Consider the following 112121-nt stretch of genomic DNA (forward strand, 5'->3'; position numbering starts at 1 on the left):
CATGAACTCGCCGCAACGCCCCGATGGCGCCGCGATCTACAGCGGAAAATCCTACAGCGCCGCGGTGCATCTCGCCGAAAACGTCAGGCCGTTCGTCGCCATCGACGAAGGTCTGCGCGCGGCCGGGGTCTCCGCGCCGAAGATCCACCATTTCGATCTCGACCACGGCTTCCTGATCTCGGAGGATCTCGGCAGCGAGGGCGTGATCGAGGGCGATCCGCCGCGGCCGATCACCGAACGCTATGAAGCGGCGACCGATGTGCTGGCCGTGCTGCACGGCAAGACGTTGCCGGAGACGCTGCCACTGGCGGATCAGACCTACGCCATTCCAGCGTGGAACACCGAGGCACTGCTCATTGAAATTGGCTTGATGCCGGAATGGTATCTGCCCGATCGCAACGCGCCGCTGAGCGATGAGAAGCGTGCGGAATTCTTTGCGATGTGGCGTGAGCTGCTGAAGAAGCCGCTGGCCGCACCGAAGACCTGGATCATCCGCGACTACCACTCGCCGAACCTGATCTGGCTTGCGGAGCGTGACGGCATGGCGCGTGTCGGCGTGATCGACTTCCAGGACACCGTGCTCGGGCCGCACTCCTATGACGTGGTGTCGCTGCTGCAGGACGCGCGCATCGACGTGCCTGAGAGCCTCGAGCTGACGCTGCTGTCGCGCTACATCAAGGCGCGCCGCGCCGAGGACGCGAGCTTCGATGCGGCCGGCTTTGCCGAGCTCTATGCCATCATGTCGGCACAGCGCAACACGCGCCTGCTCGGCACCTTCGCCCGGCTCAACCGCCGCGACGGCAAGCCGCATTATCTGCGCCACCAGCCGCGGATCTGGACCTATCTCCAGCGCTCCCTCGCACATCCCGCGCTGGAGCATCTGCGCGACTGGTATCTCGCCAACGTCCCGCCGCCGCAAAGGCCGCCTGAAACCTGAGCTGGAACCGGTTTACCGGCTGTTAGCCATCCGACCGGTATTATCCCCCCGGGGCAGCCGGATAAAATTGCGGGGCTGGAGCTAGGGCAGATGGCGGTCAAGACAGACCAGCGCGGGAACAGCAGGGTTATTTTCGAGCGCGGGATTTCGGCCCAGATGATGGGCATCGACGGTACCTGGCGGCGCGAATGCACCATGGAAGACGTCTCCGAGAGCGGTGCCAAGCTGACCATCGACGGCTCGGTGGAAGGCCTGCACCTGAAGGAATTTTTTCTCGTCCTGTCGTCCACGGGATTGGCTTATCGGCGCTGTGAACTGGCCTGGGTCAATGGCGACCAGATCGGCGTCAATTTCCTGAAGGTCGGCGACAAGAAGAAAAAGGCGCGTTCCACAGCCGTCGGGGCGTAACGGCAACACACGTCGTACAACCGTCACGGCGGGTGGTTAAGGCCGTTGAGATGCGGTGCGGCCAGGTCCGGTCCGTGCTAGGTTTGCTGCAACGCGAATTTTAGAGGATTCGAGAAGGCCAAGCATGTCCGTCAAACCGACCAGAGCCATGGTGCTCGCCGCAGGGTTCGGCCTGCGCATGCGTCCGCTGACGGATAAGATGCCCAAGCCGATGGTGCCGGTGGCCGGCCAGCCGCTGCTCGACCACGTGCTCGACAAGCTCGGCCGGGCCGGCGTTACCGACGCAGTGGTCAACGTGCACTATCTGCCCGACCAGATCATCGACCACACCGCAACACGCCAGCATCCGCGCGTGACCATCTCGGACGAGCGCGACCAGGTGCTCGGCACCGGCGGCGGCGTGGTCAAGGCGCTTCCACTGCTCGGCGATGCGCCATTCTTCCACGTCAATTCCGACACGCTGTGGATCGACGGCGTACGCTCCAACCTGACGCGGCTCGCGGAAAGTTTCGACCCTGCAAGCATGGACATCCTGCTGCTGATGGCGCCGACCGCGACCAGCATCGGCTATAGCGGCCGCGGCGATTACGGCATGCTGCCCGACGGGAGCCTGCGCAAGCGCAAGGAAAAGGAGATCGTCCCGTTCGTCTATGCGGGCGCCGCCATCCTCTCGCCCAGGATCTTCGAGGGTGCGCCGCAGGGCGAGTTCTCGCTGACGAAGATGTTCGACCGCGCCAATGAGCAGGATCGCCTGCTCGGGCTGCGCCTCGACGGCGTCTGGATGCATGTCGGCACGCCCGACGCGGTCCACGCCGCGGAAGAGGCGTTTCTGGAGAGCGTGGCGTAAGCCAGCCCCGAAGACGGTGCCGCAGGGTGGGCAAAGCGAAGCGTGCCGACGCATTTTTCGTGATCGAGATAGATCGTGGGCACGGCGCTTTGCGCTTTGCCGACCCTACGAAAGCTGTTCTGGCCGCGCGAACAGCGGGGACGATTTCGCTTCGCCCCATGACCATTTGAATCCGCGTCCCTATATTGCCCTGATCCCCGAATCAGGCAGCCCATGCGCGTCTTCAGCGTTCCCCTCTCAGTCCCGTTCCTGCGCACCATCGTCTCGGCCCTGCTCGACGGCAGGCTGATCGAGGGATTCGAAGCGCGCAAGGAACCGGCGCGGCTGGCGGACGCCACGCTCTATCTGCCGACGCGGCGCGCCATGCGCGTCGTCCGCGAGATCTTCCTCGACGAAATGGCGGCGGATGCCGTGGTGCTGCCGCGCATCGTCGCGCTCGGCGACATCGACGAGGACGAACTCGCCTTCGCCGACGAGGGCGAACAGTTTTCCGGCGCAACTCCGCTCGAGATTCCGCCGCGGCTCGGCGAACTCGAGCGGCGGCTGACACTGGCGCAGCTCGTTGCCGCCTGGGCCAAGGGCCCGGTGCTGGCGCCGCTGGTGGTCGGCGGCCCCGCCTCGACGCTGGCGCTGGCCGGCGACCTCGCCCGCCTGATCGACGACATGGTGACGCGCGGCGTCGACTGGAACGCACTCGACGGCCTCGTGCCTGACATGCTCGACCGCTACTGGCAGCACTCGCTCGAATTCCTGCGCATCGCGCGGATCGCCTGGCCCGCTCACCTCACCGAAATCAAGCGGATCGAGCCCGCGGCGCGACGTGACCAGCTGATCGCCGCGGAAGCGAAGCGCCTGACCGCGAATCCGCATGGGCCCGTGATCGCAGCCGGCTCGACCGGCTCGATGCCGGCCACCGCGAAATTCCTGCATGCGGTCGCTTCGTTGCCCCATGGCGCCGTGGTGCTGCCCGGACTCGATACCGATCTCGACGACGATGCCTGGCGCAGCATCGGGGGGTTGCGCGATTCGCTCGGCAAGTTCGCGGAGCATCCGGCGTCAAACCATCCGCAGTATGCCATGCACGCCCTGCTGGATCGCTTCGGCATCAAGCGCAGCGATGTCGAGAGCCTGCAGCCGGCGGCGGACGGCGGCCGCGATCTGCTGGCGTCCGAAGCGATGCGACCTTCAGCCAAGACGGAAGTCTGGCACGACCGGCTGAAACAGCCTGACGTCGCCGCGAAGATATCAGGCGGCATGACAAATCTCGCCGTGGTCGAAGCGCCCAATCCGGAGATGGAAGCGCTCGCGATCGCGATTGCCATGCGCGAGGCGCGGCATCTGGACAAGTCGGCGGCGCTTGTCACGCCCGATCGCGCGCTGGCGCGGCGGGTGATGGCTGCGCTGACCCGATGGGATCTCGCCTTCGACGATTCCGGCGGCGACGTGCTCATGGAAACCTCCGCCGGCGTGTTTGCGCGGCTCGCGGCGGAAGCAGCAACGAAGGGACTGGAGCCGGCGACGCTGCTGGCGATGCTGAAACATCCGCTGTGCCGGCTCGGCCGGCTACCTGGCGCATGGAAGGCGGCGATCGAGGCCCTCGAGCTTGCAGTCTTGCGCGGTACCCGCCCGCCCGCGGGCACCGCCGGTCTCTTGCGCGAGTTCAACCGCTTTCGCGAGGAGCTGGCAAAGCTGTGGCGCAGCGAGGTTTCCGCGCTCCACAAGGCCGAGCCGCGCGCGCGTCTCAAGGCCGAAGATCTCGACCGCATCCAGGCGCTGATCAAAGCGTTGCAGACGGCGCTCGCCCCGATCGAAAGTCTCGCCTCATCAAAGCCGTTCGACTTCGCGGAGCTCGCGCACCGCCATCGCGAGATCATGATCGAGCTGTCGCGCGACGAGCAAGGCATTCCGCTCGCCTTCGAGGAGCGCGAGGGCCTTGCGCTCGCGAGCGCCTTCGACGATCTCCTGCGCGGCGGTACCACCAGCGGGTTGATGGTGACGCTGCCCGACTATGCCGACGTCTTCCAGACCGCGTTCAGCGACCGTGCGGTGCGGCGGCGGGACAAGCCGGGCGCGCGCCTGCAGATCTACGGTCCGCTGGAATCGCGCCTGATGCAGGCCGACCGGATCATCATCGGCGGCCTGATCGAGGGCGTCTGGCCGCCGGCGCCGCGCATCGATCCCTGGCTGAGCCGGCCGATGCGGCACGAGCTTGGCCTGGATCTGCCGGAACGCCGTATCGGCCTCTCCGCGCACGATTTTGCGCAGCTGCTCGGCGGCGATGAAGTGATCCTCACCCATTCCGCCAAGGCCGGCGGCGCACCGGCCGTGGCCTCGCGCTTCCTGCATCGGCTTGAAGCGGTGGCGGGCGACGATCTCTGGAAGGCGGCGATTCGCGCCGGCGAAAAATACGTGCAATTCGCGGGCGCGCTGGATCAACCCGCCAAGGTCGAGCCGGTCAAGCAGCCCGAGCCGCGACCACCGCGGGCAACGCGTCCGCTAAAGATGTCCGTCACCGCGATCGAGGACTGGCTGCGCGACCCCTACACGATCTACGCAAAACACATCCTGCGGCTCGATGCACTCGATCCCGTCGACATGCCGCTGTCGGCCGCCGACCGCGGCTCGGCCATTCATGACGCGCTCGGTGAGTTCACCGAGACTTACGCCGCACATCTGCCTCCCGATCCCGCGCGCGTGCTGCGTGCGATCGGCGAGAAGTATTTTGCGCCGCTGATGGAGCGGCCCGAAGCGCGCGCGCTGTGGTGGCCACGCTTCCAGCGCATCGCGCACTGGTTCAGCGAATGGGAGACCGCGCGGCGCGACGCGATCGAGGCGATCACCGCGGAGACGCGCGGCGAGATCTCGATCAAGCTCGACAATGAGCGCAGCTTCCGCCTCTCCGCCCGCGCCGATCGCATCGAGCGGCGCCAGGGCGGCGGCTACGCCATCCTTGACTACAAGACCGGCCAGCCGCCGACCGGCAAGCAGGTCCGCATGGGCCTGTCGCCGCAGCTCACGCTGGAAGCGGCGATCCTGCGCGAGGGCGGCTTCCCTGATATCGACGCCGGCGCATCCGTGAGCCAGCTCGTCTATGTCCGCCTCAGCGGCAACAATCCGCCCGGCGAAGAACGCATCCTCGAACTCAAATACAAGCAAGGCGACGAGCCGCAGCCGCCTGATACCGCGGCTGCGGAAGCGCGGGCCAAGCTTGAGGCGCTGATCCGCGCCTTCGACGATGAGAACCAGCCCTACACGTCGCTGAATCTGCCGATGTGGACCAACCGCTACGGCGCCTATGACGATCTCGCCCGGATCAAGGAATGGTCCGCGGCCGGCGGATTGGGGATCGAGGAATGGTGAAGCTGCCTCGCCCCATTCCGGATGAAGTGCGCGCGCGACAGGCGCGTGCATCGGACCCGACCGCATCGGCGTTCGTGTCGGCCAATGCCGGCTCGGGCAAGACGCATGTGCTGGTGCAGCGCGTGATCCGCCTGCTGCTGTCAGGCGTGCCGCCGGAAAAGATTCTCTGCATCACCTTCACCAAGGCTGCCGCCGCGAACATGGCCGAGCGCGTGTTCACGACGCTTGGCCATTGGGTCACGCTCGACGATGCCGGGCTCGATGCCGCGATCCGTGCCGTCGGCATCCCGCATCCCAATGCAAAACTGCGCCGCGACGCGCGAAAGCTGTTCGCCTGTGCGCTGGAGACGCCGGGCGGATTGAAGGTGCAGACCATCCACGCGCTCTGCACCCGCTTGCTCCAGCAGTTTCCGTTCGAGGCCAACGTGCCGGCGCGCTTCGCCGTGATGGACGATCGCGACCAGGCCGACATGATGGAGCGCGCCAATCTGAAGGTATTCTTGGAGGCCGCGCGCGATCCGGACAGTGTCACCGGCCGTGCGCTGCTGACCGCAATGGCGAGCGCCGCCGACGTGACCTTCAAGGAAGTCGTGCGCGAGGCGTGTCTGAGCCGTGACCATTTCATGTCCTGGACCGATGAGGCCGGGAACGCCGGCGCGGCGGCTGAACAAATGGCTGCCGTGCTGGGCGTGGACCCGAGCGACCGCATCGAGGACGTCGAGACGGAGATTCTCGATGGACCTTACCTGCCCCGCTCGCGCTGGGACGACATTGCCTTTGCGCTGGAGAACGGCAGCAAGTCCGACAACGACCAGGCCGGCCGTCTCCGCGAGGCGAAAGTGTTCTCCGGCGCAGCACAGGTCGATGCCTATCTGAGCGTTTTCCTCACCGACGAAAAGCTGCCGCGCAAGGCGGTGCTGACCAGGAAGTTCGGCGATGCCAATCCGTCGGTCGCGCGCCTGTTCGAAAACGAAGCGTCGCGGCTGTGTAACCTGATCGAGAAGCGCCGCGCCGTGACCATGCGCGACCGTACCGCAGCCCTCCTGCATATCGCGACCGCCGCCGCCGCAAACTACCGCCGTGAGAAGCAGGAGCGCGGCCTGCTCGATTACGACGACCTCATCGACAAGACCTTGGCGATGCTCAATCGCATTTCGGCGGGCTGGGTGCATTACAAGCTCGATCGGGGCGTCGACCATGTTCTGATCGACGAAGCGCAAGACACAAGCCCGCGGCAATGGGACATCGTCGCGCACATCATCTCGGAATTCACGGCCGGCGAAGGCGCGCGCGAAGGACTGAACCGCACGGTCTTCGCCGTCGGCGACGAGAAGCAATCGATCTTCTCGTTCCAGGGCGCCGACCCGCACGAATTCGACAAGCGCAAGCGCGAGCTGGACCGCAAGTTCACCGCCGCCGGCCTGAAGTTCGATCCGGTCGCCTTCACCTATTCGTTCCGGTCCGGCGCGGAAATCCTGCACTCCGTCGATCACGTGTTCCGCGAGCCGACGATCTATAAAAGCATTCATTCGATCGACATCGGTCACCCCCTGCACAATGCGCTCAGCGATGCCGGCCCGAGTGTCGTTGAACTCTGGGACCTCGCGGAAGCCGACGACCGGCAGGAGATCGAAGGCTGGCGCGCGCCGTTCGACGGCGTCGCCGTCACCAGCCCGGAAGTCAAACTCGCCCGCCGCATCCAGGCCGAGATCAAGCGGCTGGTCGAGAGCGGCACGCAGACGGGACACGCAGGCGAGCGGCGACCGCTGCGTTACGGCGACATGCTGATCCTGGTCCGGCGGCGCGGCAACGCGTTCGACGCCGTGATCCAGGCGCTGAAGCACGCCAACGTGCCCGTGGCCGGCGCCGACCGGCTGAAGCTGACCGAGCACATCGCGATCATCGATCTGATGAACCTTGCCGATGCGCTGCTGCTGCCGCAGGACGATCTCGCGCTGGCGGTGGCGCTGAAGAGCCCGCTGTTCGGCCTCGATGACAACGATCTGTTTCAGCTCGCCCATGACCGCAGGGGATCGCTGCGCCGCGCGCTCGGCGAGCATGCGTCGACCAGCGGGAAGTTCGCGACCGTGCTGCGGCGCCTCGAAGCCTGCGAGATTCGCGCGCGCGAGGAGACGCCGTTTGCCTTCTATGCCTGGCTGCTCGGCGGCGATGGCGGACGCGCGCGCATCCTGCGCCGGCTCGGCCACGAGGCCAATGACGCGCTCGACGAATTTCTGGAGCTCGCGCTGAGTTGCGAGCGCAAGGCGCCGGCTTCGCTGCAAGGCTTCATGGCCTGGCTGCGGTCCGCCGACACCGAGGTGAAGCGCGACATGGAAATCAGCCGCGACGAGGTGCGGGTGATGACGGTGCATGGCGCGAAGGGCCTGGAGGCGTCGGTTGTGTTCATGGTCGACACCACGTCGTCGCCGGCGGATTCGCAGCGCGTGCGGTTGATCCACGTGCCGCGCGGCAACGGCGGCGAGGTCGTGGTCTGGGCCGGCCGCAAGGCCGACGATCCGAAGCCCGTCGCCGAGGCGCGCAAGGCGATGCTCGAGGAGACCGAGGACGAATATCGTCGCCTGCTCTATGTCGCGATGACGCGCGCAGCCGATCGCCTGATCGTCGGCGGCTGCCTGCCCGGCAACATGAGAACAGTCCGCAAGCTAAGCTGGTACGATCTCATCGACACCGGGCTATCCGGTTCGGGCCTCGAGAAGGAGACGATCGAGACGCCACTCGGCAAGGTGACCCGATTCGCCCGGCCCGACGACGCCATGGCGCTGGGCACACCGGCGACGTCAGTCGTTCAAATGGTCACACTGCCGGATTGGTTACGGACGCCAGCGCCGCGCGAGACGGTCGAGGACGATCTCGTTCGCCCCTCCGGTCAGTCTTCCGAGGAAGGCCGCAGCTTGCGATCAGGCGAGTCGGTGCAGTCGCGCGCGCTGGCGCTCCAGCGCGGCACGCTGGTGCACCGGCTGCTGCAATCCCTGCCTGATATCGCCACCGAGCGCCGGCGCGAGGCCGCGCTCGGCTTCATGACCCGCAATGCCTCTGATTGGACCGAGGCCGATCGCATTGCGCTGGCCGACAAGGTACTCGCTCTGATCGCCGAGCCGCGCTTTGCGCCGGTCTTTGCCGCCGGCAGCCGGGCGGAGGTTGCGATCGTCGGCAAGCTCGACCGACCGGGCCGCCCGCCGGCGCTGGTGTCGGGGCAGATCGACCGGCTCGTCGTTGGTCCGGACGAGGTTCTGATCATCGATTTCAAGACCAACCAGACCGCGCCCAAGACCGTGGCTCAGGCGCCCGCCGCCTATGTCAGGCAGCTGGCGCTGTACCGGGCGGTGCTTTCCAGGCTTTATCCCCAAAAGCCCATCCGCGCCGTCCTGCTCTGGACCGAGGCCCTTGAATATATGGAGATTTCAGCCCCCGCGCTGGACGCGGCGCTGGCATCCCTTCATCTCGGTGTGAGCCTCCTTGACCCGGCAAGGGGCCGTTCATAGGTTGACGCCATGATCCCGGGCGCGATTCCCATGCGCGCCGATTCTTTCAACCGAGTGAGGTACTCCAATGGCCGTTGGCAAGGTTTCTGATACGGATTTCGAAGCCGAAGTGCTCAAGGCGAACGGCCCCGTGGTGGTCGATTTCTGGGCCGAGTGGTGTGGCCCCTGCCGCATGATCGCGCCTGCCCTCGACGAGATCGCCGGAGCGATGGGCGACAAGGTCAAGATCGTGAAGCTCAACGTCGATGAGAGCCCGAAGACCGCGTCGAAGTACGGCGTGATGTCGATCCCGACCCTGATGATCTTCAAGGGCGGCGAGATGGCCTCCCGCCAGGTCGGCGCCGCGCCGAAGGCGAAGCTGCAGCAGTGGATCACCTCCGCGGTCTGATCCACCTCGCGACCTCTGATTTTCGAAAACGGCCGGCGCTTCGCCGGCCGTTTAATTTTATCCGCTGGCCTTGGCCTCCGCGAGCCTGACCAGGCTTGCAAGAACTTCAGGAAAATCTGACGCAACGGCCGGACCGATGTCGGCCGCTTGCGGGCCCTGGGCGTCGACGGCGTAAACAATGCGGGTGCGCCCCGGGCCAAGCGGCTCGATGCGATGGGCGACCTTGATGGCGAGATCGCCGACCCGCGTTTCGTCGACGAAGCAGACGTTCTCGCGCACATCGACCAGTTGCGAGCGCAACGCCTCTTCGCCGGGCGGCTTCATCGTAAACCAGGTACCCGCCGTGAATGGTCCGTCAATCGCGATCTGCTCGATACCCGCATTCCAGTTTTTCCAGCCAGGCACGTCGCAAAAGATGCTCCAGATCGTCGCTGCGGATGCGGACGTCTCGATGGCATATTCGTGTCGCCAGACGTTGTCGTCACTCATGGCAAGACCTCCCCTAGCCTCCCCGATCGAGCGAAGCGCAATCCGGGCCATCATCGCCTGTAGCACGAATCCCGGATTGCGCTTCGCTCCATCGGGGCTACGAAGCGACCTCTACTCGATCCATCCCGTCGCCAGCGCATTGGCGCCGAGCGCGCGGATATCGGCGAGCACCGCCTCCAGCGCGAGATAGTTTCCGTGAACGTCGGCAATCGCGGCAAAACGCATTTGGACATTTCTCACGCTATCGTGCCCCGGACACAGCGCAGCGCTCCCGGCGATGCGAAGCATCGTCCGGTGCGGTGCGCTGCAGAGCCGGGGCCCATGTGGCGGCATTCCGTGTCCCGGATCTGCGCTTCGCTTGTCCGGGACACGAGACCGTCTATGCAGGCGGCGTGCCGTTGAGGCCCAGCACGTGGCCGGCGAGATAGAGCGAGCCGGTGATGAGGATGCGCGGCGGCACTTCGTAGGCGAGCTTCGACAGACCTCGCAATGCGGCCTCGATACCGGGTGCGATCTCGACGCGCATGCCGAGGCTGCGGACAGCGTCCGCGAGACGGTCAACCGGCATCGCGTTCTCGGTGTCGGGGATCGGCACCGCGATGATATGACGGGTCAGGCCGGCGAAATTTGCCAGAAACGCCTGCGCGTCCTTGTTGGCCATCATGCCCGCGATCACGACCAGGGGCCGCGACACCCGCTCTTCGAGATCGCCGAGCGCGGCGGCTGCGACACGGCCGCCCTCGGCATTGTGCCCGCCATCGAGCCAGATCTCGGACCCCTGCGGCCCCCAGGCGAGCAACTCGCCCGAGGTCAGACGCTGCATCCGCGCCGGCCATTCGGCCCCGACGATGCCGGCCTCGAACGCCGCCTGGTTGACCTTGAACGTCGGAATCGCGCGCAGCGTTGCAATGGCAAGCCCGGCGTTGTCGAACTGGTGACGGCCGAACAGGCGCGGCGCGGCGAGATCCATCAAGCCGCGCTCGTCGGAATAGACCAGACGCCCGTGCTCGACATTGACGTGCCAGCTTTCGTTGGCGGCAAACAACGGCGCGCGCATGCGCCTGGCCTGCGCTTCGATCACCGCCATCGCTTCGCCCGACTGCTCGGCGCAAATCACGGGCACACCACGCTTGATGATCGCGGCCTTCTCGCCGGCAATCGACGTCAGCGTGTCGCCGAGGAAATCCATATGGTCCATGCTGACGGGCGTGATCACGCAGGCCGCAGGCGTATCGACCACATTGGTCGAATCGAGCCGGCCACCGAGGCCGACTTCGAGCAGCACCGCGTCGGCAGGATTTTGCGCGAACAAGAGGAATGCGGCTGCGGTCTTCAGCTCAAAGACTGTCGCGGGCTCGCCGGCATTGACGCGTTCGACCTCTTCGAGTGCCGCACGCAATTCGTCGTCGGAGACCAGCACGCCGCCGCCGACGCGGCCGATGCGAAAACATTCGTTGATGCGGACGAGATAGGGGGACGTGTAGGCATGGACGCGCAGGCCGGCGGCCTCCAGCGTCGCGCGCAGATAGGCGACCGTCGAGCCCTTGCCGTTGGTGCCGGCGACATGGATCACCGGAGGTAGCTTGCGTTCGGGATGGTCGAGCCGCTCGAGCAGACGCTGCATCCGCTCGAGACCAAGGTCGATACGCTTCTGATGCAGGGCCGACAGCCGCCCGATCAATGCATCGAGCGGCGTCTTTGCGCTGTCAGGGGACGCGCTCACGCGTGGGGCGCAGCCGGCGCCGTCTCAGCGGCCGATACGATCTGCGCGGGGCTGACGACAGGCTGCGTCGGCCTGGACGCATTTTCCTGCGCCGGCGCCTTGGTCAGCAGGCGGCACAGCCGCGCCAGGGTCGGACGCAGCTCGTGGCGATGCACGACCATGTCGACCATGCCGTGCTCCTTCAGGTACTCAGCCCGCTGAAAACCCTCCGGCAATTTCTCGCGGATGGTCTGCTCGATCACGCGCGCGCCGGCGAAACCAATGAGCGCGCCGGGCTCGGCAATCTGGACGTCGCCGAGCATCGCGTAGGATGCGGTGACGCCGCCGGTGGTCGGGTTGGTCAGCACGACGATGTAGGGCTGTTTTGCCTCACGGAGCATCTGCACCGCGACCGTGGTGCGCGGCATCTGCATCAGCGACAGGATGCCTTCCTGCATGCGCGCGCCGCCGGAGGCGGCGAACACGATGAACGGCGACTTCTTCTCGACCGCAAGCTCGAGCCCACGCACCAGGGCTTCGCCTGCGGCCATGCCGAGCGAGCCGCCCATGAAATCGAAATCCTGCACGGCGACGACGATGCCAGCGCCTTCGAGCTTGCCATAGCCGACCTTGACCGCGTCATTCAGATTGGTGCGGGCGCGCGCATCCTTGATGCGATCGACGTACTTCTTCTCGTCGCGGAACTTCAGCGGATCAGGCGTGACGTCGGGCAAGGCCACGTCGAACCAGGTCTCGTTGTCGAAGATCGACTTCAGCCGCGCCACTGCGCCCATGCGCATGTGGTAGTTCGAGCCGGGGATGACGAACTGGTTGGCCTCGACGTCCTTGTAGAACACGAGCTGTCCGGAATCCGGGCACTTGATCCACAGATTCTCCGGCGTCTCCCGCCGCAGCATGTTGCGGATCTTCGGCCGGACCACATTGGTAAGCCAGTTCATGGTTTGCTCCGATGTGCGAGCCCCCAAGGGATCGCCTGAAGGGATATATGGCGGCCGGGCCGTTGCCCGGCAAGCCGCCGTGTCGCCCGCTCGATAAGCGGAATTATGGCCTATTCGGCCGCCTGTTTCGCGCCCTTGACGCCCTGGGCCAGGGCGGCGGTCAGCTCGGCCACGGCGTTAACGGTTTTAGCGGTTGCGCGCCCCTCGCCGTCGAGGCTGTTCCTGAGTGCATCGACCAGCGCGGTGCCGACCACCGAACCATCGGCCTTTTCAGCAATGGCGCGCGCCGCCTCCGGCGTGCGGATGCCAAAACCAACGCAGATCGGCAGCCTGGTGTGCCGCTTGATGCGCGCGACGGCTTCACCGACGACATTCGCGTCCGCTGCCGCTGCACCGGTGATGCCGGCGATCGAGACGTAATAGACAAAGCCTGACGTGTTCGCGAGCACCGCGGGCAGGCGCTTGTCGTCGGTGGTCGGGGTCGCGAGGCGAATGAAGTTCAGCCCGGCCTTCAACGCGGGAATGCAGAGCTCGTCGTCTTCCTCCGGCGGCAAATCGACGATGATCAAGCCGTCAACGCCTGATGTCTTGGCATCCGTCAAAAACTTGTCGACACCATAGATGTAGATCGGATTGTAATAGCCCATCAGGACCAGCGGCGTGAAATTGTCGTGCTTGCGGAAGTCGCGCACGAGATCGAGCGTCTTCTTCAAGGTCATGCCGACCTTGAGCGCGCGGAGCCCGGCGGCCTGGATCGACGGACCATCCGCCATCGGATCGGTGAAGGGAATGCCGAGTTCGATGACATCGGCGCCTGACTTCGAGAGCGCCTTGACGATCTCGAGCGACGTCGCCGGATCGGGATCGCCGGCCATCACATAGGTGACGAAGGCCGAACGGCCCTGCTTCTTCAGCTCGGCGAAACGGGTGTCGATACGCGTGGTCACTTGGTCTTGCCCTTCAGGATGTCGCCGACCTGCGGGACGTCCTTGTCGCCGCGGCCGGAGAGATTGACGACCATCAGGTGGTCCTTCGGCCGCTTCGGCGCGAGCTCCATCACCTTGGCGATGGCATGCGCGGGTTCGAGCGCGGGGATGATGCCTTCGAGCTTCGAGAGCAGCTGGAACGCGGCGAGTGCCTCGTCATCAGTTGCGGAGAGATAGTTGACGCGGCCGATCTCGTGCAGCCAGGAATGCTCGGGGCCGATGCCGGGATAATCGAGGCCCGCCGAGATCGAATGCGCGTCCTGGATCTGGCCGTCGGCATCCATCAAAAGATACGTGCGATTGCCGTGCAGCACGCCAGGGCGACCGCCCGCGATCGAAGCGGCATGCAATTGCGTGAGCCCATGGCCTGCGGCCTCGACGCCAAAGATCTCGACCGAGGAATCGTCGAGGAAGGGATGGAACAGGCCCATCGCGTTCGAACCGCCGCCGATGCAGGCGACCAGCGAATCCGGCAGGCGTCCCTCGATCTCCTGCATCTGCGTCCTGGTCTCGTTGCCGATGATCGACTGGAAGTCGCGCACCAGCGTCGGATAGGGATGCGGGCCCGCCACCGTGCCGATGCAGTAGAAGGTGTTGTGCACGTTGGTGACCCAGTCACGCAGCGCCTCGTTCATCGCGTCCTTCAGCGTACGCGTGCCCGACTGCACGGGGACAACGGTTGCGCCCAGCATCTCCATGCGGATGACATTGGGCTGCTGCCGCTCGACGTCGACGGCGCCCATATAGACGACGCATTCGAGGCCGAAGCGCGCGCACAGCGTCGCGGTGGCGACACCGTGCTGGCCGGCGCCGGTCTCGGCGATGATGCGCTTCTTGCCCATGCGCCGCGCCAGCATGATCTGGCCGAGCACATTGTTCACCTTGTGCGAACCGGTGTGGTTGAGCTCTTCGCGCTTGAGGTAAATCTTGGCGCCGCCGAGATGCTCGGTCAGGCGTTCGGCGAAATAGAGCGGCGAGGGACGGCCGACATAGTTCTTGAGATAGCCGTTCATCTCGGCCTGGAACGCCGGATCGGCCTTGGCCGCGGTGTAGGCCTTCTCCAGATCGAGGATCAGCGGCATCAGGGTTTCGGCGACGAAGCGTCCGCCGAAAATGCCGAAATGACCGCGCTCGTCGGGCCCGCTGCGATAGGAATTTGGTTTGGCGATGTTCATCGAACGCTCAACTCTTGAGTGGCGCGCGCGGCGCGAATGAAGGCTTTGATCAGCTCCGGGTCCTTGATGCCAGGAGCGCTCTCGATACCCGAGGACACATCGACGCCGCCGGCGCGGGTGACTCGCAGGGCTTCGGCGACGTTGTCGGCGTGAAGCCCACCCGAGACCATGTAAGGCAATTTCAGATCGAGATTTTCGAGCAGGTGCCAGTCGAAGGGAGCCCCCAAGCCGCCGGGGCGGGTCGCATCCTTTGGCGCACGCGCGTCGAACAGGATGCGGTCGGCGACCGCGGCATAGCCCGGCAGCACGGCAAGATCAGCCGCAGTTGCGACTGGCACCGCCTTCATCACCGGGCGGCCGAACCGCAGCTTGATGTCGCGCAGCCGCGCCACGCTCTCCTGGCCGTGGAGCTGGAAGATGTCAGGCGACAGCGCGTCCATGATGTTATCGAGCGTGGCATCGTCGGCATCGACCGTGAGCGCCACCTTGACTGCACGCCGCTTCACCTGCCGGCCGAGATCGCGCCCGGACTCCAGCGACACATGTCGCGGCGACGGCGGGAAGAACACGAACCCCACCATGTCGGCGCCCGCGTCGAGCGCCGTTTCGAGCGTCTCGGACGTGGACAGGCCACAGATTTTGACGAGCAGGGACATGGTCTCAAAGCAAATGGAGGCCGCCAGCGGCGGCCGGAAAACGGGCTTTTCGGTCGGGGCCGCTTCTACAACGTCGCGCGCTGCTTGTCTCGCCCGACCGGCCCGTAAAGACCCACTCCTGATGGCACCGGGAGGCGGTGCGAATCCGGCCTTGATGCTGCCGCCTGGGCCCGCAAATCGGCCAATTCCAGCCGGGCGGCCCGGGCATCCGCTTCCTGGCGCCGCGCGGCGCGCCGCCAGTGCCGTTGGCCGAACCAGACGGCACAGCCGCCGGCAACGACACCAAAGGCAGCCACCAGGATCAGCAGCAGGAAAAGCGGCATGGTGACTGACAGGGCCGGATCGGCCGCCATGAAGGGATCGAAGGAAACGGTGACGAAATGCCGGTTGGCCACCGCGAAGGTCACCAGGATCAGGCCCAGCGGAATCACGATCAGCGCGGTCAGGAACTTTCGCATCGCGATCGCTCGTCTTGAATCAAGCATGCTGCCGCATCATGCGGCCGTTCGGTTAAGCCCGGACGACAGACTTAATCGGGGGCGCCCGGATCCGGATGGTCCCGATTCAGCCGCTCACGCATTTCCTTGCCGGTCTTGAAGAACGGAACGCTCTTCTGATCGACGGGGACATGGGCGCCGGTGCGCGGATTGCGCCCTGCACGTGCAGGGCGATGCTTGACCGAGAAAGCACCGAAGCCGCGCAGCTCGACGCGGTCACCGCGCGCGAGGGCCGCTACGATCTCTTCGAGAATCGCATTCACAATGTTCTCGACATCCCGCTGGTACAGATGCGGGTTGTGCTCGGCGATACGCTGAACAAGTTCGGATTTGATCATCGAGAGATAGGACCCGGGAGCGTGCGGATGACCATTTCCGTGAAAATACCGTGATCTGTCAAGACGCTAAATGAAGGTTGAGCGTCGGGAAAATGCGTGACAATTGCCGAAAAAGCAGGCTGCAAGCCTACCCGCCATGCGGGAAAAAGGTCTTCAACTCGCTTAGTTCCATGCGTTTCCGGTCAATTCGATGCAGCCGGTTGCCACAGGGCCAGCATTCCATCCAGGCCTGCGCGATCAACTGCCTGCGCGACGCCGGTTTGCTCGATCTGATGCGCAATTGCGCTGAATCCAAGCGCTTCCAGCGTCACTGAGGCCGCCGTCTTGAGGAACGTCAGGTCGCCAAAGCGCGGCTCGAGCTTGTAATCGCGCACCGAAAGACCCTTCTTGACGCCCTTCTGCTCCTCGAGCCAAGTCACGGCGGTTTTCTCGTCGCCGAGCTGATCGATCAGCTTGAGATCGATCGCCTGGCGGCCGGTGAAGACGCGGCCGTCGACCACTTTTTCGAGCTGCGTGTCATCCATGCCACGGCGCTGCTTCACCAGATCCTTGAACCAGGCATAGGAATCCTTCACGAGCGCATCCAGCGCGGCCCGCGCCTCGGGGCTGGTCGGCTCAAAACCATTGGGCGCGGCCTTTAGCGGCGTTGACTTCACTTCCTCGACCTTGACGCCGATGGTCTTCAAAAGCTCGCTGAAATTGGGAAACTGGAACAGCACGCCGATCGAGCCGACCAGCGAGCTCTGCTGGGCGATGATATGGTCGCTCGCGATCGCGGTGATGTAGCCGCCGGATGCCGCAAGACCTTCGACCACGACGACCAGCGGCTTCTTCGCCTTCAGGCGCGTGAGCGAGTCGTACAACTGCTCGGAGCCGGCAGTGGTGCCGCCGGGCGAATTGATGTGAACGATGACGGCCGCTGCCTGCGAATTCTCCAGCCGCTCCAGCGCGTGCGTCCGCTCGGAATCGCTGCGGATCAGGCCGTCGATCTGCACCCGCGCGATCGCGCCTGATGAGGCAAAGGTGCCGCGCGCACCGGGTGTCGCGATCAGCGCAAAGCCCGCGATCGCAGCGATCGCGATCAGCGCGGCCATCACGCGCCAGAACGTCAGCTTGCGGCGGATCCGGCGGCGATCGACGATGATGTCCGAATCGAGCGACATCTAGATATCTCCAAATGAAAGGCCGCCGGCGTTGTGCCGTCACATTGTGACCAATGCCTTGTCTGGATACATCAATTGCGGCGCAATTTGAAGAAAACAAGACTGTGAACAGGTAGCGTCGCAGCCCGGATTTCGCTCGGCTCCATCAGAGCTACAGACAAAAACAAAAAAGCCCCGGCTCGCGCCGGGGCTTTGATGTCAGCAAAACCTGCGTTTCGCTTACTTGCTGTCGCGGTTCTTGAGCGCGGTGCCCAGGATGTCGCCGAGCGTCGCACCCGAATCCGAGGAGCCGTACTGCGCGATGGCTTCCTTCTCTTCGGCAACTTCGAGCGCCTTGATCGACACCTGGACCTTGCGGGCCTTCTTGTCGAACTGGATCACGCGAGCATCGACCTTCTCGCCGACGGCGAAGCGTTCGGCGCGCTGGTCGTTGCGATCACGGGCAAGCTCCGAGCGCTTCACGAAGGTGGTGAAGTCGGTACCGGTGATCTTCACCTCGATGCCGCTTTCCTTCACTTCGAGCACTTCGCAGGTCACGACCGCGCCCTTCTTGACATCGCCCGGCTCGGCGAAGGGGTCGCCTTCGAGCTGCTTGATGCCGAGCGAGATGCGCTCCTTCTCGACGTCCACATCGAGCACCACGGCCTTCACCATGTCGCCCTTCTTGTAGTTGTCGATCACCTGCTCGCCCGGAAGCTTCCAGTCGAGGTCGGACAGATGGACCATGCCGTCGACGTCGCCCTCGAGGCCCAGGAACAGACCGAACTCGGTCTTGTTCTTGACTTCGCCCTCGACCGTCGAACCGGTCGGGTGACCTTCGACGAAGACCTCCCACGGGTTGCGCATGGTCTGCTTGAGGCCGAGCGAGATGCGGCGCTTGACGGAATCGACTTCCAGCACCTGCACGTCGACTTCCTGCGAGGTCGACACGATCTTGCCGGGGTGCATGTTCTTCTTGGTCCACGACATCTCGGAGACGTGGATCAGGCCTTCGATGCCCGGCTCGAGCTCGACGAACGCACCGTAGTCGGTGATGTTGGTGACGCGGCCGGTGAAGCGGGCACCCAGCGGGTACTTGGCTTCGATGCCCTGCCACGGATCGTCCAGCAGCTGCTTCATGCCCAGCGAGATGCGGTGCGTCTCGTGGTTGATCTTGATGATCTTGACCTTCACGGTCTGGCCGATCGAGAGCACCTCGGTCGGGTGGTTGACGCGGCGCCACGCGATGTCGGTGACGTGCAGCAGGCCGTCGATGCCGCCGAGATCAACGAACGCACCGTAATCGGTGATGTTCTTGACCACGCCGTCGATGACCTGACCCTCTTCGAGGTTCTGCACCAGCTCCTGGCGCTGCTCGGCGCGGGTCTCTTCGAGAACCGTGCGGCGGGACACGACGATGTTGCCGCGGCGGCGGTCCATCTTGAGGATCTGGAACGGCTGCGCGTTGTTCATCAGCGGCGCAACGTCGCGGATCGGACGGATGTCGACCTGCGAACGCGGCAGGAAGGCAACGGCACCGTCGAGGTCGACCGTGAAGCCGCCCTTGACCTGGTTGAAGATGACGCCCGTGACCTTCTCGTTGTTCTGGAACGCCTTCTCCAGCTTGCCCCAGCTCTCTTCGCGGCGCGCCTTGTCGCGCGACAGCACGGCTTCACCGAGGGCGTTTTCGATGCGATCGAGGAACACTTCGACCTCGTCGCCGACCTTGATCTCGCTCTCACGGCCGGGGCCGGAAAATTCGCGCAGCGCAACGCGGCCTTCGGTCTTCAGGCCGACGTCGATGACGGCCATGTCCTTTTCAATTGCAACCACCTTGCCCTTGACGACCGAGCTCTCCTGCAGGTTGCCACCTGCGAAGGACTCGTCGAGCATCGCGGCGAAATCGTCGCGCGACGGGCTATAGGTATCAGCGGAAGTCGAAGCCATTTGTTCTCCAGTTGCGGATGTCTTGCCGGCCGTTGGGTTCATGGGCGTATCGCGCGCGCAGTGTCGGAAGGTCCGCAAGACCTTCGAGCGACCGCTCGCTGCTCCGATCTTGCGACCGAAACAGCGGAAGCGGGCCGGCTGGGCCCGCACGTTCGAGACGTTGAAATCTTTTGTCCGGAGCCTCGATCGCGTCGGCCCCGAAACAGGGACCGAGAGTATCGACCTCAAAGAGCGGGAGCGGGCGCTTCCTCCAATGACGGCAGCGGCTTAACCCCGCGACCGGCCCGCTCGGACGGCCTCGATAATGTCGATGGCGGCCCGGACGCCGCCTTCTATATCCAGTTGGGAGTTATCAAGCAAGTAAGCATCCGCGGCCGGTTTCAGCGGCGCAATCGGCCTGTTCTTGTCCCGTTCGTCGCGCCGGATGATGTCGGCGAGCACGGCCGCCTCATCCGCCTCCTCACCCCGCGCCTTGGCCTCCATGGTGCGGCGGCGGGCGCGGACTTTGGGATCGGCGACGACGAAAATCTTCACGTCGGCATCGGGGCAGATCACGGTTCCGATGTCCCGGCCGTCGAGCACCGCGCCGGGCGGGTCGGCGGCGAATTGCCGCTGGAAGTTGACCAGGACCTCACGAACCCTGGGGATCGCCGACACGATGGAGGCTCCTTCACCCGCCTCCTGGGTCTTCAGGGCAGGATTGCCGAACTTTTCGGGATCGAGTTCCAGCGCAGCCGCGACCGCGGCGGCCTCGTCCCGAAGGTCTTGGCCCGACTGCATCAGGGCGTAGGCGACCGCGCGATAGATCACGCCGGTATCGAGGTGACGATAGCCGTAATGATGGGCGAGCCGCTTGCCGAGCGTGCCCTTGCCCGAGGCCGCAGGACCGTCGATGGCGATGATCATGAAAACTCGGCCCCAAGCGAACGCATCATCGGAATGAAATCCGGAAAGCTGGTGGCGATGAAGGCGGTATCGTCGACCGTCACCGGCTGATCGGAGGCACAGCCCATCACCAGCGCGGACATGGCGATGCGGTGATCCATATGGGTGGCGACAGTGCCGCCGCCGGGGACATGACCGCGGCCCTCGACGATCAGATCGTCGCCGGAGACCGTGACCTGCACGCCGTTGACGCGGAGCATCGCGGCCGTGGCCTCGAGCCGGTCGGATTCCTTGACGCGCAGCTCATGCAGGCCGCGCATGATGGTCGTGCCTTCGGCGAAGGACGCCGCGACCGCCAGCACCAGATATTCGTCGATCATCGACGGCGCGCGCTCCGGCGGCACCTCGACGCCGCGCAGCTTTGACGCGCGCACGCGCAGTTGCGCCATCGGCTCGCCGGCGTCGCCGCGCACCTCGCTTTCCTCGATGGACGCGCCCATCTCACGCAGCGTCGTGAAAAGGCCGGTGCGCAGGGGATTGGTCATCACGTCGGACAGAACGATGTCGGAGCCTTCAACGATCAGCGCTGCAACGACGGGAAATGCCGCGGATGAGGGATCGGCAGGCACGATGACGGTGGCGCCATGCAGCTCAGGCTGGCCCGCCAGCGTGATGCGGCGGCCGTGAGTCCCTTCGGCCACCGAGGTGATGTCGGCGCCGAAATGCTTCAGCATCAGCTCGGTGTGGTCGCGGCTGGCTTCGCTCTCGATCACGGTCGTGGTGCCCGGCGCGGACAGGCCCGCCAGCAGCACCGCCGACTTGATCTGGGCCGAGGCGACCGGAGTCTTGTAGGTGATCGGCAGCGGATCGCGCGCGCCTTGAACGGCCAGCGGTAGCCGGCCGCCCTCGCCGCCGGACACGACCTTGGCGCCCATTTTCTCGAGCGGATCGAGGATCCGGCGCATCGGGCGGCTGCGCAGCGAGGCATCGCCGTCGAACACCGCCGAGATCGGGCAGCCGGCGACGGCGCCCATCACGAGCCGGCAGCCGGTACCGGAGTTGCCGAAATCGAGCGGAGCCTTGGGCTGGGCGAAGCCGCCGACGCCCACGCCCTGCACGTTCCAGGCAAAATCACCGGTGCGCTCGACCTTGGCGCCGAGGGCCTGCATGGATTTGGCGGTGTTGAGGACGTCCTCGCCCTCGAGGAGACCCGTGATCCGCGTCTCGCCGACCGCCAGCGCACCCAGGATGAGGGCGCGGTGGGAGATCGACTTGTCCCCGGGCACCCGTACTTTTCCGGTCAGGGGGCCGCTTGAGCGCGACTTCAACGGTGTCGGCTTGTCGGAATGGGTCAAGATTGTGTCCTTGGATGCGCCCGAACAGGCTGCGGGCAGGTACCACATGGTCTCCCCGCCGTCACGGGCATGTCTTTCTCTCGTAATGCGCTATTGACAGCGGGCCGCCAACTAGCCAAGTGAAACACCGCTTTTCAGACATTCCCAGGATTCCTCTGCCGTGGCCAAGTCCGAACTCGGAACCAAACGTATTTGCCCGACCACGGGCAAGAAATTCTACGACCTCAACAAGAATCCGGTGATCTCGCCCTATACCGGCGAGGTCGTGCCGATCGCGCCGGTGGCACCGGCTCGCGCCTCCCGCGGCGCCGAGGCGCGCCACGCCGCAGCTGCGGACACCACGCCGGAGCCCGCGGAAGTCGAGGAGGTCTCGCTTGAGGAGGCCGATGCCGAGGAAAACACCGGCAAGGTTAAGGCCGTTGTCCCCGAATCCGAGGACGATATCGAGGTCGACGAGACGCTCGACGACGACGATGACGATGATTCGACCTTCATTGCCGACGAAGAAGAGGGCGATGAGGACGTGACCGACATCATTGGTGATGTCGGAGGTGATGAAGAGACTTGAGATCAACCCTGATCTGTGAAAAAGGGTGCACCGCGCGAGTCGGAAGGCTCGCCGGTCGGGAGTGATCCCCCAGGATCATCCCAAGAGTTAAGGGGCCATAGCTCAGCTGGGAGAGCGCTTGCATGGCATGCAAGAGGTCGGCGGTTCGATCCCGCCTGGCTCCACCACGCTTCGCCCTTCGGGCTACGCGTGGCGCAGCCACGAGGAGCCTGAAGGGCAAAGCGTGGTGTCCGGCGAAGCCCAAAGGGCGAAGACGGACCGATGAGTCCCCCTCACCAACGACTACCCAGGCGATAACCGTCAATGTGGTACGTCTACATTCTCCGCAGCACCGAATTTCCCGATCAGGAATATGTTGGCGTTACGGAGGATTTGAATCGGCGGATTCTGGAGCACAATGCAGGCAAATCCAAGCATACGGCCAAGTTCAAGCCCTGGAAGCTGATCTGGTACTGCGCCTTCTCCGACAAGCATAAAGCGCTCGAGTTCGAGGCGTATCTCAAGTCGCACTCCGGCCGAGCTTTCACGAAAAAGCGGTTGTCTTAGGGGAGTCCCTACTCCCCGATCACCGCATTCAGCCGATCCCTCAGCGCGACGATCTCGTCTTTCATCGCGACCAGTTCCGACACCGAGCAATCCGACGCCGCCAGGATCGATTGCGGCACGCTACGCGCCTTCTCCTTCAGGGCATGGCCCTGCGGGGTCAGCGCGATCAGCACCTGGCGCTCGTCCTCGCTGGAGCGCGAGCGTTTGACCAGATGGGCGGCCTCGAGGCGTTTGAGCAGCGGCGTCAGCGTGCCCGAATCGAGAAACAGCTTCTCGCCGATGTCCTTGAGCGGCACGTCGTCGCGCTCCCACAACACCAGCATCACCAGATATTGCGGATAGGTCAGGCCGAGCCGGTCGAGCAGCGGCTTGTAGACGCGGTTGAAGGCGTGCGCGGCCGAATAGACTGCGAAGCAGATCTGGTTGTCGAGCCGTTGCGGATCGAGCGTCGATGGTTTCCGGGCCATGAAGAATCTCACGATATTGATGCGCATTGTGGGACCGGGCGGACCTGTATTCAATTGCGAACAATTAAATGTGAGGCATGCAAATTTCAATTGCGCACAATCTAATTGTTTGCGATACAGGTGTCACCCCAACTCGAAGCCCCAAGGGAGACGAAAATGTCCGTGAACGTTCTCTACAAGACCAGCGCGAAGGCCACCGGCGGCCGTGACGGCCATGCCGCGACCCTCGATGGCGCGCTCGACGTCAAGCTCACCACGCCGAAGGAACTCGGCGGTGGCGGCGGCGCCGGCAACAATCCCGAGCAGCTGTTTGCGGCCGGCTATGCCGCCTGCTTCATCGGCGCGATGAAGTTCGTGTCCTCGCAGGGCGGCCCGAAGGTTCCCGCCGACGCCTCCGTGACCTCGACCGTCGGCATCGGGCCGCGCTCGGCCGGCGGTTTCGGCCTCGACATCGATCTGGCCGTCTCGCTGCCGGGCCTGTCCCGCGCGGATGCCGAGGCGCTGGTCGAGAAGGCACACCAAGTGTGCCCATACTCCAACGCGACGCGCGGCAATGTCGACGTTCGCCTGACGATCGTCTGATCGAAAGTGCGGATTGGCTGGCCCGGGATCCCCCCCGGGCCGGCCGCTGCAGTTCGATTTGCCGTGCCGCGGGACTGCGCGGCGGCGGCGCATGCGGCCCTACCCAGCGAGCCATTGCTGGCGCGCACGAACCTCGCTAGGCCTGTGGTCAAACTCGACACAGGGGAAGCGAAGGCATGACTGAAGCCGTTTTGGGCGCAATGAGCGGACTGCGCGTGATCGACCTCACGCGCGTGCTCGGCGGTCCCTATTGCACCCAGATCCTTGCCGACCATGGCGCCGACGTGATCAAGGTCGAGCCACCCGCCGGTGACGAGGTGCGCGACTGGGGTCCTCCCTTCCACGACGAAGACGCGGCCTATTTCATCGGCATCAACAGAAACAAGCGCTCGATCGGCCTCGACCTCGCTTCCGAAGGCGGCCGCATCGTGCTGCTCAAGATGCTGGAGACGGCCGACGTCCTGATCGAGAATTTCAAGCCGGGCACGCTGGAGAAATGGGGCATCGGCAACGATGTGCTCAGCCAGAAATATCCGCGCCTGGTGCATTGCCGGATCTGCGGCTTCGGCGCCGACGGCCCGCGCGGCGGCAATCCCGGCTATGACGCCATCATCCAGGCCATGACCGGCATGATTGCCGCGACCGGATCGCCCGAGAGCGGCCCGATGCGGATCGGCGTGCCCCTGGTCGACATCACCACCGGACTTTATGCGGCGATCGGCATCCTGATGGCGCTGTCCGAGCGGCAACGCTCGGGCAAGGGCCAGTTCCTGGAGACCACGCTGTACGAAACCGGCCTCGCCATCATGCATCCGCACACCGCGAATTATTTCATGCATGGCAAGCCGCCCGGGTTGACCGGCAACGAGCATCCGAACCTCGTGCCCTACGCGATCTTTCCGACCAGGACCGACGACATCTTCATCGGCGTCGGCAATGACGGCACCTTCCGCAAGCTCGCCAAGGAGATCGGCAAGCCCGAGCTCGGCACCGATCCACGCTTTGCCCGCAACAAGGACCGCATCGCCAATCGCGAGGCCTTGCGCGCCGAGTTGGCCGCGGTGTTCAGCCAGCACGAGGCCGAGCCGCTGTGCAATCGCCTGCTCGCCGCAGGCCTGCCCGCGGGTCCCGTGCAGAAGATCGACCAGGCGCTGACCAACGCCCACACAGTCGCCCGCGGCGACGTCATCGAGAAAGACTGGTACAAGGGCGTGGCCTCGCCGATCCGGCTCGATCGCAGCAAGCCGAGCCTGCGCCGCCTGCCGCCGAAGTTCAGCCAGCACTCCCAGGAGGTGCTGGGCGAGTTCGGCTACTCAAAGGCGGAGATCGACGCGATGGTTGCGAAGGGCGTGGTCTGCGGGCCCGAGCGCAAGCGCTAGGGCTCTCGCCTCCTCACCCGGGAAATGCCGCAGTGCGGCGCGGGCACGCATGTGCACCGCGAACGGAGCAGGCTGCCCGCGGCGCGTTCGCCTATTTGCTGGCTTCCCTTTTCCAGCGCTTGCCGCTTTCGTTTCGGCCGCTTACACAGTCATGTGAACGTCATATGGCGCTGCTAGCGCAAGCGCTTCTTTTTGACGGCCAAGAGACGGCCAAGGGAGGTTACTTGATGGCTCTTCGACATTTTGGAGCGGTTGCCGCATTTGCGGTCACGGTTGGCATGACGGCCTCGCCGGCACTGGCCGTGACTGAAATCCAGTGGTGGCACGCGATGACGGGCGCGAACAACGACGTCATCGTCAAGCTCGCCAACGACTTCAACGCGTCGCAGAGCGACTACAAGGTCGTCCCGACCTACAAGGGCAGCTATCCCGACACCATGAACGCCGGCATCGCGGCCTTCCGCGCCGGCAACGCCCCGCACATCATGCAGGTGTTCGAAGTCGGCACCGCGACCATGATGGCCGCGACCGGCGCCGTGAAGCCCGTCTACAAGCTGATGGCCGACGCCGGCGAGAAGTTCGACCCGAAGGCCTATCTGTCCGCGATCACCGGCTACTATTCGACCTCGAAGGGCGAGATGCTGTCGTTCCCCTTCAACTCGTCGTCGACCGTCATGTGGGTCAACCTCGACGAGCTGAAGAAGGTCAACGCCCAGATCCCGAAGACCTGGCCCGAAGTGTTCGAGGTCGCCAAGAAGCTGCACGACAACGGCCATCCGACCTGCGGCTTCTCCAACTCCTGGGTCACCTGGGTCAATCTCGAGCAGCTCTCCGCCTGGCACAACGTGCCGCTCGCGAGCAAGGCGAACGGTCTCGACGGCTTCGACACCAAGCTCGAGTTCAACGCGCCGCTACAGATCAGGCATCTCGAGAAGCTGGTCGAGCTCCAGAAGGACAAGACCTACGACTACGCCGGCCGCACCAACCAGGGCGAAGGCCGCTTCACCTCGGGCGAGTGCGCGATCTACCTGACCTCGTCGGCCTTCTTCGGCAACGTCAAGGCGCAGGCCAAGTTCAACTTCACCGCCGCGCCGATGCCGTATTACCCCGACGTCAAGGGCGCACCGCAGAACTCGATCATCGGCGGCGCTTCGCTGTGGGTCATGGGCGGCAAGTCGGCCGACGAGTACAAGGGCGTGGCCAAATTCCTGACCTTCCTCTCCGATACCGATCGTCAGGTCTACATCCACAAGGCCTCGGGCTATCTTCCGATCACCAAGGCGGCCTATGCCAAGGCCAAGGAAGAGGGCTTCTACAAGGACCAGCCCTATCTCGAGACCCCGCTGCTCGAGCTGACCAACAAGGAGCCGACCGAGAATTCGCGCGGCCTGCGCCTTGGCAACATGGTCCAGCTGCGTGACGTCTGGTCGGAAGAGATCGAACAGGCGCTGGCCGGCAAGAAGACCGCCAAGCAGGCCCTCGACGCTTCGGTCGAGCGCGGCAACACGATGCTGCGCCAGTTCGAAAAGACCGCCGTAAAATAAGGCGAAGGCACCGGCGGGCCCACTACAGCGGCCCGCCGGCGCTCCCTCATCATGCAAAAGCAAGCCATCTTCCGATCAAAGCTGCTGCCCTATGCGCTCGTTGCGCCGCAACTCGCGATCGTTCTGATTTTCTTCTACTGGCCGGCCTTGCAGGCCGTCATCCAGTCCTTTCTGCTCCAGGACGCTTTCGGTCTCTCGACGAGCTTCGTCTGGTTCGACAATTACGTCGAGCTGTTCCGTGACCCCGCCTATTTCGAGACGATCGTCCGGACCTTCTTCTTCTCGTTTGCGATCGCGGCCTCCTCGCTCTCGGTCGCGCTGCTGCTCGCGGTGATGGCGGACAAACCCCTGCGCGGCGGTGCGGTGTATCGCACGCTGCTGATCTGGCCCTACGCCGTGGCGCCGCCCGTGGTCGGCGTGCTCTGGGTGTTCATGCTGCATCCCTCGCTGGGCGTGCTCACGCGCTATCTGCGCGCCGCCGGCATCGAATGGAATCCACTGCTCGACGGCGGCCAGGCCGCGACGCTGGTCATCATCGCCGCCGCCTGGAAGCAGATCTCCTATAATTTCCTGTTCTTCCTCGCAGGGCTCGCGGCCATTCCGAAGAGCGTGCTCGAAGCCGCCGCGATCGACGGCGCGCGCCCGATGCGCCGGTTCTGGACCGTGACCTTCCCGCTGCTGTCGCCGACCATCTTCTTCCTGCTGGTCATCAACATCGTCTACGCCTTCTTCGACACGTTCGGCATCATCGACACCATGACGCGCGGCGGTCCCGGCAAGTCGACGGAGACGCTGGTCTACAAGGTCTATAATGACGGCCTGATCGGCGGGAACCTCGGCAGCTCCGCGGCACAATCGGTCATCCTGATGATCATGGTCATCGTGCTGACCGGAATCCAGTTCCGCTTCGTCGAACGCAAGGTGACCTACTGATGGTCGAGCAAGAGGGCTTTCGACGTTACGTCGCCCACATCATCCTCTGGATCGGGATCGCGATCGTCGCCTTCCCGGTCTACGTCGCCTTCGTCGCCTCGACCCAGGACAACGCGCTGATCGCCAACGGCCAGATGTCGCTGCTGCCCGGCGGCCATTTCTTCGAGGTCTACTACCAGACCATCTTCGTCGGCACGAGCGGCTCGACCCGCGAGCCCGTCGCCAACATGATGCTGAACTCGCTGATCATGGCGCTGCTGATCGCGGTCGGCAAGATCGCGATCTCGATCATCTCGGCCTATGGCATCGTCTATTTCCGCTTTCCGTTCCGGATGCCGATCTTCTGGCTCATCTTCATCACGCTGATGCTGCCGGTCGAGGTGCGCATCTATCCGACCTACAAGATCGTCGCCGACCTGCACCTGCTCGACAGCTATGCGGGCCTCGCGCTGCCGCTGATCGCATCGGCAACCGCGACGCTGCTGTTCCGCCAGTTCTTCATGACCGTGCCGGATGAATTGCTGGAGGCCTCGCGCATCGACGGTGCCGGTCCCCTGCGCTTCTTCTGGGATACGCTGCTGCCGCTGTCGCGCACCAACATGGCCGCGCTGTTCGTCATCCTGTTCATCCTCGGCTGGAATCAATATCTCTGGCCGCTGCTGATCACCACCCGCGACGACATGCAGACCATCCAGATCGGCATTCGAAAGATGATGACCACCAACGATGCGCTGACCGAATGGCCGATCGTGATGGCGACCGCCGTGCTGGCCATGCTGCCGCCGGTGTTCGTCGTCGTCGTCATGCAGAAATTGTTCGTGCGCGGTCTGGTCGAGACCGAGAAGTAGAGAGCCGAAGTAGAAAACATGGCCAACGTCACCCTGCGCAACGTCCGCAAGACCTACACCGGCGGCTTCGAGGCCATCAAGGGCGTCAACGTCGATGTCGGCGACGGCCAGTTCTGCGTGCTGGTCGGACCCAGCGGCTGCGGCAAGTCGACACTGCTCCGCATGGTCGCGGGCCTCGAGACCGTCACCGGCGGCGAGATCGACATCGGCGGCAAGGTCGTCAACCAGGTCGAGCCCGCCGATCGCGACATCGCGATGGTGTTCCAGAACTACGCGCTCTATCCGCATATGAGCGTCTTCAACAACATGGCTTACGGCCTGCGCAATCGCGGCATGAAGGAAGCCGAGATCAAGACCCGTGTCGAGGAAGCCGCGCGCGTGCTCGAGCTCACGTCGATGCTCGAGCGCAAGCCACGCCAGCTCTCCGGCGGCCAGCGCCAGCGCGTCGCCATGGGGCGCGCCATCGTGCGTCAGCCAAAGGTGTTCCTGTTCGACGAGCCGCTCTCGAACCTCGATGCCAAGCTCCGCATCTCGATGCGCGTCGAGATCCGCAAGCTGCAGCGCCGGCTCAACGTCACCTCGATCTACGTCACCCACGATCAGCTCGAGGCGATGACGCTTGCTGACGTCCTGGTCGTGATGAACGGCGGGCAGGTCGAGCAGGTCGGCAATCCGCTCGCGATCTACGAGAAGCCGGCGACGACCTTCGTCGCCTCCTTCATCGGCGCGCCGCCCATGAATTTGATGTCGACACGCGCCGACGAAATCAAATCACAGCTCGGCGGCGGCGCAGGCGAGGCCGGCATCCTCGGCATCCGTCCGGAGGATTTTGCGATCACCGACCAGACGCCATCAGGCGGCGTCGCGCTGCCCCTGACCGTGGAAGCGATCGAGCGCGTCGGCGCGGAGACCTTTGTCTACGGCTCGCGCGCCCACAACGAGCAGCGCGTCGCGGCCAATCCGGGCGAGCTGCCGCCCGGCGAAATCATCGTCCGCATCCCGGGTTCCGAGGCACCGCCGATCGGCCAGCAGATCCGCGTCGCGGCGATCCGCTCCAAGCTGCATCTCTTCAGCGGCGACGGGCGGACGCGAATCGAGGCTTGACGCGTTCCGAGCAAGCCTGTCGGCAAAAGCCGCGAAAACAACCCCATGCACAGTAGAAGGGGCGCTGTTTTCATTGGGATAATCCACCCGGAAAATTCGTCGCGGCCAGCAACCGCGGAAGCAGTGAATCCACAGCCCTCCGCTACGTGCTTGAACCCCCACGGGGATATGCCCATATTGCTGACCAAGGGGCGCCTTGATCGGGCCCCGAAACGCCAAAGTCGCTTCGAGAGGACTTTGTAAACTATGTCTCGTGTTCCAACGCTTTCCAGTCCGTTCCTTCTGGGCTTCGACGAAATCGAGCGCGTGCTCGATCGCGTCGTCAAAGGCGCCGACGGCTACCCTCCCTACAATATCGAGAGGTGCGGCCAGGCGGACAACCAGCCCGAACGCTTACGCATCACGCTGGCGGTCGCCGGATTCACCCGCGACCAACTCGATGTAACCATTGAGGAAAACCAGCTCGTGATTCGCGGGCGGCAGCAGGACGACAAGACTCGGCAATACATCCATCGCGGCATCGCCGCGCGCCACTTCCAGCGCACCTTCGTGCTGGCGGAGGGGATGCTGGTGCTGGGTGCGGATCTGAAGAACGGGTTGTTGTCGATCGACCTGGCCCGGCCTGAACCGGAGAGGATCGTTAAGACAATCGCTATCAATGAGCACGAATAATGGAACGAGTAGCGGACTCGACCGCTTAGTTTTCCAGAGGAGTCGAGACCATGAGTGAAGGTCACGTTGCGTTCGAATACGAAGCCAGAAACGCCTCGCCCGAGACGCTGGCAACCCTCGGCGAAGGTCATATCGCCTATGTGAAGCAGATCCGCTCCGAGGATGTGCCCGGCCTGTTCCCCGAGGCCCCGAAGATTGCGCCCGGCCTCAAGCTGTTCGCGCTCCACGCCGCCGACGGCACCCCGATCATGCTGACCGACAGCCGCGAAGCTGCGGTTGCGAATGCCTGGAGCAACGAGCTGCAGGCGGTGAGCGTGCACTGAGCGCGCGCGCTTAACGCGCACGACTGACGAATTCGAATGCGCGGGCATACCTCAATCGAGGCGGCCCGCGTATTTTTTTGCGCCGGGGGTTTGCTAGCCGCCTGAACGATCCGCCAGACGCGCGCGGATGTCCGGTTTCAGCACCTTCCCGACCTTGGAACGAGGAAGGTCGTCCCAGACTTCGATCTGCTTCGGCGTCTTGATGCTGCCGATCCGCTGCTTGACGAAGGCGGCCAAGGCAATCGCGTCGACGCGGTGGCCGGGGCGCGGCTGCACGATCGCAACGATTCGCTCGCCCCATTTGTCGTCGGGCAGACCGATGACGGCGCAGTCCTGCACCGACTCGTGCGCCCGTAACGCGTTCTCGACCTCGATCGAATAGACGTTGAAGCCGCCGGTGATGATCATGTCCTTGGCGCGGTCCACGATGTAGAGGTAGCCGTCACCGTCGATGTAGCCGACGTCACCGGTGTGATGCCATCCATGCGCCGAGGCCTCGGTGGTCGCCTGCGGATTCTTGTAATAACCGTCCATCACCAGCGATCCGCGGACCACGATCTCGCCGCGCTCGCCTGACGGCAGCAGATTGCCGTCCGCGTCCATGATTCCGGCCTGCACCAGCGGGCTGATCCGCCCGGCCGATGCCAGGCGCTGCATCGCGATCGTGCCGTCGGCATTGTAATGCTCGTCGGGCGCCATCATCGAAATCATCATCGGCGCTTCGGTCTGGCCGAACAGCTGCGCCATCGGCCCGATCCGTCGCAACGCCTCCGCAAGCCGCGTGGCCGAGATCGGCGCCGCGCCGTACCAGAAGCATTGCAGGGACCCGAGCTTCGCGGAGTCGAGCCTGGGATGATCGAGCAACATGTAGATCACGGTCGGCGGCAGGAACGTATGCGTGACGGCGTGACGCTCGATGAGATCGAGGAATTCGCCGATGTCGGGGTGATGCATGATCACGATGCGGCCGCCGAGCGTCATGATCGGGAAGCACAGCACGCCGGCGGCGTGCGTCAGCGGTGCCAATGCGAGGTAGACCGGGCGGCCCCTGAACGGATAGCCCATCAGCGTCAGGGCCGTCATGGCCTCGATGTTGCGGCCCGACAGCATGACGCCCTTGGGTTTGCCGGTGGTGCCGCCGGTGCCCGGGATCATCGCGAGGTCGTCGACCGGCGCGCGCTGGTACTCGTCGTCCGAAACGTTTCGCAGCCAGGTATCGAAGGACGGCGCGAACGGCAGCTCGGCATCGAGGCAGACCAGCACGCGCAGCTTCGGCAGATCAGACCGGACCGCCTCCACCATCGGAGCGAAGCTCGAATGAAACAGCAGCGCGGAGCAGTCGAACTGGTCGAGAATGAATTTATTCTCGGTCGCCTCGTTGCGCGGATTGATCGGGCACCAGACCGCACCGGCGCGCGAAATGCCGAATACGCAGGCGAAGGCAAGCGGGTCGTTCCCGGAGAGGATGGCGACCTTCTCGCCCGCCGCGACGCCCGATCCCGCGAGCCCGCGCGCGACCCGGTAGCTCAATCGCTGCACCTCGCGGTAGCTGAACTCGCGCGCATCCATGGTCAGGCACGGCGCATCGGGGCCGAGCGACACGCCCTTGTCGAGGTAATCGATGAAACGCATGATCAACACCGAAGTGGTTGGCGGGTGACGCGCGATTGCGCCACCCGCGATCCTGCTCAGTCGTTTACAGTGAGGATCGGCTTGCTGACCAGCCCGAAGCTGCGGAGCTGGCCGAGCAATTCGTGGTGGCCAAATGCCTGGCAGCCGGAGGCGAAGCCGACCCGCTTCGGCGGCTGCTGCAGCAGGTGGGCCGCTGCATAGGCCTGCATCAGGCCGGTCTGCTTGTAGTTGCTGTTGCCGTAGATGATGCAATGCGCGCGCCCCAGCGGGCCCGAGGCATGCACCGAATCCATCGACTTGTTGACGCGCGGGTTCTCACGCGGTGGCATGGTGTTCATCACGCCGGCAGCGGTCTGCGCCAGCGCGGCGTAGCGGTCGTCAGGTTTCATGTCCTTGGTCGCATCCAGCGCGGCGGCGACGATCTGCGGCACGGCCAGCATCAGCGCGCGGTTGAACACGCCGCCCAAGACTTTCACATTGGCCACGCGCGGATCGCGCTTGAACCACACCGGATGCGAAGTGCCACCCCAGGGCAGCGCCAGCGCCAGCTCGTGCTGGCCGGGGATGGCGAGGTTGTAGAGGCCGGCATCGGGCTGATGCTCGACATACTTGTTCTGCTCGAGATAGTAGGCCTTGGCCATCGCGGCGTTGACCAGGATGGTCTGTGTCGAGGCGATGGTCGGGCTGCCGCCCCAGAACACGGCGATGTCAAGTGTGTCGAGGCCCGGTGTCTCCAGGCACAGCTGGGCTGCGATCTCGCCGGTGGTGTACATCTGCGCGATGCCCGGTGCGAGCAACAGCCCGGCATTGGCGAACTTCGCGCCAAACTCCTGTTCGAGCGTGATCAGCCAATCCTGCTCACCGGTCGTGTCGGTGTAGTGGCACCTGGAAGCGAGGCAGGCCTGCACCACCTCGGTGCCGAACTTGGCGAAGGGGCCCACGGTGTTGAGCACCACCGAGGCGCCCTTGAACAGTTCCGTCAGCGCGGAAACGGTATGCGGCACTGTCACCACCTCGTAATCGGCGGTCTCGATGCCGGCCACGTTCGACGTCATCGCGGCGTTGAGCTTCTCGGCGCTGCGGCCGGCGGCGATGAAGGGGATGTTGTACTCGCGCAGATATTCGCAGACGAGCCGGCCGGTGTAGCCGGACGCGCCATAGACGATGACGGGCTTCTTCTCGCTCATTGCGTTCCTCCGATAATTCTGTTGTCGGCTTTGTCGTTACATGCCCATGCCGCCGTCGACGGGCAGGCCGATGCCGGTGATGAAGCGCGCCTCGTTCGAGCACAGGAACACCGCGGCATCGGCGATGTCTCCGACCTCCGCGAGCTTGCCGAGCGGGGTTTGCTCGACCACCGAGCCGACGGCGGCGTTGACGTCGGGCGCGAGACCAACCTTCACGATGTCATTGGCGAGCTGCATGCCCATGTCGGTCGGGATCAGGCCCGGATAGATGCAGTTCACGCGCACGCCGAAGCCGAGCTTGCCGGCTTCCATCGCGCCGACCCGCGTCATGCGATCGACCGCGGATTTGGTGCCCGAATAAACCGCGATGGCCGGAAATGCGATTGTCGCAGCAACCGAGGCGATGTTGACGACAGCGCCACCCTTGCCGGCGGCCCCGCCCGGTTTCATCGCGCGGAAGGCATGCTTCATGCCGAGCACGGTGCCGACGATGTTGACGTCGCACATCCGGCGCGCGTCTTCGGCCTTGACCTCCGAAATCAGCGACGTGATCTCGATGCCGGCATTGTTGATCAGGATGTCGTAGCCGCCGAGCGTGTCGACGGTCTGCGCCACCGCGCGCTCCCATTGCGCATCATCGGTGACGTCGAGCTGGACGAATCCAGTGGCAACACCTTCCTTTGCGATTGCGCTCGCGCTGGCGCGGCCGGTGTCTTCGAGGATGTCGGCGATCATGACCGAGGCGCCGGCCCGCGCCAACGCCTGCGCGATCGCCGCGCCGATCCCTCGGGCACCGCCGGTGACCAGGGCTTTCCTGCCTGCAAGGCTCTTCCCACTCATGACGCACTCCCTCCGTTGCTGGTGATTGACTCGTGCGGCGCACAATCGGCGCGCGCCGGATCGACGGGCGACCGGCCATTCGGCCGCGCTCAGCGAAGCGTTCCTCCATGGGCGGACGTCTTGACGACTGTCCAAATTCTTGGTGCGAACCTCCGCCAGAATCTTGACACTTGTCAAGTTCGAATTTGACAGTTGTCAAAGGAAGTGGTTGTGGAGGGGGATGAAGCTATTCCGCTGATGACGCGGTATAGGTCGTTGAAAGAACGGGACTGAGGAAGGCACGAGATGGCGCGGCAGGTGACGGGGGCGGCCCGGCGTGTGGCTGATGCGACAGAGGTGCTGCGCGACGAGAAATTCAACGCGCGCCGCATCGAGCTGGCCGAGGCCGCACTCGAAACGCTTGGAGAGCTCGGCTTCGCACGCACCAGCCTGCGCGAGATCGCGCAGAACTCGGCGTTCACGCACGGCGTGTTCCACTATTATTTCAGCGACAAGCTCGACCTGATCTGCTGCTGCGTCCGCCACTACAAGGCGAAGTGTGTGACGCGATATGACGAGGTCGTCGCGACCGCAACGAGCCGCGACGAATTGACGGAAGGCTTCCTCGCCAAGCTCGCGGCAACCTTGCAGAGCGAAGCCCGCATGCACCGGCTCTGGTATGATTTGCGCTCGCAGGCGATGTTCGAGGCGGCGTTTCGCAAGGACGTGCTCGAGATCGACAAGAGCCTGGAGGCGATGATCTGGCGCATCGCATCGCGCTATGCCGAACTCGCCGGCAAGCGGCCGGCGTCATCGCCAGCCGCGCTCTATGCGCTGTTCGACGGCCTCTTCCAGAGTGCGCTGCTCAAGCACCTTGCGGGTGACAAGACGGCTGTCCCCGAATTGCTCGACGAAGTCCGGCGCCTGCTGCCGACGGTTTGCTGAAGCAGGCGACCGGCGCCCGCACTCTCCTCGTCATTGCGAGCGCAGCGAAGCAATCAAGAATCTTGCCGCGGTGACAGCCTGGATTGCGTCGTCGCAAGGCTCCTCGCAATGACGGAGCATGAAGCAGCAGATCGCAACTCTCTCGAGAGATTACGCCGCAGTCGCCGGCGGCAACGCCAGCACCGAGTAGATCGCCTGCGCGTCGCGCGAGGCGCGGAGCTTCTTGGCGATGTCCTGATCGCGCAGCAGCCGGGCGATGCGGGCCAGCGCCTTCAGATGATCGGCACCGGCGCCTTCGGGGGCGAGCAGCAGGAAGACGAGATCGACCGGCTGGCCGTCCATCGCCTCGAAATCGATCGGACGGTCGAGACGGGCGAACAGGCCAAAGATCTTCTCGAGCTTGGGCAGCTTGCCGTGGGGAATGGCGACGCCATAGCCGACCGCGGTGGTGCCGAGCTTCTCGCGCTGGAGCAGCACCTCGAACACCGCGCGCTCATTCTGGCCGGTCAGCTCGGCGGCCTTGGCCGCGAGTTCCTGGAGCGCCTGCTTCTTGCTGTTGACCTTCAATGCCGGGAGAATCGCCTCGGGCGCGACCAGATCGGTAATCGGCATGAAAGTGTTCCGAGGTGAATTAAACCGTCAGGTTCCGAATTGGCCGGCTCGATTGGATCGAGCCTGGCCGGCGTCAAGAAGGTGAAGCAGGAGGGGGACTTAGCCCCGATCCTGATGTGGGGCGCTTCTACTCCAACGCAATCCCGGTGCCAACTCCCGCGTGCGGCTTTGCCCCGGTCATTGTTAGGGCTGTGGTTGATACGGGGTCCCGTTTCGGTCCTAACCGCCCGCCTTCCCGTCCGGTTTGGCGCCAGGCGGGTCGATCCAGCCGACATTGCCGTCGGCCCGGCGGTAGATGATGTTCACCCGTCCCGAGGAACCGTGCTGGAATACCAGGCAGGGTGCTCCGCTGAGGTCGAGTTCCATCACCGCCTCGCTGACTGACATTTGCTTCAGCGAGGTTGTGGCCTCGGCGATGATCACGGGGCTGTATCCGGTGACCTCGTCCTCGTCGTCACCCTCGCCCGGCGCTTCCAGCACGTAGGCCGTGGCATCCAGAGCGGCCAGCGCCGCGGAGGCAACATGGGCCTTGCGGGCCGAGCGATCCTTGAGCCGGCTCTTGTAGCGCTTGAGCCGCTTCTCGATCATGATCAGCGCCTGGTCGGCGCTGGCATAGGCGTCCTGCGCGTTCGAATCGGCTTCCAGCGTGATTCCGGAATCGAGATGCAGCGCGCAGTCGGTACGGAAACCGAAGCCGTCCTTGCTGAGCGTGATGTGACCGGAATAATTGCCGTCGAAATATTTACGCAGGACCTCTTCGGTCCGGTCGGTGACGCGGCCGCGGAGGGCCTCGCCGACGCTAACGCTCTTGCCCGATATCCGAAGAGTCATGTGATGCCTCGCTTGGTTGGCGCCCAGCTACGATGACGCGTCATCGTAGCCGGGTTATTCCCTGCGCATGATCTCCCCGCAAACGCTCTGGCGTTTGTCGGGAGGGAAAACCGCTGTACACTTTTCCGGATCATGCGCGTGCTTGGATCGGTCGCGATGGGGAAGTGAGAGTAGCGCGATTTCGCGCCAGCGCAATCAGGCCGGCTCGGTGTTGCGGGAACGATCGGACATCGCGGTGGAAAGGACGTTACCAAGAGCGCTCTGCTTGTCACGACGGCGTTGCACCGAGGACGGAATGCGCATGGCTTCGCGGTACTTCGCGACCGTGCGGCGGGCAATATCAATGCCCGAAGCGCGCAAGCGTTCCACGATGGTGTCATCCGACAGGATTGCGGACGGTTCTTCCGAATCGATCAGCTGCTTGATGTGGTGACGCACGGCTTCGGCCGAATGCGCCTCGCCGCCGTCGGCCGAGGCGATCGAGGCCGTGAAGAAATATTTCAGCTCGAATGTGCCGCGATTTGTCGCCATGTATTTGTTGGCCGTGACGCGCGACACCGTGGATTCATGCATCTGGATGGCGTCGGCCACGGCCTTCAGATTCAGCGGCCTCAAATGTGCGACACCATGGGTGAAGAAGCCGTCCTGCTGGCGCACGATCTCGGTCGCAACTTTCAGGATGGTGCGGGCGCGCTGGTCGAGCGCGCGCACCAGCCAGGTCGCGTTTTGCAGCGCGTCGCTGAAATAGGATTTGTCGCCGTCCTTGCCGATCTTCTTCGACAGTTCGGAATAGTAGGTCTGGTTGACAAGCACGCGCGGCAAGGTGTCGCTGTTGAGCTCGACATGCCAGCCGCCGTCAGGACCCGGGCGGACATAGACGTCGGGCACCATGGTCTGAAGCCGCGCCGAGCCGAACTTCATGCCGGGCTTGGGATTGAGCCGCCTGATCTCGCCGATCATGTCGGCGATGTCCTCGTCGTCGACGCCGCAGAGCTTGCGAAGTGCGGCGATGTCCCGCCTGGCGAGGAGATCGAGATGCTCGACGAGGGCCTGCATCGCGGGATCGTAGCGATCGAGCTCGCGGAGCTGGATCGCCAGGCATTCGCTCAGGTTGCGCGCACAGACGCCGGGCGGATCGAATTTTTGCAACACGGCAAGAACGTCGTCGACATCGGCTTGCGTCGCGCCGAGCCGCTCGGCCGCCTGGCCGAGATCGAGCGGCAGATAGCCGGCTTCGTCGACGAGGTCGATCAGGTACTGCCCGATCATGCGCTGCGCCGCGCCGGTGAAGGCGACCGAAAGCTGCTCAGCGAGATGGTCGGAGAGCGTCATCTCCGCCGCAACGAAGGCTTCGAGATTGTAGTCCTCGTCGCCGGAGGCGCCGCCGCCCCACTCCGTATAGGTAGTCGGCGCGGCATCCTGGGCGTTGCGCGCAGCCGCCTCGGCCGGCTCCTCGGAGAAGACGTTGTCCAGGCCGGTGTCCAGGGTCTGCTCGATCTCGGCGCGGGTGCCGAGATCCTTGCTCAGCCATTCTTCCTGGCCGGGCTCGAACGCGTCGCCGCTGCCGCCGAAGCCGTCACTGTCGCCCTGACTGCCCGAATCGTCGCCATCGCCGTCGCTGAACTGGGCGGTCTCGGCCGGGGCTTCGCCGCCGCCGGCCTCGTCATTGGCCCGCTCGAGCAGAGGATTACGCTCGAGTTCCTCCTCCACGAAGGTCGTGAGATCGAGATTCGACAGCTGCAGCAGCTTGATCGCCTGCATCAGCTGCGGCGTCATGACCAGCGACTGCGATTGCCGGAACTCTAATCTCTGCGTAAGCGCCATGTCGCAAGAACGATCCGAAAATTGGTCCGATTCTTGCTTATCCTAGTCCCGACCCGATGTACACGTCTTGACGAAATGGAAAACGGGCTACAGGCGGAATTCCTCGCCAAGGTAAAGGCGGCGAACATCGGGATCGGCGACGATCTCGTCCGGGCTGCCCTCCGTCAGGATCTCACCGGCATAGACGATGTAGGCGCGATCGGTGAGGCCGAGCGTCTCGCGCACATTGTGGTCGGTGATCAAGACGCCGATGCCGCGGTTGGTGAGATGGCGGACGAGGTCCTGAATGTCGCCCACGGCGATCGGATCAATGCCCGCGAAGGGCTCGTCGAGCAGCATGTAGTTCGGACGCGTCGCCAGCGCCCGCGCGATCTCGACGCGGCGGCGCTCGCCGCCCGACAGCGCGATCGACGGTGATTTCCGCAGGCGCGTGATGTTGAATTCGTCGAGCAGCGAGTCGAGCTGTTGCTCGCGCTTCTTGCGCGACGGCTCGACCACTTCGAGCACGGCGCGGATGTTCTGCTCGACGGTGAGGCCGCGGAAGATCGAGGCTTCCTGCGGCAGATAGCCGATGCCGAGCCGCGCCCGCTGATACATCGGCAGCTTGGTGACGTCGTGGCCGTCGAGCTCGATCGCGCCGCGATCGGCCTTGATCAGGCCTGTGATCATGTAGAACACGGTGGTCTTGCCGGCGCCGTTCGGGCCGAGCAGGCCGACCGCTTCGCCGCGGCGCACATAGATGCTGACACCGCGCACCACCTGGCGGCTGCCGAAACTCTTTTCCACGCTATGAACAGCCAGGAAGCCTGGACGCCGCAACAATTGCGGTCCGCCTGCGCCGTTGGTCCTGGTGCTGGTGCTGGATCTGGCTTGCGGAGGCTGGGCCGCTGCCGGGCGTGACCGCGGGGGCGCCTCGGCGCCGTAGGGGTCCGGGGCCTGCATCGGCTGGTCACGGGCAATCGGCGGGGCGTCCCTGACGGGGCTCGCCACCAGGCCGCCAACGCTGTCACCGAGCGCGGTGATGTCCTGGCGGGCAAATCCTGGCCGGCCGCGCTTGGCGGGGCGCCGACGGAACATGCTGAAGAGATCGACCATCCCCGCCTTCTAGCCTTCTACGGATCCTGCGCGACATTCGCGCGAGCCGCCACGCCGGCAATTCGATTCGCCGACGCAGCATGAGTTATGGGATGTCTCATGCCCAGTGAAACACGCCCGAAAAGCGGCGGACCCCGCTTTGAAAGCCCTGCGCGCTAGATACAGTCTCGCAGCGCAAGCTTCAACCTCGGATCGGCCGCCTCCGCACACAAGTCATTGAAGTTACGCCTGGAATTTACTTTTGTTTGGTTGGGCCGGGCAATTGCAGGGGCGAGCCCGCGCCGGGGGCCACGGGCGTTCCACATTTGCCGTTGCCGCCGCCCTGGGACTGGATGAACAGGCCCTGCACACCCTTGCCGCTGTCGGATTCCACCCGGGAGACGCCGGTGGTCATGTCGACCAGCAGGCGGTCCCCACGCAGCACGTTCTGGCACTGGGTCAGGACCACCTGGCCCCCCGACCCGCCGAGCATGGTGATGAGGTTGGTCTTGGTGTCGAAAACAGCGGTCTCGCCGGTGACCACCTGGTCCTTCTGGGTGACGACGACATTGCCGCGCGCTTCCAGCCGCTTGATCGAGGAAGCGCCGCCCGGTCCCGGCGTTGCCGATTGCATCGGTGCCGCCTTCGCACCCTTTGCAGGAGCTGCCTGCGGCGCGGCCTGCTTGTCGCTGCTGGATTCGTAGAACACCACCAGCGTCTTCGAGGTCATGGTGGTGTCGCCCTGCACGACCTTCACATTGCCCGAGAAGGTCGCTTCCTTCTTTTTGTCGCGCATCTCGAGCGAAGCGGCCTCGATCTGGATCGGTTGGTCGCGGTTCTGCGAAAAGCCCTGCATCGCGTTCGGCACGCCCTGCGCCACGCCTTGAGCAAATGCCGAAGCCGTCGTGACCAGCGCAAGCCCCACGACAAGCGAAGCCGCACCGAGGATGGCGCGCCATTTGCTGTCGTAGCGCGAAAAAAGATCAACCATGAAAATCACTTTGAGTTCGCAGATTTGTTCTTCGACTTCGGAGGCGGCGGCGGTGCGGGCTGCTCGACCGGCGCGGGCGTCGCGTCATCGGTGCTGATCTTGTCCAGATGCATCACGACATTGCCTTCGAAGCGGATGACGTCGCCGCCTTCCGTGATGCGCAGCCGGTCGGCGGTGAGCGTGCCGTTGGTGAGCTTGACGTCGACATGCTCGTCCGAGGAGACCGTGCCCTTGTTCATGTCTACGAAAGCGGAGTTCAGCCGCGCCTCGTAGCCGGTGGAGGTGCGCAGGAAGATGTCCTTGTGCAGATCGAGCTGCTGCTGCTTGTTGTCGAAACGACCGGTGCGGGCATCGAGCAGCAGGGTCGACTTGTCTTCCATCAGCACCTTCGAGCGCAGATCATTGAGGTCGACATGATCGGGATCGGTGATGTCCTGCATCGCGGTCTTGGCCCAGAGCTCGTAGGGCCGCTGATCCGGCGTGTAGCCGGAGAGGTGCGGCGCTTCCATCGTGATCTTGGTGCCGGTCACCACCAGATTTCCGGAATCGAGCTTGATGGGAATCTTGAAGGGATTGAGGAAGGTCGAGACCGCGACGATCGCGGCCATGGATGCAGCCACCGTCGCCGGCACCGCGATGCGCAGAATCCGCACCAGGCGGCTGTGGCGCGCCGCGCTGGCAAACTTCGCCGCAAGCGCGGCGTCGTAGGTGGGATTATGGGCCGAATTCACCGCTGCTCCGGGCTGTCGCTCGCCTTGTCCGGTCGAACGCCGCGCCATTGTACCCGGCAACGCCCGAATATGCAGCCCGCGAGAGGCCGCAGGAAAGTGTCCGAAACGGGGCGCTTGCCCAAGCTAACAGCCCCTCGCCCGCTCAGGAATGCGCGAAAATGTCCTCTTCCTCCCAGCCCTGGAGGTCCAGCAGGGCGCGGGTCGGCAGGAAGTCGAAACAGGCCTTGGCCAGCGCCGTGCGGCCTTCCCGGACCAGCATGGCATCGAGCCGCTCGCGCAGGGCATGCAGATGCAGCACGTCGGAGGCGGCGTAGGCGAGCTGCGGCTCGGTCAGGCTGTCGGAACCCCAATCGCTCGATTGCTGCTGCTTGGAGAGATCGACATTGAGCACCTCACGGACGAGGTCCTTGAGGCCATGGCGGTCGGTATAGGTCCGGGTCAGGCGGGAGGCGATCTTGGTGCAGTAGATCGGTCCGGTCATGACGCCGAAGCTCTGGTACAGCACCGCGACGTCGAACCGGGCGAAATGGAAGATCTTCGTGATGGCGGGATTGGCCAGCAGGGCCTTCAGGTTCGGCGCATCGGTGTGGCCCTTGGGGATCTGCACCACGTCGGCGCTGCCGTCACCCGGCGAGAGCTGGACCACGCAGAGGCGATCGCGATGCGGGTTCAGGCCCATGGTCTCGGTGTCGATCGCCACCGCGCCGGTGTAGCGGGAGAGGTCAGGCAGGTCGCCGCGATGCAGGCGTACGGTCATGGCGTTTTCAAACCCTCAATCGAATCGGTCAGTCGGCAGCCTAGGTCAAGCGGATCGCCCGCGATTTAGCCACTCGGGGCGAGCCGCGCAAGCAGCCGTTGGCTCAGATCGCCGCCAGCATGATGCAGACCATCGCCGCCACGGTGGTGCGGCTCGCGCCGTCCCGGAACGCGTAGATGATGGGATCATCGGGCATCTCGCGGCGATGCGCGATCATCAGCGCCCGGCCGAACCAGTAGAGCAGCAGGGGCGCCAGCAGCCAGAGCAGCCAGGGGCGGCTGTAGAGCGGCGTCACCGCGGAGGATGAGACGTAGAGGGCGAACACCGTCACCGCGTTCATCGCGCTCGCCGCCGCCATCGCGGCGATGATGTGCAGATCGCTGATGCGGTAGTCGCGGTTCGAGGGATCGGCGAGGCCTTCGCCCTGGCGCATGCTGAGCTCGCTGAAGCGCTTGATCAGCGCGAGCGAGGTGAACACGAACAGCGAGAACACCATCAGCCATTCCGACAGCATGACGCCGGCCGCAACCGCGCCGGCAACGATGCGCAAGGAATAGAGGCCGGCGAGCGTGACGACGTCGACCAGCATCTTGCGCTTGAGCACGAGCGAATAGGCGATCGTGGTGGCGAGATAGGCGGCGATCACACCGAGGAAAAGCGGCGAGATGCAGAGGCTGGCGGCGAGCGCAAACAGCCACAGAGCAGGGATCGCCGAGAGGGCCGACGAGATCTTGAGGTCACCGGACGCGAGCGCGCGATGGCGCTTGGTCGGATGCTGGCGATCCGCGGCGAGATCGAGCAGATCGTTCATCAGATAGGCGCCGGACGCGCAGGCCGAGAACGCCAGGAACGCCAGCAGCGTGGAGCCGAGCGTTGCGAGATTCATCTGATGCGCGGTGATGACAGGCACGAACAGCAGCGTGTTCTTGGCGTATTGGTAGAACCGCAGCGCCTTCGCCCAGGTCTTGAGACTCGCGCGGCCACGGCTGACCCCGTCGATGCGTTCGACCGCGGCGCGATCGAACGGCAGATCATCGCCGGCCGCGAGGGCGGCGGGCGTAACGATGCCGTCAAAGCCGAGATGAGCGGCGATGCCGGCGGCATGAGCAGCGAAGCGGCCCGCGACCAGAAAGATCTTCGCGCCGCGCGCCCGCGCTGCCAGCGCCTGGTTCAGCACATCGGCATCGTAGGGCAGGTGGGCGTAGTCGAGCTCGGCGCGCGCCAGGATATCCGTGAGCGCCGCCATGCCGGCGCGTCCGCCCGCCCCGAAGCGGGCCAGCATGCGCGCAGGCGCAGAGAACAGCGCCTCCATCAGCAGCTCGGAGCGCAGCAGCGCGCCCTCGAGATCGATCACGAGGGTGCGGCCCGCCGCCGGGACGGAATCCGGCGCGGTCTCACTCCGATCAACCTGCCAGACGGGCTGCTCCATCCGAAATGCTCTGACTGACCGCGACAAGGCTGGCCCAAAGGCAGGCCGTTTCGCGGGAAAAGGACGGCCGCGAGCCTAGGCGGCATTGGCTAAGGGCGGCTTAACCCGGCGGGAGGCGAGCCGGCAGGGCTGTTGCAGGGATCCCACAATCCGGCGCGCGCTGGATATACCAGCGGATCCCGGCACCCGCGCTGGTGGAAATCGGCCCGGTCCACCCTATCTGAGGCCAACTTCTCACCACGCCCCAGGTACCATGACAGACCAGACGCTCGCCGCGCCGATCGACGATCCGCAGGAACGCAAGCGCGGCTTTACGCGCTACCAGTCACTTCTCGTGGCGCTGCTCGCGTTCGCGCAGTTCACGATCATTCTCGACTTCATCATCATGTCGCCGCTCGGCGCCATCCTGATGCCCTCGCTCAACATCACGGCCGGGCAGTTCGGCGTCGCGGTGTCGGCCTACGCGTTCAGCGCCGGATTCTCGGGCATCCTCGCCGCCGGGTTCGCCGACCGGTTCGATCGCAAGCGGCTGTTGCTGTTCTTCTATGTCGGCTTCACGCTCGGCACCGCGCTGTGCGCATTCGCGCAAGACTACCAGGTGCTGCTGCTCGGCCGCATCGTGACCGGATTGTTCGGCGGCGTGATCGGCTCGATCGTGCTCGCCATCATCACCGATCTGTTCCCGCTGCATTTGCGCGGCCGCGTGATGGGCTTCGTCCAGACCGCGTTTGCCGCGAGCCAGGTGCTCGGCATTCCCGCGGGGCTTTTTCTCGCCAATCACTGGAACTGGCATGTCTGCTTCATTGCGATCGTCGGCCTGTCGATCCTGGCGATCGGCATCATCGCCTTCGCCATGGAGCCGGTCGATGCACATCTGAAGCTGAAGCAGGACAGGAATCCGTTCCGTCATCTGGTCGCGACCGTCAGCGAGCCGCGCTACACGCTGGCCTTCGGCGTCACGACATTGCTGGCGACGGGCGGCTACATGCTGATGCCGTTCTCCAGCGCCTTCACCGTCAACAATGTCGGCATCGACCTCGTGCATCTGCCGACGATCTATCTGGTCTCCGGCCTGTTCAGCATCATCACCGGCCCGCTGGTCGGCCGCGCCAGCGACGCATTCGGCAAATATCCGACCTTCGTGTTCGGCAGCGTGGTGTCGGTCATCATGGTGCTGATCTACACCCATCTCGGCCACGTCTCGCTGCCGACCGTGATCATCGTCAACGTCGTGATGTTCGTCGGCATCTTCTCGCGCATGATCCCGTCGCAGGCGCTGATGTCGGCGATCCCCGACCAGAGCCAGCGCGGCTCCTTCAGCGCGATCAGCGCCTCGCTGCAGCAGCTCTCCGGTGGCCTCGGCTCGATGCTCGCCGGCGCCATCATCGCGCAGGCCCCCGACGGAACGCTGCTGCATTTCGACCGGATCGGCTACGTCGTCTGCGCGTCCGCAGCCGTCGCGCTGGTGGCGATGTATTTTGTGCAGAAATCGGTGGCGGAACGGGCGGGGCGGAGGGTAGTTTGAGGGGCAGACCAATCTGGATGGACGGCGATCAGGCACGCCAACCAGCAACGGATGGCGTCATCATCTCCAAGGCCGGTCTGCAGGCACTTTAGCGATCCCAATGGCTAACTATTGATGGCTTGTACCTCAGGCTGAACCCGGGCTACTTTTCTACCCGCCGTTTGGGCATCCGCTCGCAGTGGAAACGTCCGTCTTTGCTTTTGCAATTGGTTGCTCTCGGAGACTCCCTTTAGAGGGCAAACCTCGACTTAGAATCTAGGAATCTTGCTTTGTCCAAGAGAGATTCGGCACTTCAGCGAATTCAAGTGCTTATGCCCGCGCTAAGCCCTCTGATGACGAGCGGTACGGTTGCCAAATGGCTTAAGAAGAAGGGAGACTTCATCCACCCTGGCGATATCTTGCTGGAGATTGAGACCGACAAAGCGATCATGGAGGTGGAGGCAGTCGACAGCGGACTGTTGGAGGAAGTTTTTCATCCTGAAGGCGCCCAAGTGCAGGTGAACGAGCCCTTGGCAAGCTTCGTTATGCCGACCGGCCTAACAGAGGATGGTCTTCTTTCTGAGGCCTTCACCAATTCACAATCCCATACGCAACCATCGGCTCAGGAACTCGCGGCTCTCGCTGAACAATTGCTTGCGGCAGCCAAGTGCGATCCTCCGACGATCGAAACGCGTCGAAGCGCCAAGCCGGTCGCGAAAAGAGCGCGGCTGGGACGAGGCGTGTTTGTCGTGCATGGCCACGACGAAGCGGCTCTTTACGCTGTAACGGATTTCCTTCGGCGGATCCGATGTGAGCCGATCGTACTCCGGGAGCGTCCAAATAAGGGGCGGACGATCATCACGAAGTTCCGGGAGGAGGCGGATGGGGTAGGCTTTGCGATTGTCCTGCTCACGCCCGACGATGTTGGCGGCAAAACCGGACATGATTCGGAGCCTCGGGCTAGGCAGAATGTCGTTTTCGAGTTTGGTTTTTTCGTGGGTGCTCTAGGGCCTGAGAAGGTCACAGCTCTTCTAAAAGGGCCGATTGAAAAACCATCCGACCTCAACGGAGTGGGCTACATTCAAATGGATTCCGCCGGTGCTTGGCGACAAGAATTGGCGCGTGAGTTAGACGCAGCAGGGCTGAAGGTCGACTGGAACAAGATCATGCGCGTTTGAATGCTCCGTCTGCGCAGGAACGATCAGCCTACGATCAAGGAGCTTGTTGATGCGGGAGAGCCTGCCCCCCAATCAGGTCCGCGAAGCACAGCTGGCAGCGTTGGACGCTGCGATCGCCCGTGGGCTCAATGACGCCGAGTCGGGGCGGACAAAGCCAAGTTCCGATGTTTTTGACCGACTAGAAGCGAGTTTGGTGGGCGAGAGCGGCCGCACATGAGCATTCCCGCTACCGTGGAAATCCAGCAGGGGCCGGAAGACTAGATTTTCTTCGAGGGGAGCGCCCGCCGAATAACGCTCGCACCAACCTAAAATGGTGCCCAGGAAAGGATTGGCTGGCCTCCGCCTCACCCTATTGAGATTCCTAGCATTTTTCAAGCTTCATTCGGCTTTGTTACACAGTCTTGTTTAGTCCGTCCAGATAGGCCGCTGCTTGCGGACTTGAATTGCCGTCGCGGTTTCTGTGGCTAGACGCGGTTTTCTGTTTCGCCCCAGACAGTTCCGGATCATGAGTCGCATAGGTTGCCAGGACCCGATTCGTTCAACCGGAGATTCTCATGTTCGGCTCGACCAAATGCGGCAAGTGCGAAGGCGCATCATTCAAAATCCAAGAGATGAGCCCTTCGGGGGCGCAATACAAAATGTACGCTATTCAATGTGCATCGTGCCAAACCCCCATTGGGGTCACTGATTATTACAGTGTTGGTTCACTGGTGAAGCAGCAGGAGAAGACGCTTGCCGACCTTCAGTCGAAGCTGAGCGGGATGGGGCAACAGCTGAACCAGATTGCTCAATTTCTGAATCAGATGAGGCGCTAGCTGCCCGCAAGTTGCTGACATCAAGACAACCAGCGCCGGCAGCTCGGCACCACATTTTTGTATGGGCCATCGACCTAGCATCTCTGGGGGGATTCGTCGTGAGGATTACACGGGTCGAAATCGCAAACTGGCGATCGATCAAATGTATCGATTTTGTCCGGAAGACATTTGCATCCTCGTGGGGGCGAACAATGCAGGCAAAACCAACATCCTGTCAGCGATCAACTTCATCCTCGGTGAGCGCTGGCCGATGCCCGCGAATCTCGACGACTCCGAGTTTTACGGGCGCAACCGCGATAACAGCATCTACATCCGGCTCTGCCTAGACCATCCCTCAATTTCACAGATCGAATTCGACACGTCCAAACCGCAATACGCGTTGAATGCGACCGACAATCGGGGCAGGCCCGTCCGGCCTTTCACCAATGCTCAAAGAGAAGAGCTTGCTTTCGCCTACGTTGACGCTGGCCGGAACTACGAAAGGCAGTTCTCAACTTCGCGCTGGTCGATCTTCGGACAGGCTCTCCGCCACCTTCATCAGACGCTCAAGGATAGTGGCGATCAGTTGGTTAAGCTTCGTGAAGCCCTGAACACGGCCCACGTTCTCCTGCAGACTGATCAGTACAAGGCTTTCGAGAAGGAGCTAAAGGACGCTTTTGCTGCCCAGCTGAAAACCGCTCGGTACGACGTGTCGTTCGAATTTCGCACTCTAGAGGAAACCAATCTCTACCGAAGCCTCTATCCCACGCTTGTCGAACGCGGTGTGGCTAGAAATCCTTCAGAGGTCGGATCAGGCGTGCGCAACGTGCTCGTGCTCGCGCTCTTCCAAGCATTCGCGAAGTCGTTCAGAGGTGATGCCGTGCTCGGCATTGAGGAGCCCGAGCTATACCTACATCCCCACGCACAGCGCAGTCTTATGAGGCAATTCGAGACGCTAGCGGCTGCTGGCAATCAGCTCTTCATCTCAACCCATAGCGCTCACTTTTTAGACGTGGCTCGAAGCGACCGCATCGTGAGGGTGGAGCGCTGCGAGGATGAGGACGAAGATGTCTGCACCCAGGTGGAAACGGCTTCGAGCGAGGATTTTCTCATTGCCCGAAAACATCTGCATCACGAACGGGAGATGACCGTCGAGTCTGTTCGCGCTTTCGTCAGAAATGTAAGGACGGCCGAAATGACGGAGGCGTTCTTCGCACATCTCGTCATCATAGTCGAAGGTCCATCGGAGCGCGAAGCGATACCGATCTTCGCCAGAGCACAAGACTTGGACTTTGACGAGCATGGTGTCTCTATCGTATCGGCGGGCGGCAAGTCTGCCATCGACACCTTATTCCAGCTCTACGACCTGCACGGTTTGAAGACCTACACGATGTTCGACAACGACGGTGGCAAGCCATCGGAGAAGGCGGCTAACCGCACCTTGAGCCGATTGCTTGGGGGGAAAAGAAGAGGATGAACCAGCTGCCTGCGTGAAGGAAGATCACGCTATCCTCCAAGGCAACTGGGAAACACAGTGTCGTGCGCATGTGGAGATCATACAGCCGGGCCTCTATGATGAACTGGAAGCGCAGGCACGGGTTGAGCTGAGTATCTCCGGCGATCGCAACAAGCCCTTGGTGGCAAGGTTCGTTGCTGAAGCTCTCGTGCAGAGCGGCCACGTTCCCCAATTCGTCAAGGACATCCTTGATGAGGTGAGAAAGAAACTACCCACGACTCCGGACACGAATGGCGTATTCGGATAGTTCGCGAGTTGTGCGCTGGCGAGTAAGTTGTAGTTGCCCGAGCCCGGCCGAAAACTGCGCGAGAGTCGAAAATCTAAGAGGTCACCTCGTGGCGTCGGCTGCGAGCTTTCCCCCCATGCCCATCATCAATTTCTGACACATCGTTCAGCGCCGCGTCCCGAAGTTCGACGTCTCTGCGCCCCGTGAGGCCGTTGGCACGTTCCCCGCTCAAAATGCGCGCGCTATCGCCGCCCGTTGCGTGAGTCGTTTTGACTCAGGCGGCCCCTCTTGCCGGGCGATTCTGCCGAGAAATATGGTGACAAAGCTCGTTGACTAAGTTTTTCGCGGGCCACCATCGAGAGGGAAACAGCCGTGAAGCGCAAGTTCGTCGCCTATTATCGCGTATCGACCCCGAAGCAGGGCCGCTCCGGCTTGGGCCTCGATGCACAGAGAGCCGCTGTTGCCAAGGCAGTAGGCAATGGGCCCGCCAACATCATAGCTGAGTTCACCGAGGTGGAGAGCGGCAAGCGCAACAATAGGCCGGCCCTAGACGAGGCGCTCACCTCAGCACGACTACACCGGGCAACCCTTGTCGTCGCAAAGGTTGACCGCCTGACACGCTCGGTGGGCTTCTTGGAGCGGCTGCTGGAAGCAGGGGTCGACGTGCACTTCGCTGACCTCCCGACTATTGAGGGGCCCACGGGGCGCTTCATGCTTCAACAGATGGCCGCAGTGGCGGAGCTGGAGGCAGGGCTGATCTCTGCACGCACGAAGGCAGCCCTAGCGGCGGCGAAGACACGGGGGCAACGGCTTGGGGGACACCGAGGGGGGAGCCTGTCCAGTGACGCACAGGCGAGAGGGAGAGAGGAGCAATCCCGGCTTGCTGACAGACGAGCAGCGGACATCGCGCCATTGCTGATGAAGCTCCGAGCGAAGGGCATCACGTCACCCACCGAGATCGCACGAGCACTGACCGAGCACAGCATCCCCACAGCAAGGGGTGGAGCTAAGTGGTCCGCACCACAGGTCACGCTGATCGAAGCACGGCTCGCAAGGAAGCGATAGTCGCGAACGAAAACGAGTCTGCCTCTCGAATATTTTTGGTGCTCGATTTGAAATTTTTTCATCGCGATTTCTCGCAAATTAAGCCGCGAGTTCCCACATAAAGCGGGGCGTATCCTCAATGAGAGGAACGCCGCATCATCGCTTATGGAATGAGGAAATGACCAACCAACACGTAGCACCGGACAAGCACGACGACCGAATTGCGGAAGCTCTTAGCGTTTGCCTGACCTATCTCGATCAAGAGGAGGCATTTGTGCAAGGGAACCGAGAAACGTTGCCCGATGTCGCTCCCTTGCTCACCGTTCGCTTTCCGTCGAGCACCCTTCTTGAGGCAACGTATGCCCACGGCGTAGATGGCATCGACTCGCCGACAGTATCAGTGCTTATCGAGGATTCGAAGGCAGAGAACCCTCGTCATTTCGACCCTTGGTATTTTGTTGTGTTGCTGTTGCTGGAGTTGTCGGGCGGACGCATCGTCCTGGATCGCTCGAATATGGGCGAGTGGTTTTACGCTGCCTTCGCAGGCTCCAACAAGCGGCAGAACATCAACCTGCATCGCATGATTGCCAACACGCCGATCTGGGGGGATACGAAGCACTATGACAATGCTCACCATGATTGCCGCCGCATCCGACTCTACTGGGTGGGCAAGAACCTTATCCGCAAGCGCGGCCAAAAAACGCGAGATGTGTCGAAGGGGCGCGAGGATATCATTCAGTTCGCGCTAGGCATCTTCAGACGTGAGTTGGAGAAGCAATACGGCCCCCAGCTTCAGGACGATTCCGTACTGCCATCGACCGACCTGACGTTGGTGGATTACGAGATGCTCCTGCGAGTCGCGCTCCAACTGGCAGATTCGATGCATGAGAAATATCGGGTGCAAAGCCGAGATGCGTCCAATGCTGCAGCTTAGCGGCAAGCGGGCAAAACGGCGGGCGGCCCTAAAGGAGAGCATCCGATTAGGTCCGTTCGCGGCAGCAGCCAAGTGCGCCATTCCCGGCTGCGGACGCCAGACCATGAAGGCGGCCCGCGAAGGCCTCGCCCCTCACCACTGTAGGCGCCACGTTGAGCACCGGCAGCGTCATGGGTCCTACTGGCGGCCGAGCTTCAAGGCTTCCGAGTTGCGGCCATTCATCACGGCCGCGACCGCGTATGTCGGCCTTCGGGCAGCTAACGATAAGTTCATCGCCGCCGCGATTGCGGACATGGGAAGGACCCTGGAGGACGCTGGCCCGGTGGAAATTGCGACGCGCCTCAAAGGCATGTCCGCCACACAACGGGCCAAGATCGGACTAGCGCGGCTCCGCGTTGAAGGCGTGCTCCCGCAGCGCATCGTCTCCCTCGTCCTCGCCGTCGCCGCCCTGATCAAAGCCGACGCCACCGCGCCCCGCGCAAAGGAGTTTCGGACAGTGCAAATCTGCAAGGCAGTCCACCGTCTGGCCTCCGGCACGCATCGTGTGTGGGCCGTGGAGGACCATCAAGGCAGGAAACGGCAGATCGAAATGCACGCTTTCCCCAAGTCCACCGGGCGGGTTCTGCGGGAGATGGGGCGGATGCTGGAGGAGCCCTGCGACTGGGCCATTGAGAAGCATGTCGCGGGCGTCCTGGCCCATCGGCAGCGCTATGGGCGCCGCCGCGCGGCGAGCTGATCGATGTCCGCGAGAATTCAAAGCCACATCATTCGCGTGAGCTATCTGGTCGGAGTGAGGCAGTGCGTGCATATCAAGGGTTCGAGCGGGCCACTTTGAACACGTGCTTCACGATCCCATGACGCAATCACCCAACACAATGTGGTTCGATCCACTGCTCCGGGCAAGGACGAACGACCTTGCTCATGCGGTGCAATGCTTGCGCGACGCTCTGCTGCTCCACGAGACCGACATCAGCGCGAGGAAGCGAGCGCGGAAGGAAGCGGACAAGGAGAAGTTCGGCCTCGCCGTTGAGGCGTTGGCCTGCAATTTGATCCTGCTTAGCGCAATCGAGTCCGGCCCCAAGCTCGCGGTGCCCCGGTCGCACGGCTTTCTTTGGCGGGGCGATGGCGGCGCCAACCCGGTATACGGCCAGCACTTCTTATCCGCGATAGATGTCCTTGCATCGCTTGGCCTGATCGAGGAGGAGCGGAGGGGATATAAGCTGTCCGCTAGAATGCGCGTGCCGTCGCTCATTCGAGCAAACACAGCGCTCGCTCAGCATCTGCCGCTGGCACCACCCGATTGGCGAAGCGTTAAGCAAATCGACGACCGCGCTCTGATCACCTTGAAGGAAGGCAAGGATGATGAGGGGCGTGCGGCCACGATTGCCTTCCGGGAGACTCCGAATACGCGCCAGCTTGCGGGACAGATGCGGCGCATCAATGAGTTTCTGCGCAGCGCGGATATCGAGGTGACCGGTCAGAACACCGGCCTCTCTTTAGGCAAGGATGGGCAGGTCATCGCCCCCTATCGCCGCTCCCTTCGGCGAATCTTCAATAACGCCGACTGGAAGCAAGGGGGCCGCCTCGCTGGCGGCTTCTGGATGGGCATGGAGCGGGCCGAGCGGTTTGAGCGCATCCGGATTGATGGCGAGCGAATTGCTGATGTCGATTACAGGCAACTCTTCCCGCGCCTCGCATACGTAAGGGCGGGCAAGCCGCAGCCGGAAGGTGACATCTATGACGTGGCGGGAGATGCGTCCGGGCGAGATGGCTGGAAGACGCTAATGAACGCGATGTTGTTCTCGGACGGTTCTTTGCGGAATTGGCCGGAGGACACGCTTCAGCACTTCCCCTCGGGCACCAAGCTCCGGGATGCGATCAAGATGCTGCTCGCGCGCCATGCACCCATCGCTAATTTGTTCGGTGCTGGGCTCGGCTTTCAATTGATGCGCATCGAGAGCGACATGCTGATCGGGATCATCACGCATCTTGCGAGCATAGGGGTCACCGCCCTGCCGCTCCATGACGCGGTGCTGGTCGCGGAATCGAAGGCCGACGTTGCGGCCGACGCGATGCAGGCTGCTTTCAGCATGTGGACGGGATCTTCCTGCGCGATTGTTTCTGTAGATTTTTGTAAGCGATAACAGTATCTTACACCGGAAATCGGCCTTACGCCTCCGCTAATGGAGGAGGAAGCTAGAGGGAGGAAACTCAGAGGGTCAAAACTTAGAGGTCTATCTCAGGGGCCCTCTAAGGGTTGCCTTCAAGTTGGGAAGGTGACACCGCCCTCCTCCATGGTCACCCCTAAGCGCGGCCTCTAAGGGTCAGCACTTCACCAACCCTGAAGGGTCACCTCCAAGCTTGGGTGAGTGACCACCACCCCTCCTACATGGCCGCTCAAAGGACAGCCCTAAGACTAACCCTTTGGTCTACTCCATAGGGCCAAACCATGTCTGCGGACCAAGGCTGTCTCAATTCATCCTCTGACGCAGCTTCCTGATGATCTCGCTGAGGTCATCGACATACTCCTCGATGATGCGTCGAGCCTCCCCCATGCGCGTCGGCTTGGGCGTCGGACGTTTCTCGGGCTCAGGCTCATCTATGCCTAAGACTTGGCAAGAGGACATAAGGGCCATTGAGCTAAATCAACGGTCTCACTGTTCGGCCCTATCCTGAGGTCCGGTGCTCAAAGTGACCTGCCTAACACCGGACGAGATTCAGGCCTAAAACCGGGGTTTATTCGGAAGGACCAACAGCCGGTCAGGGGTCGTCTTGAGGGCCTTCGCCAGGCGGGCCAAAACGATGATGGTGCAGTTGCGGGTGCCCCTCTCGACTTGGCTGACGTAGGTGCGATCCAGCCCCGCCTCAAAGGCCAAATCCTCTTGGGACAGTCCCAGCTCCTTGCGGGCCCTCCGTACGGCCGCCGCCAATACGTCAACGATCCCTGTCTCGTCTTCCATGCCGGCGAAAGGGCCGAGATGTTGACTTTTGGTCTACGGACTATGAGTCTCATTTCGTTATGTCCGCCTACCGGAGAAGAGATAATGACCTTACGCATTGTTTACGTCTTGGTGTTCTCGGCCACTTTGGTTTATCCGCACAGAGCCACCTTGGCTGCGTCTTGGAGCGAGACTGTTTGCGGTGCAGTGACTAAGAGCCCGCTCTGCGCCCTATTCAACTCCGTTGAGAAAATACCAGAGGATGAACGGCTAAAGCAGATAAGGGAATTTTATCTTGCAAAGCTCGACAAATGGGCCAGCAACGCAGAGCCAGCGACGATGCAAGATCAAGTCGTCAGCAGTTGCGGCATGCTAACCATTGTTACAGCACCGGCCGACACAGCAAGAAACTTCGTCAAAGGGGAAGAGCGCGAAGAATTTGACGCGCGTGTCGATGCCTGTGCAAAGCTGACGGCACAAAGGGCATGGCCGCAACCCGAATTCGCTAAACCTCAGACAGTTGATCTCGTCTGCAATCGCTGGACGTCACTACTTCGCGATCTCTGCATTCGCGCCAAACTAAATGCCTAACGGCGCTTCTAGTCCCCAGCGCAGTGCTCCTAGATCAGCAGGGGCTTTGACCATCTGATGAACGCGTCCGGTCGTTAGCATCGACCTCCGGCCATAGCGCGCTCTCCAAGCTAGGTTTCCGACCAGAGGCGTCTATTTGACGAGCACAGTAGCCAATTTTAGGTGTGACGAATTGGTAGGTCGGCGTTACCATCGTTCCAGCTTCAGAACTGTGATGCTGTGAGGCGGATCATCGAGAGTTTCGCGCCTATATATTAGATGGCGATGGGCACATAACGCTTCGAATTGAGCTTGAGGCCCAGGACGAGGCGGCAGCAAGGGAACGAGCCAAGCAGCTTGTAGACGGGCATGCCGTTGAACTTTGGGAGGGGGCCACCAAGCTCGCTAGGTTCGAGCCCATCCAGAGGCACTAAAAGCTAAACTAGGTGCCATGGAACTGCCGCTTGGTTACCTAGTTAGAATCGCCGAAAAATTAGTACGAGGGAGATGGCAAGTGACGGTGCATCGCCGCAGGGTGAAGCAAACCCTATCCCTTGAAGAACGCCTTGCCGAGCAGGCGAGGCTTCTCCGCGAAGAAGCCGAATTATTGCCGCATGGTCCTGTGCGTGATGCGGCTCTTCGAAGGGCAGAGGAGGCCGAGTCCGGTCTCAACATGAGCGAGTGGCTTACTTCTCCGGGATTGCAATTACCGAAGTGAGTCTCCTAGCCGCCGCCTCAGGAACGGTGAGCGTCATGTCCAAGGAAGCCGCTATAGCCCTATGGTCTTTGGCCGCCGCGTGCGTCCTTGCCTTCAGCATGGCCGCGTTAGTCTCTCCTCACTAGCATGCTCACAAAAAGGCCGCGTCAATCGGCGTCTTCCGTGGCACAAAGCGAAACTGCGGTCTTAAAAATTGTGCCCCCTAACGCTGCCTACTGCGACCTCCACGCTAGGAAATTTTGTGATGGCGTTCGCCTTCGCCTTGATGGTCACCGATGATGGTGCAGTTGCGGTTGCCCCTCTCGACTTGGCCTGCGCAAACATGGCGGCCTGCAAAACGGCAGCAACCGAATATGCCAACACGCGCTGAGCTAACCCAATGCTGAGCTAACCCAATATCGGCTTACTGACACAAACTGGACCACCTCAGCTCAATGTGACGAGAGCCGCTTGTGACCCACGGTGGACCTGCTCGTCGTTCTCCATACGTACTGGTGTTTCGGTCTGTTCCGCTCGCCTGTTTCCGACCTCAGTGGCCTAAGTTGAATATTGCGGTGGCCTAATTTGGTTCGAATGTCCTAGTTTAATGATTTCAGCGCCCTAAGCCGCCTAAGCTCTGGAATGAACAGATTCGATGAAGACCGATACATGGAACTGGCCGAAGATCGAATTGCCCGAGGCGAGCAACGGATTTCGAGGCAGCTAGCGCTGATCGAAAGGCTTCGCCACCGTCGCCAGCCCACTGACCTAGCGGAAGACACGCTCGCTGCCATGGAGGCGACGCTGAGGCAGTTCTACAAACAACGGAACACTTTCCTGTCCCTGACAAAGTAGGACCACCGCAGGTGGCGCCTATGTCGGGTGCGGTGCATCAAAAGAGGCCACCTCTCGGTAGCCCCTTGCCAGATTATCGCGAGGTCGTGCGAAGTGATTGCGCGGTCTGAGCAATTACTAAAGCTTCCCACTCCCAAGGCTTGGCACCCTAAGCTGCCTGGAGGTTAGTGCCATACCGCTGGCCTGTTCCAAGCGGGGTGGCCTAGTTTGAAAACCGCAGGGGCCCGATTTGATTAGGAACGTGCAACAGAACCTATGGTTGGCGCTGATACTCTCATTGAGAGGCGGTGCTATGACGCGGTTCTTTTTTGATATCCGAGATGATACGGGGCTCTATCCTGACGAAGAAGGCTTGGAGTTTCAGTCTCTGCGAGAAGCTGAGATGGAGGCCACCAAAACTCTCGGCGGCCTTGCCCGCGATCTGGCTCAGTTGGACGACCGACCCGACGTGGCAGTCGAGGTCCGCACCGAAGAAACCGGGCGAGTGTTTCAAGCGGCCCTTATTTTCGATGCGAATAAGACGATGCAATGATCGGCTCAACGCCGACCCAACCGCCGCCTGAAGCACCGGCCCCATTGTCCAAAATGCGATGGACTTCCACATCTGTATTTGAAGCTGCCAGATAGCCGCACCGGCACCACGACTTGCGTCTATCGGTGCAATCGATGTGGAGGACTCATCTGGCTCGATTAGGCCGCCTCAGTGGCCGGCCCCTTTCATTCAGTCCACGCTGATTTCCGCTGCTGGGCCCTTTGTCGAACAAATTGAGTCTCGTTGCCATGTCGGCTATCGGCGGCAGACCGGGGCCGTCCTTTGCCATGACCGCTGCTTGTGGACCCTTTGCAGACATCGCAGTTGTGTTCTCGACCCGGTTGTGTAGAAGGGCCACGGGTGCTCGCTGCACGAGGCAGTGACAGGTCAAGCGATGGTCGGGCCGCCACGCGGAGTGCGTGCGCTCATGAACGATCAGCGTCCCGGCCAGGATTTGCCAAGCAAAGACCTGCTGAAAACCCATCCTTTTGTTGAGCGGGCTCTCGCTACATTCGAACATTTCCTACATGTCGAGGCCGTCAGCGGAATAGTACTGCTCGTGGCTGCGGCTTCGGCATTGGTGTGGGCCAACTCACCCTTGGCTCATTCCTATCATAATGTCTGGAACTTTCCGATTCCGCTTCGCCTCGGCACATTTTCGTTTGAGAAGTCGCTGCATTTCTGGGTCAACGACGCGTTGATGACGGTTTTCTTTCTCGTAGTCGGCATGGAGATCCGCCGTGAAATCCATGAGGGCGCACTGAGCAGGTTCGATCAGGCCATTCTGCCGGTGCTGGCAGCCTTCGGGGGGGTCGTCGTTCCTGCGCTGATCTATCTGAGCTTCAACGCCGCTACGGGGCGCGACCATGGCTGGGCGATCCCGACCGCCACCGACATCGCGTTTGCCGTCGGCGTGCTGGCGCTTCTCGGAAAGTCCATTCCTGGCAACGTCCGGGTCTTTTTGCTGGCACTTGCCATCATCGACGACATTATCGCGGTTCTCATCATAGCACTGTTCTACACCAGCGGACTTGACCCCAGCGGTTTCGCCGTTGCCGCGCTCGGCGTTCTCATAGCGTTTGGCCTCCAGCGGATCGGCGTTAGCTCCGCGTACGCCTACATCGTGCCGGCGTTCATCGTCTGGGCGGGATTTCTCATGGCCGGGGTTCATCCCACGCTCGCAGGCGTCGTGCTTGGCGTGATCACACCGGTGCGGTCACTTAGTCCGAGCTTAGCTCCGCCGGTCATCCGTGTGGAGACCGCGTTGCATCCCTGGGTCGCTTACGCCGTCATGCCGCTCTTCGCGCTAGCGAATGCTGGTATCGATCTTAGGAGCCTCGAGTTCGCCGGTGGAACGCAGTTCGTGGCGCTCGGCGTCGGATTAGCACTTTGCGCAGGAAAACCAATCGGAGTGATCGGTGCGACTTGGCTCGCCGTGCGTGTGGGGGGATGCCGGTTGGCGGAGGGCGTCTCGTGGCCCGGCGTCTGCCTTATCGGGTTTTTAGCCGGTATAGGCTTCACCATGTCCATCTTCATTGCCATGCTTGCGTTCACCGACGACAGGCTGCTGGACGCCGCGAAATTCGGCGTGCTGTTCGGCTCGCTTATCTCCGTGACACTCGGCCTCGGATGGGGAGCCGAATACGCTCAGCGGGAACGTAGCAAGGGCAAAAGAACCCATTCTCGTAGCCGATTTTAGACAAACAGGCGTTGAGAGCTACCTTGTGCACTGCCTTGATCAAAGACGCAGTTTTTTAAACGGAAGTACAGCGGAACTGGATCACGAATCTTGAAGCAAGCGTCGCATTCGAAGCTTTGAAGACTTGCCCAATCGCCACAGTTCGACTCAATGGGATCAAACTTGACAGAGCAAAGACCGCCTCACTCGGCGAGTGAATTTACAGGAGGCAGCGGCTTCGTCGGCTGGACCACGAATCGATGCGTTGTTGAGAAAGAAATCGCCAAGACTAATAAGCCTATCATGACAATGATCGTTCCCCGCATGCGGTCATCTTAAGCCAACCCCCGCATGAACCAATATGACTGAAGTCTAAGACCCTCCGGAGCGCATCTCCAGCCAAACTTGATTTTGATCGCACCGAGGTTTTCGCTTATGACGCTCCTTTCCAATCGTCAAAAGTCGAGCGAGGTTCGCGACTCCGCCTGATCATTGATAGACGACTCGGGCATTTTGCCGTGAGGCCTCCGATGTATGATGACAAACTCCTGTTTTGGCTCTCAGTGACCGTGGCCACTCTCGCCGCTGGCTACTTGCTCTATCTCCTCCACTTCATCTTCCTTTAAAATTTGAATCTCATTGGGGTGCGGTATCGCGGCCGGTGATGTCGCCTGTTGGCCATAGCGGGCCTTGCAAGCGCTGAAACTCGTGTCTGCGAGTGGCAGCTTATGCGACGTCGATAATCGGAAACCTTGCGATCGCGTTGGACTTCGCCTTGATGGTCACGTCTCCATATCCCTCCGAGACATTGCGCGGCGCATGGCCCTGAATGGCATCGAGCACGCGCATCTCGACGCCCTGATCAATACCGACAGTCTTGAAACGATGCCGCCAGCCGTGGCTTGGATCAACGTTCTTATCCTTCACCACCTCGCGCACAAACGCATTGACCTTATTACGCACCGTCTTCACCGCATTGCGCACCCCTAGCTCACCGGCCTTGGGGTCAATGAACAGATAGCCGCCCTTCGACTTTTCAAAGAAAGCCAAGAAGCCTTCCTCGATGACTTGCCGGTGGAGCACGACATCACGTGCTTCATCCGTCTTCACCGGTCCAGCCTCGGGCGTCACATGCAGCACCCAAAGCTTGCCTTCGCGCCTGAGGTCCTCCTTGCGTATCTGAATCATCTCGCCCACGCGGGCGCCCGTGAAGGCGCAAAGCCACGGCACCCACCGCTTGGCCGCCGCCAGCTTCGGGGCCTCCCGGCCGGGCACAAACTCGCGGGCGTGCTTCAGGATGGCGATGGCCTCGGAGTCATAGAACCCCTTAGACCGGAGCTTGCGCGGCTTACCTACTTTGATCGTGATCCCTTCGGCCGGATTGCTGGGCAGCCGGCGATTGACTACCGCCCAGCCGAATACCGTTTTCATCCCCGCGAGATCGCTATCCTTCACGGTCTTCGGGCTCACGCCGCTCTGCACCCGATAATCCTTGAAGCGAATTATGTCCTCCGGCGTCACCCGGTTCGCAGTGTCATGCTTCAGGAATGTCACGAGGCGGCCCATCGAGTTGCGATAGCTCTCATAAGTGCTCTGCTTTCGGCCCGCTCGCTTGGCTTCCTTCCACCAGTCCTCGACTAGACCGGTGAGAGAATTCTTGGAGGGGCCCCGCTTTGGCTTTTCCTTCGGCGCACCTTCAGGCGCCTGCCAGTCCGGAAAGCGGGCGGCCTTGGGATCCGGCGCATAATCCCCTCCCGCATTGCGCTGACGGCTCATGAAGGCGTCCCGCAACGCCATCCAAAAAGCGACAAGCAACATGGCGCGCGATTCGCTGTCCGCGCGGCGGATGCCCTTGGTCAGCAAGAGGCGGTCCACGATGCAGCCAAGCTTCTTCTCCAAGTGCTTGAGGTCGCCATCCTTACCGACCTTCTCCCACATAGACACGACGGCCGCCCATTGCGCTTCCTGCTCGTCCTGGCTGTCGGTGTCTGGCGCCCAGCCAACTCCGGGCGTGTGCACCATGGCGACACTCCGGGCGCGGCTCTCGCTGTCCGCCCAAACGCGATAGAGTTCGCCCGCCAAGGCCGTCGCTTGTCGGTGACTAAGATGAGCGGGGGCATCATTGCGGAGAGCTTGCCAGACGCCCTCCAGATAGGCCGCAGCAATGGCGTTAATCGTCTTGGCCTCGCTAGGATCGGCCGTGCGGAGGGAGAAACGAATGGCTTGGGTGCTCTCGCTGGGCGTCACGAAAACGAAGCTATCGGCCAGCGGGATTGCGAGTTCGACACCGATTACTTTGCGGCGGACATCAGCGGGGATGCGCTGAGCGAACCACTTGTTTTGAGACCCGTCGCGGCGCATCGGCCGAACAACCCTGAACAGCAATGTTACACCCCATTGTTACACAGTCGGGGCCAACGCAACACTCTGATCGGGCTTATCTATCTGGATTTGTTTAATATCCAGAATCGTATGGTGCCCAGGAAAGGACTCGAACCTTCACGGCCGTTAAGCCACTGGCACCTGAAGCCAGCGCGTCTACCAATTCCACCACCTGGGCATGCCGTTTGGGGCACGGAGGCGGTTACTACGGTTCAGTGACGCCGTTGTCAATTCATGGTTCGGGATGCCGATTGCGCATTGCAAACCGGGTCGATACAAGCCTGATATTACGCACTCTTCCTGCAGGATTGGCTCCTATGGCATCGAATCTGGAAACTCTCGTCACGGTTTTCGGCGGATCGGGGTTTTTGGGCCGGAATGTCGTCCGCGCGCTGTGCCGGCGGGATTACCGGGTCCGCGTCGCGGTGCGGCGGCCGGAGCTAGCCGGGTACCTCCAGCCCTCGGGCAAGGTCGGCCAGGTCCACACCATCCAGGCCAATCTGCGCTATCCGGCCTCGGTCGAGGCGGCGGTGCGTGATTCGCATGTCGTGATCAATCTGGTCGGCATCCTCGCCGAGGGCGGCGCGCAGACGTTCGACGCCGTCCAGGCCAAGGGCGCCGAGACCGTCGCCAAGGCGGCGGCCGCCGCCGGCGCCAGCCTCATTCATGTCTCGGCGATCGGCGCCGACGCCGCTTCGCCATCGCGCTATGCCAAGGCCAAGGCGGCCGGCGAAGCGGCTGCGAGCGCGGCGGTCCCGTCGGCCACGATCTTCCGTCCCTCCGTGATGTTCGGCCCCGAGGACCAGTTCACCAACCGTTTCGCGGCGCTGGCGCGGATGTCGCCGGTGCTGCCGCTGATCGGCGCCGAGACGAAGATGCAGCCGGTCTATGTCGGCGACGTCGCCACCGCGATTGCGGACGCCGTCGACGGCAAGGCCAAGGCGGGCGCGACCTACGAACTCGGCGGGTCCGAGGTGCTGACCATGCGCGAGATCATCGAGTCGATCCTGGAGATCACCGACCGCAAGCGCGCGCTGGTGCCGCTGTCGTTCGGCCTCGCCCGCTTCAAGGCCGCCTTCCTGCAATTCGCGCCGGGCGCGTTCAAGCTGACGCCGGACCAGGTCACGCTGCTCCAGCGCGACAATGTCGTGTCGGATGCAGCGAAGGCCGCCGGGCTCACGCTCGAAGGGCTCGGCATCGCGGCCGATTCGTTGGAAGCAGTTGCCCCGCAATATCTCTGGCGCTTCCGCCCGCAGGGTCAGTTCCAGCGCATGGGCGTGTGAGGCGGCTCTCTCTCCGCCGTCAGCGCCGCGACGGTCTCAGAACTTCAGCTTCTTGAAGATCGCCTCGGGCAGCGTCTTGATGATGAGCATCACGAGCCGCCAGATGCCGCTGACATAGACGACGTCAGTCTTCCTCTCGACGGCGCCGAGGATCGCGTCGCCGACGACCGGTGCGTCGACCGTGAGCGGGCCGATCAGCTTCATGCCCTCAGTCATCCTGGTGCGGACGAAGCCCGGCTTCACGGTGACCACATGCACGCCGCCACGGCTGCAACGGGCGCGCAGGCCTGAGAGGAACGCGGAGAAGCCCGCCTTCGCCGAGCCGTAGACATAATTCGAGGCACGGCCGCGATCGCCCGCGACCGAGGACACACCGACAACGGTGCCATTGCCGCGGGTCAGGAACTTTTCGGCGAACAGGCCGAGGATCAGCGACGGGCCCTCGTAATTCGAGCGCATGATCGTGGTGGCATGGGCGAGATCGCTCTCGGCATCTTGCTGCACGCCCAAAAGGCCGACGATCGAGATGACAACGTCGGGCAAAGAGGGAAGGCCGGCGACGAAGCCGTCGAACGACGCAGTATCGAGCACGTCGAACTTCAACGTGCTCGCTTCGATGTTGTAGCGCGCGCGCAGGTCGGCGGCGTCAGGCTCCAGCGCGGCGGCGTCGCGGCCTGCGAGGCCGACATTGTAACCCGCCTTGGCGAAAGCACGTGCGGCGGCGCGGCCGATATCGGAGGAGCCGCCGAGCACCAATACGGTCTTGCGTGACGTCACGGCTTAAACCTCATCGAACAGGCGTTGTGACAATTTTGAGCGGATGTTGCAGGCAGGATCGAGCGATTTGCGGATCGCGTTGAAGCGCGACAGCGCGCCATAACCGGCCTCGAAGGTCGCGCGCGACTGGCGCGCATCCTTGGCGAGATAAAGCCGGCCGCCGGCGGCAACGACCAGGCTATCGATCTCGTCGAGGAAATTCAGGATGTCGCCCTTGACAGGGAAATCCAGCGCCAGCGTGTAGCCGGGCAGCGGAAACGACATCAGGCCGTCGCCATGGCCAAGCTTCTTCAGCACCGCGAGGAAGGAGGCATCGCCACGCTTCGAGACGCGTTCGAGGATCTCGCCGATCACGCCGCGTGCGCGCTGTTCCGGGATCACGCATTGATGCTGGAGGAAGCCGCGTCGTCCATAGATGCGATTCCAGTCGGCAATGCTGTCGAGCGGAAAGAAGTACGGATAGAGCGAGACCACGTGGTCGCTGCCGGCGCGCCTTGCGCCCATGCGGTAATAGAGTTCGTTGAAGGCGCGGATGCTGTACCGATTCAGCGTCATCGACGGCAGGTCGATAGGCACGGCGAGCCCTGGATTCCTGCCGACGGGAAAGCGATCGGCGCCTTCGGCAAGTTCATCGATGCGGGCGTGCTCGCCGAGATAGATCAGCGAGCGGCCGAGATCGCGCCCGCGCGCCACGCAATCGATCCACGCCACCGAATAGGTCGCGGAATCGCCCGCATCGAGCGCGCGCATCGCGGCATCGAGATCGGATGCGGAGACGACGCGCTCGCGGATCCAGCCAGTCTCGACGGGACGCAGACGCATCGTCGCTTCGAGGATCACGCCGGTGAGGCCCATGCCGCCGACCGTCGCGAAGAAGGCATCGGAGTTCCGGTCGCGCGAAACTTCGATGGTCTCGCCCTGCCCGGTTCGCAGCAGAATGCTGTCGACATAGCGGCCGAATCCGCCCTCGCCATGATGGTTCTTGCCGTGAACGTCGGCCGCGATGGCGCCCCCGACCGTGACGAACCGCGTGCCCGGCACCACGAAGGGCAGGAAGCCGCGCGGGCCAAAGGTGTCGATGAGGTCGGCCAGCAGCACGCCGGCTTCGAGGCGAATGCGGCCGGTCGCCGGATCGAACGAGCTGATACGGTCGAACCCGGTCATGCCGATGGTTCTGGCAGCGCCGATCGCGGCATCGCCATAGGCGCGGCCGTTGCCCCTCGCCACCGAGCCGGCGACGACGGCCTCGCCCACGGCCTCGAACGACCTGGGACGCAGCACTTCGCTATCGACGACCGGGAAGCGCCCCCAGCCGCTGACGAGGGTCATCGTTCAGCTCCGCCCGCGGGCCACCCCGCTCCGGATACTGCCTAGCTGTCAAAAGCTGATATTGCGTTGAGGCTTGTCAGCGAGTTTTTCGAGAAGTTAACGGCCCAGCGCCAGCGCGATCAGGCCGAGCGTGCCGACGATGACGCGCCACCAGGCGAACACCACAAAGCCGTGGCGGGTGACGTAGCCGAGGAACGCCTTCACCACGATGATCGCGGTGATGAACGACACCACGAAGCCGATCGCGACGATGCCGATGTGATCCATCGTCATCTCGGAGCGGTTCTTGTAGAAGTCGTAGGCGAACGCGCCGATCATGGTGGGAATGGCGAGGAAAAACGAGAACTCCGCCGCTGCCCGCTTGTCCGCGCCCAAAAACATCGCGGCGACGATGCTGGCCCCGGAGCGCGACACGCCCGGGATCATCGCGATGCACTGCGCGATGCCGATATAGAGATACATCAGCAGCGGAAACTTGGTGGCGTCATGCTCGCGCGCCTTCAGATCGAGCCGATCGACCCACAGCAGGATGGCGCCGCCGACGATCAGCGAGAAGCACACCACCCAGGGATTGAACAGCAGGCTCTTGATGTATTTGCCGGCCACGAGGCCGACGATGACAGCGGGCAGGAACGCGACCAGCACGCCGATCACGAAGCGGCGCGCATAGGCATCGCCCGTAAACATACCGATCGCGACATCCCACAATTTCTTGAAGTAGAGCACGACGATCGCGAGGATGGCGCCGAGCTGGATCAGAACGGTAAACGAATCCCAGAAGGCGCCCTCGCCGAGGCCGAAGAAACGCTCAGCAAGCAGCAGGTGGCCTGTCGAGGACACGGGAAGGAACTCGGTCACACCCTCGATGATGCCGAGGATCACTGCCCGTATTGTATCTGACATATTTACGGTCCATTTCCGCTGGAAAAGCGGGGTTCTTCTCGCCTATTCCCCCAAATGCTGCAATCGCAAAATGCGAAATGACGGGTTGTCTCGCGGTTTTGAAGAACTAGTGTGGCGCCGCACAAACATTGATGGATTCTTAAGCACCATCAAATAGTCAAAGGGTTCATGTTTACGCTGTTTCATCATCCGTTCTGTCCGCACTCGCGCTTCATCCGCCTGATCGCGGGCGAATACGGGCTCGAACTGAAGCTGGCCGAGGAGCGCAGCTGGGAACGGCGCGAGGCGTTTCTGCTGCTCAATGCGGCGGGCACCACGCCGGTGCTGGTGGACGACGAGCAGCCGCCGATCCCGGGCGCGGCCATCATCGCCGAATATATCGACGAGGCCTATGGCGCCGAGATGGGCCCCAAGCGCCTGATGCCGGAGACGATCGCCGAGCGCGTCGAAGTGCGCCGGCTGATGGCCTGGTTCAACGAAAAGTTCTTCGAGGAAGTCTCCCACCCGCTGGTCACCGAGCGCATCTACAAGCGCTTCATGAACGAGGAGAGTGGCGGAGGACCGCCCTCGCCCGACGTGATGCGCGCCGCCAAGGCCAACGTGCGCTATCATCTCGCCTATATCGGCTGGCTGGCGCAGACGCGTAACTTCCTCGCCGGCGACCGGATGACCTACGCGGACCTCGCCGCCGCGGCGCATCTCTCGGCGATCGACTATCTGGGCGACGTGCCATGGAGCGAGGACGACGCAGCAAAGGCGTGGTACGCGCGGGTGAAATCCCGCCCGTCGTTCCGTCCGCTGCTGAGCGAATGGCTGGCTGGCGTGCCGGCATCGCGGACCTACGTGGACCTGGATTTCTGACCTCCGATCCGACTGAACTGAAGGCGGCGCTGGCGCGCGAAGCGCAAGCGCTCGGCTTCGACTGCATCGGCATCACCGAGCCGGGCACGATCGAAAAGGCCGGTGCGCATTTTCTCGAATTCATCGCCACGGGCGGCCATGGCGACATGGACTGGCTCGCGAACCAGCCGGAGCGTCGCGTCGATCCGCGCGGGCTGTGGCAGGACGTGCGCAGCGTGATCATGCTCGGCGTCAATTACGGGCCCGACCAGGATCCGCTCGCGATCCTGCAGCAGCGCACGCGCGCGGCGATCTCGGTCTATGCGCAGGGCGACGACTATCACGACCTCATCAAGAAGCGGCTGAAGGCGCTGGCGCGCTGGCTGGTCGTGACCGCGCCGAGCGAGGTGAAGGTGTTCGTCGATACCGCGGCGGTGATGGAGAAGCCGCTCGCGCAAGCCGCGCATCTGGGCTGGCAGGGCAAGCACACCAATCTGGTCTCACGCGAATTCGGCTCATGGCTGTTTCTCGGCGCGATCTACACCACGCTCGAGCTGCCGCGCGACGACACGGAGATCGACCATTGCGGCTCATGCCGGGCCTGCCTCGACATCTGTCCGACCTCGGCATTCCCCGCGCCCTACAAGCTCGATGCGCGGCGCTGCATCTCGTATCTCACCATCGAGAACAAGGGACCGATCCCGCAGGAGTTCCGTAAAGCGATCGGCAACCGCATCTATGGCTGCGACGATTGCCTTGCGGCCTGCCCCTGGAACAAGTTTGCGCAAGAGGGGCGTGAAGCAAAGCTCGCGGCGCGCGATGAATTGCGCGCGCCTGGTCTCGCTGAGCTTTCGCGACTCGACGACGCCGCGTTTCGTGCGCTGTTCACAAAATCGCCCGTGAAGCGCATCGGCCGTGATCGCTTCTTGCGGAACGTACTGATCGCGATCGGAAATTCCGGTGAGGCGGCGCTGGCGGACGAAGCGCGGCGACTGCTTGATGATGCGAGCCCGCTGGTGCGTGGCGCTGCGGTGTGGGCGCTGGGGCAGCTGGTGGCGCGGGACGCGTTTGCGGCGATGAGAGCCGTCGCGTTGGACAACGAACGCGACGACGGCGTGCGTGAGGAGTGGCAGGCCGCCACCTAACTCTCGGTGTCACTCCTTGCGAAAGCGGGGAATCCAGTACGCCGCGGCTTCTCGGGCAATCACTGCCGTCTCGGAGTCCTGGATCGCCCGATCAAGTCGGGCGATGGCACCATTGTTGTTGCTGCCCCCGTACGCGCTTCACCACCCTTGATTTCCCCGCCCATTCCCGCAAAGTCGCGCGTCATGACAACAAGCATTCCCTTCTTCACCCGCGACGGCGATACATTCCATCCGACGGAAGTGGCTAACGGCCCGTGGGATCCGAAATCGCTGCACGGACGCGTCATCGTCGGACTGCTCGGCTTCGCCATTGAGGAACGCCATTCCGGCCCTGAGTTCGTGCCGGCGCGGCTCACCGTCGACATGTACAAGCTGCCCACCATCGACAAGCCGATCGAGGTCACGACCCGGCTCGTGCGCGACGGGATGCGCATTCGCGTGGTCGAGGCGGAGTTCTTTTCGGCCGGCGTCAGCATGGCGCGCGCGTCGTGCCAGCTGTTGCGCAAAACGCAGAATCCGGACGGCAATGTGTGGTCGCCGCCGAACTGGGACGTGCCGAAGCCGGCTGACATTCCAAAGCCGACCGATCCCCGGCTCGGCATGAACGGCAAATGGACGACGCGCCCGATCGTCGGCCATATGGGCTCGCTCGGTCCACGAAAACTCTGGATGAGCGAAGTACGCGAGCTCGTTGCGGGCGTGCCGATGACGCCGTTCGTGCATGTCGCTGTTGGCGCAGATTTCGCGAGCCCGTTTGCGAATGCCGGCGACAAGGGGCTCGGCTACATCAACAGCGACGTGACGATCTATCTGCACCGTTTGCCGGTGACGAACTGGATCGGTTTCGACGTGGTGAACCACCAGGCCACCGACGGCGTGGCGATCGGCGAATGCTGGCTCTATGACGAGCAGGGCCCGATCGGCACCGCGACAGTCGCCGCGCTTGCGCAGCGCAAGCCGATGGCGAAGCCGCCGCCGCCGTAGTTTTTGTCATTCCGGGGCACGCGAAGCGTGAGCCCGGAATGATGGCTAGGCGAGATGCCGCTTCATCTCCGGCCGCGCCTTGAGCTCCGCCCCCTGCTTGCCGACGATCTTCGCGATCCTTTCAGGCGCGAACTTCAGATCGACGAACGCAGGCGCCGTGTTGGCGACCTCGTGATAGCTGACGATTCTGCCGTCACGCAGCGTCATGATCGCCACGCCCTCGAACATCGCCCGCGCGCCGTTCGCTTCCGGCAGAGTTGATTTGTAGCTGAAGGTGTAGCGCGCATAGAGCGTGGTGCCGTTGGTGACAGGGTCATGCATGTCCCAGCGGAAATCCGTCGCCGTGCGATAGAACCAGTCGTCGACCATCGCGGCGATTTTTTCGCGGCCCGCGAACGCGCCGTAGAAGACGTCGTGATAGACGCCGTCCTCGGTGAACAGGTCGGCAAAGGCGCGGCCGTTGCGTTGTTCGACCGCGTCGCAGAACGCGCGCAGCATGGCGGTGGTGGTTGTCATTGGATTGCCTCCCTTGTTTTTCTTTCCCTCTCCCCTCGTGGGAGAGGGTGGATCAATCGCGCGTCGCGCGATTGAGACGGGTGAGGGGTATGTCTCCGCGGAAAGAACCCCTCATCCGGCGCTTCGCGCCACCTTCTCCGCAAGGGGAGAAGGGAGGCGAAAGACACTTCACCCGATCTCCGCCACCGCAGCAAGAATGCGTGCGATGTCCTGCGGACGGGAGAGGCGGTGATCGCCATCCTGGATCATGGTGAGCACGACGTCGTCGGCCGGCAGGCGGTGCGTCAGTGCGAAGGCATGCTGCCACGGCACATCGGGATCCTGCGCGCCTTGCAGAATGCGGACGGGGCAACCGAGATCGATGGCGCTGCCGAGCACGAGATGGTTGCGGCCCTCCTCGATCAGCTTGCGCGTGATCGGATAGGGCGTGCCGTCGCCATATTCGGATGGCCTGAGCCAAAAGCCCTTGGTCTCGATCTCCTTCTTCACGTCGGGCGAAAAGTTCTTCCACATCAGTTCTTCAGTGAAGTCGGGCGCCGGCGCAATCAGCACCAGGCCCGCAAGCGAGGCTTTGGCTTGCTGCTTTTCCTGACGCTTCCTGATCTCGCGCGCGAGCAGCAGCGCCATCCAGCCGCCCATGGAGGAGCCGATCAAAATTTGCGGACCGGTGCAGAACCGCTCGAACACCGCGACGCTGTCCTCGAGCCAGCTTCCGATGGTTCCGTCGGCGAAATCGCCGCTGGATTCGCCATGGCCGGAATAGTCGAACCGGACGGCGGCACGGCCATGCTCGCCGGCCCAGCCGTCCAGCGCCACCGCCTTGCCGCCCTGCATGTCGGATTTGAAGCCGCCGAGCCAGACCACGCCGGGCCCTTGACCAGATCCTTGGCCGGCGCGGTGGCGCACCGCGATCCTGCGCGCCGAGGAGCCCTCGCCCAATTCGATGAAGTCGAGCACGGCATCGGAAATTGCTGAGGTCATGGAACGTTTGCTCTGGTTGTGCGGTTTGACGTGTTCGGGTGCGTACCCGAACGCAACCCTATATTGGCATTGTCCCTTTGGGACGCTTGCGGAACAGGGGCAAGGTGTCTATGTCGTGCACCGTGCCGAAAAGCGTGGCCAAAATGCCTCGCATTTGAGGGTTTTTCGCTGCTCGCAACAGCGACTTGCTTGCCGCCAAACGCATCTTCCTGCAAAATAGCCGCTTCCTTTCACAATCTTGGAGAACCACCCATTCGCCGTCCCAATAGAGCCCCGCCCGTTGCCAGCAAAGACGGGCCGCGCATCAATGATGATATTCGCAACGCGCAGATCCAGCTGATCGATCAGACCGGTGAAAACAAAGGCACGGTCGAGACGATGATGGCCATCAAGATGGCCCAGGAAGCCGGCATGGATCTGGTTGAGATTTCGCCAAATGTCAGCCCTCCCGTCTGCAAGATCATGGACTACGGGAAGTATAAGTATTCCGCGCAGAAGAAAGCCGCCGAAGCCCGCAAGCGTCAGAAGACCGTCGAGATCAAGGAGATCAAGCTCCGTCCGATGATCGACGACCACGACTATGACGTGAAGATGCGCGCGATGCTGCGGTTCTTCGAGGAAGGCGACAAGGTCAAGATCACCCTGCGTTATCGCGGCCGCGAAATGGCGCACCAGGAGATCGGCACCAAACTGCTGGACAAGATCAAGACCGACGTTGCCGAGCTCGCCAAGGTTGAGCAGGACGCCCGGTTCGAAGGCCGCCAGGTCGTCATGGTGCTGGCGCCGCGCTGAAGCCAACGCGCAACAGCTAAAGTCTTAACGGCCCGTCCGGATCTCCGGCGGGCCGTTTGTGTTCTCAGGTCCGCGACGCCTGCCAGGTTCCGCTGCATTGGTCACCGGAGATGATGCCCCGCCAGGAGCCTGCCCCGGCTGCACCGCCGAGCCGACCACCGCCGGTGGCGTGAGAGGCGCCGACCGACACCTGGACCGCAACGGCTCCGCCGTGATTGACCGAGCCGGACACCCTGCCGCCGCCGGCGGACGAGACCCGGGTCCCGGTCACGGTGAAGGGGACGCTGTAGCCCGAGCTGCAATTGCCGCGGGTGGTGGCAAAGGTGACATTCCAGACGCCGTCATAGCCGGCGATGCGGGCATCGGCGGTCGACGGGACGGCCGCCATGGCGAGCACGGTAAACAGCGCGAGGCTACGGGGACGGGCGACAACAGGTAAAATCGATCGGGAAAAATGGGCCATTTTGGTCCTGCTCCGGACGAGGCGGCGTGAACAACGAGGTCGCAACACCCAATAGTCGGCGAGCAGGTTTCGCGGGTTCATCGTCGTTGCCAATTCGCCCGTTCTCTGTCATAAGCCCGACCTTCATCGCCCGGCTGATTAAGGGCTGCCGTGGCGGTGTTCGTGCGGGTTTCGCGCTTGTTCGCAAAAACCTGAGCACAATCAACGCTCTAACGAGCATTTTTGACGGCCACGCCGCCTTCGCGGGCGGATTTCGTTGGCCATTAGGAGAGCCAAATGCCCAAGCTGAAGACCAAATCGGGCGCTAAAAAGCGCTTCAAGGTGACTGCCACCGGCAAAGTGATGTTCGCTCATCGCAGCAAGCGTCACGGCATGATCAAGCGGACGAAGAAGCAGATCCGTCAGCTTCGCGGCACCGCTGTGCTGTTCAAGACCGACGGCGACAACGTCAAGAAGTACTTCTTGCCGAACGCCTGATCGCGTCCAAGATCGACGAAGATCATTGCCATCTGCGCCGCGTTTTGCGCGGCGATCCGAAAAACCAAGTCATCTCTGAAGGATTTCGTCATGTCTCGCGTCAAACGCGGTGTGACCGCTCACGCCAAGCACAAGAAAGTCTACAAGGCCGCCAAGGGTTTCTACGGCCGCCGCAAGAACACCATCCGCGCCGCCAAGCCGGCCGTGGAGAAGGCCCAGCAGTACGCCTTCCGCGACCGCAAGCGTAAGAAGCGCACCTTCCGCGCGCTCTGGATCCAGCGTCTCAACGCGGCCGTCCGTCCGTTCGGCCTGACCTACAGCCGATTTATCGACGGTCTCGCCAAGTCGGGCATCACTGTGGACCGCAAGGTGCTGTCGGATCTCGCGATCCACGAGCCCGCGTCGTTCCAGCTGATCGCCGAGAAGGCCAAGGCCGCTCTCGCGGCCTAAGCTTGGCGCTAGCGGGCCGTCTGGCCCGCAGACTTCAGCGCGCGTTGCGAGTAGCGCTGGGCGACCTCCGCCCGGCAGAATGCCGTAAACGAGAGATACATGGTGCCGGACTTGTTCCGGTACTTAACGTCGCACGCGTGCATCTCGCGCTTGTAGGCCTTGCTCTGCGCGGCGTTGAGGCCGGGCTTGAAGTCCGCCTCGCATTTCTTTTCAACGGCGGCGCCGAGCTGGACATCGCCGCTCGCGGTCAGTTCGCAATCCCTGAAGACCTTCATCGCGCTGTCGCAGCCCTTCTGGCTGCCGATGGTGTCGACGACCTCGTCCAGCGTCATGGATTTGTCCATGCAGACCATGGCGCGCGCAGGCGTGACGGCGACCGGCAACACGATGGCCAGGACGGCGAGAGCGGATTTCGAAAGCATCGCGAAGGTCTCCTCGTAACCTCCCTTGGTGCCCTGCCCCCGCGCGAGGTTCAACCCAGCTGGTCCAACCCCGAAATGACCGGCTTTTTGCTTGACGTTACGCCCTTCTGGCGGCGACAACCCAGCCGAATTTGGAGCCAAGGATTTGCCTGTGTCCGACCTCGCAACGCTTGAAACATCCATCCTCGACCAGATCGCCGCCGCCGGCGATGAAGGCGCGCTCGAAGCGGTGCGCGTCGCAGCCCTCGGCAAGAAGGGCTCGATCTCGGCGCTGCTCGCCACGCTCGGCAAGATGTCGCCCGACGAGCGCAAGACGCAGGGCGCGGCGATCAACCAGGCCAAGGACAAGGTCGCCGAGGCGCTCGCCGCGCGGCGCGATGTGCTGAAATCAGCCGCGCTCGACGCACGGCTCGCCTCCGAGACCGTCGACGTCACGCTGCCGCTGCGCGACGCGCAGGCCGAGGCCGGCCGCATCCATCCGCTGAGCCAGGTGTGGGACGAGCTCACCACGATCTTCGCTGACATGGGTTTCTCGGTCGCTGAAGGTCCGGATATCGAGACCGACGATTACAACTTCACCAAGCTGAATTTCCCGGAAGGCCATCCGGCGCGCGAGATGCACGACACGTTCTTCTTCCATCCGAAGGAGGACGGATCGCGCATGCTGCTCCGTACCCACACCTCGCCGGTGCAGGTGCGCACCATGCTGACCCAGAAGCCGCCGATCCGCGTGATCTGCCCGGGCCGCACCTACCGCATCGATTCGGATGCGACCCACACGCCGCAATTCCACCAGGTCGAAGGCCTCGTCATCGACAAGCATTCGCATCTCGGCCACCTCAAATGGATCCTGCATGAGTTCTGCAAGGCATTCTTCGAGGTCGACCACATCAACATGCGCTTCCGTCCGTCGTTCTTCCCGTTCACCGAGCCGTCGCTGGAAGTCGACTTGCAGTGCCGCCGTGACAAGAACGATATCCGCTTCGGCGAGGGCGAGGACTGGATGGAGATCCTCGGCTGCGGCATGGTGCATCCGAATGTGCTGCGCGCCTGCGGCATCGATCCCGACGAGTACCAGGGTTTTGCCTGGGGCATGGGCATCGACCGCATCGCCATGCTGAAATACGGCATCGCCGATCTGCGCCAGCTGTTCGACAGCGACGTCCGCTGGCTCAACCATTACGGCTTCAAGCCGCTCGAAGTGCCGACACTCGCCGGAGGGCTGAGCTCGTGAAATTCACCCTCTCCTGGCTGAAGGATCATCTCGACACCGACGAGCCCTTGGAAAAGCTCGCCGACAAGCTCACCATGATCGGGCTCGAGGTCGAGAACATCGAGGACAAGGCGAAGGCGCTGAAGCCGTTCACCATTGCGAAGGTGATCTCGGCCGAGCAGCACCCGAATGCCGACCGCCTGCGCGTCTGCATGGTCGACACCGGTGACGGTGGCGCGCCGGTGCAGGTCGTGTGCGGAGCGCCGAATGCGCGCGCGGGGCTCGTCAGTGTATTCTCGCCGCCCGGCACCTACATTCCCGGCAAGGACATCACGCTCGGTGTCGGCACCATCAGGGGCGTCGAGAGCCGCGGCATGCTGTGCTCGGCGGCCGAGTTGCAGATCTCCAACGACCATGACGGCATCATGGAATTGCCGGCGGATGCGCCTGTTGGTGCCGGCTATGCCGAATGGGCCGCGCTCGGCGATCCCGTGATCGAGATCAACCTGACGCCGAACCGGCAGGACTGCACCGGCGTGCACGGTATCGCGCGCGATCTCGCCGCTGCCGATATGGGCAAGTTCAAGGACCCGTCGATCAAGCCGATCAAGGGCGAATTCCCCTGCCCGGTGAAGGTCACGGTCGAAGACGCCACGCTGTGTCCGGGCTTCGCGCTGCGCCTCGTGCGCGGCGTGAAGAACGGCCCGTCGCCGGAATGGCTGCAAAAGCGGCTGACCGCGATCGGCCTGCGTCCGATCAATGCGCTTGTCGACATCACCAACTTCATGACCTACGACCGCGCGCGCCCGCTGCACGTGTTCGACGCCAGCAAGGTGAAGGGCAATCTGGTCGTGCGCCGTGCCCGCGACGGCGAAACACTGCTCGCGCTCGACGGCCGCACCTATAACCTCGATCCCTCAACTTGCGTGATCGCCGATGAGCACGGCGTCGAGTCGCTCGCGGGCATCATGGGCGGCGAGGCCTCGGGGTGCGACGAGACCACCACCGACGTCCTGATCGAATCGGCGTTGTGGAACGAGATCAACATCGCCCAGACGGGCCGCAAGCTCGGCATCAACTCCGATGCGCGCTATCGCTTCGAGCGCGGCGTCGATCCGGCCTTCATGGTGCCCGGGCTCGAGCTCGCCACCAGGCTGGTGATGGACATGTGCGGCGGCGCGCCGTCGGACAACGTCGTGGTCGGCAAGGCGTTCGGTGACGACCGCATCATCGAATTCCCGGTGACCGAGGTGAAGCGTCTGTCCGGCATCGAGGTGCCGATGCCGGAGATGAAGCGCATCCTGACCCATCTCGGCTTCATGATGGCCGGTCCGGGCCCGGTCGTGAAGGTCGCGGTGCCGTCATGGCGGACCGACGTGCACGGCAAGGCCGATATCGTCGAGGAAGTCGTCCGCATCTACGGTGTCGACAAGGTGCCGATGACCCCGTTCGAGCGCGGCGAGGACGCGCGCAAACCGGTGCTGACGCCGCTGCAGCTTCGCACCCGCCGGGCACGGCGCGCGCTGGCGAGCCGCGGCATGACCGAGGCGGTGACGTGGTCGTTCATCACGAAGGCCGCGGCACAATTGTTCGGCGGCGGACAGCGCGAGCTCGAAGTCGCCAACCCGATTGCCGCCGATCTCTCCGACATGCGGCCGAGCCTGCTGCCGGGTCTGGTCGCTGCCGCGCAGGCCAATGCCGATCGCGGCTATGGCGACGTGGTGCTGTTCGAGGTCGGCCAGGTCTTCAGGGGTGATCGTCCGCAGGATCAGTTCATGACGGCGAGCGGCGTGCGCCGCGGCCTTGCGTCGTCGGAAGGATTGGGGCGGCATTGGTCCGGCTCTGATCAGGCCGACGTGTTTGACGCCAAGGCCGACGCGCTCGCGGTGCTGGCCGCGGCCGGCGCTCCCATGCAGGCGCTTCAGATCGTCGCCGGTGGTCCCGCGTGGCTGCATCCGGGCCGCTCCGGCACGATCCAGATCGGACCGCAGAACGTGCTCGGCTATTTTGGCGAGATGCATCCGCGCGCGCTGGAGGCACTCGGCGCCGACGGTCCGCTTGTCGTGTTCGAGGTGACCCTCGATCGCATCCCGGAAGCGAAGAAGAAGCCGACGCGCGCAAAACCGCTGATCGACCTGTCGGCGTTCCAGCCCGTGTCGCGCGACTTCGCCTTCATCGTTGACCGCACGGTGAAAGCCGCCGACATCGTGCGCGCTGCGCAGGGCGTCGACAGGAAGCTGATCACCGGCGTGAACGTGTTCGACCTCTATGAGGGCAAGGGCATCGACGACGGCAAGAAGTCGATCGGCATCGCCGTGACGATCCAGCCGCGCGAGAAGACGCTGACCGACCAGGAGATCGAGGCCGTCGCCGCGAAGATCGTGGCGGAGGTCACGAAGAAGACCGGCGGTACGTTGAGAGCATGACGCTTACGGACTTCCTTCCCAGGGATGTCAGTCTCACCATTGCGATGGCGCTCTGCGCCATCGCTTTCGTCTCGGGCACTGCGCGCGGCTTCTCGGGGTTCGGCGCGGCGTTGATCTTCATGCCGCTGGCAAGCAGCGTTGCGGCGCCGCGGCTGGTTGCGGCACTTCTGCTCGTCATCGATTTCGTCTCGGCCGCGCCGCTGCTGCCCAACGCCTGGCGCAAGGCGGACCGCAAGGCGACCGCCGTGATCGTGCTGGGCGCGCTGGTCGGCGTGCCCGCCGGCACCTATTTCCTCAGCGTGCTCGAGCCCGTCACCACGCGCTGGATCATCTCCTGCTTCGTCGCCGCGCTGCTTCTGCTGCTGCTGTCGGGCTGGCGCTATCGCGGCAAGGACCATGCCTGGCTCTCGGTCGGCATCGGCGGCCTCTCCGGCTTCTGCAGCGGCCTTGCGCAAACCGGCGGGCCGCCGATCGTGGGTTACTGGCTCGGCCGTCCCATTGCGCCGCTCGTCGCGCGCGCCAACATCGTGCTGTTCTTCGGCGCGTCGGATTGCTTCTCGATGCTTAGCTATGCCACGACAGGCCTGATCTCGCGCGAGTCGCTCGTGCTCTCGCTGATCGTCGGCCCGGTCTATGCGCTCGGCGTCGCCTTCGGCGCCTCGCTGTTCGGCCGCGCCAGCGAGATGGTCTTCCGCAGGATCTGCTACGCCCTGATCGCGATGGCCGTGATCACCGGGCTGCCGGTGCTGGACGGGGTGTTGCGCTAGTTGTCGTCCTGGCGAAAGCCAGGACCCATTACCCCGGTCAGCGATTGTAGCGTGAGCTGATAACTACAGGCCTTCGTACTAGATCCTGGGGTAATGGATCCTGGATCTGCGCTCCGCTTCGCTGCGCTAGTCCAGGACGACAACAGAGAGTTGCCCTAATGCCGCGGCGCGCGGCGCTTCCTCGTCGACTGCGTCGGCACGTCGGCCGGTTCGTCCTTCAGCGCACCGATCTTGCGCAGCGCGGCGTCGGCGGCGCGTTCGCCGCTTTCCCAGGCGCCGTCGACGGTGCCCCAGAGCGTGTCGTGCGTGGCTTCGCCGGCGAGGAACATGTTGCCGACCGGCTCGCTCAAGATTTTTCGCGACAGCTGTCCGCCGGGCGAAGCCGCCGACATCGCGCCCATGACATAGGGCGAGGCGTTCCAGCGCGTCGCAGCGGTCTTCTGCCCGGCGGCCGTCGCCTCGCTGCCAAACAGTTTCGTGATCCACTCCTTCGCGAAGGCCGCCATCGCCTTCTCGCCCTGCTCCGAGAGATCGCGGCCGAACGAACCGCAGACGTCGATCGAACACAGCGAGGATCCGCCGATATTGGCGTACATCAGCGCGGTGCGCGTCGAGTTGCTTTGCTCGATCAGGATGTCGTCACGCGAGAGTCCGAGCGGATTGCCCGGCAGTTGCAGCACGATGTGATCGTAGCTGCCGAGCGTGAGCTTTGACGCGGCGTCCAGGGTGCGCTTGGGAATGTCGGGCGCGAACTTGATCGCGCCTGACATGAGCACGTTGGTCGAGACCGTGATGATGGCGGCGCGGGCGACGATCTTGCCCGATTGCGTCTCCACGCTGACGTCGCGATTGCTCCAGAGGATGCGGCTGGCCGGCGTCGAAAGCACGATCGGCGCCTGCTCGCCGAGTTTGGCGATCAACGTGCCCAGACCCTGACGACAGGCGATCGGAGCGTTGCGATCCTGTGCGCGCGCCTTGTCGATCGCCGACAGTTCCTTCAGATCCTTGCCGGCAAAGCTCGCGCCGAGCACGAATTCGGCGGCGCCCGCCCAATCGCCGAGATCCTTTGGCAGGACCGACCCGCAAGACGTGTCGAGCTTGCCACGCGCGGCCTCGTCGATGGCACGGTTGGCACGCACCAGCGCCGCCAGAAAGTCCTCGGTCTCGCCCGCGCGCGCATTGCGGCGGCCGATGCGCATCTTCTGGCCCGAGGGGGCCGGCGAGACATCGAGCCCGGCGCTGCGCGCAAGGCGGATCATCGGATTGGTCTCGGGATTGTGCATCCAGCGTGCACCGCGGTCGAACGGCACATCGAAGGTAGAGCTATCCGTGATGCAGCGCCCGCCGATCTGCGAGGACGCCTCCACCACCACGACCTTGCGATTGGCCGCCAAGACGCGCCGCGCTGCAGCGATACCCGCCGCTCCCGCACCGATCACGACAATGTCAGCCTCGCGCGGCAGCGGTGCGGCCGTTGCGCGCAGGACCGGCGCTGCGGCAAAGGCCGCCGACGCCGATAGGAAGCTGCGGCGCGTGATTGTCATGTCATGGTTTCCGGGGACTTGCAGCGAACGGGAACAGCCAGCGAACTTTGCCGCATCTGATGTTGCGCAGCAACCATCATGGTGAATCAATCGTGCTTGAGGTCACAGACCCATGAACCGAATTGCAACAGGTTTCGACCATGATACAGATGGAAAAAAAGATGGCCAGAAAGGCCCGGGGGAGTTCATGGGGACGGTCCTAGATTCAGTCGGCAAGGTGATCGCCGCGTACCTCTCGAAGGAGGTGCCGGGCTACGAGCCGTTCACGCCGAGCGACCCCGAGCACCTGCGCGGCGTGATCCAGCCCGGCGACGTCATGCTGGTCGAGGGTAACAACCGCATCTCCGGCATCATCAAATATCTGACGCAGTCGACCTGGTCGCATGCCGCGCTCTATGTGGGTCCGGTCGAAGGCGCGGTGGAGCCCGACGGCGAGCCGCATGTGCTGATCGAGGCCAATATCGGCGAGGGCGTCACCTCCGCGCCGCTGTCGAAATATTTCCCCTATCACACCCGCCTCTGTCGTCCGGTCGGGCTGTCCTACGAGGACCGCACCACGGTGTGCCGCTATGCGATCAACCGCATCGGCTTCGGCTACGACACCAAGAACATCATCGACCTGATGCGCTTCCTGTTCCCGCTCCCGGTGCCGCAGCGCTGGCGGCGGCGCATGATCGCGATCGGCTCGGGCGATCCGACCAAGATCATCTGCTCCGCGCTGATCGCGCAGGCCTTCGACGCCGTGCGCTACCCGATCCTGCCGAAGATCACCAAGGCCGGTAGCCGCGCCGCCCGCCGGGAGATCCTGCACATCCGCGATTCCTCGCTCTACATGCCCCGCGACTTCGACATCTCGCCCTATTTCGAAGTCGTCAAACCCACCATCGTGCACGGCTTCGACTACACAGCCCTGCACTGGGCCGACAAGCAAAAGCCGCTCGAGGAGGTAGCGGGCTCATTCGGTGTGTTTCCAGAAACGGTCAGTTCGCCGCCGCTCGTTCCTGAAGCGATTGACGAAGAAGCGCCGGCTGAGGTTCCGGCTGAGCAAGTGAACGCGGTGACCGCTGAGGTCGAACGCGGCTCCGATCATTTGCCGCTGCTGAAGAGGCTCGCGATGTACCGGCCGAGACGCCGGGGACGCTCGCGAGAGAGGGCAGCCTAGAGAATTCCAACCACCGCCATTTGCGAGCGCAGCGGAGCAATCCAGAATCTTCCGCGGAGGGATTCTGGATTGCTTCGTCGCTACGCTCCTCGCAATGACGGGAAAGCCTACCGCTCCGCCCGCCCGATCACCGCCATCAGTTCCGCAATCTTTTCCCGCTGGTCCGACTTGTCGCCGCTCGCGATCGCATGCTCGACGCAGTGCGCGACGTGGTCCTTCAAGACCTCTTCCTCGACCCGGCGCAGCGCGGCCCGCACCGCCGAGATCTGCGTGACGATGTCGATGCAGTAGCGGTCCTCCTCCACCATCTTCGAGAGGCCGCGAACCTGGCCCTCGATCCGGCCGAGGCGTTTTCCGACGGATGCCTTGATGTCCTTGCGCATGAGGTCTATATACCCCTACCGGGTATCGGTTACAAGGCCGGAGTGCAGGAATGAACGAAGCGGACCACAGCCATCATCATGACGGAGACACGCAGTCCGGATGCGGCTGCTCCGCAAAGCCCGCGCCCAAACCTGCCGCGTCGTCCTGCTGCGGCGGACATGGCAATCGTGCCGATCATGCCCATCATCATGCTCATGACAATGGCGCGGCCACTGCAAAGGTTCTCGATCCCGTCTGCGGCATGACGGTCGATCCTGCGACCTCGAAGCATCGCTTCGAGCATCGCGGCGAGACCTTTCATTTCTGTTCGGCCGGCTGCCGCACCAAATTCGCTGCCGATCCCGCAAAATATCTCGCCAGGGAGAAGGCGCCCGAGCCGGAGATGCCTGCAGGCACGATCTACACCTGCCCGATGCATCCGGAGATCCGCCAGGCCGGTCCCGGCAGCTGCCCGATCTGCGGCATGGCGCTGGAGCCGGACGTGGTGAGCCTGGAGTCAGGTCCCAACCCGGAACTCGCCGACATGACGCGGCGATTCTGGATCGGCGGGGCGTTGGCGTTGCCGCCGGTGGTGCTGGAGATGGGCGGCCATCTCGCGGGTCCCCACAACTGGATCGACCCTGTGCTGTCGAACTGGATTCAGCTCGTGTTCGCCACTCCGGTGGTGCTCTGGGCCGGCTGGCCATTTTTAGTACGCGGCTGGCAATCACTGCGCACGCGCAACCTCAACATGTTCACGCTGATCGCGATGGGCACTGGCGTCGCCTATATCTACAGTCTGATCGGCACCCTCGCGCCGCAGATTTTCCCTGAAACCTTCCGCGATCATGGCGGCGCCGTTGCCGTCTATTTCGAAGCCGCCGCGGTGATCACCGTTCTGGTCTTGCTCGGCCAGGTGCTGGAGCTGCGCGCCCGCGATGCAACGTCAGGCGCGATCAAGGCGCTGTTGCAGCTGGCGCCAAAGACCGCGCGACGCGTCGATGCTGACGGCAGCGAGCATGAAGTCGAGATCGACACGCTCCATGCCGGCGACCGCCTGCGTGTTCGTCCCGGCGAGAAGGTCCCGGTCGACGGCGTGATCATCGAAGGACGTTCCTCGCTCGACGAGTCGCTGGTGACAGGCGAGTCCATGCCCGTCACCAAGGAGACCGGCGCAAACGTCATCGCCGGCACGCTCAATCAATCCGGCAGCTTCATCATGCGCGCCGACAAGGTCGGGCGCGAGACGCTGCTGTCGCAGATCGTGCAGATGGTCGCCGACGCACAGCGCTCACGCGCCCCGATCCAGCGGCTGGCCGATCAGGTCGCCGGCTGGTTCGTGCCATCAGTCATCGCCGTTGCCATCATCGCCTTCGCTGCATGGGCCTGGTACGGGCCGGAGCCGCGACTGGCTTTCGGTCTCGTCGCCGCCGTCAGCGTGCTGATCATCGCCTGCCCCTGTGCACTGGGTCTTGCCACCCCGATGTCAATCATGGTCGGCGTCGGCCGCGGCGCACAAGCTGGCGTGCTGATCAAGAATGCCGAAGCGCTGGAGCGGATGGAGAAGATCGATACGCTGGTGGTCGACAAGACAGGCACGCTGACCGAAGGCAAGCCCAAGGTCGTCGGGATCGTGCCGGCATCCGGCTTTGCCGAGGATGACATCCTGCGGCTTGCAGCCAGTGTGGAGCGCGCCAGCGAACATCCGCTGGCCGACGCCATCATGCGCGCGGCAAAGGAAAAGCAGCTCGCTCTTGGCCGGGTGGAAGCGTTCGATTCGCCGACGGGCAAGGGCGCGACCGGCAAGGTCGACGGCAAGTCCATCACGCTCGGCAACGCGAAATATCTGGCATCGATCGGCATTGACACAAAGGCGCTTGATGCCGAGGCCGAACGGTTGCGCGGCGACGGCGCGACCGTCATCAACATGGCGATCGACGGCGCACTCGCCGGACTTTTTGCGATCGCTGATCCTGTTAAGGCTTCGACACCTGAGGCGCTGAGGGCGCTCGCCGCCGAGGGCATCAAGGTCATCATGCTGACCGGTGACAACCGCACCACGGCGGACGCGGTGGCGCGCCGGCTCGGCATTGCCGATATCGAGGCTGAGGTGCTGCCGGACCAGAAGAGCGCGGTGGTGACGAGCCTGCAAAAGGCCGGCCGCAGCGTCGCGATGGCCGGCGACGGCGTCAACGATGCGCCCGCGCTGGCGGCAGCCGAAGTCGGCATCGCCATGGGCACCGGCACCGACGTGGCGATGGAGAGCGCCGGCGTGACGCTCTTGAAGGGCGACCTCACCGGCATCGTCCGGGCACGAAAGCTGTCGCAGGCGACGATGAGCAATATCAGGCAAAACCTGTTCTTCGCCTTCATCTACAACGCCGCCGGCATTCCGATTGCGGCCGGCATCCTCTACCCCGCCTTCGGCGTGCTGCTGTCGCCAATCATCGCGGCCGCCGCGATGGCGCTGTCCTCGGTGAGCGTGGTCGGCAACGCGCTAAGGCTGCGTGCGACGCGGCTGTGAGGGAGGTCAAATCCGTGTAGAACAGGTCCATTCGGCGGCATACGCGGAGGAGACCTGATGCAGCGGATTACGATCACGATCGAGGACGATCTGCTGGCGAAGATCGATGCCGCAGCCGAAGCCCGCGGCTACCAGAACCGCTCCGAGATCATCCGCGACCTTACTCGCGCCGGGCTGCAGCAATCGAGCGAGGACACGGCGCGAAGCGGCCAATGTGTCGCCGGCTTGGTCTATGTCTACGACCACGCCGCGCGCGATCTCTCAAAGCGGCTGGTGCAGGAATTCCACGGCCATCACGACCTCGCGCTCGCAACCCTGCACGTCCATCTCGACGATAACAACTGCATGGAGATGACGGCGCTGCGCGGCGACGCCGCCGAACTCAGGCACTTTGCCGACCACATCATCGCGGAGCGTGGCGTGCGTTACGGGCGCGTGGTGATGATTCCGACGGGGGACGGCAAGCCGGCCAAGGTGCGGAAGCACGGGCACGGGCATCGGCATGAGTGATTTGCGCTAGAGGAGCAGCGCACTTCACCTCTCCCCTTGCGGGAGAGGGTAGCTCGCCGCGTAGCGGCGAGACGGGTGAGGGGTATCTATCCCGACGAGCAGTATTGCCGTGTGGAGAGAACCCCTCATCCGGCGCTTCGCGCCACCTTCTCCCGCAAGGGGAGAAGGAAGAAAGAGGGCGCTAAGCCGCCTTCGCCGCACTCCCGCCCGGCAATCCTGCTCGCGCCAGGCCGCCATACAGCTGCTCGTTCGGCATTTCCTCGCGCAGGATCTGGCGGACCGTGATCAGCCTGTCGAGATCGATGCCCGTCGCAAAGCCCTTGCTCTCGCACAGGAACACAAGGTCCTCGAACACGACATTGCCGGTTGCGCCGGGCGCGAAGGGACAACCGCCGAGACCGCCGAGCGAGCCGTCGAGGATGCGAACGCCTTCGTCGAGCGCGGCAGCGGCGTTGGCGATGCCCATGCCGCGGGTGTCGTGAAGATGGATGCAGATCGGCTTTGAGCCTGCGAGCTTGACCGCAGCGCGCGACAACTCACCTACCTGCTTCGGGCCTGCGTAACCCACGGTGTCAGCGATCGCGACGAAATCGACGCCGGCCTCCAGGCATTTGTCGACGAGCCGCAACACCTCGTTAGGGTCGACTTCCCCAGTGATCGAGCAGCCCAGCGCCATCGAGATCGCAGCGTTGACCAGCGGCTTGTGGGCGCTGGCGTCACGCATCTCGCAGAGACGCTTCACATTGGCGATTGCGGAGTCGCGCGAGCGGTGCGCATTGGCCTGGCTGTGCTCTTCGGTCGCCGAAACCACCGAGGCGATCTCGCCGACACCTGACTCCAGCGCCTCGTTCACGCCGCGCTCGTTGAGCGCAAGCGCGATACCGTGGGCGCCGGGCAGGCTCGCCACCGTCGCGATGACTTCGCGGACGTCGACGAATTGCGGAAACGTCTTGCCCGGCAGAAACGAGCCGACCTCGAAATGCCTGACGCCGGCGGAATTTTCCTCGCGCACCCAGCGCTGCTTGGCCTCGGTGGACGGAAACTTCTTGACGAGCTGGAGCCCGTCGCGCAAGCCGACTTCGCGCAAGGCAACGCGGTCCGCGGGGTAAATGGTCTCGATCCGGCTCATGCGCGCCTCCCAGCGGCTTTTGACGTGGCGTCGTTGTTGTCGTCTATCTCGGCGCGAACAGCAGATGTGTCGGCGCCGAGCGGCGCAACCTTCAGGCCTTCGCCGAGATGGTCGCCGTTCCATTCGATCGGCAGCGTCGGCACATGGAACGGTTTGCCGTCGGCGGTGATGTTGGTGACGAGGCCACCAGGCCGCAGCACATGCGGGTCGGTCAACAGATCCTCAGGCCGGTTGACCGGCGAGAAGCAGATGTTGAGTGCGTCGAGCTTTTGCGACAGCTCTGCCACGTTCCATTGCCTGACAATCTCGGCCACGCGCGGAAGAATCCGCGACCGCGCCAGGATACGATCGGTCGTGGTGCGCAGACCCGGGTCATCGAGAAACTCGCTCAGGCCGAACTCGCGGCAGAATGCCTGCCAGTGGCCCTCGGTCACGACGCCGATGAAAATGCGCCCGTCGCCGGCGGCATCGAAGATGTCGTAGATCGGCCAGGCGTGCTCGCGCTCCGGCATCGAGCGCGGCCTGTTGCCGGTCATCTCGTATTCGACCATGTGCTGGGCAACCAGGAACAGGCAATTCTCGAACAGGCCGATGCGGATGTCGGCGCCGTCGCGCTTTCCGCCGCGCTTCTGATACAGCGCGGCGAGGATAGCGATCACACCGAACATGCCGCCCATGATGTCGTTGGCGGAGGAGCCGACGCGCTGCGGCTTCTCCTTCGTGCCGGTCATGGCGGCAAGCCCCGACATCATCTGCACGACTTCATCGAGCGCGGGACGATGCTCGTAGGGGCCGGACAGAAAGCCCTTGTGGCCGGCGACGATCAGATGCGGATGGCGGCGGCGCAATTCCTCCGCGCCAAGCCCCTGCTTCTCGAGCAGGCCATCACGAAAATTCTCCAGGAACACGTCGGCCGTTTCCAGCAGCCGGTGCATGGTGTCGCGATCTTCAGGCTTCTCGAAATCCAGCACGACGCTTCGTTTGCCGCGGTTGAACAGCGGAAAGAACGCCGTGCCCATGCCGCCGAGCGACCGGGTCTTGTCACCGGCGGGCGGCTCGACCTTGATCACTTCGGCGCCGAGCTGCGCGAGGATCATGCCGCAGGTCGGGCCCATCACCATGTGGGTCATCTCGACGACCCGCACGCCCTCGAGCGGCAATCCGGTCTCAGCCATCCGTCACTCCCTGTCTGTTCGGCCCGAAGACTAGGTCTTCACAAGTCTTCTTAAAAATATAATCTGTCGAAGATTGCCTTCGCAGATATAGAACGCTTTAGGACCAAGCTGATCTGACATGGATTCACGCCAGCTCCGCTATTTCATTGCCGTCTACGAGCAGCGGAACCTGTCGCGCGCCGCTGACCAAGTGAACGTCGCCCAATCCGCGCTCAGCCATCATATCTCGAATCTGGAGGCCGAGTTTGCAACGCCGCTGTTCGAGCGCAAGTCGCGCGGCATGGACCCGACCGCGGCCGGCGAGCGGCTTTACGAGCATGCCCGCATCATCCTGCGCGCGATGGCGGAGGCCGAGACCGAGGTGCGCGAGGGCGCGCGCGTCATTGCCGGCGAGATCTCGATCGGCATGGCCAATTCCGGCGTCAAGGCGATCGGCGTGGAGCTGATGCGGACGGTGCTGACGAAGTATCCCAAGCTCAAGCTGTCGCTCACCGAGAGCCTGTCGGGCGCGACGCTGATGCACCTGATGGTCTCCAACGTCGACCTCGCGCTGGTCTACAATCCGCCGTCGGAGAAGGAGCTGATCACGGAGGCCGTGCTCGAAGAGGAGATGTTCCTGGTCGGCATTCCCAAACTCGTCGGCAAGGCCAAGACTCCCATCCGCTTCGAGGAGCTGAGCCGGCTGCCGCTGATACTGCTGCGCTACGGCCTCGGCCTCTCCTCGCGCGCGCTGCTGGACGATCCGGTCCTGCTCAAGCGGCTCGAGGGCGGCGCGATCCTGCACGCCAACTCGATTACGGGCATGACCGGTGCACTGGTGGAGGGGCTCGGTTGCACCATCGCGACAAAACTGTTCGCTCGGGAGGAGCTCGCCGCCGGACGCCTGGTCGCGCGCGAAGTGATTGCCCCAAAGCTCACTCGCACGCTCTATCTCTGCCGCCTGCGCAACCGCCCAATGACCTACGCGATGGAAGAGATGCGACGGTTGATGCTCGAAATGATCGCCGAGCAGGTGCGCAGCGGCAGTTGGCAGGCGACGCTGGTTGAGTGAGGAGCGCTTCCGGCGTCATGGCCGGGCTTGACCCGGCCATCCACGCCTTGCCGCGCAGCACGAAGAACGTGGATGCCCGGGACGAGCCCGGGCATGACGACAGTCCCGCCGGGGCGAGGTCAGGAAAGATCGAGTTCGAAAATCTCGAACGCTTCCATCGATATGTTCGTCTGGATTTCCGGCTGACGGCGGCCAACATGGCGCGGTCCGGCAGAGCTTGCGAAAAACCTCAGAGATGAGCCGCCGGGAACCGCGCGCGATCCGCGCGCCACGGGGAGGACATCATGAGCGTTGTCGGCATCGACACAGGGTTTGAGCTCGGCGCTACGCCTTCAGGACCGGACGAGATCTCGCGGCGGCTCGAGGCAATGCCGGCCACGGGCCATGTCTGGAAGCTCATCGTCCTGCTGTCGCTCGGCGGCTGTTTCGAGATCTACGATCTGTTCCTGACCGGCTACATCGCGCCGGGCCTCAGCCGCAGCGGACTATTAAGCACCACGACGCAGGCCTTTTTCGGCTTCTCCGGCATCGGCGCCTTCGTCGCTGCGACCTTTGCCGGCCTGTTCGTCGGCACCTTCTTCCTCGGCTTCCTCGCCGACCGTTTCGGCCGGCGCGCGATCTTCACCTACGCCCTGCTCGGCTATACCGCGGCGTCCGTGATCATGGCCTGCCAGACCTCTTCAGGCGGCCTGTTGCTCTGGCGCTTCCTCGCCGGGGTCGGCATCGGCATCGAGGTCATCACCATCGACGCCTACATCACCGAGCTGGTGCCGAGCCGGATGCGCGGCCGCGCCTTTGCGGTGAACCAGGCGATCATGTTCATCGCCGTTCCCATCGTCGCGTTCCTCGCCTGGTGGCTGGTGCCGCTCGCGCCCTACGGCATCGAGGGCTGGCGCTGGGTGGTGCTGATCGGCGCCGCCGCCAGCATGATCATCTGGGTGCTGCGCCTGTTCCTGCCCGAGAGCCCGCTCTGGCTCGCCCGCCACGGCCGCACCGAGGAAGCATTCCGGATTCTCGCCACGCTCGAGGCCAGAGGCGGCGGCGCGGCGCCGGGGCCCTCAGCTCCGGTTGCCCGGCCAGCGACGCAGGCGACCGGGCACATCGGCTTCGCCGATCTGTTCCGCCCGCCCTATCTCTCGCTCGTCGTCCTGTTCATGGTGTTCAACCTCTGCCAGGCCTTCGGCTTCTACGGCTTCGCCAATTGGGTCCCGACCCTGCTGGTCGCGAAGGGCATCACCGTCACCAAGAGCCTGCAATATTCCTTCATCGTCGCGTTCGCCTACCCGATCTCGCCGCTGCTCGCGGCGAGCTTCGCCGATAGATTCGAACGCCGCTGGATCATCGCGGGAGCCTGCATCGCCATCATCGTGTTCGGCATGGCGTTCGCCCAATTGACCGAGCCGGCGCTGCTGATCGTCTGCGGCGTGCTGCTGACGGCCTGCAACACGACGATGTCCTACGCCTATCATGCCTACCAGACCGAAGTGTTCCCGACCCAGATCCGCGCGCAGGCGTCCGGCCTCGTCTATTCGATGAGCCGGCTGAGCGCGACATTCTCGGGCTTCATCGTCGCCTACATGCTGAAGGAAGCCGGCGTCATCGGCGTGTTCGGCCTGATCACCGTGGCGATGCTGATCGTGGTGATCGCCATGTCGCTGTTCGGCCCCGATGTCCGCGGCAAGGCGCTGGACACGGTGTAGCCTCAGCTCTCTCCACGCGTCATTGCGAGGAGCGAAGCGACGAAGCAATCCAGAGTCGTTCCATAGAGACAGTCTGGATTGCTTCGCTGCGCTCGCAATGACGGGGGAGAGAGCATAGCTCACGCCGCCAGCAGGTTCTGCAATGCCGCGCCGTTGGGTACACCGAGGCCGGAGCAGGCATCCCAGCCGGGGCCGGCCTTGTACATGCCGCGCAGGGAGCCGGTGATGTCGTTGTTGCCGACGGTGATGTCGCGGAACACGCCGTGCCCATGCGAGGCATAGATCAGCGGATTGATGAAGCCGACCGTCTTGCCGAACTTCTTGGTCGTGGCCTCGTTGATGCGGGCGATCAGTCCGGCCATCAGCGGCGCTACCGCGCTGGTGCCGCCGATCGTGGTCATGACACCGTTGAGAAAGATCTGGTAGCCGGTCGCGGGATCGGCGTCGCCCGCAACATCGGGCACACCGCGGCCGCTCCGATGCGCCGGCGATTTCGGCACATGCGCATTGGCCTGATATTTCGGCTCCGCAAACATCACGCTGACGCCACCGCCGCCGGCGCCGTCCTGCGGACCACCGTTCCAGACGACCTCGGTGATCGTGCCGTTCGAGGCTCTCAGATTGGTCCCGCCGCAGGCGAGTGCAAAGGGGCTCGACGCGGGGAAGTCGGCGTGCGGTTTGCCATCCCAGCCTTCGGCCATGTCCGCCGACCCGTTGTCGCCGGACGCGACGCAGACGGTGACGCCCATCGCCGCAGCGTCGCGGATCGCTTCATTGAGGCCGTCCATGAATTGCTGTGAGCTCTCCGGATCCTCCGGTCCGCCCCAGCTGATCGAGATCACCGATGGCTTTCGCGCGGTGTCATGGACCGCGGCCTTCACCGCGTCGATGAAGCCGTTGGTGGTGTTGGGCGCGAAATAAACCACGATCCTGGCACCGGGCGCGATCGCGCCGGCGACCTCGACGTCGAGCACGACCTCGCCGTCGGCGTCGGAATGGCCGGGCTTGTTGGCGCCGCCGTCGACGCTCGCGGGAACGACCTTCGGCATCGGGATCCCCGCCTTCTTGAAGAAGGTTTTCAGGTCCGAGGTCTTGTAGCCTGCGCCGGTGGGATGACCCTTGGTGTCGATGTCGTTGAGCTCGATGATGGCGATGCACTGCCCGGCGCCGGTCTCGCCGCCCGGGAAATTGTAGAGCTGTGCGATCTGTTCGACCGAAAAGCTGCCGCCCTGCCCCGCACGCGCGGTCGCGCCCTTCTTCGCTGTCTTGCTGGCCGCCTTGCGCCGGAAATGCGGCTGCGCCACGGGCCGGTTGTCGAGGCCGTGCACGCCGATCACAATGCCTTCGAGCTCGGCCGGGATCTGCACATTGCCCCTGCGCATGCGATAGGTCGCGCCGTCATGCTTGACCTTGTTGAGCTTGACGCCGAACGCCGCACCCATCGCCTTCACGGTGCCGGTCAGCTTCACCGTGCGGGAGGCCAGGTGCACGCTCTTGACGTTGAGATCATGGTGATGCGCGAAATCATCGATCTTGGCGACGTCGGCCGTATCGGCGCCCATCTGCTCGGCAAACTCCGTGCGAGAAAGATATTGCCGCTCGCGCGGCGGTTGCGCGCCGAGCGCCATCACCTGCTCGTCGTCGGCGCGTTTGGCGCGCAGGCGAACGCTGATCTCGATTTCCTGCCTGGAATCGGCCGCGCCGACGAGCTTGGCCCCCTTCGGCAATTTCCGGGCGCTGTTCGCCAGCGTGACACGCTTAGTCGAGCTTGCCATGACTTCCTCCGTTTGTGATTGAAAGGCGGATTGTCGCACCTCAACTATAGGTGTAGTCTCGCAGACGGATTGGTTCAGACGATTGAGCGAATATTTTCAAAACAACCCTTGTTTTTAAGGGCAAATGCTCTTCTGCCTCAAATCGACACGGAATCGGTCAATAGCTCCGACCATTCCGTGAATAGGTCTTCGATCTAGAATTGCAGCCGTCGGCGCGACTTGTCCGACCGACGGAAGACGTTTGTCGAAATCAATTGGCGGAGACCGCGTGATGCCTGCTGACCGCAAATGGGTTGAGAAAAATCTCGGGTTCGATCCAATCACCACACCGCCGCCGCGCCAGACCTTCGTGGTCAAGCGCATCGCGGATGCCGCCGCGAAGAAGACCGCCAAGATCGCGCCCGAAGATTTTCAGCGCGAGATCATCGATTTCGATTCTGAATCAACCGAAGGCCGCGAGTTCATGGCCTTCTCGACCGCGACCGGGCTGTCGCGCTTCACCGACATTCGCTGGCCCAAGGGGCTCGCGCCGCAGACCGGGCCGAAGCCGGGCAATGGCAAGGGCCCGCTGCCGCGTGCCGACGTGCTGGTGGTGACCTGGACCGTCGACGAAGCGCACGCAACCAGCCGCGTGCTGACGCCAGGCAAGGACTCGCATAACGACTACGTCCCCTACACGCACAATTACGCAACCATCTCGAAGAAGATGCGCAACGGCTGCCCGGCCAGGGAGCTGAAGCGGCTCGGCGCCTTCTGGACCACCACAATCGGCAACAAGAAGGTCGTGGTCTTCAAATCCGACTCGCACATGTCGCAGGATGGCCCGCAGCTGCCCAACATCGACGTCTGGCGCCAGATCATCACCGAGGTGCAGCCGACGCTCGTCATCACCACGGGCACGGCCGGCGGCATCGGCAGGCAGGTCGAGGTCGGCGACGTCGTCGTCAGCCCGATCGTTCGCTTCGATTGCCTCTCGAAGTTCAAGAAGCAGCCGTTTGCGCAGGCGCATTTCTCCAGCAAGCCCGCCAGGACGACGAAATTCGCCGCGGCCAAGACGCTGTTCAAGGCCAATGCCGGGCAATTGCCGAAGACCAATACCAGGCCCCCAAAGATTTTCGTCGTGAAGCCGAGTGGGCTGTCGTCCTCCGTGGTCACGACTGATTTCTTCGGCTTCGACACCTCGGACAACCACTTCCATCTCCAGGGCCTCGGCGACGTTTCCGAAATGGGCGACGCCATCCTGGGCCTCGTCGCCCAAGAGATGGGCGCCAAGGCGCCGCGCTGGCTCGCGATCCGCAACGTCTCCGACCCGCAGATCAAGGCCGAGGGCACGCTGAAGCAGCAGGAACAGATCGCCGCCCAGATCTACAAAGGGTTCGGTCGCTGGAGCACCGTCTGCAGCGCCATCACCTGCTGGGCGAGCATCGTGGCGGAGCCGTAGGGCATGATCCGGAAAAGTGTGACGCGGTTTTCCGAAAGATCATGCCCAAACAATAAAGCCGCAAAGGCTGCAGGTCAGCCTCTCTTGCCGAAGCGGCCCGGGGTGTCTACCTCTCGCTGAGTGTTTCGTGAGAGGTTCCCATGCTGGATGCCGCCGTGAAGGCGCTGTCGCAAATGATGTCGCCGCCGATGCGTTCGATCCTGTGGCGGTCGATCGGGCTCGCGCTGGTGCTGATCGTGGTGCTGGCGATCGGGTTGCAGCGGCTGCTGAGCTGGTTCGCCACGTATGGCGAAGTCTGGCTGGAGGGCCTGCTTGGGCCGAGCTGGCACTCATCCCTGGACGTGCTGTCCTGGATCATCTCGATTGCGGCTGGTCTTGGGGTCGTGTTCGGCAGCGTGTTCCTGATGCCCGCGATCACCTCGCTGGTGGCGAGCTTCTTCGTAGACGACGTCGCCGACATCGTCGAGCGCGAATATTATCCGGCCGAGCGGCCGGGCACGGCGCTGCCGTTCAACCAGGCCATCCTCGAAGGCATCAAGACCGCGCTGCTGACCATCCTGGTCTATCTCGTCGCGCTGCCGCTGGTGTTTCTGGCCGGCGCCGGTTTCCTGATCTTCTTCCTCGCGGCCGCCTGGCTGCTGGGCCGCGAATATTTCGAGCTCGCCGCGATGCGCTTCCGCTCGCCGGAGGGCGCCAAGGCGATGCGGCGCGACAATGCCGCGACCATCTTCACCGCCGGCCTCTTCATTGCGGCCTTCGTCTCGATCCCTGTCGTGAACCTGGCGACGCCGATCTTCGGCATGGCCTTCATGGTTCACATGCACAAGCGGCTGTCGGGACCACGGCCCGAGTTGATCGAGCCGGCACGGCAGATGCGGTGAGCGCTATCGGCTCACCGGCACGCCGCATTTGCGCAGCACCGTCTTGGCGAAGCCGAACGGCGCCGGTGTAAACGGACCCGGCGGCGCCCGCGTGATCAGCGCGATGAAGCCGAGCCCGGCCATCGCCAACCAGAAGCACAGCCAGAAGCCGTCGATATAAGCGAGCACATTGGCCTCGCGCTGCACGAAGCCGGCAAGCGTGCCCACTGCGCGCGCCTGCGCCGAACCGGTGCCGTGGGCGGCGAAGTGATCGGCGAGCTGCTTCAGCGCGCGCACCACATTAACGTCGCCGACCTCCAAATTCTGGCCGATGTAGAAAGAATGAACCTGCTCACGAACGCGCAGCCACGTGCCCATCAGCGCCACGCCGATCTCGGCACCGCCGAGCCGCATGATCTGGATGTAGGCCGCAAACGAGGTCGCGCGACTCGGATCGGAATTCGACAGCGCGATGATGATCAGCGGCAGCAGCGTGGTGGACTGGCCGCAGCAGGACGATGCCGACAAAGTCCTCACGTGCCCACTCATGGGTGAGCTGGGTGCCCCAGAGATTGGCGGCGGCGAAGCAGGCAAATCCCACCACCGTCACTGCGCGTGCATCGAAATGGCGGAGCAGCCAGATCGTAAGCGGCACCAGCACGAACATCGGCAGCGCGCCGTAAGTCAGCAGCAGCAGCCCGCTCTGCTCCGGCCGGAGCAGGCCGATATTGCCGAGGAAGTTCGGCACCAGCGACGAGTTGGAGAGCGAGCTCAGCGTGTAGAGCAGGATCACCACCAGCGACAGGCCGATGTTGCGCGAGAACAGCACGTTCACATGCGCCCAGGGCTGCCGCACCAGCGACTCGTTGACGAGGAAGGCGACGAACAGCACTGCACCGGCAGCGAGCAGCGCCGTCACGGTACCGTTGCCAAGCCAGTCCAGCCGATTGCCCTGGTCGAGGCCGGCATAGATCATCCCGACCCCTGCGCCGAGCAGCAGCATGCCGCCCCAATCGGCCTCGCGCAGCAGCGCCCGATCAACCGGCTCGCTCGGCGTGCCCAGATAAACCATCAGGCCCATCAGCGGCGCGATCACGACGCCCTGCCAGTACAGCCATTGCCAGCCGAGATGATCGACATAGAAGCCGACAAGTGAGGTCGATGAGTCCAATGCAAAGCCGACGCGGATCGAATAGAGCGCGATCGCCGGCAGCCACCAGCGGATCGGCAGATTGCGGAACACGATCATCAGCGTCGCCGGCACGAAGGTGCCGAGCAAGAGGCCGTGCACGACGCTGAGCGCGATCAGCGTCGGATAATCGTGCACGAAAGGGATGATCAGCGAGACGACGGCGTAGACGAGGCTCGGGATCCCGAGCACGCGGCGCAGGCCGAACACGGTCGCGAGCCACGCCACCGCCGGGGCGACGAAGATCTGTGAACCGATGCCGGCCGTGGAGAGCCACGCGCCTTCGTCGAAGCTGAGCCCGAACGCACCACGGAGATCGGGCAGCCCGACCGTGGTCAGCCGGCTGTCGAAATTGGCGAGGAACGCGCCGAGCAGCACGGCGGCCACGGCAAACAGCGGTTGCGCGGCGACGCCTCCACGCGAGACGGGACCGCGTCCGGCGTCGTCATTTGCCGCCATTCGCATCCTTCGTGTCGATGCTGGTGACAACCGACATCCCCGGCACGAGCCGCGCCAACAGTGGCTGGTTGTCGTCGAACTGGATGCGGACGGGAATGCGCTGCACGACCTTGGTGAAATTGCCGGTCGCGTTGTCAGGCGGCAGCAGCGCGACCTGCGCACCGGTCGCGGGCGCGATGCGCTCGACCTTGCCGCGCAGCTTCTCGCGCGAAAAACTGTCGACCGTGATCTCGACGGGTTGACCCGGCGCAACGTGGGTCAGCTGGGTCTCCTTGTAGTTCGCGATCACATAGACCTTCGGCAGCGGCACGACATTGATGAGGTTGGTGCCGATATTGACGTAGTCGCCCGGCTGCACCTGGCGCTCGCCGACCACGCCGTCGAACGGCGCCGTGATTTTGGTGTAGCCGAGCTTGAGCCTGGCGCTCGCAAGCGTCGCCTTGGTGGCGTCGAGATCGGCCGCGCGCTGCTTCTTGGTGCCTTGCAAGACCTCGAGTTGATGCTGCTGAGCGGCGATCACGGCGCGGCTGGCGCGCACGTCGGCCTGCGCCTTGGCGAGCCCCGCGACCGCCTGCTCGAAACGCTGCCGCGTGCCGGCCTCGGTCTGCGACAGCGATTGCTGGCGCTCCTGCTCCTGCTTGGCCTCGACCTCCAGCGCCTCCGCCGACAGGCGCGCGGCCTCGGCCTGCGCGATGGTCGCGTATTGCAGCTCGATCTGGTTGGCGAGATTGTCGAGCACGGCTTGCGCGGCGGCGACAGCCGCCTCGGACTGCGCAACCTGGGCCTGATAATCGGCGGGATCGATCTGGATCAGGAGGTCGCCCGCCTTGACACGCTGGAAGTCGGTCACCGAAACGGTGAGCACCTCGCCGGAAACGCGACTGGCAAGGCGCGTGAGGTCGGCGCGGACATAGGCGTCATTGGTGGTCTGGATGACCGCGTTGCCGACCCATTCATCAAAGCGCAGCGTCGCCAGCGCAACGAAGGTCAGCGCGACGATTACGGCGAACAGCGGGATCGCGAGCCGGCTCCAGAGTGAGCTTGCCGGCCGCTGCGTCGGCTTGGGCGGTGGAGCCGGCGTGGCGGCCGGCGGTGACGAGACTTGTTCCTGCTGACTCACGCCATGTCCCCAAAACCACCTTGCCCGAACATTGTGCTCACACCGTCTTCTCCGGCCACCGGCAGAGATCGTTGATCAGGCAAACCTCGCAGCGCGGCTTGCGCGCGAGGCAAGTATAGCGGCCATGCAGGATCAGCCAATGATGGGCATGCAGCATGAATTCGGCGGGGATCACCTTTTCGAGACCAAGCTCGACTTCGAGCGGCGTCTTGCCGGGCGCGATCCCGGTGCGATTGCCGACGCGGAAGACATGTGTGTCGACCGCCATGGTGTGCTCGCCGAAGGCCATGTTGAGCACGACGTTGGCGGTCTTGCGTCCCGCGCCCGGAAGCGACTCGATCTCGGCGCGCGTGCGCGGCACCTCCCCGCCGAAATCGCTGAGCACTTTTGCCGACAGCGCAATCACGTTCCTGGCCTTGGTGCGATAGAGGCCGATGGTCTTGATGTAGTCGCGCAGACGTTCTTCGCCGAGATCGAGCATCTTTTGCGGGGTGTCGGCGACTTTGAACAATTCGCGTGTCGCCTTGTTGACTCCGGCGTCGGTCGCCTGCGCCGACAGCACCACGGCGACCAGCAGCGTGAACGGATTGACGTGCTCGAGCTCGCCTTTCGGCTCGGGATTGGCTTTGCGGAAGCGGCTGAAGACCTCGTGGATCTCCGCCGGCGTCCACCGCTTGGTAGCCTTGAGCGATTTCCTGGCGGGCGCCGATGTCTTGCCGGGGGTCTTCGGCTTCGAGGTGGCCGCCTGTGTCTTTTTCTTCGGTACCGCCGCTTTGCGCGGGACCGGCTTGCGGGTGATTTTCGCCATGATCGGGATATACTGAGGGACAATGAGCACAGGCAACGAAATTGAGCGGGATAACGAGCAGCAGATCTTCTCCGCGCTGCTGACGCCTCATCGCTCGCTGAACCGCACCGGCTTCCTGGCCGTGATGGTGTTTCTCAGCGTCGTCAGCTTCGTCACCGGCATTGTCTTCCTGATGAAGGGCGCCTGGCCGGTGCTCGGCTTTTTCGGCCTCGACGTGCTCGTGGTCTGGTGGGCCTTCAAGGTCAATTTCCGCACCGCGCGGGCGCGCGAGGAGATCACGGTCACGACCACGGAGTTGCGCGTGCGGCGCGTCGACCATCATGGCCAGGTCGCCGAATGGAGCTTCAATCCGCTCTGGGTCCGCCTCGACATGGAAGTCGACGAGGACTTTGGCATCGAACATCTCTATCTGATCTCGCGCGGCCACCAGATCCAGATCGCGAGGTTCCTCGGGCCCGATGAAAAAGCTAGTTTTTACAAAGGCTTGATAGAAGGTTTGAACGCCGCCAAGCGCGGCCCGACCTACAATCCGATGACCTGAGGGCAGTCGGAAATCGGGTGGTTTCGCGACCCTCCCGCGCCTACATTTCCGGTCATGATGACACTCGCCATACATGACCAGCGCCTGGCCGGGCCGGGCACCCCTAACGCCGCGCTCCGCGACTATGATTCGGTGCGCCGGGCCATCGCGTTCATCTCGGAGAACTGGCGCGCGCAACCGACCATCGAGGCGATGGCGGATGCGGCCGGCGTCACCCCGGATGAGCTGCACCACCTGTTCCGCCGCTGGGCCTCGATCACGCCGAAGGCCTTCATGCAGGCGCTGACGCTCGACCACGCCAAGGGCCTGCTGCGGGACTCCGCGAGCATCCTCGACGCGGCGCTCGACTCCGGCCTCTCGGGTCCGGGCCGACTGCATGATCTCTTCGTCACTCACGAAGCGATGTCGCCGGGCGAATGGAAGAATGGCGGCGCGGGGCTGACCTTGCGCTACGGCTTCCACTCTTCGCCCTTCGGTACCGCGATCGTGATCGCGACTGATCGCGGTCTGTCAGGTCTCGCCTTCGCCGATCAAGGCGAGGAGAAGGCCGCGCTGGCGGACATGACGCGGCGCTGGCCGAACGCGACCTATGTCGAGGATCACGAAGGCACGGCGCCGCTCGCGGCACGCATCTTCGATACGAAGATGTGGCGACCGGATCAGCCGCTGCGCGTCGTCATGATCGGCACCGATTTCGAAGTGCGGGTGTGGGAGACGCTGCTGAAGATCCCGATGGGCCGCGCGGTGTCGTATTCCGACATCGCCTGCAACATCAACAGCCCGAAGGCCTCGCGTGCCGTCGGCGCCGCCGTCGGAAAAAATCCGGTGTCCTTCGTCGTGCCCTGCCACCGCGCACTCGGCAAGAGCGGCACGCTCACCGGCTATCACTGGGGCATCACCCGCAAGCAGGCGATGCTGGGCTGGGAAGCCGGGCAGCTGGGGATGCAGTAAGTTATAGGCGAACTGCCTCCACGTGGTCGTCCTGGCGAAAGCCAGGACCCGTTCCCCCAAATGGAATTGTGTCGGCAGGTGCCCACTACCAGTCTTCGCCAAACTGCGAACGGTGGGTATGGGTCCTGGCTTTCGCCAGGACGACACCGAATATTTGATGAACGCCGTCGCCTCTGGCGCAGCGTTTTCAGCCCGCCAGATCCAGCTTCGACGCCACCGTCGAATCCGCATTGAGCCGGTAGATGATCGGCACGCCGGTGGCGAGCTCGCGCTTCAAGATGCCTTCGGGCGACAGCTTTTCCAGCACCATGATCAGCGCGCGCAGCGAGTTGCCGTGGGCGGCGACCAGCGTGCGCTTGCCGTTGAGCACGCCGGGCAGGATTTCCTGCACGTAATACGGCAGGGCGCGCGCCAGCGTGTCCTTCAGGCTTTCGCCACCGGGCGGCGGCACGTCGTAGGAGCGGCGCCAGATCAGCACCTGGTCCTCGCCCCATTTCTTGCGCGCATCGTCCTTGTTGAGGCCGGAGAGATCACCGTAGTCGCGCTCGTTCAGCGCGAGGTTCTTCGAAGTCGGCAGGCCCTTCTGATCGAGCTCGCCCAAAATCAGATCGAGCGTGTGCTGCGCGCGCGTGAGCACCGAGGTGTAGGCAACGTCGAACACGAGGCCTTGGGCCTTCAGCTTGCGGCCGGCCTCGGACGCTTCCTTCACGCCGAGCTCGGTGAGGTCGGGATCCTTCCAACCGGTGAACAGGTTCTTCAGATTCCATTCGCTCTGGCCGTGGCGCACGAGCACGAGGAGACGTTCACTCATCAACTGCTTTCCGTGTTGTTTAGATGTCGGATAGGCCGAGCACGTCGGCCATCGAGTAGTGCCCCGGCGTCTTGCCGTGCGCCCACAGCGCCGCCTTGAGCGCGCCGTGCGCGAACAGCATGCGGTCCTCGGCGAGATGCGACAGAGTGAGACGCTCGAACGGGCCGAGGAAGGTGACGCTGTGCTCGCCGGCGACGGTGCCACCGCGCAAGGAAGCAAAGCCGATCGCACCCGGCTTGCGCGCGCCGGTGATGCCGTCGCGCCCGCGCTCCGAATGCCCCTCGAGCGGGATGCCGCGACCGCTGGCTGCCGCCTGGCCCAGCATCAGCGCGGTGCCCGAGGGCGCATCGACCTTCATGCGGTGATGGGATTCGACGATCTCGATGTCGAAATTTTCGTCGAGCGCCTTGGCGACGCGCTTGACCACCGCGGCAAGCAGATTGACGCCCAGGCTCATATTGCCCGATTGCACGACGATCGCGCGATTGGTGACGCTCTTGATCACGGCATTGTCGGAGGCCGACAGGCCGGTGGTGCCGACGACATGCACGATGCCGCGCTCGGCCGCGATCGCGACATTGGCGATGGTCGCGGCCGGCACGGTGAAATCCAGGATGCCGTCGGCCTCCTTCGACATCGCCCAGAGGTCGGCTGACAGCTTGATGCCGTTTTCAGGCAGGCCGGCGAGCACACCGGAATCCTTGCCTAAGAGCTCCGAGCCCGGAGCCTCCAGGGCGCCAGCCAGGACCGCGCCTTTGCTGTCGGCAATCGCCCGCGTCAGGGCGCGGCCCATCCGGCCGCCGGCTCCAGCAACAATCAAGCGCATGTCTGACATGGTGCGATCCTCTCGGAGCCGTTGTAGCGGCGGGATGCAGTTCCGGCAACCGAGGGGGCAGGGCTGAGCAGCTGCGCTTGCCGTCATGGCCGGGCTTGGCCCGGCCATCCACGCCTCTTCGGCGGCACAAGGAACGTGGATGCCCGGGACAAGCCCCGGGCATGACGACCTCTCGTGAATGCTCAGACGCGCTCACGCCTTGAGCGCCAAGGCAGCGCCCGAATGACGGAGCGCCTCAGCCGTCCGACGGCTGCGGGCCGTCATAGCCCTCGATGATGATGAGGTCGGCGATCGAGTGCGGCGCGCGCACCTTGATGTTGGCCTGGTATTCCGGCGAGTTATAGCAGGCGATTGCAGCCTCATAGTTCGGGAATTCAATCACGACGTTGCGGCTGCGGCTGGCGCCTTCGACGGTCGTGAAGCGGCCGCCGCGGACGACATAGCGGCCGCCATGTTTCTTGAAGATTGCGAGATTGGCGACGGCATAGGGCTTGTAGCCCTCGTCATTGCTCACGTCGACGCGTCCGATCCAGTAGCCTTTTGCCATCGTTCTTCTCCCTGGTTGTTCGTGATTAGCCGAGCGCTTGCGCGATCTCGGCGTGAATGGCTTCAGCAACCGCCTTCGGATCAGCGGCTTCCACCACCGGCCGCCCGACGACGAGATAATCGGCGCCGGCGCCAATCGCACGACCGGGCGTCATGATGCGCTTCTGGTCGCCGGTTGCCGAGCCGGCCGGGCGGATACCTGGCGTGACGAGATGCATCTCGTGGCCGACGATCTTGCGCAAGGCACCGACCTCCTCCGGCGACGACACGAGCCCGTCGATACCGAGCGCCTGCGCCTGCTGCGCGCGCGCTTCGACCAGCTCGGAGACGCCGAGGCGATAGCCGGCCGCGTGCAGATCGTCCTCGTTGTAGGAGGTCAGCACCGTGACAGCGAGAATATTCAAACCCGATTTGCCGCGCCCTTCGACGGCGCCCTTCATGGTCTGTGGATAGGCGTGCACGGTGAGAAAGGTTGCGCCGAGCTTGGCTACACTCTCGACACCGCGCGTCACCGTGTTGCCGATGTCGTGCATCTTGAGATCGGCAAACACCTTCTTGCCCTTGTCGGCGAGTTTGCCGATCAGCGGAAGGCCGCCGGCATAAGCGAGCTGATAGCCGATCTTGTAGAAGGTGACGCTGTCGCCGAGCCTTGCGATCATCGCCTCCGCGGCATCGACGCCGGGCAAATCGAGCGCGACGATCAGGCGGTCCTTCGGGGCGATTTCGGCTGGCGTCATGTCACCTCACATCATGCGTTGGGAAATGTCGATCAACTGCCGCACCATGTCCTTCAGCCCATCGCTATCGGCCTGGCTCTTGAGCCTGTCCATATCGTCATAGGCCTGGTCGGCAAAGGCGAGCGTGAACTGACTAGCGATCACATTGGCGTGGCAGGACGTCAGGATCAGCCGCAACGCCTGGAGCGCGCGGGCGGCACCGAGCCGGCTCTGCGAGGCGCCGGCGAGCGCGAAAGCGCGGTTGCGGAAGACCTCGCCACGCGCCTCGTGCGGATCCTGCACGCGACTGACCCAGTCGATCGCGTTCTTCAGCAGCGGCGGCACCGAGGCGTTGTACTCCGGCGAGACGAAGAGCACGCCATGATGCGCGCCGATCATCCGCTTGAGATTGATGGCGTGCTTCGGCACGCCGGACTTGGCTTGGAGATCACCGTCGTAAATCGGCAGCGGAAAATCGACGAGCGAGATGCGGGTGACTTCAACGCCGGCCTGGGCGAATTCATACGCGGCAACCGCCGCCAGCTTCGCATTGTGCGAGCCGGTGCGCAGCGAGCCGGGAATGACCAGGATTTTCGGTGCGGACATCCGCTTCCATACGTTCGGCGAAACGAGCCCGCCGCGCATCGAGGGAAGCCGGCGGAATTAGTCCTTGCGATACACCCAGACGCGGGCCGGCGGAAGGTTCATCCAGATCCGTTCCGAAGCCTCTGTGGACACGCCGGGCAGCGATTTCGGGATCGGCGGCACCACCGCATAGGTGAACTGAACGAAGGGCGCCCCGGGCGCGAGCGCCGTGAAGGCGTCGCGAATGAGCCGAAGGCGCGTCAGCATCGGTTTTGTGACCAGCGGCAGGCCGGAGACGACCGCGCTGGCCGGCGCGCTGAGGACGTTCCAGAGCGTGTCGCGCAGGCGATAGGCATCACCCTGCACCACCTTGGCCTGCGGATAGCGGTCGCGCAGCAGGGCGCAGAAGCCGGGATTGTATTCGACGAGGACGAGTCGTTTCTGATCGACGCCGCGCTCGACCAGCGCCGAGGTGATGGCGCCCGTACCAGGACCAAGTTCGACCACCGGTGCGTCCGAATTGGTGTCGACGTAATGGGCCATGGTCCGCGCCAGCAGCTTGCCGGACGGCATCACCGCGCCCATGTGCAGCGGCTTTTCGATCCATGATCTGAGAAAGCGCACCTCGTCATCGAGACGAGGCTTCTTCAACGCACGCGCGGACGATGGCAATGGCATGTCAGGACCGGACGGGACCGCGCGACCGCGGCGTGTCAGAAAATAGTCATAAACACGTATAGGCCGAACACGATACGGTCAAGCCGAGTCAGTTCGCCCGATTACCGAAGAAGTCCTTGACCTTGGCGAAGAAACCCTCGGACTCCGGCTGGGTGTTGCCGGAGGAGAGTTTTTCGAACTCGGCCAGCAGTTCCTGCTGCTTCTTGGTGAGGTTCTGCGGGGTCTCGACCACGACCTGGACGTACATGTCGCCCGTCTGGCGCGAACGCAGCACCGGCATGCCCTTTGATGCAATGCGGAATCGTCTGGCGGACTGGGTTCCGGCGGGGACCTTCACCTTGGCCTTGGCCTTGTCGATGGTCGGCACCTCGAACTCGCCACCGAGCGCGGCTGTGACCATCGAGATCGGTACACGGCAATGCAGATCGGCGCCGTCGCGCTGGAAGAACTGGTGCTGGGCCAGCGACAGGAAGATGTAGAGGTCGCCGGGCGGACCGCCACGGACGCCGGCCTCGCCTTCGCCGGCGAGCCTGATCCTCGTGCCGTCCTCGACGCCTTGCGGAATGTTGACCGACAGCGTCCGCTCGCGGGTAACGCGGCCCTGGCCCGAGCAGGACGGGCAGGCATCCTCAATCATCTGGCCGCGGCCCTGGCAGCCGGGGCAGGTGCGCTCGAGGGTGAAGAAGCCCTGCGACTGCCGCACGCGGCCGGCGCCGCCGCAGGTCGAGCAGGTCTTCGGCTTGGTGCCGGCCTTGGCGCCGATGCCCGAGCAGGCCTCGCAGGTGACCGAGACGGGGATCTCGATCTGCGCGGTCTTGCCGCCAAAGGCCTCCTCGAGGGTGATTTCCATGTTGTAGCGCAGGTCGGCGCCGCGCTCGCGGCCGCCGCGGCCGCGCTGTTGCCCGGCCATGCCGAACAGATCTTCGAAAATGTCGGAGAAGGAGGAAGCGAAGCCCGCGCCGAAACCGGCACCACCGCCACCGGGACCGCCCTGCTCGAAGGCAGCATGGCCGAAGCGGTCATAGGCCGCGCGCTTGTCCTTGTCCTTGAGGATCTCGTAGGCCTCGTTGATCTCCTTGAACTTGACCTCGCTGCTGTCGTCCCCGGGATTGCGGTCGGGGTGAAACTTCATCGCCAGCTTGCGGAACGACGATTTCAGGACGGAATCGTCGGCAGAGCGTTCGACTTCGAGGGTTTCGTAGTAGCAGCGCTTGGTGGACATATCTGACTCGGCCTATCCAATCGCGATTCAGGTCGGGGCGAAACAACGTCGCCACGCGACGATATAGGCAGCCTTCCGCGTCACGGCAGCGGGCTGCATGGCAGCGTTGAGCATAGCGGCTGGAAATTGATTGATCGTAACGGGGCCGATCGCAACAGATCCTTCGCCCGTCGAGCCCGACACGAAAGCCTCCCCCCTGAAGGGGGAGGCCATTTCAGCGTGTGGGGTCCAAGCCGTCCGCATCATACCCTCTTGGGGCTTAGGCGGACTTCTTGTTGTTCTTGTCGTCGTCGACTTCGGTGAATTCCGCGTCGACGACGTCGTCCTTGGCCGCATCCCTCTTGGCGTCGGCCTCGGCCTGCTGCGCGTACATGGCCTCGCCGAGCTTCATCGAAGCCTGAGCCAGCGTATTGGTCTTGGCCTTGATCGCCTCGGCATCGCTGCCCTTCAGCGCTTCCTTGAGGTCACTGACAGCGTCCTCGATGGCCCGGCGCTCGGTCTCGCCGACCTTCGAACCGTGCTCGGCCAGCGCTTTCTCGGTGGAGTGCACCAGCGCGTCGGCATGGTTCTTGGCATCGACCGCCTCGCGGCGCTGCTTGTCGGCCGCGGCATTGGCCTCGGCGTCCTTGACCATCTTGTCGATATCGGCTTCCGACAGCCCGCCTGAGGCCTGGATCCGGATCTGCTGTTCCTTCGCAGTCGCCTTGTCCTTGGCCGAGACGTTGACGATGCCGTTGGCGTCGATGTCGAAGGTCACCTCGATCTGCGGCATGCCGCGCGGAGCCGGCGGAATGCCCATCAGGTCGAACTGGCCGAGCATCTTGTTGTCGGCCGCCATTTCACGCTCGCCCTGGAAGACGCGGATGGTGACCGCGTTCTGGTTGTCCTCGGCGGTCGAGAACACCTGGCTCTTCTTGGTCGGGATCGTGGTGTTGCGGTCGATGATGCGGGTGAACACGCCGCCCAGCGTCTCGATGCCCAGCGACAGCGGGGTCACGTCGAGCAGCAGCACGTCCTTGACGTCGCCCTGGAGCACGCCGGCCTGGATCGCGGCGCCGATCGCCACGACTTCGTCCGGATTGACGCCCTTGTGCGGCTCCTTGCCGAACAGCTGCTTCACGACTTCCTGGACCTTCGGCATGCGCGACATGCCGCCGACCAGAACGACTTCGCCGATTTCACCAGCGGTGAGGCCGGCGTCCTTGATCGCCTTGCGGCAGGGCTCGACGGTCTTCTGGACGAGGTCGTCGACCAGCGCTTCGAACTTGGCGCGGGTGAGCTTCATCGTCAGATGCTTCGGACCGGTCTGGTCCGCGGTGATGAAGGGCAGGTTGATCTCGGTCTGCGTCGTCGACGACAGCTCGATCTTGGCCTTTTCAGCGGCTTCCTTCAGGCGCTGCAACGCGAGCTTGTCGTTGCGCAGGTTGATGCCCTGCTCCTTCTGGAATTCGTCGGCGAGATAGCCGACCAGCCGCATGTCGAAATCTTCGCCGCCGAGGAAGGTGTCGCCGTTGGTCGACTTCACCTCGAACACGCCGTCGCCGATTTCGAGAATGGAAATATCGAACGTGCCGCCGCCGAGATCGTACACGGCGATCGTGCCGCTCTTGGTCTTGTCCAGACCATAGGCCAGCGCAGCTGCGGTCGGCTCGTTGATGATGCGCAGCACTTCAAGGCCCGCGATCTTGCCGGCGTCCTTGGTGGCCTGGCGCTGGGCGTCGTTGAAGTAGGCGGGCACGGTGATGACGGCCTGGTCGACCTTCTGGCCGAGATGGGCTTCCGCGGTCTCCTTCATCTTCTGCAGGATGAACGCCGAGACCTGCGAGGGCGAGTAGGTCTGGCCGTCGGCCTCGACCCAGGCGTCGCCGTTGGAAGCCTTCACGATCTTGTACGGAACGAGCTTCTTGTCCTTCTCGACCATCGGGTCGTCGTAGCGGCGGCCGATGAGGCGCTTCACTGCGAAGAACGTACGCTCTGGATTGGTTACGGCCTGGCGCTTGGCAGGCTGGCCGACGAGGCGCTCACCGTCGTCAGTCACGGCGACGATCGAAGGCGTCGTGCGCATGCCTTCGGAATTTTCGATAACTTTGGCGTTTTTGCCATCCATCACGGCGACGCACGAATTCGTGGTGCCGAGGTCGATCCCAATGACCTTTCCCATGGTCCTGATATCCTTGTTTTTGCGGCAGGCTGGCTGGGCCCAGAAGGCACCCGAACCGAACCCCCTAAGATCAAACATCCGCGATATTGCGATGATTGAGGCTCATATAGGAGGGGGGGAGGGGGCCGCAAGGACCGAACGCAAGTTTGGACCGTGAAAACATTGGGTTTTGGAAGATCATATCCGGGCTTCACCGCCCTTGCGGGTGAGGAATTATTAACAGGTTCAGGCCTCAGCCAGCCCCCGCCACCGTGATCCGCCCCGCCCTGTTACCGGCGCCCCAAACCCGCTAAAAGGCGGACCGGCCGGACAGCCCCGTCAAGGGCTGCTTCGCGCGACAAAGCGGCCCATTGGCCGACCATCGAACGGCCTCAATATGAACCAATCAGAGTGCCCATGAAGCTGATCCGCCCCCTCGCCGCGCTCGCCCTTGTCGTTGCCTCCGCGATTCCGGCCCTGGCCGCCGATGCCGTGTATCCGCCGGGCCTGCGTCTCGGCATGGTGCCGCTGGTCGGCCTCAGCAAGGCCAGGACCTTCCCGGGCTTCGAGAACGAGGACGGCAGCGTCAAGGTGCTCATCACCGAGCTGCCGCCGGCGGCCTATAACGAGGTCGTCAGTGCCTTCAACGCCAATCCGGCCGGCGCCAACGGCATCAAGCCGGACAAGATCGAGACATCAGCGGGCCTCGCCTATTTTACCACCGAAAGCGGCAAGGCCGGCGACACGCTGGTGAAGCGCTATTCGATGATCGTGCCGGGCACCGGCTTCTCCGGCTATGTCGCGGTGCAGATCCCCGAGAATGCCTCGAAGATCTACACCGACGATGCGGTACGGCAGATGTTTGCGACCGCCGCCATCCGCAAGGAGGTATCGGCTGACGAGCAGCTCGGACTGCTGCCGTTCAAGATCACCGATCTCTCCGGCTTCAAGGACATCCGCACGCTGGTGCCGGGCTCGAGCATCATCCTGGCCGACGGCACCGAGAGCTCGGGCTATGAATCGAAGCCCTTCATGATCCTCGGCCTGATCGGCGCCACCCCGCAAGCCGCCGACGATCGCGCCCGCTTCGCCCAGGAGGCGGCGCTTCAGATCCCGGGTCTGCGCGAAACCAGGGTCACCATGTCGGAGCCGATCCGCATCAACAGCCAGCCGGGCTTCGAGACCCGGATCGACGGCGTCAGCGGCAAGGACAAGACCCCGGTGACGGTGGTGCAGTGGATCCGCTTCGGCGGCGGCACCTCGCTGCGCATCATCGCCAGCGCCCCGCGCGACCAGTGGTCCGACGCCTTCACCCGCTTCCGCGCAGTACGCGACGGCATCCAGCCGAAGGGCTAGTACGCCCAACCACTCGCCGGCGCCGGCTGCATTTTCGGGCTTTCGTTCGTACACGAACGGAACTAGGCTTCCCTCCATTGGATCAGCTTTAGATCATCCTGGAGGGGAGGCGTACGATGCTTAGTCGACGACAGATCTTGGCCGCACTGGGGACGACGGCGATTGCGAGCCTCGCTCCATCAGCATTGTTCGCAGCAGCGACGATCAAGCCGGACGATAGCTCGGCGCTTCTCGTGATCGACGTGCAGAACTGCTTCCTGCCGGGCGGCAGCCTCGCGGTGAAGGAAGGCGAGCAGGTCGTTCCCGTGATCAACAAGATGGCGAAAGCATTCTCGAACGTGGTGATGACGCAGGACTGGCACACGCCCGGCCACGTCTCGTTCGCGTCAGCGCATTCCGGCAAGAAGCCGTTCGAGACCATCGACCTGCCCTATGGCAAGCAGGTGCTGTGGCCCGACCATTGCGTGCAGGGCACCGATGGCGCGTCGCTGTCCAAGGACCTGTCGATCCCGCAGGCCGAGCTCATCATTCGCAAGGGCTTTCACAAGGACGTCGACAGCTATTCCGCGTTCCTCGAAGCCGACGGCAAGACAACGACGGGTCTTGCCGCCTATCTGAAGTCGCGCAAGATCAAGCGGGTCTTCGTCGCGGGTCTCGCCACCGACTTCTGCGTCGCCTGGACCGCGCTCGATGCGCGCAAGGCCGGCTTTGAGGTCTATGTCGTGGAAGACGCCTGCCGCGGTATCGACAATCAGGGCTCGCTGGCCAAGGCCTGGGCCGACATGGCCAAGGCCGGCGTGAAGCGGATCCAGTCTGCAGACATCGCGGTCAGCGCGTAAGGCGTTCGCGCAGTCATTCCGGGGCGGCTCGCAGAACCAACCCGGAATGACTCAACGGCTTTGACGCCGCTCAGTTCGCGTCGTTGCTGTTCGCAGCCGGCGCGGGCTTCACGCCACCCTTGGCGACGCCGACCAGCGCCGGGCGCAGCACGCGCTCGCCGATGGTGTAGCCGGCCTGCATGACCTGCACGACGGTGCCCGCGGGCACCGATGCATCGGGCACTTCGTACATCGCCTGCTGGAAGTTCGGGTCGAACTTCTGGCCCTGCGGATCAAACTTCTTCACGCCGTGCTTTTCCAGCGCGTTGAGCAGCGAACGCTCGGTGAGCTCGACGCCCTCAATCAGCGATGTCAGGCCTGGATCGGCGGTGGCACGCGCTTCCGCCGGAACGGCGTCGAGCGCGCGCTGGAGATTGTCGGCGATGTCGAGCACGTCGCGCGCAAAGCCGGTCACGCCGTACAGCTTGGAGTCGGCGACTTCCTTGGCGGTGCGCTTGCGCAGGTTTTCCATCTCCGCCAGCGTCCGCAACATGCGGTCGCGTGCCTCGGCGACTTCCTTCTGCAACAGCTCGACCGAGCCGGGCTCGGGATCGTCGGGCATGATGTAGGGCTTTGACACCACGGGCTCGCCGGTCGGAGCAGTCGTGTCTTCGGGTTGCCGGTCTCGATCGCTCATCGGCTCTCTTTTCGAATTCGTCTTACGGGATTTTTCTGGCCCGGATATCGTGCTTCGGGCGCCGAAAATCAAGCGCCCGTGATCGCTCAAATGCCGGTCAGCCCCCCAGAAGGCGGCTGACGATGCGGGCTGCGTAGTCCACGGTCGGGATCACACGGGCATAATTCAGCCGGGTCGGCCCGATCACGCCTAAAACACCGACGATGTGGCCGGCGGCATCCCGATAGGGCGAGATGATGGTGGAAGAGCCGGACAGCGAAAACAGCTTGTTTTCGCTGCCGATGAAGATTCTCACGCCTTCGGCGGTTTCGGCGCGGCCCAACAGATCGATCACGCCGCGCTTGGTCTCGAGATCCTCGAACAGCAGCCGCACCCTCTCGAGATCATCAAGCGCATGCAGATCTTCCAGCAGATTGGCGTGGCCGCGGACGATGAGCTGGCGATCCTCGCTCTCGCCGCCCGACCAGCTCGCGATTCCGGCCGCGATCACCTTTTGCGTCAATTGATCGAGCTCGGCCCGGGCCTCGCCCAGCGCGGTTTCGAGCTCGAGCCGCGCTTCGGCCAGCGTTCGGCCGCGAATCCGCGCATTGAGGAAATTGCCGGCCTCGGTGATCGCCGAGGAGGGAACTCCTGGCGGCAGTGTCAGCACGCGGTTTTCGACCTGGCCGTCCTCGCCGACCAGGATCACCAGCGCCTTCTCCGGTTCCAGGCGGACGAATTCGATGTGTTTCAGCCGGGCATTGGATTTCGGCGTCAGCACCACCGCGGCAGCGCGCGTCAGGCCGGAAAGCCGGGTCAGGGCCTGATCCAGCGCCGCCTCTACCGATTGCGCATGACCGACGGTGGCGAGCTGGCTCTGGATCGACTGGCGCTCGGCCTCATTGAGATCGCCGACCTGCATCAGGGCATCGACGAAGAAACGCAGGCCGAGTTCCGTCGGCAACCGGCCGGCCGAAGTATGCGGTGCATAGATCAGGCCGAGCTGTTCCAGATCGGCCATGACGTTGCGGACCGAGGCCGGCGACAGCGGCATCGCGATCAGGCGCGAGATGTTGCGCGACCCGACCGGCTCGCCGGTCGCGAGGTAGCTTTCGACAATTTGACGAAAGATGTCGCGGGAACGCTCGTTGAGCTGGGCGAGGCCTGCGCGCGGCGCGATCAGATTGATCGGATCGTGATGGGCCACAGACGATAACTCCTGTCAGTTGCTCGTAATTTGTCCATCCCGGGCGCGTCTGACAAGCGTGGCGTTTGCGGGGTGGCAAACCTGGGGTGAAAAAGCCTTGCTGCTCACCCTCACCCCCCCTACAAGCACCGCGAACAGCCTAACCCCGCGAGTTTTGGAGGATTTCCCATGCGGCCAAGCCGCCGTGCGCCCGACGAATTGCGCCCCGTGACGCTGGAGCGTGGCGTGGTCAAATATGCGGAAGGCTCCTGCCTCGTGAAATTCGGCGACACCCATGTGCTGGTGACCGCCACGCTGGAAGACCGCCTGCCGCCATGGCTGAAGGGCCAGGGCCGCGGCTGGGTCACCGCCGAATACGGCATGCTGCCGCGCGCGACCTCCGAACGCACCCGCCGCGAGGCCTCCGCCGGCAAGCAGAGCGGCCGCACCGTCGAGATTCAGCGCCTGATCGGCCGCTCGTTGCGCACTATTGTCGATCTCGAAGCGCTCGGTGAGCGCCAGATCACGGTCGATTGCGACGTGCTCCAGGCCGACGGCGGCACCCGCACCGCCTCGATCACCGGCGCCTGGGTCGCGCTCGCCGACTGCATCAACTGGATGAAGTCGCGCAACATGATCAAGGCCAACGTGATGCGCGACAATGTCGCCGCGATCTCCTGCGGCATCTACAAGGGCACGCCGGTGCTGGATCTCGACTATGCCGAGGATTCGGAAGCCGAGACCGATGCCAATTTCGTCATGACCGGCGATGGCCGCATTATCGAGGTCCAGGGCACCGCGGAACGCGAGCCATTCACGCAGGACGAGTTCCTGAAGCTGATCGCCCTGGCGCAGAAGGGCATCGCGCGTCTGGTGGACTTGCAGAAACTGGCTGTCGCGTAGTCAATAGAGCCATGCACCGCCGAATCACCGGAAAGCTCGTCATCGCGACCCACAATCCCGGCAAGCTCGCCGAGATGAAGGAGCTGCTCGCGCCTCACGGCATCGAGGTGGTGTCGGCCGGTGAGCTCGGCCTGCCCGAGCCTGACGAGACCGGCAACGACTTCCGCAGCAACGCCGCGATCAAGGCGATCGCAGCGGCGCAGGCGACCAAGCTTCCCGCTTTCGCCGATGATTCCGGCATCGTGGTCGACGCCCTCGACGGCGCGCCCGGCATCTACAGCGCGCGCTGGGCCGGACCGTCCAAGGATTTCGCCGCGGCGATGAAGCAGATCGAACGCCTGTTGCAGGAGCGCGGCGCCACCACGCCCGACAAGCGCAAGGCCCATTTCGTCTCCGCGCTCTGCGTCGCCTGGCCCGACGATCATCTCGAAGAGGTCGAGGCGCGCGTCGACGGCACGCTGGTGTGGCCGCCGCGCGGCACTGCCGGCTTCGGCTACGATCCGATGTTCTTGCCCGACGGTCACACGCGCACCTTCGGCGAGATGGAAAGCATCGAGAAGCACGGCCTGCCGCCGCTCGGCCTCGGCCTGTCGCACCGCGCCCGCGCCTTCGTGAAACTGGCGGAGATCTGCCTTGAGCCGCGCTAAAGCGTTTTCAAGCGAAGTGGACACCGGTTCGCGCCAGGAAAACGCGTCGAAACAAGAATCTGAAGCCTTTGGCGTCTACGTGCACTGGCCATTCTGCCTGTCGAAGTGCCCCTATTGCGACTTCAACAGCCATGTTCGCCACGCCGCGATCGACGAGGCGCGCTTTGCGTCCGCCTTCGCGCGCGAGATCGAAACCACTGCGCAGCGCTCGCCCGGCCGCGAGGTCACATCGATCTTTCTCGGCGGCGGCACGCCCTCGCTGATGCAGCCCGCAACGGTCGGCGCGGTGCTCGATGCCATCGGCAAGCACTGGACCGTCGCCAACGACGTCGAAGTCACACTGGAAGCGAACCCGACCAGCGTCGAAGCCACGCGCTTCGCCGGCTATCGCGCCGCCGGCGTCAACCGCGTCTCCCTCGGCGTGCAGGCGCTCGACGATGCCTCACTGAAAGCGCTCGGCCGCATGCACAGCGCGCGCGAGGCACTCGATGCCGTCGCCATCGCGCGCCGTTCGTTCGATCGTTACTCGTTCGATTTGATCTACGCCCGCCCCGACCAGACGCCGGCGATGTGGGCCGATGAGCTGCGTCTCGCCATCGACGAAGCGGCCGAGCATCTGTCGCTCTATCAATTGACGATCGAAGAAGGCACGCCGTTCTTCGGCCTGCACCAGGCCGGCAAGTTGAAGACACCAGAAGAAGCAGTCGCGCGCGCGCTCTACGATGTGACGCAGGAGACCTGCGACAAGCTCGGCCTGCCCGCCTACGAGATTTCCAACCACGCACGCCGCGGTGCCGAGTGCCGGCACAATCTGGTCTACTGGCGTGGCGAGGAATATGCCGGCATCGGTCCCGGCGCCCACGGCCGCCTCGACATCGACGGCGTGCGTCATGCGACCGCCACCGAGAAGCGGCCCGAAGCATGGCTGATGCGCGTCGAAAGCAGCGGCCACGGCGTCGTCACCGACGATCTCCTCAACAGCGAAGAGCGCGCCGACGAATTCCTGCTGATGGGATTGCGTCTGGCCGAAGGCATCGACCCCGAGCGCTACAAGGCTCTCTCCGGCCGCCCGCTCGATCCCAAACGCATCGCGCTGCTGCGCGAGGAAGGCGCGATCACGGTTGACGCGACGGGACGGCTGCGCGTGACCAGCAGCGGATTTCCGGTGCTCGATGCGGTGGTCGCGGATCTCGCCGCGTAACGCACCTAAAACAGCGTCGTCCTGAGCTACGCCCCGAAACTCTTCGGCGAGCCGGCGACCGCGACACCACCGCCCGTCGTCACCTTCATCACCGCGAGGCCCCGTTCATTCGTGCCATCTGCGCGGAAGCGGAACAGACCGTCGATGCCGGCGAAGCCGGAGGGGTTGGTGAGCACATCAGGAGAGAAACGCGTGGTGCCCTGCGTGCGCGCGAGGGCTGCCACAAGCGCGACCGCGTCATAGGCGAGCGTGGCGGTGCGGATCGGCTCGGCGCCGTATTTGGTGCGGTAGCGGCCGGAGAAAGCACGAAAACCGGCCGGATCGGGCGCAGCATAGAGGCCGCCTTGCAACGCCGGGCTCGCATAGACGCGCGGGCTATCCCACAGGCCGGTGCCGAGCATCTGGATGTTGCGCAAATTCGCGCCCGCTGCAGTCATCGCATCCGCGACCGAAACGACGGCATCACCGTCATCGGCAATGAACAGCGCGTCCGCACTGCCGAGCTGCTGTGCCACGGTGCGCGCCGGCGTGGCGCGATCGGAGCCGTATTTCTCGAACGCGACGACCCGACCGCCGCGCCTGGGCACCGCGGCCTTCACAGCGGCTTCGACGACATTGCCATAGGCATTGTCGGGCACGAGCACAGCGACGGAACGTTTGCCGATGCTGGCGGAGTATTCGATGATGCGGTTGACGTCGGACTCCGGCAGGAAGCTCAGGAGATAAACGCCACGGCCGGCGATGCTGGAGTCGGTCGAGAATGCGATCACGGAAATGCCGCGCGTGCGCGCGACCTGCGCCACTGCCGGCACCGACTGTGCGAACAGCGGCCCCAGAATGATCTCGGCGCCTTCGTCGACCGCCTGCTGTGCGCCGGCTTGCGCGCCTTGCGGGCTGCCGTTGTCGTCCTTGATCAGGAGCTGGATGTTCGGGTTCTGGAACTCGGCCAGCGCCATCTCGGCGGCGTTACGCATGGATTGCGCGGCGAGCCCGGCATTGCCGGCAGCCGAGAGCGGCAGGATCACGCCAACCTTCACGCCGCCGGTACCGGCGGTCGTCGCCTGCTGCGGCGGCCCGGCCGGCTGGGCCGGAGGCGACGAGCTGCCGAACTGGCTGAGGCTCTGCTGCACGCCGGCGCAGGCCGACAGCAAGGGCGTGCCGAGCAGCAGGCCAAGCGCACTCCGCCGGGTCGCCCCTATCAATCGGGACCCCTGGAGGGGAGACTTCAAATCACGCGGGCCCACCATGACAGCTTCTCTTCTGACCGGCCGGAGTGCGACCAGTCACAACATTCGTTCCCCGACACAAGCCGTGGATTCAGGCATATTGTCGGCAAATAGTTAACCGAAACAAAAGGATAATGACCGCTTAACGCGACCGCCCTTAAGGTTCCGGCGAGCTGTTCGCCGTCCGTCGTCCAGCATCAAGGCAGCCTTTCCGCCGCGAATATGGCACGGATGCTTCATTCCGTTGGGAATGTGATGCCGGATGGATCACATTCCAATCCCTG

The 112121-nt window shown here is 63.6% G+C and carries 108 protein-coding genes, 2 tRNA genes and 2 pseudogenes (1 of these 112 cut by a window edge); 58 read left to right on the forward strand and 54 right to left on the reverse strand.

Features of this window, described 5'->3' with window-relative positions; genetic code table 11:
* The 6 genes from tsaE to trxA all read left to right on the forward strand — a co-directional run.
* A protein-coding gene (gene tsaE, locus JQ631_RS18495; protein WP_212328103.1) for a tRNA (adenosine(37)-N6)-threonylcarbamoyltransferase complex ATPase subunit type 1 TsaE crosses the window boundary here: on the forward strand, positions 1–937 show its 3' portion. 596 nt of this gene lie to the left of the window's left edge; the window shows 937 of its 1533 coding nt (coding positions 597–1533); its start codon lies beyond the left edge, outside the window; its stop codon occupies positions 935–937.
* Between the two features lie 90 nt (positions 938–1027).
* Entirely contained in the window at positions 1028–1345 is a 318-nt protein-coding gene (locus JQ631_RS18500) for a PilZ domain-containing protein (protein WP_212328104.1), read from the forward strand.
* A gap of 124 nt (positions 1346–1469) precedes the next feature.
* Positions 1470–2192, forward strand: a complete 723-nt coding sequence (locus JQ631_RS18505; RefSeq protein WP_212328105.1) for a nucleotidyltransferase family protein — start codon at positions 1470–1472, stop codon at positions 2190–2192.
* 213 nt (positions 2193–2405) lie between these two features.
* Positions 2406–5552: a double-strand break repair protein AddB gene (addB, locus tag JQ631_RS18510; RefSeq protein WP_212328106.1), complete on the forward strand. Its 3147-nt coding sequence runs from the start codon at positions 2406–2408 to the stop codon at positions 5550–5552.
* Positions 5546–9055 carry a double-strand break repair helicase AddA gene (gene addA / locus JQ631_RS18515; RefSeq protein ID WP_212328107.1) on the forward strand — a complete coding sequence of 1170 codons (3510 nt, stop codon included), beginning with the start codon at positions 5546–5548 and terminating at the stop codon, positions 9053–9055. Before addB ends, addA begins: the two co-directional genes overlap by 7 nt.
* 67 nt (positions 9056–9122) lie before the next feature.
* Entirely contained in the window at positions 9123–9443 is a 321-nt protein-coding gene (gene trxA / locus JQ631_RS18520; protein WP_007598398.1) for a thioredoxin, read from the forward strand.
* A 57-nt stretch (positions 9444–9500) separates the two neighbouring features.
* Here trxA and JQ631_RS18525 read toward each other — a convergent pair whose 3' ends face one another.
* The 13 genes and pseudogenes from JQ631_RS18525 to aroA form a co-directional block, all read right to left on the reverse strand.
* On the reverse strand, positions 9501–9932 hold the full coding sequence (locus JQ631_RS18525) for an SRPBCC family protein (RefSeq protein ID WP_212328108.1): 432 nt from the start codon (positions 9930–9932) through the stop codon (positions 9501–9503).
* 138 nt (positions 9933–10070) lie between these two features.
* Positions 10071–10157 (reverse strand): annotated as a pseudogene (locus JQ631_RS18530) (metallophosphoesterase family protein); the annotation flags it as partial.
* A gap of 154 nt (positions 10158–10311) precedes the next feature.
* A complete protein-coding gene (locus JQ631_RS18535) occupies positions 10312–11655 on the reverse strand; it encodes a bifunctional folylpolyglutamate synthase/dihydrofolate synthase (protein WP_212328109.1) in 1344 nt (447 codons plus the stop codon).
* Positions 11652–12593 (reverse strand): acetyl-CoA carboxylase, carboxyltransferase subunit beta, encoded by a 942-nt coding sequence (accD, locus tag JQ631_RS18540; RefSeq protein WP_212328110.1) that lies wholly within the window; start codon positions 12591–12593, stop codon positions 11652–11654. The genes JQ631_RS18535 and accD overlap by 4 nt, the downstream gene beginning before the upstream one ends.
* Positions 12594–12703: 110 nt before the next feature.
* Entirely contained in the window at positions 12704–13540 is an 837-nt protein-coding gene (gene trpA / locus JQ631_RS18545; protein ID WP_212328111.1) for a tryptophan synthase subunit alpha, read from the reverse strand.
* Positions 13537–14754 carry a tryptophan synthase subunit beta gene (gene trpB, locus JQ631_RS18550; protein WP_212328112.1) on the reverse strand — a complete coding sequence of 406 codons (1218 nt, stop codon included), beginning with the start codon at positions 14752–14754 and terminating at the stop codon, positions 13537–13539. The genes trpA and trpB overlap by 4 nt, the downstream gene beginning before the upstream one ends.
* Positions 14751–15410, reverse strand: coding sequence for a phosphoribosylanthranilate isomerase (locus tag JQ631_RS18555; RefSeq protein WP_212328113.1), 660 nt, complete (start codon positions 15408–15410; stop codon positions 14751–14753). Before JQ631_RS18555 ends, trpB begins: the two co-directional genes overlap by 4 nt.
* Before the next feature lie 65 nt (positions 15411–15475).
* Positions 15476–15868 carry a lipopolysaccharide assembly protein LapA domain-containing protein gene (locus tag JQ631_RS18560; protein WP_212328114.1) on the reverse strand — a complete coding sequence of 131 codons (393 nt, stop codon included), beginning with the start codon at positions 15866–15868 and terminating at the stop codon, positions 15476–15478.
* Positions 15869–15939: 71 nt separating this feature from the next.
* Positions 15940–16245, reverse strand: coding sequence for an integration host factor subunit beta (locus JQ631_RS18565; RefSeq protein ID WP_007598410.1), 306 nt, complete (start codon positions 16243–16245; stop codon positions 15940–15942).
* Between the two features lie 182 nt (positions 16246–16427).
* Positions 16428–17408 (reverse strand): signal peptide peptidase SppA, encoded by a 981-nt coding sequence (gene sppA / locus JQ631_RS18570; protein WP_212328115.1) that lies wholly within the window; start codon positions 17406–17408, stop codon positions 16428–16430.
* 219 nt (positions 17409–17627) lie between these two features.
* Positions 17628–19334: a 30S ribosomal protein S1 gene (gene rpsA, locus JQ631_RS18575; RefSeq protein WP_212328116.1), complete on the reverse strand. Its 1707-nt coding sequence runs from the start codon at positions 19332–19334 to the stop codon at positions 17628–17630.
* 267 nt (positions 19335–19601) lie between these two features.
* The gene (gene cmk / locus JQ631_RS18580; protein ID WP_212328117.1) at positions 19602–20240 is read right to left on the reverse strand and encodes a (d)CMP kinase; all 639 of its coding nucleotides are present in this window, start codon (positions 20238–20240) and stop codon (positions 19602–19604) included.
* Positions 20237–21622: a 3-phosphoshikimate 1-carboxyvinyltransferase gene (aroA, locus tag JQ631_RS18585; RefSeq protein ID WP_433995510.1), complete on the reverse strand. Its 1386-nt coding sequence runs from the start codon at positions 21620–21622 to the stop codon at positions 20237–20239. Before aroA ends, cmk begins: the two co-directional genes overlap by 4 nt.
* A gap of 112 nt (positions 21623–21734) precedes the next feature.
* Between aroA and JQ631_RS18590 the strand changes: the two genes are divergently transcribed.
* The 3 genes from JQ631_RS18590 (at position 21735) to JQ631_RS18600 (ending at position 22688) form a co-directional block, all read left to right on the forward strand.
* Positions 21735–22142, forward strand: a complete 408-nt coding sequence (locus JQ631_RS18590) for a TIGR02300 family protein (protein ID WP_212328119.1) — start codon at positions 21735–21737, stop codon at positions 22140–22142.
* A 91-nt stretch (positions 22143–22233) separates the two neighbouring features.
* A tRNA-Ala gene (locus JQ631_RS18595) sits at positions 22234–22309 on the forward strand.
* 136 nt (positions 22310–22445) lie between these two features.
* Positions 22446–22688, forward strand: a complete 243-nt coding sequence (locus tag JQ631_RS18600; RefSeq protein WP_212328120.1) for a GIY-YIG nuclease family protein — start codon at positions 22446–22448, stop codon at positions 22686–22688.
* Between the two features lie 8 nt (positions 22689–22696).
* Here the strand turns inward: JQ631_RS18600 and JQ631_RS18605 are convergent, their stop codons facing one another.
* The gene (locus tag JQ631_RS18605) at positions 22697–23155 is read right to left on the reverse strand and encodes a MarR family winged helix-turn-helix transcriptional regulator (RefSeq protein WP_212328121.1); all 459 of its coding nucleotides are present in this window, start codon (positions 23153–23155) and stop codon (positions 22697–22699) included.
* A 156-nt stretch (positions 23156–23311) separates the two neighbouring features.
* Between JQ631_RS18605 and JQ631_RS18610 the strand changes: the two genes are divergently transcribed.
* From JQ631_RS18610 to JQ631_RS18645, 8 genes are all read left to right on the forward strand, one after another.
* Positions 23312–23737 carry an organic hydroperoxide resistance protein gene (locus JQ631_RS18610; protein ID WP_212328122.1) on the forward strand — a complete coding sequence of 142 codons (426 nt, stop codon included), beginning with the start codon at positions 23312–23314 and terminating at the stop codon, positions 23735–23737.
* A 176-nt stretch (positions 23738–23913) separates the two neighbouring features.
* On the forward strand, positions 23914–25116 hold the full coding sequence (locus JQ631_RS18615) for a CaiB/BaiF CoA transferase family protein (RefSeq protein WP_212328123.1): 1203 nt from the start codon (positions 23914–23916) through the stop codon (positions 25114–25116).
* A 227-nt stretch (positions 25117–25343) separates the two neighbouring features.
* Positions 25344–26660, forward strand: a complete 1317-nt coding sequence (gene ugpB / locus JQ631_RS18620; RefSeq protein ID WP_212328124.1) for a sn-glycerol-3-phosphate ABC transporter substrate-binding protein UgpB — start codon at positions 25344–25346, stop codon at positions 26658–26660.
* 51 nt (positions 26661–26711) lie between these two features.
* A complete protein-coding gene (gene ugpA, locus JQ631_RS18625; RefSeq protein WP_212328125.1) occupies positions 26712–27593 on the forward strand; it encodes a sn-glycerol-3-phosphate ABC transporter permease UgpA in 882 nt (293 codons plus the stop codon).
* On the forward strand, positions 27593–28441 hold the full coding sequence (gene ugpE / locus JQ631_RS18630; RefSeq protein ID WP_212328126.1) for a sn-glycerol-3-phosphate ABC transporter permease UgpE: 849 nt from the start codon (positions 27593–27595) through the stop codon (positions 28439–28441). Before ugpA ends, ugpE begins: the two co-directional genes overlap by 1 nt.
* Positions 28442–28459: 18 nt before the next feature.
* Entirely contained in the window at positions 28460–29545 is a 1086-nt protein-coding gene (locus JQ631_RS18635) for a sn-glycerol-3-phosphate import ATP-binding protein UgpC (protein ID WP_212328127.1), read from the forward strand.
* Between the two features lie 246 nt (positions 29546–29791).
* Entirely contained in the window at positions 29792–30217 is a 426-nt protein-coding gene (locus tag JQ631_RS18640) for an Hsp20 family protein (RefSeq protein ID WP_212328128.1), read from the forward strand.
* A gap of 50 nt (positions 30218–30267) precedes the next feature.
* The gene (locus JQ631_RS18645) at positions 30268–30540 is read left to right on the forward strand and encodes a BQ00720 family protein (RefSeq protein ID WP_212328129.1); all 273 of its coding nucleotides are present in this window, start codon (positions 30268–30270) and stop codon (positions 30538–30540) included.
* 93 nt (positions 30541–30633) lie between these two features.
* Here JQ631_RS18645 and JQ631_RS18650 read toward each other — a convergent pair whose 3' ends face one another.
* From JQ631_RS18650 to JQ631_RS18660, 3 genes are read right to left on the reverse strand one after another with little or no spacing between them, the layout of a single operon-like run.
* Positions 30634–32172, reverse strand: coding sequence for an acyl-CoA synthetase (locus JQ631_RS18650; RefSeq protein WP_212328130.1), 1539 nt, complete (start codon positions 32170–32172; stop codon positions 30634–30636).
* A 56-nt stretch (positions 32173–32228) separates the two neighbouring features.
* Positions 32229–33359: a DUF5938 domain-containing protein gene (locus JQ631_RS18655; RefSeq protein ID WP_212328131.1), complete on the reverse strand. Its 1131-nt coding sequence runs from the start codon at positions 33357–33359 to the stop codon at positions 32229–32231.
* Between the two features lie 36 nt (positions 33360–33395).
* A complete protein-coding gene (locus JQ631_RS18660; protein ID WP_212328132.1) occupies positions 33396–34199 on the reverse strand; it encodes an SDR family NAD(P)-dependent oxidoreductase in 804 nt (267 codons plus the stop codon).
* Between the two features lie 285 nt (positions 34200–34484).
* Between JQ631_RS18660 and JQ631_RS18665 the strand changes: the two genes are divergently transcribed.
* Positions 34485–35123 carry a TetR/AcrR family transcriptional regulator gene (locus tag JQ631_RS18665; RefSeq protein ID WP_212328133.1) on the forward strand — a complete coding sequence of 213 codons (639 nt, stop codon included), beginning with the start codon at positions 34485–34487 and terminating at the stop codon, positions 35121–35123.
* A 150-nt stretch (positions 35124–35273) separates the two neighbouring features.
* Here JQ631_RS18665 and ptsN read toward each other — a convergent pair whose 3' ends face one another.
* From ptsN to JQ631_RS18705, 8 genes are all read right to left on the reverse strand, one after another.
* The gene (gene ptsN, locus JQ631_RS18670) at positions 35274–35735 is read right to left on the reverse strand and encodes a PTS IIA-like nitrogen regulatory protein PtsN (protein ID WP_063681444.1); all 462 of its coding nucleotides are present in this window, start codon (positions 35733–35735) and stop codon (positions 35274–35276) included.
* A gap of 219 nt (positions 35736–35954) precedes the next feature.
* Positions 35955–36566, reverse strand: a complete 612-nt coding sequence (hpf, locus tag JQ631_RS18675; RefSeq protein ID WP_212328134.1) for a ribosome hibernation-promoting factor, HPF/YfiA family — start codon at positions 36564–36566, stop codon at positions 35955–35957.
* A gap of 195 nt (positions 36567–36761) precedes the next feature.
* Positions 36762–38390, reverse strand: coding sequence for an RNA polymerase factor sigma-54 (gene rpoN, locus JQ631_RS18680; protein ID WP_212328135.1), 1629 nt, complete (start codon positions 38388–38390; stop codon positions 36762–36764).
* Between the two features lie 87 nt (positions 38391–38477).
* Positions 38478–39485 carry an LPS export ABC transporter ATP-binding protein gene (gene lptB / locus JQ631_RS18685; RefSeq protein ID WP_212328136.1) on the reverse strand — a complete coding sequence of 336 codons (1008 nt, stop codon included), beginning with the start codon at positions 39483–39485 and terminating at the stop codon, positions 38478–38480.
* Between the two features lie 235 nt (positions 39486–39720).
* Positions 39721–40455, reverse strand: a complete 735-nt coding sequence (locus JQ631_RS18690) for an LptA/OstA family protein (RefSeq protein ID WP_212328137.1) — start codon at positions 40453–40455, stop codon at positions 39721–39723.
* Between the two features lie 5 nt (positions 40456–40460).
* Positions 40461–41186, reverse strand: a complete 726-nt coding sequence (gene lptC / locus JQ631_RS18695) for an LPS export ABC transporter periplasmic protein LptC (protein WP_212328138.1) — start codon at positions 41184–41186, stop codon at positions 40461–40463.
* 142 nt (positions 41187–41328) lie between these two features.
* Positions 41329–41943 carry a ribonuclease D gene (locus JQ631_RS18700; protein ID WP_212328139.1) on the reverse strand — a complete coding sequence of 205 codons (615 nt, stop codon included), beginning with the start codon at positions 41941–41943 and terminating at the stop codon, positions 41329–41331.
* Positions 41944–42046: 103 nt separating this feature from the next.
* Positions 42047–43372 carry a UbiA family prenyltransferase gene (locus JQ631_RS18705; protein ID WP_212328140.1) on the reverse strand — a complete coding sequence of 442 codons (1326 nt, stop codon included), beginning with the start codon at positions 43370–43372 and terminating at the stop codon, positions 42047–42049.
* Positions 43373–43625: 253 nt separating this feature from the next.
* On the opposite strand from JQ631_RS18705, the gene JQ631_RS18710 reads away from it, so the two are divergent.
* The 10 genes from JQ631_RS18710 to JQ631_RS18750 all read left to right on the forward strand — a co-directional run bounded on the left by JQ631_RS18710 (position 43626) and on the right by JQ631_RS18750 (position 52712).
* Positions 43626–44897, forward strand: coding sequence for an MFS transporter (locus JQ631_RS18710; protein ID WP_212328141.1), 1272 nt, complete (start codon positions 43626–43628; stop codon positions 44895–44897).
* A gap of 311 nt (positions 44898–45208) precedes the next feature.
* Positions 45209–46054 (forward strand): TIR domain-containing protein, encoded by an 846-nt coding sequence (locus tag JQ631_RS18715; protein ID WP_349645003.1) that lies wholly within the window; start codon positions 45209–45211, stop codon positions 46052–46054.
* 22 nt (positions 46055–46076) lie between these two features.
* Entirely contained in the window at positions 46077–46271 is a 195-nt protein-coding gene (locus JQ631_RS32340) for a type II toxin-antitoxin system ParD family antitoxin (RefSeq protein WP_349645004.1), read from the forward strand.
* A gap of 337 nt (positions 46272–46608) precedes the next feature.
* Positions 46609–46869 (forward strand): hypothetical protein, encoded by a 261-nt coding sequence (locus JQ631_RS18720; protein ID WP_212328143.1) that lies wholly within the window; start codon positions 46609–46611, stop codon positions 46867–46869.
* Positions 46870–47011: 142 nt separating this feature from the next.
* Positions 47012–48325, forward strand: coding sequence for an ATP-dependent nuclease (locus JQ631_RS18725; RefSeq protein ID WP_212328144.1), 1314 nt, complete (start codon positions 47012–47014; stop codon positions 48323–48325).
* Positions 48326–48338: 13 nt separating this feature from the next.
* Complete coding sequence (locus JQ631_RS18730; protein WP_212328145.1) at positions 48339–48611, forward strand: hypothetical protein; 273 nt, start codon at positions 48339–48341, stop codon at positions 48609–48611.
* Positions 48612–48962: 351 nt separating this feature from the next.
* Positions 48963–49655: a recombinase family protein gene (locus tag JQ631_RS18735; RefSeq protein ID WP_212328146.1), complete on the forward strand. Its 693-nt coding sequence runs from the start codon at positions 48963–48965 to the stop codon at positions 49653–49655.
* Between the two features lie 157 nt (positions 49656–49812).
* Positions 49813–50568 (forward strand): hypothetical protein, encoded by a 756-nt coding sequence (locus tag JQ631_RS18740; RefSeq protein WP_212328147.1) that lies wholly within the window; start codon positions 49813–49815, stop codon positions 50566–50568.
* A complete protein-coding gene (locus JQ631_RS18745) occupies positions 50555–51304 on the forward strand; it encodes a hypothetical protein (protein ID WP_212328148.1) in 750 nt (249 codons plus the stop codon). The genes JQ631_RS18740 and JQ631_RS18745 overlap by 14 nt, the downstream gene beginning before the upstream one ends.
* 190 nt (positions 51305–51494) lie before the next feature.
* The gene (locus JQ631_RS18750) at positions 51495–52712 is read left to right on the forward strand and encodes a hypothetical protein (RefSeq protein WP_349645005.1); all 1218 of its coding nucleotides are present in this window, start codon (positions 51495–51497) and stop codon (positions 52710–52712) included.
* Positions 52713–53291: 579 nt separating this feature from the next.
* Here JQ631_RS18750 and JQ631_RS18755 read toward each other — a convergent pair.
* Complete coding sequence (locus JQ631_RS18755; RefSeq protein WP_212328149.1) at positions 53292–53528, reverse strand: helix-turn-helix domain-containing protein; 237 nt, start codon at positions 53526–53528, stop codon at positions 53292–53294.
* A gap of 84 nt (positions 53529–53612) precedes the next feature.
* Between JQ631_RS18755 and JQ631_RS18760 the strand changes: the two genes are divergently transcribed.
* The 5 genes from JQ631_RS18760 to nhaA all read left to right on the forward strand — a co-directional run bounded on the left by JQ631_RS18760 (position 53613) and on the right by nhaA (position 57860).
* Entirely contained in the window at positions 53613–54098 is a 486-nt protein-coding gene (locus JQ631_RS18760; protein WP_212328150.1) for a hypothetical protein, read from the forward strand.
* Positions 54099–54591: 493 nt separating this feature from the next.
* A complete protein-coding gene (locus JQ631_RS18765) occupies positions 54592–54795 on the forward strand; it encodes a hypothetical protein (protein WP_349644990.1) in 204 nt (67 codons plus the stop codon).
* Between the two features lie 244 nt (positions 54796–55039).
* Entirely contained in the window at positions 55040–55165 is a 126-nt protein-coding gene (locus JQ631_RS32500) for a hypothetical protein (RefSeq protein ID WP_283841780.1), read from the forward strand.
* Positions 55166–55921: 756 nt separating this feature from the next.
* Positions 55922–56161, forward strand: coding sequence for a DUF6894 family protein (locus tag JQ631_RS18770; RefSeq protein WP_212328151.1), 240 nt, complete (start codon positions 55922–55924; stop codon positions 56159–56161).
* A gap of 427 nt (positions 56162–56588) precedes the next feature.
* Positions 56589–57860 (forward strand): Na+/H+ antiporter NhaA, encoded by a 1272-nt coding sequence (nhaA, locus tag JQ631_RS18775; RefSeq protein WP_212328152.1) that lies wholly within the window; start codon positions 56589–56591, stop codon positions 57858–57860.
* A gap of 705 nt (positions 57861–58565) precedes the next feature.
* Here the strand turns inward: nhaA and JQ631_RS18780 are convergent.
* On the reverse strand, positions 58566–60224 hold the full coding sequence (locus tag JQ631_RS18780; RefSeq protein ID WP_249160338.1) for a site-specific integrase: 1659 nt from the start codon (positions 60222–60224) through the stop codon (positions 58566–58568).
* Positions 60225–60312: 88 nt separating this feature from the next.
* Positions 60313–60399: transfer RNA gene (locus JQ631_RS18785), tRNA-Leu, on the reverse strand.
* A gap of 139 nt (positions 60400–60538) precedes the next feature.
* On the opposite strand from JQ631_RS18785, the gene JQ631_RS18790 reads away from it, so the two are divergent.
* Positions 60539–61504 (forward strand): complex I NDUFA9 subunit family protein, encoded by a 966-nt coding sequence (locus tag JQ631_RS18790; RefSeq protein ID WP_212328153.1) that lies wholly within the window; start codon positions 60539–60541, stop codon positions 61502–61504.
* 36 nt (positions 61505–61540) lie between these two features.
* On the opposite strand, the gene JQ631_RS18795 is transcribed toward JQ631_RS18790, so the two are convergent.
* From JQ631_RS18795 to JQ631_RS18805, 3 genes are all read right to left on the reverse strand, one after another.
* A complete protein-coding gene (locus JQ631_RS18795) occupies positions 61541–62281 on the reverse strand; it encodes an SDR family oxidoreductase (RefSeq protein WP_212328154.1) in 741 nt (246 codons plus the stop codon).
* Positions 62282–62284: 3 nt separating this feature from the next.
* Complete coding sequence (locus tag JQ631_RS18800) at positions 62285–63610, reverse strand: FAD-binding protein (RefSeq protein ID WP_212328155.1); 1326 nt, start codon at positions 63608–63610, stop codon at positions 62285–62287.
* Positions 63611–63706: 96 nt separating this feature from the next.
* Positions 63707–64513 carry an undecaprenyl-diphosphate phosphatase gene (locus JQ631_RS18805; protein WP_212328156.1) on the reverse strand — a complete coding sequence of 269 codons (807 nt, stop codon included), beginning with the start codon at positions 64511–64513 and terminating at the stop codon, positions 63707–63709.
* Between the two features lie 168 nt (positions 64514–64681).
* Between JQ631_RS18805 and JQ631_RS18810 the strand changes: the two genes are divergently transcribed.
* The 3 genes from JQ631_RS18810 to JQ631_RS18820 all read left to right on the forward strand — a co-directional run bounded on the left by JQ631_RS18810 (position 64682) and on the right by JQ631_RS18820 (position 67482).
* The gene (locus JQ631_RS18810; protein WP_212328157.1) at positions 64682–65374 is read left to right on the forward strand and encodes a glutathione S-transferase family protein; all 693 of its coding nucleotides are present in this window, start codon (positions 64682–64684) and stop codon (positions 65372–65374) included.
* On the forward strand, positions 65323–66498 hold the full coding sequence (gene queG, locus JQ631_RS18815; RefSeq protein ID WP_212328158.1) for a tRNA epoxyqueuosine(34) reductase QueG: 1176 nt from the start codon (positions 65323–65325) through the stop codon (positions 66496–66498). Before JQ631_RS18810 ends, queG begins: the two co-directional genes overlap by 52 nt.
* 183 nt (positions 66499–66681) lie before the next feature.
* Positions 66682–67482, forward strand: coding sequence for an acyl-CoA thioesterase domain-containing protein (locus JQ631_RS18820; RefSeq protein ID WP_212328159.1), 801 nt, complete (start codon positions 66682–66684; stop codon positions 67480–67482).
* A gap of 45 nt (positions 67483–67527) precedes the next feature.
* Here the strand turns inward: JQ631_RS18820 and JQ631_RS18825 are convergent, their stop codons facing one another.
* Together JQ631_RS18825 and JQ631_RS18830 are read right to left on the reverse strand one after the other, a co-directional pair.
* Positions 67528–67998: a nuclear transport factor 2 family protein gene (locus tag JQ631_RS18825; RefSeq protein ID WP_212328160.1), complete on the reverse strand. Its 471-nt coding sequence runs from the start codon at positions 67996–67998 to the stop codon at positions 67528–67530.
* 168 nt (positions 67999–68166) lie between these two features.
* The gene (locus JQ631_RS18830) at positions 68167–68979 is read right to left on the reverse strand and encodes an alpha/beta hydrolase (protein WP_212328161.1); all 813 of its coding nucleotides are present in this window, start codon (positions 68977–68979) and stop codon (positions 68167–68169) included.
* Between the two features lie 252 nt (positions 68980–69231).
* Here JQ631_RS18830 and infC point away from each other — a divergent pair, with 252 nt between their 5' ends.
* On the forward strand, positions 69232–69771 hold the full coding sequence (gene infC / locus JQ631_RS18835) for a translation initiation factor IF-3 (RefSeq protein ID WP_212328651.1): 540 nt from the start codon (positions 69232–69234) through the stop codon (positions 69769–69771).
* Positions 69772–69835: 64 nt separating this feature from the next.
* On the opposite strand, the gene JQ631_RS18840 is transcribed toward infC, so the two are convergent.
* On the reverse strand, positions 69836–70234 hold the full coding sequence (locus tag JQ631_RS18840) for a hypothetical protein (protein WP_212328162.1): 399 nt from the start codon (positions 70232–70234) through the stop codon (positions 69836–69838).
* A 276-nt stretch (positions 70235–70510) separates the two neighbouring features.
* On the opposite strand from JQ631_RS18840, the gene rpmI reads away from it, so the two are divergent.
* Both rpmI and rplT read left to right on the forward strand, forming a co-directional pair.
* Positions 70511–70711 carry a 50S ribosomal protein L35 gene (gene rpmI, locus JQ631_RS18845; RefSeq protein ID WP_007598540.1) on the forward strand — a complete coding sequence of 67 codons (201 nt, stop codon included), beginning with the start codon at positions 70511–70513 and terminating at the stop codon, positions 70709–70711.
* Between the two features lie 90 nt (positions 70712–70801).
* A complete protein-coding gene (gene rplT, locus JQ631_RS18850; RefSeq protein ID WP_092239381.1) occupies positions 70802–71161 on the forward strand; it encodes a 50S ribosomal protein L20 in 360 nt (119 codons plus the stop codon).
* Between the two features lie 8 nt (positions 71162–71169).
* On the opposite strand, the gene JQ631_RS18855 is transcribed toward rplT, so the two are convergent.
* On the reverse strand, positions 71170–71583 hold the full coding sequence (locus tag JQ631_RS18855) for a hypothetical protein (RefSeq protein WP_212328163.1): 414 nt from the start codon (positions 71581–71583) through the stop codon (positions 71170–71172).
* A gap of 151 nt (positions 71584–71734) precedes the next feature.
* Here JQ631_RS18855 and pheS point away from each other — a divergent pair, with 151 nt between their 5' ends.
* From pheS to JQ631_RS18870, 3 genes are read left to right on the forward strand one after another with little or no spacing between them, the layout of a single operon-like run.
* The gene (pheS, locus tag JQ631_RS18860) at positions 71735–72817 is read left to right on the forward strand and encodes a phenylalanine--tRNA ligase subunit alpha (RefSeq protein WP_212328164.1); all 1083 of its coding nucleotides are present in this window, start codon (positions 71735–71737) and stop codon (positions 72815–72817) included.
* Positions 72814–75222 carry a phenylalanine--tRNA ligase subunit beta gene (gene pheT / locus JQ631_RS18865; protein WP_212328165.1) on the forward strand — a complete coding sequence of 803 codons (2409 nt, stop codon included), beginning with the start codon at positions 72814–72816 and terminating at the stop codon, positions 75220–75222. Before pheS ends, pheT begins: the two co-directional genes overlap by 4 nt.
* A complete protein-coding gene (locus JQ631_RS18870) occupies positions 75219–75989 on the forward strand; it encodes a sulfite exporter TauE/SafE family protein (protein ID WP_212328166.1) in 771 nt (256 codons plus the stop codon). Before pheT ends, JQ631_RS18870 begins: the two co-directional genes overlap by 4 nt.
* A 155-nt stretch (positions 75990–76144) precedes the next feature.
* On the opposite strand, the gene JQ631_RS18875 is transcribed toward JQ631_RS18870, so the two are convergent.
* Complete coding sequence (locus JQ631_RS18875; RefSeq protein ID WP_212328167.1) at positions 76145–77533, reverse strand: flavin monoamine oxidase family protein; 1389 nt, start codon at positions 77531–77533, stop codon at positions 76145–76147.
* Positions 77534–77720: 187 nt separating this feature from the next.
* Between JQ631_RS18875 and JQ631_RS18880 the strand changes: the two genes are divergently transcribed.
* Positions 77721–78695, forward strand: coding sequence for a YiiX/YebB-like N1pC/P60 family cysteine hydrolase (locus JQ631_RS18880; protein WP_212328168.1), 975 nt, complete (start codon positions 77721–77723; stop codon positions 78693–78695).
* A gap of 107 nt (positions 78696–78802) precedes the next feature.
* On the opposite strand, the gene JQ631_RS18885 is transcribed toward JQ631_RS18880, so the two are convergent.
* Positions 78803–79078: a metal-sensitive transcriptional regulator gene (locus tag JQ631_RS18885; protein WP_027535553.1), complete on the reverse strand. Its 276-nt coding sequence runs from the start codon at positions 79076–79078 to the stop codon at positions 78803–78805.
* Positions 79079–79128: 50 nt separating this feature from the next.
* Here JQ631_RS18885 and JQ631_RS18890 point away from each other — a divergent pair, with 50 nt between their 5' ends.
* Entirely contained in the window at positions 79129–81582 is a 2454-nt protein-coding gene (locus JQ631_RS18890) for a heavy metal translocating P-type ATPase (RefSeq protein ID WP_212328169.1), read from the forward strand.
* 57 nt (positions 81583–81639) lie between these two features.
* The gene (gene nikR / locus JQ631_RS18895; RefSeq protein WP_212328170.1) at positions 81640–82092 is read left to right on the forward strand and encodes a nickel-responsive transcriptional regulator NikR; all 453 of its coding nucleotides are present in this window, start codon (positions 81640–81642) and stop codon (positions 82090–82092) included.
* A gap of 181 nt (positions 82093–82273) precedes the next feature.
* Here the strand turns inward: nikR and JQ631_RS18900 are convergent, their stop codons facing one another.
* Positions 82274–83221 (reverse strand): hydroxymethylglutaryl-CoA lyase, encoded by a 948-nt coding sequence (locus JQ631_RS18900; RefSeq protein ID WP_212328171.1) that lies wholly within the window; start codon positions 83219–83221, stop codon positions 82274–82276.
* The gene (locus JQ631_RS18905) at positions 83218–84396 is read right to left on the reverse strand and encodes a CoA transferase (protein ID WP_212328172.1); all 1179 of its coding nucleotides are present in this window, start codon (positions 84394–84396) and stop codon (positions 83218–83220) included. The genes JQ631_RS18900 and JQ631_RS18905 overlap by 4 nt, the downstream gene beginning before the upstream one ends.
* A 118-nt stretch (positions 84397–84514) precedes the next feature.
* On the opposite strand from JQ631_RS18905, the gene JQ631_RS18910 reads away from it, so the two are divergent.
* The 3 genes from JQ631_RS18910 to JQ631_RS18920 are packed head-to-tail and all read left to right on the forward strand — an operon-like array spanning position 84515 to position 87147.
* Complete coding sequence (locus JQ631_RS18910; RefSeq protein WP_212328173.1) at positions 84515–85447, forward strand: LysR family transcriptional regulator; 933 nt, start codon at positions 84515–84517, stop codon at positions 85445–85447.
* A 17-nt stretch (positions 85448–85464) separates the two neighbouring features.
* Positions 85465–85686 carry a hypothetical protein gene (locus tag JQ631_RS18915; RefSeq protein WP_212328174.1) on the forward strand — a complete coding sequence of 74 codons (222 nt, stop codon included), beginning with the start codon at positions 85465–85467 and terminating at the stop codon, positions 85684–85686.
* A gap of 45 nt (positions 85687–85731) precedes the next feature.
* The gene (locus JQ631_RS18920) at positions 85732–87147 is read left to right on the forward strand and encodes an MFS transporter (protein ID WP_212328175.1); all 1416 of its coding nucleotides are present in this window, start codon (positions 85732–85734) and stop codon (positions 87145–87147) included.
* A gap of 119 nt (positions 87148–87266) precedes the next feature.
* Here JQ631_RS18920 and JQ631_RS18925 read toward each other — a convergent pair whose 3' ends face one another.
* A complete protein-coding gene (locus tag JQ631_RS18925) occupies positions 87267–88922 on the reverse strand; it encodes a S53 family peptidase (RefSeq protein ID WP_212328176.1) in 1656 nt (551 codons plus the stop codon).
* 271 nt (positions 88923–89193) lie between these two features.
* Between JQ631_RS18925 and JQ631_RS18930 the strand changes: the two genes are divergently transcribed.
* A complete protein-coding gene (locus tag JQ631_RS18930; protein ID WP_212328177.1) occupies positions 89194–90363 on the forward strand; it encodes a phosphorylase family protein in 1170 nt (389 codons plus the stop codon).
* A 140-nt stretch (positions 90364–90503) separates the two neighbouring features.
* Positions 90504–91244: a sulfate transporter family protein gene (locus JQ631_RS18935; RefSeq protein WP_212328178.1), complete on the forward strand. Its 741-nt coding sequence runs from the start codon at positions 90504–90506 to the stop codon at positions 91242–91244.
* 3 nt (positions 91245–91247) lie between these two features.
* On the opposite strand, the pseudogene JQ631_RS18940 reads toward JQ631_RS18935, so the two are convergent.
* The 3 genes and pseudogenes from JQ631_RS18940 to nth all read right to left on the reverse strand — a co-directional run bounded on the left by JQ631_RS18940 (position 91248) and on the right by nth (position 94799).
* Positions 91248–92871 (reverse strand): annotated as a pseudogene (locus JQ631_RS18940) (MFS transporter).
* Complete coding sequence (locus JQ631_RS18945; protein ID WP_212328179.1) at positions 92858–93991, reverse strand: HlyD family secretion protein; 1134 nt, start codon at positions 93989–93991, stop codon at positions 92858–92860. Before JQ631_RS18945 ends, JQ631_RS18940 begins: the two are co-directional and overlap by 14 nt.
* Positions 93992–94028: 37 nt before the next feature.
* Positions 94029–94799: an endonuclease III gene (gene nth / locus JQ631_RS18950; RefSeq protein ID WP_212328180.1), complete on the reverse strand. Its 771-nt coding sequence runs from the start codon at positions 94797–94799 to the stop codon at positions 94029–94031.
* A gap of 22 nt (positions 94800–94821) precedes the next feature.
* On the opposite strand from nth, the gene JQ631_RS18955 reads away from it, so the two are divergent.
* Both JQ631_RS18955 and JQ631_RS18960 read left to right on the forward strand, forming a co-directional pair.
* Positions 94822–95340, forward strand: coding sequence for a DUF2244 domain-containing protein (locus JQ631_RS18955; RefSeq protein WP_212328181.1), 519 nt, complete (start codon positions 94822–94824; stop codon positions 95338–95340).
* A gap of 54 nt (positions 95341–95394) precedes the next feature.
* Positions 95395–96291 (forward strand): methylated-DNA--[protein]-cysteine S-methyltransferase, encoded by an 897-nt coding sequence (locus JQ631_RS18960; RefSeq protein WP_212328182.1) that lies wholly within the window; start codon positions 95395–95397, stop codon positions 96289–96291.
* Positions 96292–96478: 187 nt separating this feature from the next.
* Here the strand turns inward: JQ631_RS18960 and JQ631_RS18965 are convergent, their stop codons facing one another.
* From JQ631_RS18965 to dnaK, 8 genes are all read right to left on the reverse strand, one after another.
* The gene (locus JQ631_RS18965; RefSeq protein ID WP_212328183.1) at positions 96479–97102 is read right to left on the reverse strand and encodes a 2,3-bisphosphoglycerate-dependent phosphoglycerate mutase; all 624 of its coding nucleotides are present in this window, start codon (positions 97100–97102) and stop codon (positions 96479–96481) included.
* Between the two features lie 19 nt (positions 97103–97121).
* Entirely contained in the window at positions 97122–97937 is an 816-nt protein-coding gene (gene dapB, locus JQ631_RS18970; RefSeq protein WP_212328184.1) for a 4-hydroxy-tetrahydrodipicolinate reductase, read from the reverse strand.
* A 235-nt stretch (positions 97938–98172) separates the two neighbouring features.
* A complete protein-coding gene (locus JQ631_RS18975) occupies positions 98173–98484 on the reverse strand; it encodes a DUF1330 domain-containing protein (protein ID WP_212328185.1) in 312 nt (103 codons plus the stop codon).
* Positions 98485–98509: 25 nt separating this feature from the next.
* Positions 98510–99220 (reverse strand): orotidine-5'-phosphate decarboxylase, encoded by a 711-nt coding sequence (gene pyrF / locus JQ631_RS18980; protein ID WP_212328186.1) that lies wholly within the window; start codon positions 99218–99220, stop codon positions 98510–98512.
* A gap of 6 nt (positions 99221–99226) precedes the next feature.
* Positions 99227–99805, reverse strand: a complete 579-nt coding sequence (locus JQ631_RS18985; RefSeq protein WP_212328187.1) for an NADPH-dependent FMN reductase — start codon at positions 99803–99805, stop codon at positions 99227–99229.
* A gap of 57 nt (positions 99806–99862) precedes the next feature.
* Complete coding sequence (locus JQ631_RS18990; protein ID WP_212328188.1) at positions 99863–100462, reverse strand: class I SAM-dependent methyltransferase; 600 nt, start codon at positions 100460–100462, stop codon at positions 99863–99865.
* An 88-nt stretch (positions 100463–100550) separates the two neighbouring features.
* Complete coding sequence (gene dnaJ, locus JQ631_RS18995; protein WP_212328189.1) at positions 100551–101684, reverse strand: molecular chaperone DnaJ; 1134 nt, start codon at positions 101682–101684, stop codon at positions 100551–100553.
* A gap of 259 nt (positions 101685–101943) precedes the next feature.
* The gene (gene dnaK / locus JQ631_RS19000) at positions 101944–103845 is read right to left on the reverse strand and encodes a molecular chaperone DnaK (protein WP_212328190.1); all 1902 of its coding nucleotides are present in this window, start codon (positions 103843–103845) and stop codon (positions 101944–101946) included.
* 396 nt (positions 103846–104241) lie between these two features.
* Here dnaK and JQ631_RS19005 point away from each other — a divergent pair, with 396 nt between their 5' ends.
* Together JQ631_RS19005 and pncA are read left to right on the forward strand one after the other, a co-directional pair.
* Entirely contained in the window at positions 104242–105180 is a 939-nt protein-coding gene (locus tag JQ631_RS19005; RefSeq protein ID WP_212328191.1) for a hypothetical protein, read from the forward strand.
* A gap of 116 nt (positions 105181–105296) precedes the next feature.
* Positions 105297–106019, forward strand: a complete 723-nt coding sequence (pncA, locus tag JQ631_RS19010) for a bifunctional nicotinamidase/pyrazinamidase (protein WP_212328192.1) — start codon at positions 105297–105299, stop codon at positions 106017–106019.
* Positions 106020–106089: 70 nt separating this feature from the next.
* On the opposite strand, the gene grpE is transcribed toward pncA, so the two are convergent.
* Both grpE and hrcA read right to left on the reverse strand, forming a co-directional pair.
* Positions 106090–106695: a nucleotide exchange factor GrpE gene (grpE, locus tag JQ631_RS19015; RefSeq protein WP_212328193.1), complete on the reverse strand. Its 606-nt coding sequence runs from the start codon at positions 106693–106695 to the stop codon at positions 106090–106092.
* Positions 106696–106792: 97 nt separating this feature from the next.
* Entirely contained in the window at positions 106793–107881 is a 1089-nt protein-coding gene (hrcA, locus tag JQ631_RS19020; RefSeq protein WP_212328194.1) for a heat-inducible transcriptional repressor HrcA, read from the reverse strand.
* Between the two features lie 168 nt (positions 107882–108049).
* On the opposite strand from hrcA, the gene rph reads away from it, so the two are divergent.
* Genes rph through hemW form a run of 3 tightly spaced genes read left to right on the forward strand, consistent with a single transcriptional unit; the run spans position 108050 to position 110611 of the window.
* Positions 108050–108763, forward strand: coding sequence for a ribonuclease PH (rph, locus tag JQ631_RS19025; protein WP_212328195.1), 714 nt, complete (start codon positions 108050–108052; stop codon positions 108761–108763).
* A gap of 11 nt (positions 108764–108774) precedes the next feature.
* Positions 108775–109410, forward strand: a complete 636-nt coding sequence (rdgB, locus tag JQ631_RS19030; RefSeq protein ID WP_212328196.1) for an RdgB/HAM1 family non-canonical purine NTP pyrophosphatase — start codon at positions 108775–108777, stop codon at positions 109408–109410.
* Between the two features lie 16 nt (positions 109411–109426).
* The gene (gene hemW, locus JQ631_RS19035; protein ID WP_212328652.1) at positions 109427–110611 is read left to right on the forward strand and encodes a radical SAM family heme chaperone HemW; all 1185 of its coding nucleotides are present in this window, start codon (positions 109427–109429) and stop codon (positions 110609–110611) included.
* 26 nt (positions 110612–110637) lie between these two features.
* On the opposite strand, the gene JQ631_RS19040 is transcribed toward hemW, so the two are convergent.
* A complete protein-coding gene (locus tag JQ631_RS19040; RefSeq protein WP_212328197.1) occupies positions 110638–111858 on the reverse strand; it encodes a penicillin-binding protein activator in 1221 nt (406 codons plus the stop codon).
* Positions 111859–112121: the final 263 nt, after the last annotated feature.

This window comes from Bradyrhizobium manausense, assembly GCF_018131105.1.
GTDB lineage: Bacteria > Pseudomonadota > Alphaproteobacteria > Rhizobiales > Xanthobacteraceae > Bradyrhizobium > Bradyrhizobium manausense_B.

Excerpts from the sequence above, each read along its gene's own strand:
- aroA (WP_433995510.1), bottom strand. The coding sequence starts at position 21,622 with ATGTGGTACCTGCCCGCAGCCTGTTCGGGCGCATCCAAGGACACAATC.
- JQ631_RS18885 (WP_027535553.1), bottom strand. The coding sequence starts at position 79,078 with ATGCGCAAGGACATCAAGGCATCCGTCGGAAAACGCCTCGGCCGGATC.
- JQ631_RS18900 (WP_212328171.1), bottom strand. The coding sequence starts at position 83,221 with ATGAGCCGGATCGAGACCATTTACCCCGCGGACCGCGTTGCCTTGCGC.
- JQ631_RS18955 (WP_212328181.1), top strand. The coding sequence starts at position 94,822 with ATGAGCACAGGCAACGAAATTGAGCGGGATAACGAGCAGCAGATCTTC.
- JQ631_RS18800 (WP_212328155.1), bottom strand. The coding sequence starts at position 63,610 with ATGACCCTCGTCAGCGGCTGGGGGCGCTTCCCGGTCGTCGATAGCGAA.
- JQ631_RS18655 (WP_212328131.1), bottom strand. The coding sequence starts at position 33,359 with ATGAGCGAGAAGAAGCCCGTCATCGTCTATGGCGCGTCCGGCTACACC.
- JQ631_RS18560 (WP_212328114.1), bottom strand. The coding sequence starts at position 15,868 with ATGCGAAAGTTCCTGACCGCGCTGATCGTGATTCCGCTGGGCCTGATC.
- JQ631_RS18525 (WP_212328108.1), bottom strand. The coding sequence starts at position 9,932 with ATGAGTGACGACAACGTCTGGCGACACGAATATGCCATCGAGACGTCC.
- JQ631_RS18820 (WP_212328159.1), top strand. The coding sequence starts at position 66,682 with ATGACAACAAGCATTCCCTTCTTCACCCGCGACGGCGATACATTCCAT.
- rpoN (WP_212328135.1), bottom strand. The coding sequence starts at position 38,390 with ATGGCGCTTACGCAGAGATTAGAGTTCCGGCAATCGCAGTCGCTGGTC.
- rplT (WP_092239381.1), top strand. The coding sequence starts at position 70,802 with ATGTCTCGCGTCAAACGCGGTGTGACCGCTCACGCCAAGCACAAGAAA.
- JQ631_RS18830 (WP_212328161.1), bottom strand. The coding sequence starts at position 68,979 with ATGACCTCAGCAATTTCCGATGCCGTGCTCGACTTCATCGAATTGGGC.
- JQ631_RS18925 (WP_212328176.1), bottom strand. The coding sequence starts at position 88,922 with ATGGCAAGCTCGACTAAGCGTGTCACGCTGGCGAACAGCGCCCGGAAA.
- nth (WP_212328180.1), bottom strand. The coding sequence starts at position 94,799 with ATGGCGAAAATCACCCGCAAGCCGGTCCCGCGCAAAGCGGCGGTACCG.
- sppA (WP_212328115.1), bottom strand. The coding sequence starts at position 17,408 with ATGTCGCTCGATTCGGACATCATCGTCGATCGCCGCCGGATCCGCCGC.
- nikR (WP_212328170.1), top strand. The coding sequence starts at position 81,640 with ATGCAGCGGATTACGATCACGATCGAGGACGATCTGCTGGCGAAGATC.
- JQ631_RS18725 (WP_212328144.1), top strand. The coding sequence starts at position 47,012 with ATGTATCGATTTTGTCCGGAAGACATTTGCATCCTCGTGGGGGCGAAC.
- JQ631_RS18705 (WP_212328140.1), bottom strand. The coding sequence starts at position 43,372 with ATGGAGCAGCCCGTCTGGCAGGTTGATCGGAGTGAGACCGCGCCGGAT.
- grpE (WP_212328193.1), bottom strand. The coding sequence starts at position 106,695 with ATGAGCGATCGAGACCGGCAACCCGAAGACACGACTGCTCCGACCGGC.
- JQ631_RS18710 (WP_212328141.1), top strand. The coding sequence starts at position 43,626 with ATGACAGACCAGACGCTCGCCGCGCCGATCGACGATCCGCAGGAACGC.
- ugpE (WP_212328126.1), top strand. The coding sequence starts at position 27,593 with ATGGTCGAGCAAGAGGGCTTTCGACGTTACGTCGCCCACATCATCCTC.
- JQ631_RS19005 (WP_212328191.1), top strand. The coding sequence starts at position 104,242 with ATGAAGCTGATCCGCCCCCTCGCCGCGCTCGCCCTTGTCGTTGCCTCC.
- queG (WP_212328158.1), top strand. The coding sequence starts at position 65,323 with ATGGCTGGCTGGCGTGCCGGCATCGCGGACCTACGTGGACCTGGATTT.
- JQ631_RS18920 (WP_212328175.1), top strand. The coding sequence starts at position 85,732 with ATGAGCGTTGTCGGCATCGACACAGGGTTTGAGCTCGGCGCTACGCCT.
- cmk (WP_212328117.1), bottom strand. The coding sequence starts at position 20,240 with ATGATCATCGCCATCGACGGTCCTGCGGCCTCGGGCAAGGGCACGCTC.
- JQ631_RS18875 (WP_212328167.1), bottom strand. The coding sequence starts at position 77,533 with ATGACAATCACGCGCCGCAGCTTCCTATCGGCGTCGGCGGCCTTTGCC.
- JQ631_RS32500 (WP_283841780.1), top strand. The coding sequence starts at position 55,040 with ATGGCGTTCGCCTTCGCCTTGATGGTCACCGATGATGGTGCAGTTGCG.
- trpB (WP_212328112.1), bottom strand. The coding sequence starts at position 14,754 with ATGAACATCGCCAAACCAAATTCCTATCGCAGCGGGCCCGACGAGCGC.
- JQ631_RS18975 (WP_212328185.1), bottom strand. The coding sequence starts at position 98,484 with ATGGCAAAAGGCTACTGGATCGGACGCGTCGACGTGAGCAATGACGAG.
- JQ631_RS18600 (WP_212328120.1), top strand. The coding sequence starts at position 22,446 with ATGTGGTACGTCTACATTCTCCGCAGCACCGAATTTCCCGATCAGGAA.
- JQ631_RS18700 (WP_212328139.1), bottom strand. The coding sequence starts at position 41,943 with ATGACCGTACGCCTGCATCGCGGCGACCTGCCTGACCTCTCCCGCTAC.
- dapB (WP_212328184.1), bottom strand. The coding sequence starts at position 97,937 with ATGTCAGACATGCGCTTGATTGTTGCTGGAGCCGGCGGCCGGATGGGC.
- JQ631_RS18565 (WP_007598410.1), bottom strand. The coding sequence starts at position 16,245 with ATGATCAAATCCGAACTTGTTCAGCGTATCGCCGAGCACAACCCGCAT.
- JQ631_RS18605 (WP_212328121.1), bottom strand. The coding sequence starts at position 23,155 with ATGGCCCGGAAACCATCGACGCTCGATCCGCAACGGCTCGACAACCAG.
- JQ631_RS18500 (WP_212328104.1), top strand. The coding sequence starts at position 1,028 with ATGGCGGTCAAGACAGACCAGCGCGGGAACAGCAGGGTTATTTTCGAG.
- JQ631_RS18965 (WP_212328183.1), bottom strand. The coding sequence starts at position 97,102 with ATGAGTGAACGTCTCCTCGTGCTCGTGCGCCACGGCCAGAGCGAATGG.
- JQ631_RS18770 (WP_212328151.1), top strand. The coding sequence starts at position 55,922 with ATGACGCGGTTCTTTTTTGATATCCGAGATGATACGGGGCTCTATCCT.
- rph (WP_212328195.1), top strand. The coding sequence starts at position 108,050 with ATGCGGCCAAGCCGCCGTGCGCCCGACGAATTGCGCCCCGTGACGCTG.
- JQ631_RS18760 (WP_212328150.1), top strand. The coding sequence starts at position 53,613 with ATGACCTTACGCATTGTTTACGTCTTGGTGTTCTCGGCCACTTTGGTT.
- JQ631_RS18640 (WP_212328128.1), top strand. The coding sequence starts at position 29,792 with ATGTCTCGTGTTCCAACGCTTTCCAGTCCGTTCCTTCTGGGCTTCGAC.
- JQ631_RS18855 (WP_212328163.1), bottom strand. The coding sequence starts at position 71,583 with ATGCTTTCGAAATCCGCTCTCGCCGTCCTGGCCATCGTGTTGCCGGTC.
- pyrF (WP_212328186.1), bottom strand. The coding sequence starts at position 99,220 with ATGACGCCAGCCGAAATCGCCCCGAAGGACCGCCTGATCGTCGCGCTC.
- JQ631_RS18880 (WP_212328168.1), top strand. The coding sequence starts at position 77,721 with ATGGGGACGGTCCTAGATTCAGTCGGCAAGGTGATCGCCGCGTACCTC.
- JQ631_RS18715 (WP_349645003.1), top strand. The coding sequence starts at position 45,209 with ATGCCCGCGCTAAGCCCTCTGATGACGAGCGGTACGGTTGCCAAATGG.
- JQ631_RS18840 (WP_212328162.1), bottom strand. The coding sequence starts at position 70,234 with ATGGCCCATTTTTCCCGATCGATTTTACCTGTTGTCGCCCGTCCCCGT.
- JQ631_RS18660 (WP_212328132.1), bottom strand. The coding sequence starts at position 34,199 with ATGAGTGGGAAGAGCCTTGCAGGCAGGAAAGCCCTGGTCACCGGCGGT.
- JQ631_RS18790 (WP_212328153.1), top strand. The coding sequence starts at position 60,539 with ATGGCATCGAATCTGGAAACTCTCGTCACGGTTTTCGGCGGATCGGGG.
- JQ631_RS18610 (WP_212328122.1), top strand. The coding sequence starts at position 23,312 with ATGTCCGTGAACGTTCTCTACAAGACCAGCGCGAAGGCCACCGGCGGC.
- JQ631_RS18915 (WP_212328174.1), top strand. The coding sequence starts at position 85,465 with ATGGCCGGGCTTGACCCGGCCATCCACGCCTTGCCGCGCAGCACGAAG.
- ptsN (WP_063681444.1), bottom strand. The coding sequence starts at position 35,735 with ATGCCGATTACCGATCTGGTCGCGCCCGAGGCGATTCTCCCGGCATTG.
- accD (WP_212328110.1), bottom strand. The coding sequence starts at position 12,593 with ATGAACTGGCTTACCAATGTGGTCCGGCCGAAGATCCGCAACATGCTG.
- JQ631_RS18745 (WP_212328148.1), top strand. The coding sequence starts at position 50,555 with ATGCTGCAGCTTAGCGGCAAGCGGGCAAAACGGCGGGCGGCCCTAAAG.
- JQ631_RS18825 (WP_212328160.1), bottom strand. The coding sequence starts at position 67,998 with ATGACAACCACCACCGCCATGCTGCGCGCGTTCTGCGACGCGGTCGAA.
- JQ631_RS19040 (WP_212328197.1), bottom strand. The coding sequence starts at position 111,858 with ATGGTGGGCCCGCGTGATTTGAAGTCTCCCCTCCAGGGGTCCCGATTG.
- dnaK (WP_212328190.1), bottom strand. The coding sequence starts at position 103,845 with ATGGGAAAGGTCATTGGGATCGACCTCGGCACCACGAATTCGTGCGTC.
- JQ631_RS18635 (WP_212328127.1), top strand. The coding sequence starts at position 28,460 with ATGGCCAACGTCACCCTGCGCAACGTCCGCAAGACCTACACCGGCGGC.
- JQ631_RS18985 (WP_212328187.1), bottom strand. The coding sequence starts at position 99,805 with ATGTCCGCACCGAAAATCCTGGTCATTCCCGGCTCGCTGCGCACCGGC.
- lptB (WP_212328136.1), bottom strand. The coding sequence starts at position 39,485 with ATGGTCGATCTCTTCAGCATGTTCCGTCGGCGCCCCGCCAAGCGCGGC.
- JQ631_RS18905 (WP_212328172.1), bottom strand. The coding sequence starts at position 84,396 with ATGGCTGAGACCGGATTGCCGCTCGAGGGCGTGCGGGTCGTCGAGATG.
- rpsA (WP_212328116.1), bottom strand. The coding sequence starts at position 19,334 with ATGGCTTCGACTTCCGCTGATACCTATAGCCCGTCGCGCGACGATTTC.
- JQ631_RS18650 (WP_212328130.1), bottom strand. The coding sequence starts at position 32,172 with ATGCGTTTCATCGATTACCTCGACAAGGGCGTGTCGCTCGGCCCCGAT.
- addA (WP_212328107.1), top strand. The coding sequence starts at position 5,546 with ATGGTGAAGCTGCCTCGCCCCATTCCGGATGAAGTGCGCGCGCGACAG.
- JQ631_RS18645 (WP_212328129.1), top strand. The coding sequence starts at position 30,268 with ATGAGTGAAGGTCACGTTGCGTTCGAATACGAAGCCAGAAACGCCTCG.
- JQ631_RS18665 (WP_212328133.1), top strand. The coding sequence starts at position 34,485 with ATGGCGCGGCAGGTGACGGGGGCGGCCCGGCGTGTGGCTGATGCGACA.
- JQ631_RS18505 (WP_212328105.1), top strand. The coding sequence starts at position 1,470 with ATGTCCGTCAAACCGACCAGAGCCATGGTGCTCGCCGCAGGGTTCGGC.
- pncA (WP_212328192.1), top strand. The coding sequence starts at position 105,297 with ATGCTTAGTCGACGACAGATCTTGGCCGCACTGGGGACGACGGCGATT.
- hpf (WP_212328134.1), bottom strand. The coding sequence starts at position 36,566 with ATGACTCTTCGGATATCGGGCAAGAGCGTTAGCGTCGGCGAGGCCCTC.
- JQ631_RS18990 (WP_212328188.1), bottom strand. The coding sequence starts at position 100,462 with ATGCCATTGCCATCGTCCGCGCGTGCGTTGAAGAAGCCTCGTCTCGAT.
- nhaA (WP_212328152.1), top strand. The coding sequence starts at position 56,589 with ATGAACGATCAGCGTCCCGGCCAGGATTTGCCAAGCAAAGACCTGCTG.
- JQ631_RS18870 (WP_212328166.1), top strand. The coding sequence starts at position 75,219 with ATGACGCTTACGGACTTCCTTCCCAGGGATGTCAGTCTCACCATTGCG.
- JQ631_RS18555 (WP_212328113.1), bottom strand. The coding sequence starts at position 15,410 with ATGTCCCTGCTCGTCAAAATCTGTGGCCTGTCCACGTCCGAGACGCTC.
- JQ631_RS18720 (WP_212328143.1), top strand. The coding sequence starts at position 46,609 with ATGTTCGGCTCGACCAAATGCGGCAAGTGCGAAGGCGCATCATTCAAA.
- JQ631_RS18930 (WP_212328177.1), top strand. The coding sequence starts at position 89,194 with ATGCCTGCTGACCGCAAATGGGTTGAGAAAAATCTCGGGTTCGATCCA.
- addB (WP_212328106.1), top strand. The coding sequence starts at position 2,406 with ATGCGCGTCTTCAGCGTTCCCCTCTCAGTCCCGTTCCTGCGCACCATC.
- JQ631_RS18910 (WP_212328173.1), top strand. The coding sequence starts at position 84,515 with ATGGATTCACGCCAGCTCCGCTATTTCATTGCCGTCTACGAGCAGCGG.
- JQ631_RS18690 (WP_212328137.1), bottom strand. The coding sequence starts at position 40,455 with ATGGTTGATCTTTTTTCGCGCTACGACAGCAAATGGCGCGCCATCCTC.
- ugpB (WP_212328124.1), top strand. The coding sequence starts at position 25,344 with ATGGCTCTTCGACATTTTGGAGCGGTTGCCGCATTTGCGGTCACGGTT.
- rdgB (WP_212328196.1), top strand. The coding sequence starts at position 108,775 with ATGCACCGCCGAATCACCGGAAAGCTCGTCATCGCGACCCACAATCCC.
- trxA (WP_007598398.1), top strand. The coding sequence starts at position 9,123 with ATGGCCGTTGGCAAGGTTTCTGATACGGATTTCGAAGCCGAAGTGCTC.
- rpmI (WP_007598540.1), top strand. The coding sequence starts at position 70,511 with ATGCCCAAGCTGAAGACCAAATCGGGCGCTAAAAAGCGCTTCAAGGTG.
- JQ631_RS18810 (WP_212328157.1), top strand. The coding sequence starts at position 64,682 with ATGTTTACGCTGTTTCATCATCCGTTCTGTCCGCACTCGCGCTTCATC.
- JQ631_RS18960 (WP_212328182.1), top strand. The coding sequence starts at position 95,395 with ATGATGACACTCGCCATACATGACCAGCGCCTGGCCGGGCCGGGCACC.
- JQ631_RS18890 (WP_212328169.1), top strand. The coding sequence starts at position 79,129 with ATGAACGAAGCGGACCACAGCCATCATCATGACGGAGACACGCAGTCC.
- JQ631_RS18805 (WP_212328156.1), bottom strand. The coding sequence starts at position 64,513 with ATGTCAGATACAATACGGGCAGTGATCCTCGGCATCATCGAGGGTGTG.
- JQ631_RS18740 (WP_212328147.1), top strand. The coding sequence starts at position 49,813 with ATGACCAACCAACACGTAGCACCGGACAAGCACGACGACCGAATTGCG.
- JQ631_RS18615 (WP_212328123.1), top strand. The coding sequence starts at position 23,914 with ATGACTGAAGCCGTTTTGGGCGCAATGAGCGGACTGCGCGTGATCGAC.
- JQ631_RS18935 (WP_212328178.1), top strand. The coding sequence starts at position 90,504 with ATGCTGGATGCCGCCGTGAAGGCGCTGTCGCAAATGATGTCGCCGCCG.
- dnaJ (WP_212328189.1), bottom strand. The coding sequence starts at position 101,684 with ATGTCCACCAAGCGCTGCTACTACGAAACCCTCGAAGTCGAACGCTCT.
- JQ631_RS18755 (WP_212328149.1), bottom strand. The coding sequence starts at position 53,528 with ATGGAAGACGAGACAGGGATCGTTGACGTATTGGCGGCGGCCGTACGG.
- ugpA (WP_212328125.1), top strand. The coding sequence starts at position 26,712 with ATGCAAAAGCAAGCCATCTTCCGATCAAAGCTGCTGCCCTATGCGCTC.